Genomic DNA, 113,465 nt, shown 5'->3' with positions numbered 1-113,465 from the left:
TTTTGCCGCGAGCACCAGCGACTGGCCGGCGCGCGGACCGGCGCCCCACTTCACCCACTGGTTGATCGCTGCCGGTGCGCCTTCGCCCGGCCGGCTGGCACGCACCAGGCGGGTGATCCAGGCCAGCACATCGGGGCTGACATGCACCTGGCGCACGGCCGCCTGCAGTGCGGTCACCGCTTCGGCATCCATCACCTTCGGTACCGCGTCGGTGGTACCGCCGGTGGTCTGTTCCAGGATCTGCCGCTCCTCGTCTTCGCTGGGGTAATCCACCAGCACGTGCAGCAGGAAGCGGTCCAGCTGTGCCTCCGGCAGCGGGTAGGTGCCGGCCTGCTCGATCGGGTTCTGCGTGGCCAGCACGAAGAACGGCGCGGGCAGCGCGTAGGTGGTGCCGGCGTAGCTGACCGTGCGCTCCTGCATCGCTTCCAGCAGTGCGGCCTGGGTCTTGGGCGGGGTACGGTTGAGTTCGTCGGCCAGCAGCAGGTGGGTGAAGATCGGGCCCTGCTGGAAGCGGAAATGGCGATGGCCGGTGCCGTGGTCTTCTTCCAGCAGCTCGGTGCCGAGGATGTCGCTGGGCATCAGGTCGGGGGTGAACTGCACGCGCCGGAACTGCAGCTCCAGCGCCTGCCCGAGCGAGCGCACCAGCAGGGTCTTGCCGAGCCCGGGCGCGCCTTCCAGCAGGCAGTGGCCGCCGGCCAGCAGGCCGATCAGCAGCTGCTCGACCACGGTGTTCTGGCCCACCACTGCGCGTGCAAGCGCGGCGCGCAGCGCATCCAGGCGCGGCAGCAGGGAATCGAGGTCGGGGGAGGTCATGGGCGTGCAGGTCCTATCAGTTGTTCAACGCGTACATCACGATGTTGACGCCGAAGCGGGTGTTGTCTTCGGCCAGGAAACGCTTGTTGCGCCAGTCGTAGTCCCACTCGCAGCCGTAGTCCTTGTTGCTGTAGAGCAGCCCCAGGCGGCCATCGACCTCGATGCCCTTCAGGTAGTCGTGCACCAGGTCGTCGCCCCAGCCGTTGAGTTCGAAACTGGTGGCGGGCGGGCCGTCGGGGAAGCGGAAGAAGCTGCGGTACAGCGGGTGGCTGTTGGGCAGCTTCTGCAGTGCCTTCGGGCCGAACAGGCGACCCATCTGCGCCTCGAACGAGGTGGCGAACAGGCCATCGATGTCGTGGTTGCAGTCGTCCACGAAGACGAAGCCGCCATTGCGCACATAGCGCACGAAGTTCTGCCGCTCGGCGGCATTGAACTCCACCAGCGTGTGGCCGGCCAGGTAGCAGAACGGCGCTTCCAGCATGCGCGGGTCGGCCAGTGCCACCACGTGCTCCTGCGGGTCCACGCGCAGCGAGGTGTAGTCGATCAGCGAGGTGATCAGGTTGGACGGCATGCGCGCGTCCACGTCCCAGTCACCGGAGTCGTACTGCAGGCGGGTGAACCAGAAGTCGTAGCGCGAACTGCGCGGGCCTGCCTGTGCCCAGGCCGGCAGCGCCGCCGCCGAAGCGGCAGCAGCCAACCAGCGCAGGCAGGCCCGGCGATCCATCAGACCGCGTCGGACAGCGAGGTGAAGGTGAAATCGCGCAGCTTCATTGGCGGGATCATCATCACGAAGCTGGATTCATCACCGGCCACGCGCACCGGCCTGCCCAGCTCTTCGATGTTGTTGAGCATGATCACCGGCGATTCGTTGAAGCGGAAGTTCTTCACCGGATGCTTGATCTGGCCGTTCTCGATGTAGAAGGTACCGTCGCGGGTCAGGCCGGTCAGCAGCACGGTCTGCGGATCGACCATGCGGATGTACCACGTGCGGGTGACCAGGATACCCTTCTGGGTGCCGCGTACCAGCTCGGCGGTGCTCTTGTCGCCACCACTCATCAGCAGGTTGCCCGGCGAGGCCTTGGCGGTCTTGCCCTGCTTCTGCGCCCAGAAACGCGAGTAGTCCAGGTTGGCGATCCTGCCGTTCTCGATGATCGCCATGCGTTCGCGCGGCAGGCCTTCGTTGTCCCACGGCAGCACCGGCGCCTCCGGATGCCACGGGTCGGCGATCATGGTCACGCGCGGGTCGTAGACCTGCTCGCCCAGCTTGTTGCCGCCACCCTTTTTTGACAGGAAGCTGCGGCCTTCATCGGCCGAGCGTGCGCTGAAGAAGTTCATCATGAAGCTGATCAGGCCTGCCGCCGCGGCCGGCTCCAGGATCACCGTGTACTTGCCCGGTTCCAGCGCCTTGGCTTCGGCCGATTCGGTGGCCTTGCGCATGGCGATGCGGATGTCCTGGTCGGCCTTGAAGTCGGCGGCATCCTTCAGGTTGCGGCCGACCCAACCCGAACCGCGGCCATCTTCGGTACGCACGGTGCAGGTGTAATCGAAGTTGGTGGTGCGCTGGTAGGCGAAGTTGCCGTTGCTGTTGGCGGTCGCCTGGAAGCCCTGGCCGTCCTCGAGGAAGCCGGCGGCAATGAGCCCGTTGCCACGGCACGGGGCGATCGAATCGGCGGCAACCTTCGCGCGGAAGGCCGGATCGATCGCGGCGGTGGATTCGCTGAAGGTCGGGCTGGGACGGTAGCTTTGCTTGCCGATGGCCGGCATGAACTCCGGGTTCTCCGGGGCCAGGCGCGCCAGGTCTTCAGCACGGCGCACCACGCGTTCCAGCGCGGCGTCGTCGAACTCGTTGATCGAGGCGGTGCCGACGCGCTTGCCGAAGGCGACGGTGACCGCCAGCTCGGTGTTATCGACGATGCCGCTGGTGGAGACATTGTTCAGCGCGAAACGGATGTTGCCGCTGATCGCGCCGGACAGCACGGCGGTGCACTCGTCGGCCTTGGACAGGGCGATGACCTTGTCGAGGATGGCCTTGGCCTGGGCTTCGGTGAAGATACTCATGGTGTAAGGGCTCCTGACCGATCAGCCGAGGCTGCGTGCGGTGTTGATGACGTTGATGCCGTTGAAGCGCGCGGTGGACGAACCGTGCGAGACCGCCGAGACCTGGCCCGGCTGGCCCTTGCCGTCGAAGAACGAACCGCCCAGGCGGTAGTCGCGCTCGTCGGCCACGGCGGTGCAGGCATTCCAGAACTCCGGCGTGCGGATCTGGTAGGCCACGTCTTCCAGCATGCGGGTGATCTGGCCGTTCTTGATCTCGTAGAACAGCTGGCCGCCGAACTGCGCGTTGTAGCGCTGCTGGTCGATCGAGAACGAACCGTCACCGATGATGTAGATGCCGTTCTCCACGTCCTTGATCAGGTCGGGCACGCTCAGCGGCTTCTTGCCCGGTGCCATCGACACGTTGGCCATGCGCTGGAACTGCACGCTGGACCACGAGTCGGCATAGCAGCAGCCGTCGGACTCGCTCTTGCCGAGGATGTGGGCCTGGTCGCGGATGGTCTGGTAATCCACCAGCTTGCCGTTGCTGATCAGGTCCCAGCGCTTGCACTTCACGCCTTCATCGTCGTACGCCACCGCGCCCAGACTGCCCGGCTGGGTCTTGTCGGCGAAGATGTTGACCAGCTCGCTGCCGTACTGGAAATGCTGTTCGCGCTTGTCCAGGGTGGCGAAGCTGGTGCCGGCGTAGTTGGCTTCGTAGCCGAGCACACGGTCCAGCTCCAGCGGGTGGCCGATCGACTCGTGGATGGTCAGCCAGGTGTGTGACGGGTCGAGCACCAGATCGTACTTGCCCGGCTTCACCGACGGTGCCTTCAGCTTTTCCTGTGCCTGCCTGGCAGCGGCGACGGCGTCCTCCTTCATGTCGTAGGAGGTACTGTAGTTGACCACGCCATTGGGGCTGTGCACCTTGCCGGCGGCGGCGCCATCGAGGTACTCGTAGCCCAGCCCCATCGGCGAGGACAGGCCCTCGCGGGTGCGGAACTTGCCGCTGGACTTGTCGATGGCGGTGACCGTCATCGGCGCCCAGATGCGGTGCACGTCCTGGTCGATGTAGGAGCCGTCGGTGGAGGCGAAGTACTTCTGCTCGTTCACCAGGAACAGCATCGAATTGACGAAGCTGGCGCCGGCACCCATCGCCGCGGCGTTGACGTCCAGCAGCAGATCGACCTTTTCCTTGATCGGCACCTCCATCGCATTCTTGCGGATCGGCGTGCGCCAGCTCACCTCACCCACACCCGGCGCCTTGGCCAGCTGCACCGGCGCGGTCTGCACGCCAGCATTGGCCTTGGCGATCGCCGCGGCCTGCTGCGCCGCCTTGGCCACATCGGCGGTACCCAGCGCATTGGTGGCGGCAAAGCCCCAGGCGCCGTTGACGATCACGCGGATGCCCACCCCGGTGGACTCGGTGTTCACCACGTTCTGCACCTTGTCTTCGCGGGTGATCACGAACTGCCGCAGGTAGCGGCCGATGCGCACGTCGCAGTAGGTGGCGCCGGCGCTGCGTGCGGCCTGCAACGCAGCGTCGGCCAGGCGCTTCTTCAGCGCCGGGTCCAGGCTGGACTGCAGCTGCTCGGCGGCGATCACCTTGCCGAAGAAGGAGGGCACGATCAGCCCGCCCGCGGTAAGCCCGGTCAGGGCCAGGAAGTCACGTCTTTGCAAGGCTGCTCTCCATGTCGAAGGATGGGTGGCTCAAGCGCCGAGACTGCGCGCGGTGGTGATGATGTTGATGCCGTTGAAGCGGGTGGTGGACGAACCGTGCGAGACCGCCGAGACCTGGCCGGGCTGGCCCTTGCCATCGAAGAACGAACCGCCCAGGCGGAAGTCGCGTTCATCGCAGATGGCGGTGCAGGCATTCCAGAATTCCGGCGTGCGGATCTGGTAGGCCGCATCCTCAACCATGCCGGCAATCTTCCCGTCCTTGATCTGGTAGTACAGCTGGCCGCCGAACTGCGCGTTGTAGCGCTGCTGGTCGATCGAATACGAACCGCGGCCGTGGATCCAGATGCCGTTTTCCACGTTCTTGATCATGTCCTCGACACTGAGCGGCTGCTTGCCCGGTGCCAGAGAGACATTGGCCATGCGCTGGAACTGCACGCTGGACCAGGAATCGGCGTAGCTGCAGCCGTGCGATGCATCGCGGCCGAGGATATGGGCCTCGTCGCGGGTGGCCTGGTAGTCAACCAGGATACCGTCGCGTACGAGGTCCCAGCGCTGCGTCTTCACCCCTTCATCGTCGTAGCCGACGGCGCCGAGGCTGCCCGGCTGGGTCTTGTCGGCGAAGAAAGTGACGATGTCGCTGCCCCAGCGGAAGCCGGCATCGCGCTTGTCCAGCGTGGCGAAGCTGGTGCCGGCGTAGTTGGCTTCGTAGCCGAGCACGCGGTCCAGCTCCAACGGGTGGCCGACGTTCTCGTGGATGGTCAGGAACAGGTTGGACGGGTCCAGCACCAGGTCGTACTTGCCCGGCTTCACCGACGGCGCCTTCAGTTTCTCGCGCGCGTGGCGGGCGGCGGCGATGGCGTCTTCGACCGGGTCGTAGGAATCGCGGTAGGCGGTGATGCCGCCGGGCAGCTGGACCTTTCCACGCGCATCGCCATCGAGGAACTCGTAGCCCATGCCCATCGGCGAGGAGAGGCCGGCGCGGGTACGGAACCTGCCGCTGGCCTTGTCGATGGCGGTGGCGGTAAACGGCAGCCAGATGCGGTGAATGTCCTGGTCGATGAACGAGCCGTCGCTGGAGGCGAAGTACTTCTGTTCGTTGACCAGGAACAACGTGGAATTGATGTAGTCGGCGCCCGCATCCAGCGCGGCGGCGTTGAGCGCCAGCAGCAGTTCGACCTTGTCCTGGATCGGCACCGCCATGGCGTTCTTCCGCACTGGCGTCTGCCAGCGCACTTCGCCGACCGACGGCGTCGGCGCCAGCTGTACCGGCCGGGTCTGGATGCCGGCATTGGCGCGGGCGATTGCCGCTGCCTGCTCGACCGCGGCGCGCACGGCGGCCTCGGTCTGCTGATGGGTTGCAGCGAAGCCCCACGCGCCATTGACGATCACCCGCACGCCCACACCGGATGATTCGCGGTTGGTCACATTGCCGACCTGGTGTTCGCGGGTGATGACCGACTGGTTGAGATAGCGGCCGATGCGGACATCGCAGTAGCTGGCCTTGGCGGTGCGTGCGGCGGCCAGCGCGACCTCGGCCAGACGCCTGCGCTGGGCGGTGTCGACCGGGGCCAGCAACTGCTCGGCGGCGATGGCACGGGAATGCGGCAGCAGCAGGCCCGCCAGGCCCAGACCGGAAAAAGCCAGGAACTCACGTCGTTGCACAGCGTTTCTCTCTCTCTCGCTTGCGTGCGGCCGACAATGGGTCGAGCCGATCACGTCAACTTCTCGACTTTCGCCAGCGCGGCGCGTCCGGGCAAGTGACTGCAGTCATGGTTGGTGGGGGTTTCGGCAGGGCTTGCAGCCCTGCACCTGCTCAATGCAACGGCCAAAGCCAGAGCCAGAGCCAGAGCGGCATTCCGTGGGATGGCGGGGCGATGTCGGATTGCGGGGACGCCGCAAGTACGTCCGTGTAGGCTTGGCAGCCGCTTGCTCGTGTGCGCTTTCCTGCGCACACGGCAAGACCGGGATTGGGCGTCCTGCCCAACCCGCCCGAGGCATGCCTCGGGCCCATGCGGCTGACACCCCGCAATCCGACACCGCCCCACCTTCGACAGGTTCACTCGGCTGTTGGTAGGTGTCGACCTTGGTCGACACGTCTGTCAGATATCGAAATGTATCCGGGGTCAGATCCAACAGACCGCAGAAAACTGTCGAAGGCGGGGTGGGTCCGGTTGCGGGGGCGTGAGCGCCATGGATGGCGCGACCGAGCCTACAGGGACGTATTTACGGCGTCCCCCGCAATCGGACCCACCCCGCCAACCCACAGGAAGTCCGCTTTTGACGTTGCTTCGGCCTTTGCCGTTGCTCCTGCGGGTGCAGGGCTGCAAGCCCTGCCGAGCAACACCCCCTCGTGCACAATGGGGCCGACCCCGCCTGGACACCGTCCTGATGTCGAGCAAGCCGTATTCAGAAGCCTGCGAACGCAACCGCGAACCCATCGCCGCCGCGCTCGACCCGTGGATGGGCGACCGCCACCGGGTGCTGGAGATCGGCAGCGGCACCGGCCAGCATGCGGCCTTCTTTGCCGAGCGCTGGCCCTGGCTGCGCTGGCAGCCCAGTGATCATCCGGACCACCTGCCAGGCATCGAGGCATGGCGTGCCGAAACGGCATTGCTGAATCTGCTGCCGCCGGTAGCGCTGCAGGTGGAACTGCCGCCAGCGCCCGGCCTGAACCTGGCACCGGGCAGTACGTTCGATGCCGCATTCAGCGCCAACACCCTGCACATCATGAGCTGGGCACACGTCCAGTCATTGTTCGCGGCGCTGCCGCCCCTGTTGCGCCACGGTGCGCTGCTGGCGGTGTATGGCCCGTTCAACTACGGCGGCCGCTACACCAGCGACAGCAATGCGCAGTTCGATGCCTGGCTGAAGGCACGTGATCCGCGCAGCGGCATCCGCGACAGCGAAGCGGTGCAGGCGCTGGCGGCCGACAACGGATTCACCCGGTTGGGCGATGTGGCGATGCCGGCCAACAATCGCCTGCTGCTGTGGCGGCTGGGGTAATCCATCGGTAGTGCCGGCCGCTGGCCGGCAACCGATTGCCGGGATGAATGCCGGGATGAATGCCGGCCAGCGGCCGGCACTACCATCAAGCCACCTGCACGATATGCAGCGCCTTCGGATTGCGCCACTGCGCCAGCAGGGCCGCTTCGCGCGCCTTGGCCTGCTCGAAATGCGCTTCCTTGACGTGGCCGAAGCCGCGGATGTGTTCGGGAATGCTGGCGATCTCCACCGCCAGCGCCAGGCGGTCGTCATCCAGGCCATCCAGCAGCACCTGCACAGTGGCCTCGTAATCACTGATCAGCTTGCGCTCCATGCGCCGCTCTTCGGTGCGGCCGAACACGTCGAAGCGGCCGCCACGCAGGAACTTCAGCTTCGCCAGCAAGCCAAACGCCTTGAACATCCACGGGCCGTATTCCTTCTTCAGCAACCGGCCCTGCTCGTCCTTCTTGGCGAACAGCGGCGGCGCCAGGTGGAAGCGCAGCTGATAGTCGCCCTCGAACTGCTGCTGCAGGCGTCGCTGGAAGTCGCCGCTGGTGTACAGGCGGGCCACTTCGTACTCGTCCTTGTAGGCCATCAGCTTGAACAGGTAGCGGGCCACCGTCTCGGTCAACGCGGTGGAGCCGCCGATACGCTCGACTTCGGTAGCGCGCACGCGTGCCACCAGATCACGGTAACGCGTGGCGTAGGCAGCATCCTGGTACTCGACCAGGAAGGCGGCGCGGCGCTCGATCATTTCATCCAGCGAGCGCGACAGGCGCGCGTCGTCCAGCGGCAGGAATGCCACGTCGCCACCGTGCGAGGGCAGGCCGCGCAGCTCGCGTTCGTCGCCGGTGTTGCGCGGTGCAGCGGTGGCGCCCCATTCGTTGCCCTCCCATTCGCCCGGCGGCAGCGGATGCAGCGGGCCCGGGGTGGATTCGGTATCGGTGTGGCGGTTGCGCACCAGGCCGGCGGCCTGCTGCACGGCCTGCGGATCGACCACGGCCAGGCGGCCCCAGGCGAAGGCCTGCTGGTTCATGGCCACCGCAGCGCCATTGAGCTCGATGGCGCGCATCAGCGACTCGAACGACAGCGGCACCAGGCCCTGCTGCCAGGCGTAGCCGAGGATGAACAGGTTGGCGGCGATGGCATCGCCCAGCAGCGCGGTGGCCAGCTGGGTGGCATCCAGCAGCAACGGCTCCTGGCCGCCCAGTGCCACACGCACACCGGCGATGATGTCGGCGGCGGGGAACTGCATGTCCGGGCGGGTGGTGAAGGTACCCGGCATCGCTTCGTAGGTGTTCAGCACCACCTGCGAACGGCCGGCACGCACCTTCGACAGCGCCCAGTAGTCGTTGACCACCACCATGTCGCAGCCCAGCACCAGGTCGGCTTCACCGGCGGCGATGCGCACGGCGTGGATGTCATCCGGGCGGCGTGCGATGCGGATGTGCGTGGTCACCGCGCCACCCTTCTGCGCCAGGCCGGTCTGGTCGAGCACGGTCGCGCCCTTGCCCTCCAGGTGGCCGGCCATGCCCAGCAGCGCGCCAATGGTCACCACGCCGGTACCGCCGACGCCGGTGATCAGGATGTTCCAGGGCTGCTCAAGCGTGCCGCGGATCGTCGGCGCCGGCAGGTTGTCCAGCAGCGTGGAGGCATCGCGCTTGCTGCCCTTGCGCGGCTGGCCACCGTGCACGGTGACGAAGCTCGGGCAGAAGCCGTTCACGCAGGAATAGTCCTTGTTGCAGTTGGACTGGTCGATCTCGCGCTTGCGCCCGAACTCGGTTTCCTTCGGCAGCACCGACACGCAGAAGCTCTTCTTGCCGCAGTCGCCGCAGCCTTCGCAGACCAGCGAATTGATCAGCACCCGCTTCTGCGGATCTTCCAGCTTGCCGCGCTTGCGGCGGCGACGCTTCTCGGTGGCGCAGGTCTGTTCGTAGATCAGGATCGAAACACCCTTCACTTCGCGCAGGCGCTTCTGCACCTCCTCCAGTTCGCTGCGGTCGTGGAACTCCACGTCGCTGGGGAAGTGTTCGCGCTGGCCGGTCCACTTGCCGATGTTGTCCGACAGCACCATGATGGTGTGGATGCCTTCGGCGCGCATCTGCTTTGCGATGTCCGGCACGCTCAGCGGGCCGTCCACCGGCTGGCCGCCGGTCATCGCCACCGCATCGTTGTAGAGGATCTTGTAGGTGATGTTGACGCCGGCGGCGACCGCCTGGCGGATCGCCAGCGAGCCGCTGTGGAAATAGGTGCCGTCGCCCAGGTTCTGGAACACGTGCGGGGTGTCGGTGAACGGCGCCTGCCCGGCCCAGGTCACGCCTTCGCCGCCCATGTGGGTGAAGGTGTCGGTGCTGCGGTCCATCCAGGTCACCATGTAATGGCAACCGATGCCGGCCAGCGCACGTGAACCTTCCGGCACCTGGGTGGAGGTGTTGTGCGGGCAGCCTGAGCAGTAGTGCGGCACGCGCGGGAAGCTGGCGCGCGGCAACGCAAGCTCGGCTTCCTTTTCCTGCATCCACTGCAGGCGCTGCTCAATCGACTCGTTGTTGAAGAACTTCTGGATGCGGCGACCGATCACGCCGGCGATGGTGGCCGGGGTCAGTTCACCGGTGGACGGCAGGATCCATTCGCCGCTTTCATCGTACTTGCCGACGATGGACGGGCGGTGGCCCCAGCTGGCCGGCCAGTTGAAGAACTGTTCCTTCATCTGGCGCTCGATGAAGGCACGCTTCTCCTCCACCACGATGATGTCTTCCAGGCCCTGCGCGAAGCGCGCGATGCCCTGCGGTTCCAGCGGCCAGGTCATGCCGACCTTGTACACGCGGATGCCGATGTCGGCGCACGCGGCTTCATCCAGGCCAAGGTATTCCAGCGCCTGCAGCACGTCCAGGTAGCTCTTGCCGGTGGTGACGATGCCCAGCCGCGCGCGCGGCGCGTCCATCACCACCTTGTCGATGCCGTTGGCGCGGGCGAACGCCTGTGCGGCCTTCACCGCATAGCGGTGCAGGCGCATCTCCTGGTCCAGCGGCGGGTCCGGCCAGCGGATGTTGAGGCCACCCGGGGGCATTTCGAAGTCTTCCGGCAGCACGATGCGGCGCGCCATCGGATCGACCTGCACCGAGGCCGACGATTCCACCGTCTCGGCAATGGTCTTGAAGCCGACCCAGCGGCCGGTGTAACGGCTCATCGCCCAGCCCAGCAGGCCCATGTCGAGGATGTCCTGCACGCCGGCGGGGTTGAGAACCGGCATCATCGCGCTGACGAATTCGTCTTCGCTGCCGTGCGGCAGGGTCGAACTGCGGCAGGCATGGTCATCGGCGGCCAGCGCCAGCACGCCGCCGTAGCGCGAGGTGCCGGCGGCATTGGCATGCTTGAACACGTCGCCGCAGCGGTCCACGCCAGGGCCCTTGCCGTACCACATGCCGAACACGCCCTGCACGTTGGCGCCGGGGAACAGGTTGGTCTGCTGCGTGCCCCACACCATGGTGGCGCCCAGGTCCTCGTTCAGGCCCGGGGTGAACTTCACCTTCGCCGCTTCAAGATGCTTGCGCGCGCGCCACAGTTCCAGGTCGAAGCCACCCAGCGGGCTGCCACGATAGCCGCTGACGAAGCCGGCGCTGTCGATGCCTTCGGCGGCATCGCGCAGGCGCTGCATCAGCGGCAGCCGCACCAGCGCCTGCACGCCACTCAGGTAGATCCGCCCCTCGTTGCGGGTGTACTTGTGGTCGAGCGTGTAGTCACGGTCGAGCAGGTCGGCGGAAGAGGGCGAAGTGAGTTGCGCGGTACTGGTCATGGCTGGCCCGGTAGGATCGGCTGGCACCGGCCGCGTGCACGCACGCAGCGGGAAAGGCGCGAATTGTAGCAGCGGGGCCGCGCAGGCCCCGGCACTCGCGCCCGTGGCGGTGCTGGGGTTAGGATCGGGGAGAGAGAGAGGGAGGCTGCAGTCGCGGCCTGGGGAGAAGGGATGTCAGTTCCAGGAAAGATCCTGGCCAGCGTGCTGCTGGCCTCGGGAGCGGCCACGGCGTGGGCCGCGCCGGCCATGCCGGCACCACAGGAGTTCTACTTCGACAATGACCCGGCGGCCACGCCGATGGTGGCGGTGCAGGGCGGGGGCGATGATCTGGTCGCCCAGCTGGTCAAGCTGCGTGAACGCGGCCGCCGTGCGGTCGAGGCCACGGTACAACTGGCCTCGGTGGCCGGTGCGCAGGGCCGTGGCGAGCTGGCCGAGCAGTTGTATGCCGAGGCGATGAAAGAGGCCCCGGCACAGAGCAGCAGTGGCCGCAGCGTGCGCTGGAACTACGGCTGGGACCTGCTGCGCCAGGGCAAGCCAGAGGCGGCGCTGGAACAGTGGCTGGCCTCGGCCGCCAATGCGCGTACCAAGCCGAGCTGGGTGCCGCCGACCTATGCGCTGGCATTGTGGCGGATGGGGCAGAAGCAGGAGGCGGTGCAGTGGTATGCGGCTGCGGTACGCACCGAGCCGACGCAGTGGAATACCACGGCCAACTATGCGCAGCTGCTGCCGCAGTGGCGCGAGGATGAGCGTGCGTCGCTGGCCGAAGTGCAGCAGGCCTGGGCGGCCGCACCGCCTGCCTGGCCCTGAGGGAGGAGGTTGCGCCGGGTTGCACCCGGCACCCGCAGAGGCAACAGCCGAAGCAACAGCAACAGCGGGCAATCCGCGGGATGGCGGGGCGGTGTGGGTTGGCAGGACACGCCGTAAACCCCCAGACCGGCCCAGCCGCTGGCGGCTGTGCGTTCGGGCGCTTGCGAAGCAGTGCTTCGCAAGCAAAGCGCCCTCACCCATGGGGGCTCGATGGCGCCTTGCTCGTGTGCGCTGTCCTGCGCACACGGCAAGACCGGGGTTGGGCGTCCTGCCCAACCCGCCCGAGGCATGCCTCGGGCCCATGGCGCCAACGGTCCTGCCAACCCACACCGCCCCACCCCTGACAGATCCCCGCTGCTGTTGGTAGGTGTCGACCTTGGTCGACACGGTAGATCCACGCCATGCGTGGATGAATCTGCATCGGAATCGACTATTCGATATTTGATCGAAGAGCAGCCGAGCGTGGGCTCGGCTCTACAAAAAAGCGGCCAGCCAACCGGTTCCGCTTTTGCTCTTGCTCTTCTTCTTTCTTCTGCGTGGCTGATCGCCCCCGGAAACTGTCAGAGGCCGGGCGGGATGGGTTCGCGGGCGTGTCCGCGGCATGGATGCCGCGGCCAAGCCCCCAGGGACGGGTTGACGGCGTCCCCCGCGAATCCATCCCGCCCGGCCAAGCGCGGCTTTTGATGTTCACGGTCAACCAGCCGCCACGAGGGGCTGCGCCGTTCGCTGGAAACTCAGTCGTCCGCGGAAACCGTCCGTCCCGACGCCCACGCCCGCAATGCCTCCACCTGCTCGGCCATCAGCACCGACAGCGGCCGCGTGGCGCGGATCTCGTTCATCAGCAGCTCGGTGTCCAGCGGCCGGCCTTCGGCGTGCGCTGCATACAGCCCGGCCACGATCGCCTGCTCGATCTCCGCGCCGGAGAAACCATTGGCCGCAGCCGCCAGCGCCGGCAGCGCGAAGTCGTCGCCATTGAGCTGGCGCCGGCCCAGGTGCAGCCGCAGCAGTTCCACGCGCACGTCAGGCGAAGGCAGGTCAACGAAGAAGATCTCGTCGAAGCGGCCCTTGCGCAGCAGCTCGGCCGGCAGCTCGTGCACCTGGTTGGCGGTGGCGACGATGAACACCGGCGCCTTGCGCTCGGCCATCCAGGTCAGCAGGTAGCCGAGTACACGGCGTGATACGCCACCGTCCTCGCCACCACTGGCCAGGCCCTTCTCGATCTCGTCCATCCACAGCACGCAGGGTGCCAGCTGCTCGGCCGAGGCCAGTGCCTGGCGCAGGTTGGCCTCGGTCTCGCCGTGGTACTTGTTGTACAGCGCGCCCACGTCCAGGCGCAGCAGCGGTACACCGAAGCCGGCGGCGGTGGCCTTGGCCAGCATCGACTTGCCGCAGCCCTGCACGCCCAGCAGCAACATGCCGCGCGGCGGGTCCAGTCCGGCCGGCGCCGAGCCGGCGATGAAGGCCACGCGCCGCTGGTTGATCCAGCGCTTGAGCCGGTTGGCGCCGGCCACATCGCCGAAGCGCGCGCTGTCATGCTCGAAGAACAGGTGGCCGCTGCGGTTGAGCAGCTCGAACTTCAGCCGTGCCAGCTGCGGCAGGTCGTCGTCGCGCAGCGCGCCATCGGCGTAGATCAGCTGGCGCGCGATGCGCCGGGCATCGACCAGGCTCAGGCCCTGCAGGTTCTTCAGGATCTTCTTCACCGCCTCGCTGTCGACTTCGACCCGGCGGCCGCCGTGCTCGCGCGCATAGGCGTCGGCCTCTTCGCGCAGCATCTTCAACAGGGCGTTGGCATCAGGCAGGCGCGGGTTGAAGCGCACCGCCAACGCTTCCAGCTCGGCCGGCAGCTCCACCTTGGCACCGATCAGCACCAGCACATGCGGCTCGCTGTGGCGGCGCTGGATCAGGTCGCGCAGGGCGCGCTGATGGCTGGCATAGCCCAGGTACGGGTGGAAATCGAGCAGCAGGTAGACCCCGCGCTGGTCGGCCTGGCGGATCATCTGCAGGGCCGCGCTGGCATCGGGTGGCCCGACCGGCGGGTCTTCGCTGTCCAGGTCGATGCGGCGCAGGCCCTCGGTGATCGACCAGCGGTGCAGCGCCCGCCATACGTGCATCAGCGTCTGCCGGAACAGCTCGACGATGCGACCCTCGTCCTGGGTCTCGATCACGATCAGTGGGGTATTGGCGCGGATCAACGCGCTCAGGTCCTGCAGTTCGCTCATGCCGGTTCGATCCTTCGGGAGCGCCACGATAGCAAAGGCGATGGCCGCTGGTTCAGCACGACGCTACCTCCCGCCACCATCGCCGGTGTACGCTCGGGGAACGTACCCGGAAGCGAGGCTGGCATGAAGACGATCCTGGTGGCCGGTTCCAAGGGCGGGGTGGGCAAGACCACCGTCGCCACCCACCTGGCCGCGTACGCGGCATTGCAGGGCAAGGCCACGGTGATTGCCGATGCCGACCCGCAGGGCTCCAGCACCCGCTGGGCACAACGCCGTGCCGGGCTGGAAAGTGCGGTGCTGCCGATCGACGTATATCGGAAGAAGCAGTGGGCGCAGAAGCTGCCCGACGGTACCGACACCGTCATCATCGATGCGCCGGCCGGCGCCCTGGCCGACGATATTCCCCATTTCCTCGACGCTGCCGACGCGGTGGTGGTGCCGGTGCTGCCCTCGGCGCTGGATATCGAAGCCATCGTCGGTTTCCTCAACAGCCTGGCCCAGAACCCGCGCGTGCACAGCCGCAAGCTGCCAGTGGGTCTGGTGCTCAACCGTACCAAGCCCTGGACCCAGACCTCGCAGCAGGCGCTGCAGATGCTGGGTGAATGGCCGTACCCGGTGGTCGCGCAGCTGCGCGACAGCCAGAGCTATGTGGTCATGACCGGCCTTGGCCGCAGCCTGTTCGACTACCGCTCGGCCCAGGTGCGCGAGCACCAGGCCGATTGGGAGCCGCTGCTGTCCTGGCTGAAGCTTTGATGCCTGCATCACCCTTCCTGCTGCATCCTCTTCTTCATGGAAACCCGCGATGCGTGAATTGATCCTGCTGCGCCATGCCCATGCCGAGCCGGCGACCCCCGGCCAGGCCGACCTCGACCGGCCGTTGTCGCCGGTGGGGCTGGCCGAAGCCGAAGCCGCCGGCAAGTGGCTGAAGGAGAACAACCTGCTGCCGGACTGCGTGCTGTGCTCGCCGGCGCGACGTACCCGTGAGACCCTGGAAGCGGTGATGACGGCCATCGGCTATGTCGAGAAGCGCCTGGAAGACCGGATCTACGAAGCCACCCCGGGCACCCTGGCGGCGCTGGTGGACGAGCGTCGCGACCTGGACCGGGTGCTGATCGTGGGCCACAACCCGGGCCTGGAGCAGCTGGTGGCCCTGATGACCGACGGCACCAGCAGCGACTACCGCGGCATGCCGCCGGCCGGCATTGCCGTGCTCGGCTTCCCGCGCGAGGCTTCGATCGAGCCGGGCGTGGCCAGCCTGAACGCGTTCTGGTGGCCGTGATCCAATGAGTCTGGCGCGGCGCAGCCGCTTTCTGCTGCCCGTGCTGCTGGCTTCCGGCGCGGCCTGGCCTGCCGCGCCTCCTCCGCCAACGCCAACGCCCCTGCCGCCGGTGGTCGCCGAAGCGCATCGGGTCCTGCGCCTGGACACCCAACGCTCGCAGATCGGTTTCGAGGTGCGCACCCGCTTCGGCCAGCGCATCGAAGGTGTGTTCCCGCACTTCGAGGGCCGCATCGAGATCCTCTCCGATGGCCGCCACCAGGTGCACCTCAAGATGTTCACGCGCTCGGTCGAGATCCCCGGCAAGGCGCGCTATACCGGCTGGATGCGCGGCGAGGAATTCTTCGACGCGGGCCGCCACCCGGTGGTCGAGTTCGACTCGCTGCCGTACTGGCCGGAGACCGTGGAAGAGGGGGGTGACATCAACGGCCGGCTGACCCTGCGCGGGGTCAGCCATCCCGAGAAGCTGAGGGTGGAGAAGGCGGAGTGCGCCCGACCCGGCTATGATTGCGACGTCGTCAGCCGCGGTACCGTGCAGCGAGGCCGGTATGGAATGGACAGCTGGCAGCTTGCCTTGAGTGATCGTGTGACCTTCGTATTGCGAGCGCGCCTGAGCGAGGCGCCGAAACCGTGAACCTCCTGCTGCGTGCACTGGCGCTGGCAACCGTGTTGCTGGGCAGCGGTTGTGCATCGCTGTCCAATACCGAGCGCGACCGCGCCGAAGCGATCGCCGTGCAGGCGCGCTCGACCCAGGTCGACTGCCAGCGCGCCGACCGCTGCGCGCAGGACTCGCCGCTGCGGGCGCTGGCCGGCCGGGCGTTCACCGAATCCACCCCGGAGCAGCCGCGCCACTACGCCACCCTGCTGGACGAGGGAGAAGGCGCCCTGGTGGCGCGGCTGAACCTGTTGCGCAGCGCCACCCGCAGCATCGACCTGCAGACCTACATCTTCGACAAGGACGACAGCGCCCGGCTGGTCATCGACGAACTGCTGGCTGCATCGCGGCGCGGGGTGAAGGTGCGGGTGCTGATCGACCAGCTCTCGGCGATCTCCGACCTGCAGATCCTCGGCGCGCTGTCCGGCGCCCACCAGAACTTCCAGCTGCGGGTCTACAACCCGACGTTCGGCAAGGCCCGGCTGAATTACTTCGACTATGCCGGCAGCGTGCTGTGCTGCTTCCGGCGCTTCAACCAGCGCATGCACAACAAGCTGCTGGTAATCGACGACGCAATCGGCGTGGTCGGAGGCCGCAACTACCAGGACGACTACTACGACTGGGACCGCGAGTACAACTTCCGCGACCGCGACGTGCTGATTGCCGGCCCCGAGGCGCGTGCGATGGCGGCCAACTTCGATGCCTTCTGGCGTGCCCAGCGCAGCGTGCCGGCCGAGCGCCTGAATGATGTCGGCCGCACCCTGCTGCGCGAGGGCGTGCCGGCGCTGCCCCCCGCCACGTTCCGCCGCCCGGAACGGGTGCAGCGGGTCAGTGCCGAAGCCAATGACATGGACTTCGTCACCCGTTCCTTCGTGGATACCGCGCTGCCGGTGGCCTCGGTGCGCTATGTCGCCGACCTGCCGCGCAAGCACCGGCGCGAGAAGGCCGATGCCCCGCTGGCCGGCCAGCACGTGACCGAGCCCCAGCTGGATGCGCTCATTGCCGGTGCGCAGAAGGAAGTGATCCTGCAGACGCCGTACCTGGTGCTGTCCAAGCCCGCGCAGAAGCTGTTCCGCGAGCTGCGCAAGCGCCCGCAGCCACCGCGCGTGGTGGTGTCGAGCAACAGCCTGGCGGCCACCGACAATCCCATCGTGTATGCGCTGTCGTACAAGTACAAGCGGCGCAACATGCGCGAACTGGGCTTCAACATCTTCGAATACAAGCCGTTCCCGCTGGATGCGCCGGTTGATTACCGCAACCTGCTGCCCGACCCGATCGCCGCCCCCGGGGCAGACGACGACGGCGGCCGCAACCCGCTGATCGGCGGCAGCGCCGCCGGCAGCAATGCCGGGGGGGGCAGCGAGGGGGACCGGGCAACAACGCGCAGGCAGGCAGTGGTGAGTCATCCGCGTACCGGCAGTGCCTACCAGAACGCGCGCGAACGCCGCCGCGCGGCCGGCAGCGAGGTGGAAACGCGCCTGCTGCGCACCGAAACGCGGCCCTCGTTCCTGGGCAGCAAGGCGGTCAACAAGCCATTGCCGGTCACCCGCAAGGGCGCGCGCATGGGCCTGCACGCCAAGTCGCTGGTGGTCGACCGCCGCATCGGCGTGGTCGGCACCCACAACTTCGATCCGCGCAGCGAGAACTACAACACCGAAGGCGCGGTGATCATCGATGATCCGGTGTTTGCCGAGCAGCTGGCCGAGAGCATCCTGCGCGATACCCATCCGCAGAACTCCTGGACGGTGGCGCCGCGGGCCAAGCCGCCGGTGCTGTCGGGGCTGAACTACAGCGTCGGCAAAGCCTCCGAAGCGCTGCCGATCCTCGACTTCTGGCCATGGCGCTATGCCACCGACTACGAGTTCAAGCCCGGCCCGGACTGCCCGCAGCCGCTGCCACGGCAGGACCCGGAGTTCCATCGCTGCTACGTTGCCGTCGGCGACTTCCCCGAAGTCAACGTCGGCCCGAAGTGGCTGCTGGTGCGCATGCTGACCGCATTCGGTGCCGGCCTCGTTCCCATTCTCTGAAGGTGACCGCATGACCCAGGTGTTCCGCGAAGCCGTTTCCCTCGAGCAGCTCAATGCGCTCAGCCGCAACACGGCGATCGAATCCCTGGGCATCGTCTTCAGCGCAGCGGGCGAAGACTGGCTGCAGGCCACCATGCCGGTGGACCAGCGCACCCGCCAGCCCTACGGCATCCTGCACGGCGGGGCCTCGGTGGTGCTGGCCGAGACGCTGGGCAGCAGCGCCGGCAACCTGTGCGTGGATACCGCAAAGCAGGTCTGCGTGGGCCTGGAGATCAATGCCAACCACTTGCGGGCGGTGCGCTCGGGGATTGTCACCGGCACCGCCCGCGCACTGCATGTGGGCCGCAGCACCCAGCTGTGGGAGATCCGCATCGAGGACGAGCAGGGTCGCCTGGTATGCATTTCGCGGCTGACCCTGGCGGTGGTGGCGGCCGGCCACGGTTGAGCCCCCGGTCGGGCGTGTTGACGACGGCAGAACCCAGCGTTCCCCACCGATTGCCCCGGTCAATGGCCGTTATGGCCTAAATCGGCTGGCAGCTGCTGCGACGCTCCGGTATCGTGCGCGGATGACTTCCCCCACTCCGGCCCCCCGTGGCGGCGTGGCGCGTGTGTGCCGTTACCTGTACCGCGTACCGCTGCTGTTGGTCCACATCACCGTGTTCCTGCCGCTGATCCTGATCGGCATGCTTCCGCCGTGGGGCGAGCTGCGCGTGGGCGAGGATACCCTCGGGGCGAAGGTGGTGAACTGGTGGCAGGGGGGCCTGATGTGGATCTTCGGCTTCCGCCTGGTGCAGATGGGCGCGCCGCTGCCCGGTGCCGTGCTGTTCGTGGCCAACCATGTCAGCTGGGTGGACATCTGCATCCTGCACAGCCAGCGCATGATGGGCTTCGTCGCCAAGCGCGAAATCGCCAGCTGGCCCCTGGTCGGCTGGCTCGCTGCGCGCGGGCAGACCATCTTCCACCAGCGTGGCAACACCGAGTCGCTGGGCGGGGTGATGCAGGTGATGGCCGATCGCCTGCGTGGCGGCAAGGCAGTGGGCGTGTTCCCGGAAGGGCGCACCCGCGGTGGCCACGAAGTGGGGCCGTTCCATGCCCGCATCTTCCAGGCCGCGGTTGAAACCGGCGTTCCGGTGCAGCCGGTGGCGCTGGTCTATGGGCTCAAGGGTGACGCACAGACCATCGTGGCATTCGGCCCCGGCGAGAGCTTCTTCGCCAATTTCCTGCGCCTGCTCGGTGAGCCGGCGCGGCGTGCGGAAGTGCACTTCCTGGCACCGATCGGTGCACAGGACCTGGAAGGCCGTCGGCGCATCGCGGAGACCTCGCGCGCGCGCATCGTGGCGGCCATGAGCACCGGTTGAGGGCACGGTGGCCCTGGTTCCGCCACCTGTCCTGGACGCCGGTACGCCGACGTTGCATGCGGCTGACTACCAGCCGCCGCGCTGGCTGCGCAACCCGCACCTGCAGTCGATGCTCAGCTCCAGCCGCATGCGCCTGCAGCGCGGCCTGCTGCTGCTGGCGGCCACCGGCGCGGTCAGCGAAGAGCTGATCCTCGACGGCGGCGATGGCGTGCGCCTGCAGGGCTGGCACAGCCATGTCGAAGGCCGCGAACCCAAGGGCATGGCCCTGCTGCTGCATGGCTGGGAGGGCAGTGCCGAATCCAGCTACATGCGCATGGCGGCCGCGCGCATGATCGAACAGGGTTTCGATGTCGTGCGCCTGAACTTCCGCGACCACGGCAACACCCATCACCTGAACCCCGGCATCTTCCACTCCAACCTGATCGATGAAGTGGTGCATGCCGCAGGAGACATCGCCCAGCGCTGGCCGCAGCTGCCGCTGGTGGCGGCCGGCTACTCACTGGGCGGCAATTTCGTGCTGCGCCTGGCCCTGCGCGCGCCGGCCGCCGGCGTGCCGCTGCTGCGCGTGGCCTCGGTGTGCCCGGTGCTGGACCCGGGGCTGACCATGGAGAGCATCGAGAATGGTCCGGCAATGTACGATTGGTACTTCCGACGCAAATGGGCCGGCTCGCTGCGCCGCAAGCGCGATCTGTTCCCCGAGCTGAGCGACTGCGACGACCGCGTGTTGAAGCTGGATATCCGTGCGCTGACCGCCTGGTTGGTTGAACGGCATACCAGCTTTGGCTCGCTGCAGGCCTATTTCGATGGCTACTCGATTGCCGGTGACCGCCTGTCGGCCCTGCAGGTGCCGGCCGACATCCTGATGGCGCAGGACGACCCGGTGATTCCCTATGCGACCTTCAGCGACTGGCAGCTGCCGCGCCACGCGCGCCTGGAGACCGCCTGCTGGGGAGGCCACTGCGGTTTCCTGGAAAACTGGCGGGGCGACGGCTTCTCCGAACGGTGGGTGGCGCAGCGCCTGCAGCGGGTGCTGGCGGGCTGAACCGGCACCGGCGCGTGGACCGCTACAATGCGGGTTTGCACTCGAACCGGACCGCCATGCAAGACCAGATCATCCAAGCGTTGCGCCAGAACCAGGCCGACCAGGCCGTGCAGCTGGCCCAGGCGTGGACCCGTGACGAACCCGGCCAGGCCGGGGCCCACCGCTGGCTGGCGCTTGCGCTGCAGCAGCAGGGCAAGGCCGAAGATGCCATGGAGGCCCTGCAGCAGGCATTGCAGCTGGCCCCCGATGATGCCCAGCTGCACCTGCAGCACGCTGGCCTGCTGCTTGCCCTGCGCCAGTACCAGGGCGCGGACGAGGCACTGGCGCGCACCACCGGCCTCGACCCGAATTCCTTCGCCGCCTACCTGATGCAGGCGCACCTGGCGGTTGGCCGCAATGACTTCGACGAGGCACAACGCCTGTCCACCCTGGCCTCGCGCGTGGAGCCGGACCACCCCGAGCTGCTGACCATCGACGGCATGATCGCGCTGCGCCGCGATGACCCGGACCGTGCGCTGGTGCTGCTGTCGGCAGCCAACAAGGCCCAGCCGAATGACACCCGCGTGCTCTATGCGCTGGGCTTTGCCTACCTTGGCAAGGACATGCTGGCATTCGCCGAGCAGGCGTTCCGCCGCGTGCTGGAACTGAACCCGGCCATCAGCTCGCTGCATGGCCTTGTGGTGCAGCTGGCGCTGCGCCAGGGCAACGTGCCGGCGGCGGCCGAAGCCATGGAGGTGGCCCTGCGGCAGCCGGAGCTGGACGTGCCGGCGATGCGGCGCCTGGCCGGTGAGCTGGCGTTGCGCAACGGCCAGCCGCTGCAGGCGCTGGACCATCTGCTGCCCTTGCTGGAAGCGATCCCCGATGACCGCCAGCTGCTGCAGCTGCTGCTGATGTCCTGGCAGCGCCTTGGCCGCGAAGACGAGGCGCGTGCACGCCTCGACGCTGCCCTGGAGCAGCACCCGCAGCTGCATGATCTGTGGCTGGCGCGCCTGGCCGTGGAAGAAGTTGGCAGCCCCGCTGCCGCGGCGACCGTTGAACGCTGGATGGACGCCATGCCGGGCCACCTGCCGGCGCTGGAAGCACGCCTGCGCCTGCACGACATGGTGGGCGAGCACGAGCAGGCCGAAGCCATTGCCGAGCGTATCGTCAGCATTGAACCGGGGCGTGTCAGTGGCGAAACCCGCCTGGTTGAAGGGTTGCTGCAGCGTGATCCGCCTGCTGCAGTGGCCCGCGTGCAGGCGCTGGTCGAGCAGGCGCCGGAAGCGCATCGCGCCGATCTGCGCACCTGGATGGGCGAGATCCAGGACCGTGCCGGCCAGCCGCAGGAGGCCCTGCGTACCTGGCTGTCGCTGCAGGCCGACCAGGCCCCGCAACGCCTGCCGCTGCCACCGCAGGCCAAGTCTCCGCCAAGCTGGCCGGAGAAGGGTGAGATTGACGGCAACACCAGTTCCGCGCCGATCTTCCTCTGGGGCGCGCCGGGCTCGGGCGTGGAGCGCGTGGCGACCGGCCTGGCGGCCGCCAGCCCGGTGCTGCGCAGCGACCGCTACACCAGCAACCCGCCCGACGATGCGTTCCAGAACTACAACACGCTGCAGGATCTCGCTTCGGGCGTACTGACGCCGGAGCGGCTGGTGCAGCGTTGGCGCGAACAGCTGCCGGCGCGTGGCCTGCAGAGCGATACCGTCATCGACTGGCTGCTGTGGTGGGACAACGCCCTGCTGTGGGCGTTGCGCCCGCAGCTGCCGCAGGGGCGACTGGTGCTGGTGCTGCGTGATCCGCGCGACATGCTGCTGGACTGGGTGGCCTACGGTGCCGCCGCGCCGCTGGCGATGACCTCGCTGGCCGAAGCCAGTGAATGGCTGACCCGCGCGCTGAACCAGATTGCCACGCTGCATGAGGAAGACCTGTACCCCCACGTGCTGCTGCGCATCGACCAGGTCGGCAACGATCCGCAGGCGATGGCCGAACTGCTGGGCCGCCTGTTCGAGCGGCCGATGCCGCCGGCGGCGCAGTTGGGCGCGCCGCGCTTCCCGCCCGGCCACTGGCGCAACTACCGCGACGTGATGAGCGCCGCCTTCGCCCAGCTCACCCCGGTTGCGGTGCGCCTGGGTTACCCGGAAGAGTGAGGAGATCCTGATGCAGCTGACCAGTAACAGCCTGACCAATGGCGCACCGATTGATCGTGAGTTCGCCGCCGGCGACGCCAACGGTTTCGCCCCGGACCGCAACCCGCACCTGGCCTGGAGCGGGGCGCCGGCCGGCACCCGTTCGTTCCTGCTGGTATGCGTGGACCCGGACGTACCGACCGTGCCGGAGACGGTTGGCCGCAGCGACATGAGCGTGCCGCGCGACCAGCCGCGCTGCGATTTCGTGCACTGGGTGATGGCCGATATCCCGGCCACGGTGCAGGAGATCGCCGCTGGCAGCTGCAGCGACGGCTTCGTGGTGAAGGGAAAGCCCACCCCGGCCGGTCCGGCCGGCAGCCGCCAGGGCCTGAACGACTTCACCGGCTGGTTTGCGGGCAACCCGGACATGGCCGGTGATTACCTGGGCTATGACGGCCCGTATCCGCCGTTCAACGACGAGCGCATGCACCGCTACTTCTTCCGGGTATTCGCGCTGGACGTGGCGTCGCTGGACCTGCCGCGGCGCTTCAGCGCCGCCGACGCGTACCGCGCCATGCACGGCCACGTGCTGGCCGAAGCCGCACTGCACGGCACCTACACGTTGAACCCGGCGCTGTAACCGCAACCCCGGTAGCGCCGGCCGCGGGCCGGCGTTGCTTTCGGTAGCGTCGAGCCATGCTCGGCTGCTTTTCCCGATAGACAGCAGCCGAGCATGGGCTCGGCTCTACAACGCACAACGAAGAAGGGCGGCCTCTCGGCCGCCCTTCCATCGTTTTATTTCTTCTCGATGGCCGACTCGACCACCATGTCCAGCACGTACGCCTGCGACGGCGCATCGGCCGGCGGGTTCTTCACCTCGTAGCGCTTCACGCGCACCACGTTGCGCACGCCGTCTTCGTGGGTGTAGCCCTCGATGGTGCCGTAGAAGTTCTCGAACTTGCCCGGCTCGCCCTGCTTCAGGCCCTTGTCGTCGAACTTCACTTCACGCACCTGCAGGCACTGGTAGTCCGGGATCAGCGGGTGCGAGCACTTCTCGGTCTTCGCGGCCACTTCCAGGAACACGGTTTCGCCGGCGCCGCCGTAACGGGTTTCAGCGGTCGGTTCCGGGTTGAAGACCAGCGTGTCGCCCTTGGCGGTGGTCAGGGTCAGCTTGCCATCAGCGTCCTGCTCGGCCTTCAGTTCGCCCTGCAGGCGGCTCGACACGGCCTCGTCCAGCGCCATCAGCGCCTTGTCGGTGCAGGCCATCATGGTCGAGGCCATCGCGCTGACGGCCAGCTTGCCAGCGTCGAAGGTGTAACCACCGCCCATGCGGTTGCAGGTGTTGCTGACCGACAGGCGGCCGTCAGCGAAGTCGAGGGTGACCGGCTTGTCCTGGCGGGCGAACAGCGCGTCGATGCGCTTGCCGTCGGCGCCGGTGGCCTGCTGCAGCAGCCAGTGCTGGCTCTGCAGGCGCTGCGCGTCCAGATGCGCCAGCGTCTGCTGGTCCGCTGCCTTGGCCGCGGCCGGGGCCACGTCATCGCCGCCCGTGCCGGCCGGGGCCGGGGTCTGGCTGCACGCGGCCATCAGGGCCAGCGGGAGGAGCAGGGTGAGCTTGCGGTTCATGGTGATTCTCCTTGGGGAACCGTGGGGGAAACGGGGTGGGGCCGGCATTGGGGTTACCGTGCCCTGGTGCTGTTCAGCTGCCGGAGGGCAACCACAGCAGCAGCGCCGCGCCCAGCGCGATGCGGTAGAGGGCGAAGGCCGTGAACCTGTGCGACTTGATGTAGCCCATCAGCCACTTCACTACGACGAAGCCGGTGACGGCCGCGGCAAGGAAGGCCACGCCCACCTCGGTCCAGTTCTCGCTGCCCAGCTGCCCGGCCTTGGCCATTTCCAGGAAGGTGTAGGCGCTGGCGGCGAACATGGTGGGAATGCCGACCAGGAACACGAACTCGGCGGCAGCGGCGCGACGGCTCAGGCCCAGCAGCATGGCCAGGAAGATCGCCGAGGCCGAGCGCGAGGTACCGGGGAACACGCCGGCCACGACCTGCGCCAGGCCCACGCCGATCGCCACTGTCCAGGTCACCTGGTCGCGGTCGGGCAGGCGCGCGGTGTAGGCCTCCACCAGCAGCATCCAGACACCGCCGATGATCAGCGCCCAGGCCACAGGACTGACCGTCTCCGGCAGCGACCAGCCGGCTTTGCGTACCACCAGGCCGACCACGGCGGTGACCAGGAACGCAGCCCCCAGCTTGAATACATACTCCCGGTTCTCACGCTGGTTGAAGCCGGTGGCCAGCTGCAGCAGGCGCTGGCGGAACACCAGCACCACCGCGACGATCGCGCCGGCCTGGATGACGATGTTGAAGAAGTCCGAGCGGGCACCCAGCCAGTGCTGGGCAATGAGCAGATGGCCGGTGCTGGAGATCGGCAGGAATTCGGTCAAGCCTTCGAGGATGCCCAGCAGCAGGGCAGAGAGCAGGTCGGACATGGACGGTGCGGGCACGCGCGGCAGGAAGGAAGAAGGTCGAGAGGATAGACGATCCCTGCTGCACCAAACGGGTGCGCCTGCTGCCGACTGCACCCGTTTGGTGCGCGCTGTTCCGCACCGGTGCGGGGCGGGCTTAGGGAAATCAACGACTTGCGGGTCGCAAAAAGTTGGCACGGTCATTGCTGTACCTCAGCAGGCATTCATCCCCATCCGAGGTCGTACCGATGTCCGTTGAAAACGTTGAGAAGCTGATCAAGGACAACCAGATCGAATTCGTCGATCTGCGTTTCGTGGACATGCGTGGCGTCGAGCAGCACGTCACCTTCCCGGTCAGCATCGTCGAGCCGTCGCTGTTCGAAGAAGGCAAGATGTTCGACGGCAGCTCGATCGCCGGCTGGAAGGGCATCAACGAATCGGACATGGTGCTGCTGCCGGACCCGTCCAGCGCCTACGTCGATCCGTTCTACGCCGATCCGACCCTGGTGATCAGCTGTGACATCCTCGATCCGGCCACCATGCAGGCCTATGGCCGCTGCCCGCGCGGCATCGCCAAGCGTGCCGAGGCCTACCTGAAGTCCTCCGGCATCGCCGAAACCGCGTTCTTCGGCCCGGAGCCGGAATTCTTCATCTTCGACTCGGTCCGTTTCGCCAACGAAATGGGCAACACCTTCTTCAAGGTCGACTCGGAAGAAGCGGCATGGAACAGCGGCGCCAAGTATGACGGCGCCAACAGCGGCTACCGTCCCGGCGTGAAGGGCGGCTACTTCCCGGTTCCGCCGACCGACACCCTGCACGACCTGCGCGCCGAGATGTGCAAGACCCTCGAACAGGTCGGCATCGAAGTGGAAGTGCAGCATCACGAAGTGGCCACCGCCGGCCAGTGCGAGATCGGCACCAAGTTCAGCACCCTGGTGCAGAAGGCCGACGAGCTGCTGCGCATGAAGTACGTCATCAAGAACGTCGCGCATCGCAACGGCAAGACTGTCACCTTCATGCCCAAGCCGATCGTCGGTGACAACGGCAGCGGCATGCATGTGCACCAGTCGCTGTCCAAGGGCGGCACCAACCTGTTCTCCGGTGACGGCTACGGTGGCCTGAGCCAGCTGGCGCTGTGGTACATCGGCGGCATCTTCAAGCACGCCAAGGCCATCAATGCCTTCGCCAACTCGGGCACCAACAGCTACAAGCGCCTGGTGCCGGGCTTCGAAGCGCCGGTGATGCTGGCCTACTCGGCCCGCAACCGTTCGGCCTCGTGCCGCATTCCGTGGGTGTCCAATCCGAAGGCGCGCCGCATCGAAATGCGCTTCCCCGACCCGATCCAGTCCGGCTACCTGACCTTCACCGCGCTGATGATGGCCGGCCTGGACGGCATCAAGAACCAGATCGACCCGGGCGCACCGAGCGACAAGGACCTGTACGACCTGCCGCCGGAGGAAGAGAAGCTGATCCCGCAGGTCTGCTCCTCGCTGGACCAGGCGCTGGAAGCGCTGGACAAGGACCGCGAGTTCCTGAAGGCCGGTGGCGTGATGAGCGATGACTTCATCGACGGCTACATCGCGCTGAAGATGCAGGAAGTGACCAAGTTCCGCGCGGCCACCCACCCGCTGGAATACCAGCTGTACTACGCCAGCTGACCGGATGCGATGGCGGTGGGCTTCCCCTCCCACCCGCCGCCATCGCTTCCGTTCTCGCGGCTGGGGAGCCGCAAGGCGGCCGCAGGCCCGCCGTTGTAGAGCGGACTGTCAGTCCGCTGCATTGGAACGCGGGCCTTTGGCCCGCTTATCCAGGGGCAAGAGAAAGACCGGATACGCGACCAGGGCCGCCCTCCCTCCCGCGTCGGTCGTGCAAGGAGAGAGGCACGGCCGTCCCGGCCCTGTACGTGTCCGGTGCAACAGCCACGGTCATCATCCTGATGACCCGTGGTTGCCTGATGCCAACGCGCGCTGGCGCGCTGGCCCCATCCACCCTCGGGACATGCGCATGAAACTGATCTCCGCCATCATCCGACCGTTCAAGCTCGACGAGGTCCGCGAGGCCCTGTCCGATGCAGGCGTGTCGGGCATCACCGTGACCGAAGTGAAAGGTTTCGGTCGCCAGAAGGGCCACACCGAGCTGTATCGCGGTGCCGAGTACGTTGTCGACTTCCTGCCCAAGATCAAGATCGAAACCGTCGTCACCGACGAACGTGCCGACGCGGTGATCGAAGCGATCCAGTCGTCTGCCGGCACCGGCAAGATCGGTGACGGCAAGATCTTCGTGACCGCTGTCGAGCAGGTCATCCGCATCCGCACCGGCGAAATCGGCGCCGACGCGCTGTAAGCCCCCTTCCGGAGACTCCCCCATGAAGATGCGCCTTCTCACCGGGTGGCAAGCCCGGTTCCATCTGGTGTGCCTGTTGATGCTGCTCAGCGCGCTGGCCGCTGGTGCCTGGCCGGGCAGCGCCCACGCCCAGGCACAGGTGTCGCCGCTGCCGAGCGAAACCGTGGCGGTCGAGCCGCTGCACGATCCGGCCGCCACCGCCACCGCCGCCGCGCCGGCCGTGGCCGAAGCGGCCGCTGCCTATGATCGTGGCGACGTCGCCTGGATGCTCACCTCCACCCTGCTGGTGCTGTTGATGGTGGTTCCAGGCCTGGCCCTGTTCTATGGCGGCCTGGTGCGTTCGAAGAACGTGCTGTCGGTGCTCAGCCAGATCCTGGTGGTGTTCTCGCTGGTGCTGCTGCTGTGGGTGGCCTATGGCTACAGTGCGGTGTTCAGCGCCGGCAATCCGTTCTTCGGCTCGTTCACCGAATTCGCCTTCCTCAAGGGCTTCACTCCGGACTCGGTGGGCAATACGCCGATCAAGGGCCTGCCGGATTACCTGTTCGTCGCCTTCCAGTCGACCTTCGCCGGCATCACCACCGCGCTGATCGTCGGTGCCTTCGCCGAGCGCATCAAGTTCCGTGCGGTACTGCTGTTCTCGGCACTGTGGTTCACCCTCAGCTACATCCCGATGGCGCACATCGTCTGGGGCGGCGGCTACCTGGGTGAACTGGGCGCGATCGACTTCGCCGGTGGCACCGTGGTCCACATCAATGCGGGCGTGGCCGGCCTGGTCGGCGCGTGGCTCGTCGGCAAGCGCCTGGGCTACGGCCAGACCGCGCTGAAGCCGCACAACGTACCGTTTACCTACATCGGCGCGATGCTGCTGTGGGTAGGCTGGTTCGGCTTCAACGCCGGTTCCGCCGCTGCGGCCGATACGGTGGCCTCGCTGGCCTTCCTCAATACCGTGCTGGCCACCGCCGCCGCCGTGCTCGGCTGGACCCTGGTGGAAGCGATCGGCAAGGGCAAGCCGTCGGCGCTGGGTGCAGCCTCGGGTGCGGTGGCCGGCCTGGTCGGCATCACCCCGGCCTGTGGCACGGTCGGCCCGCTTGGCGCGATCGTGATCGGCTTCGTCGCCGGCGTGATCTGCGTGTGGGGCGTGACCGGCCTCAAGCGCCTGCTGAAGGTGGACGACACCGCCGACGTGTTCGGTGTGCATGGTGTCGGCGGCATCGTCGGCGCGATCCTCACCGGCGTGTTCAGCGCGCAGTCGCTGGGCGGCACCAAGGCCGATCTGGATATCGGCCACCAGGTGTGGGTGCAGGTGGTCAGCGTCGGCCTGACCGTGCTGTGGTCGGCGGTGGTGACCGCGGTCATCCTGCTGCTGGTAAAGGTCGTGGTGGGCCTGCGCGTGACCGAAGAAGCAGAGCGCACTGGCCTGGATGTGACTTCGCACGGCGAGTCTGCCTACGAGGCCTGAGGTAGCGGCGTACTGACGTGGTGGGTGCCGACCGTTGGTCGGCACTTCCCCTGTCCTGGTTCTGGTAGGTGCCAAGCTTGCTTGGCACAGGGTCCGGGTCTGCTCTGGTGGGTGCCGACCGTTGGCTGGCACGGCCGGAGTGGCGCATCCACGCATGGCGTGGATCTACCGAATCTTCTTGTGACATGCACCCTCGCGCCAGATCGCGCACAATCAGGCCATGCCTCCGATCCGCACCACACTGATGCTCTCGGCCTGCCTGTTGCTGGCCGCCTGCGCTTCCACGCCACGGGAAACGCGCAACCCGCTCGCCACCTGGGTGCCTTCGCCCAACCAGAACGCGCGCACGCCGGTCATCATCGTCATCCACCACACCGAGCAGAAATCGGTGCAGCAGAGCCTGCATACGCTGCGTACCGCCAACAGCGGTGGACCGGTCAGCGCGCACTACCTGATCGGCGCCGATGGCCATCGCTACCAGCTCGTCGCCGATGAGCGCCGTGCCTGGCATGCCGGCGCCGGGCGATGGGGCACCATCACCGATCTCAACTCGGCCTCGATCGGCATCGAGCTCGACAACGATGGCCGCAGCCCGTTCAGTGCGGCGCAGATCGAATCGCTGATCGTGCTGCTGCGTGACCTCACCACCCGCCTGAACATCCCGCCGCGCCAGGTGATCGCCCACGCCGACCTGGCACCGACGCGCAAGCAGGATCCGAGCCGCTTCTTCCCGTGGCAACAGCTGGCCGAGGCCGGCTTCGGCGTGTGGCCGCGCGCGGCCGACGGCGCGGCACCGGAAGGCTTCGACGCGTGGAATGCGCTGGCCCGCTTCGGCTATCCACTGGACAACCGAGAAGCCACCGTCGCCGCCTTCCACCGCCGTTTCCGTGGCCGCGACGACCTGCCCAAGACGCTGGATGCCGAGGACGCCCGCATCCTGCATTCGTTGCTGCTGCAGATGCCGTGACTCCGCGCATGAACGCTTGACCCCGCGCCGGGTTGCCGCCCAGCGGCCGGCCCGCCACCATGGCGGCATGATCGATTCCGCTACCTTCTTCAAGCGCAAGCACTGGACCCTGTTGGCAGCGGCGGTGCTCGCCGGTTGCGCCACCACCGCTCCCCGCACGGGTTCCGAGGCGCCCACGGCGACCTCACCGCCGGCGGCCACCTACGCCAAGGTCGACTGGAAAGCCCTGCCAGCGGTCTCAAACAGCGATTTGCAGGCCGGCTTCGTTGCCTGGCGCAGCAGCTGCACCCGCCTGAAGAACGACGCCGCCTGGGCCAAGCCCTGTGCCACCGCCGCAGCCGTGTCAGACAAGGACCCGGCCGCGATCCGCCAGTTCCTGCAGCGCGACCTCGATGCCTATGCGCTGCGTGCCGGTGGCCGTCAGGCCGACGGATTGATCACCGGTTACTACGAGCCGATCTACCCCGGCAGCCTTACCCGTACCGATAAGGCCACGGTGCCGGTGTACGGCACGCCGGATGATCTGATCGTGGTGCAGCTGGACAGCCTCTACCCGGAACTGAAGGGCAAGCGCCTGCGCGGGCGGGTTGAGGGCAAGGTGCTCAAGCCCTATGACGATGCCGGCACCATCGCCGCCAAAGGCGTAAAGGCGCCGGTGCTGGCCTGGCTGACCGACCCGATGGACCTGCAGCTGCTGCAGATCCAAGGGTCCGGCCGCGTGCGCCTGGCTGATGGCACGCAGGTGCGGCTGGCCTATGCCGAGCAGAACGGCCACCCCTATCGCGCGATCGGTCGCTGGCTGGTGGACCAGGGCCAGCTGAAGAAGGAAGACGTCACCATGGACGCGATCCGCGCCTGGGCCCGGGCCCATCCCGCGCGCGTGCCGGAACTGCTGCGCAGCAACCCCAGCTACGTGTTCTTCGTGCGCACTCCGGACAGCCCGGAAGGTCCGCGTGGTTCACTGAACGTACCGCTCACCGCCGGCTACAGCGTGGCGGTGGATCGCACAGTGGTACCGCTGGGCAGCCTGCTGTGGCTGTCCACCACGCGCCCGGACGGCAGCCCGGTGGTGCGCCCGGTGGCCGCGCAGGACACTGGCGGTGCCATCGCCGGCGAAGTGCGCGCCGACCTGTACTGGGGCAGCGGCGAAGCCGCCGGCAAGCTGGCCGGCGACATGAAGCAGAAGGGCAACATCTGGATGTTGTGGCCGAAGGGCGTGGCGTTGCCAGCGCCGGCCCGCTGAAGCGCCCACCTGCGCGCTGCGAGGTCGGGCGATAATGGCGCCATTCCGCACTTTCCGGCCGCGCCAGCGGCCAGGGCTCCTGCAATGACCTACTCAAAGCACAACGCAAAACCCGGCGCGAAGTCCGCCGCAAAGAAGTACTACAAGCACTGGGCCGAATCGGGCCTGGGCAAGGGCAACGTGCTGATGGAAGCGCGCGGCGAGAAGATCGTGCGGCAGGTGGAAATCTACGGCACCAGGATGGTCTGGGCCGACGAGCATGCCCACAGCGACGACCGCTTCCTGCTGGCCGACCAGCCGGTGTCGTTCCTGGATTTCGACGAGGACGACGAAATCTCCGCGCGTGAATTCGAAGCCGCCTGGAAGAAGGCACGGGAAGCCACCGGCTACCCGGTGTAATCCCCCCGGCTCCCGCCCTTGTAGCGCCGAGCTTTGCTCGACGCTGCAAAAGCGGGCGCGTGAAATGTTATATGATTACATTTCACCGTAACCGCCCTTTCCCATGACTCCCACCCTTTTGGCCGCCTTGGCGGCCGCGCCGTTCGCCCCTGAAGCTTTCGCACAGTCCGCCGATGCCGCGCTCACCCTCGGCAAGGTGCAGGTGCACCAGCACGGCGAAGGCCAGCTCAGTGCGCACCAGGTACTGACTTCGGTGGACGTGCTCGGCGCGGACCAGATCGAAGACCGCAACGTCTCGCACAGCTGGGAGCTGCTGGGGCAGATGCCCGGCATCCAGCTCACCGAAACGCGGCAGGGTGCCGAATCGGGCAAGGTCAGCTTCCGCGCCTTCAACGGCGAGGGCTACCTCAACGCGATCAAGACCCTCATTGACGGCATCCCCAGCAACGTCAACAGCGGCAACCAGCGCTTCATCGACATGCTGTTCCCGCTGGACATCAGCTACATCGAAGTGGTGCGCGGTACCAACGACCCGCGCTACGGCCTGCACAACATCGGCGGCAACGTGAACTTCGGTACGCGCCAGGGCGGCACCTACACCGACGTGCGACTGGCCTATGGCAGCTACAACACCCGAGATGCACAGCTGGCAGTCGGCCGCGAAGCCAATGGCTTCGCGCAGAACTATTTCGTCGGCACCCAGGCCAGCGACGGCTACCGCGATCACGATGCCTCGAAGAAGTATTCGCTGGGCGGCAAGTGGTTCCATGGCTCGCTGGACGACGGCCTGCGCGTGGGCCTGACCGCGCGCGCGTACCACCACGAAGCCGACGAACCCGGCTTCATGACCGCCGAGGAGCTGCGTACGCACCGCCGTGGCAGCGACCTGCGCAACGGCAACGATGGCGATGAACGCGACATGCGCCAGATCGCCGCGCACCTGGACATGAAACTGTCCGACGCGCTCACCTTCGGCACGCGGCTGTACTACAACCGCTACGAAGACGATCGCCGCGTGACCTTCAGCGACCTGCCCACCGGCAACCTGCCGCGCCAGCGCCGCGTGTGGGATGAGCGCCAGACCGGCCTGCTCAGCACGCTCACCTGGCAGGCCAGCCCCGCGCTTACCGTCGAAGGCGGCCTGAACTACGAGCAGCAGGACAACGGCTACCTCCGCGAGCGCTACGCCTACGCCGAACCCACCGATTTCAGCCAGGCACCGGCGCGCGTGCAGAACAACGACCGCCACAGCTTCGACAACTGGGGTGCCTACGTGCAGGCCATCTACCAGCCCGGCGAGGCGTGGAAGATCGTGCCGGCCTACCGTATCGACCGCTTCAGTGGTAGCACGCACCTGATGAGCGGCATCAGCGGCCGCCTGCAGGACTACGGCACGATCGGCCAGCCCAAGCTGAGCATCATCCACAGCCTGGGCCAGACCACCCACGTCTACGCGAACTGGGGCCGCACCTTCCAGGTGCTGACCGGGTCCACCGCACCGGCCTACCTCACCCCGGGACAGGCACCGATGCAGCCGTCCACCAACACCGGCATGGAGCTGGGCCTGAAGTTCCAGCCGTTCGCGGGCGCCCAGGCACGCCTGGCGGTGTGGCAGCAGGATGCAGAGAACGAGGTATCCAACATGCCGGCTACCGGTACGACGGCCACCTTGGGCAAGACCCGCCGGCGCGGCGTGGATGCGCAGTTGAGCCTGCAACTGGGCGACGACTGGACGGTGTGGGCGTCGCACGCCTACCAGGAAGCGAAGATCACCCGCGACGACCGCGATGCCGGCGTTTCCCTGCAGGGACGCGAAGTGGCTGCCACCCCGCGCCACATCAGCAATCTGGGCGTGGATTACCGCGCCGGTGATGCGCTGCGGCTGGGCCTGCAGGCGCGTGCACAGGGCGATTACTACCTGGAAGAGCGCAACGTAGCCGGCAAGTTCGGTGGCTTCGCCGTGCTCGACCTCAGTGCTGCCTACCAGCTCACCCCGCGATTCAGCGTGGACCTGCAGCTGAAGAACGCCACCAATCGCCAGTACGCCTACGCCTGGTACGACAGCTTCTTCTGGGACAGCGCCCGCCCGATGTTTTCGCCGGCCCCGGGACGCAGTGTGTTCGTCGGCCTCAACATGAAGCTGTAACCGGCCACGCATCTGGTAGTGGTCGAGCTCGCTCGACCTGCGGCAGGGGCCGGAGCCCTTTCTGGCGGACCGTGCTCTGACCCCGGCCCCCGCGTTTTGCACTACATTGGTGCAATGTCCGACCCCGCACCCCCGCCGACCCTTGAAGCCCTGGGCACGCCGCTGGCGTGGGCCGGAGCCGATGGCCGCATCGTCGGCTGCAATCCGGCCTTCGGCCGCTGGCTGGGTGTCAGCGGGCGCCGCCTGCTGGGCCAGCCGCTGGCTGCACTGGAAGTGCAGGGCGAAGCGCTGGCCCACTTCCTGGCACGCGATGAGCGCGACAGCCTGCGCCTGAACCGGTTGGCGCTGGCGGTGCCCGGCGAGGCGCCGCGCTTCGCCGAGGGCTGGATGAGCCGCCGCGACGATGGCGGCTGGTTGCTGGAGGCACATCCGGTCGACGAATTCCCTGGGCTGGACCCGACGCAGGCCCTGCCCAGCGCGCTCAGCGCGGCGCTGAAGGGCCTGGCCCACGAGCTGCGCAACCCGCTGGCCGGGTTGAAGGGTGCGGCCCAGCTGCTGGCCCGCCGCGCGGCCCAGCGCGAGGCCAGCGAACGCGAACTGATCGAACTGATCGGCTCGGAGATCGAGCGCCTCAACGGCCTGCTCGACCAGCTGCTGTCGCCGGCCCCGGCCGCACCCCACGCCGAACTGAACATCCATGCCGCGCTGGAACGCGTGCTGCGCCTGGCCGAGAACGAGGCCGGCTGGGCAGTACGCCTGCAGCGCGACTACGACCCCAGCATTCCCGAATTCCGTGGCGACGCCGACCGTCTTACCCAGGCGGTGTGGAACCTGGTGCGAAACGCAATCCAGGCCGGTGCCGGCAGCATCACCCTGCGCACCCGCGTGGAGCATGGCGCGCGCATCGCCGAGCAGCTGCACACGCTGGCGTTGCGCCTGGAAATTGCCGACGACGGCCGTGGTGTACCCGAGGAACTGGCCGAGCACCTGTTCCTGCCGCTGGTCAGTGGCCGCGCCGAAGGCACTGGCCTGGGCCTGGCGCTGGCCCAGCAGGTGGCGCGCGAGCACCGCGGCACGCTGACCTACCGCTCGCGCCCGGGCCATACCGTGTTCACCCTGCTGCTGCCGATTGTCAGTGGCGCCGCCCCGGCCGAGGAGGCCCCGCGCGATGTCTGAGTCTTCTTCGTCCCCGCAGCGCATCTGGGTGGTCGATGACGATCGTGCCGTGCGCTTCGTGCTGTGCACCGCGCTGCGCGAGGCGGGCTACCAGGTCGTCGATTTCGACAGCGCTGCGGCAGCCCTGCAGGCCCTGGGCGAAGGCGCGCCGCCGGCGCTGCTGTTCACCGATGTGCGCATGCCTGGCGACGATGGCCTGGTGCTGCTGGACAAGCTCAAGGCCGCGTTGCCGCAGCTGCCGGTGGTCGTGATGTCGGCCTATACCGATGTGGCCAGCACGGCCGGTGCGTTCCGCGGCGGCGCGCATGAATTCCTGTCCAAGCCGTTCGACCTGGACGATGCCGTGGCGCTGGCGCAGCGCGTGCTGCCGGCGGTGGCGCCGGCACTGGCAGCGCCCACGCCTGCGCCGGAAGCGCATGGCGACCAACCGCCGCAACTGGTGGGTGGGACGCCACCGATGCGCGCGCTGTTCCGCGCCATCGGTCGCCTGGCGCAGGCGCCGCTGGCGGTGCTGATCACCGGCGAGACCGGCACCGGCAAGGAGCTGGTGGCCAATGCACTGCATCGCGAATCGCCGCGCGCGCATGGGCCGTTCGTCGCGCTCAATACTGCTGCCATTCCGTCCGAGCTGCTGGAAAGTGAGCTGTTCGGCCATGAAGCCGGCGCCTTCACCGGCGCGCAGCGCCGCCATACCGGCCGCTTCGAGCAGGCCGATGGCGGCACGCTGTTCCTGGATGAGATCGGCGACATGCCGCTGCCGTTGCAGACCCGGTTGCTGCGCGTGCTCGCGCAGGGCGAGTTCTTCCGTGTCGGTGGCCGCGAACTGATCCGCGTCGATGTGCGCGTGGTTGCCGCCACCCACCAGGATCTGGAAGGGCTGGTCGCGCAGGGGAAGTTCCGCGCGGACCTGCTGCACCGCCTCGACGTGGTGCGCCTGCAGCTGCCGCCGCTGCGCGAGCGCCGTGAAGACATCGCACAACTGGCCAGCACCTTCCTGGCCGCCGCCGCACGCAGGCTGGACACGCCGCCCAAGCGCCTGACCGCCGCCGCACTGCAGGCGCTGCGCGAACACGACTGGCCCGGCAACGTGCGCGAACTGGAAAACGTGTGCTGGCGGATGGCCGCGCTGGCCGCCGCTGACACCATCGGCGTGGCCGACGTCGATACCGCGCTGAACCGTACGCGGGGCGGTCGCGGCAGCATCAGCGGTGCCGATCCAGGCCAGTGGGAAGCGCTGCTGGCCGAATGGGCGCGCCGCCAGCTCGCCGAAGGCGTGGAAGGGCTGCATGCGCAGGTGCGCGAGCGGGTCGATCATGCGCTGCTGGAAGCGGCGCTTCAGATCACCCATGGCCGCCGCGCCGAAGCCGCTGCCCGCTTGGGCCTGGGCCGCAATACCCTTACCCGCAAGCTGGGCGCTGGCCGCCGCCGCGGGGGCCATTGAACGGTCCCTGCACGCGGTCCTCGCGCCTGCTTGCCGAACTGTTGATCGTTCATGGACGATGCAACGCTTAGTGTCACCTGCAAGGAGTCTTCGATGCGTCTGTCCTTTGCCATCCTGCCGTTGTCCGCCGCCGTGCTGCTGTCTGCCTGTGGCAGTACGCCGAAGAAGGCCGAGCCCACCCCGCCGCCGCCGACCGTGGTCAGCGCTGCGAAGCAGGGCGAGGCCAATCTCGCGCCGGCCTCGGCCAGCATTGTCAGTGGCCGCATCGCACTGATGGTGGAGCCCGGCGGCATGCACATCACCGGCCTGGTCGGTGGCCTGCAGCCGATGCAGCAGGCCGGCTTCCACATCCATGAGCGCGGCGACTGCAGTGCGGTGGATGCCAGCAGTGCCGGCAATCATTTCAATCCCGGTGGCGCTGCGCATGGCCGCGCCGGCACCGGCAAGCACCACCTGGGCGACATGGACAACCTGCGTGCCGACGCCCAGGGCCGCGCCAACGTCGATATCCACCTCAAGGGCGTTACCCTTGGCGGAGGCGCCGCCACCGATATCGCCGGACGTGCACTGGTCGTGCATGCCAACGCCGACGACTATCGCAGCCAGCCCGCCGGCAATGCCGGCGTCCGCATCGCCTGTGGCGTGATCCGGGTCGTCCGCTGATCACTGCAGGCATCATCGAGGGAGAGATTCCAATGCGTCTGATCCACACTTCGCTGTTTGCGGCCATCGCCGCGCTGGGCCTGGCGGCCTGTAATCAGCAGCCCGCCACGCCGCAGACTGAAACTCCGCCGGCCGCGCCGGCCGACGGCGCCACCACCGGACCGGCGGCAACTCCGGAACCGGCTGCGGCACCGGCGGCCGATGCTTCGGCAACGGCCGAGCTGGCACCGACCCAGGGCAACGAGACCAAGGGCAGCGTCACCTTCAAGGTGGTTGATGGCAAGGTGCACGTGACCGGCCATGTTACGGGCCTGAAGCCGGGCAGCGAGCACGGTTTCCACATCCACGAGAAGGGCGACTGCAGCGCGCCGGACGGCATGAGTGCCGGCGGCCACTTCAACCCGGGCAAGCAGGACCACGGAAGCGTGGCGGCCGATCCGCACCACGGCGGCGACATGCCCAACATCAAGGCCGACGACAAGGGCGTGGCCACCATCGACGGCCCGGTGTCGAGCAACGTCAACATCGGCAAGGGTGATGACTTCGACATCATCGGCCGCGGCCTGATCGTCCACGCCGACGCGGATGACTACAAGACCCAGCCGACCGGCAACGCCGGCGCGCGCCTGGCGTGTGCGGTGATCCAGAAGGCCCCGTAAGGACGCTTTTGCTGGAAACGGAAAACGCCGGCGCAAGCCGGCGTTTTTCTTTGCATCGCTTCCTGTAGAGCCGAGCCCATGCTCGGCTGCTCTTCGGTGGACCTGAGCCGAGCATGGACTCCGGCGCTACAGCAATACGCACGGCGGTCGCGCCCCGGCGAAACGCAATTGCACGGTAGCGCCGGGCCATGCCCGGCGGTGCGCATCCGCAGATCAGCGCGCCAGCAGCTCGCGCGCGTCCTGCCCGGCCTCGCAGTGCACGAACAGCACCGGCACGCCGTGTGCCTCCAGCACCGCAGCCATCTGCCGCTGGCGCATCAGGAACTGTTCGTAGATGCCCTTCAGGCGGTCGCAATCGTTCTTGCTGTGATTGTAGTGCGCGCACCAACCGGCCGGGTCGAACAGTGCCATGCGTGCTTCGCCGTGCGTATAGCGCAGCAGCGGCTCGGGCGCGGCATTGAGCCACTCGTCCTCGCCCGGCGCCATGATCGCGGTCTCGATCAGCGGCCACAGCGCGGCCAGGCCCTGGTTGTCGTACTGCATCGACATCATCGCGGCCAGATCGTTCACGGTGAAGTAGCGTGCGTGTTCGATCCGCGCACCGAAGCTGTTCTGCGCCATCAGCGCGGTGTCGGCATGCGCCATGCCGTTGGCGAGCAAGGTGTCTTCCAGCGCATGCGCGACCGCGTTGGTGGTGGCCACATCGCTGCCGGTCAGCAGGAACGGCACCACGCGCAGGCCACCGCCAACCAGGCTGGCATCGGCCTGGAACGGCAGCGGCACATCACCCTCGGCATCGGTACCGAAGGCCAGCAGGCGGGGGCCCTGGTTGCGGCCCGGAGCACGCATCTGCAGTTCTTCCAGGCGGCGATGGATCGGCCAGCCCGGGCGCAGCACTTCGGCCGGGTCGAAATGGGCGGCGGCGAACACCAGGTCCAGCTCGGCTACCTGTGGCACCAGCTTGGACAGGTCACGGCCGACGCGTTCGGCCAGTTCACCGGCCTGTTCTGCGCTGAGCACCGCCTGGCGGGGGATTTCACCGCCGGCCAGTTCCAGGGCCAGCACGCCAAGGGCATTCATCGCGGGGTCGGGTTTGCTCATGGTTCCACGGTTGGCCCATCACAGGGCGGCAGCTACACTTGGCTCCATTATGCCTGCTCCGCCGTGCAGGCCATGTTGCAGACACCCTCATCCATGCCAGGTATCTCCATGCCCAACGCTCGTCCCGTCGCCATCCTCGGTGGCGTCCGCATTCCGTTCTGTCGCCAGAACACCGCGTATTCGGATGTCGGCAACCTCGGCATGTCGGTCCGTACGCTGGGTGCGCTGGTCGAACGGTTCGGCCTGCATGGCCAGCAGCTGGGTGAAGTGGCAATGGGTGCGGTGATCAAGCACTCCAGCGACTGGAACCTGGGCCGCGAAGCCACGCTGTCCTCCGGCCTGTCGCCGCTGACCCCGGGCATCACCCTGCAGCGCGCCTGCGGTACCTCGCTGGACAGCATCATCACCGTGGCCAACAAGATCGCGCTGGGCCAGATTGAATCGGGCATCGGTGGTGGTTCGGACACCACCTCCGACGTGCCGATCGTCTACGGCAAGAAGCTGCGTGCACGCCTGCTGGCCGCCAACCGCGCCAAGAGCACCGGCGACAAGATCCGCGCACTCACCGCTGGCTTCAAGTTCTCCGAGCTCAAGCCCGAGTTCCCGGGCGTGGCCGAGCCGCGCACCGGCAAGAGCATGGGCGACCACTGCGAGGACATGGCCAAGGAGTGGAACATCTCGCGCGACTCGCAGGACGAGTGGGCGGTGTCCTCGCACAAGAAGCTGGCTGCCGCCTATGAGCGCGGATTCTTCAACGACCTGATCGCACCGTTCCGTGGCGTCGAGCGTGACAACATCCTGCGCCCGGATACCTCGCTGGAAAAGCTGGCGACGCTGAAGCCGGCGTTCGACAAGGTCTCCGGCCGTGGCACGCTCACCGCCGCCAACTCCACCCCGCTGACCGACGGTGCCGCTGCGGTACTGCTGGCCAGCGAAGAGTGGGCACGCGCGCACGGCCATGAGCCGCAGGCCTATCTGCGCGATGCGCATGTCTCTGCGGTGGACTTCGTGCATGGCGAAGGCCTGCTGATGGCACCGACCGTGGCCGTGCCGGAGATGCTCAAGCGCAATGGCCTGACCCTGCAGGACTTCGACATCTACGAGATCCACGAGGCCTTCGCCGCGCAGGTGCTGTGCACCCTGCGTGCGTGGGAGAGCGAGGATTACTGCCGCAACCGCCTGGGCCTGGATGCACCGCTGGGTCGCATCGACCCGGACAAGATCAACCTGCTGGGTTCGTCGCTGGCCACCGGTCATCCGTTCGCCGCCACCGGCGCACGCGTGATCGCTACCGCCGCCAAGCAGCTGGCCGAACGCGGCGGTGGCCGCGCGCTGGTGTCGATCTGCACCGCCGGCGGCATGGGCGTGGTGGCGATCATCGAACGCTGATCGCTCCGACTACCGGGTTCCACATATGAAAACGCCGCCCGGTGGGCGGCGTTCTTTTTTCTCCGGTGGGTGCCGACCGTTGGTCGGCACGCTTCACGGCAACCGCGGGTTGCCGAATTCGTCGCGCTCTTCGTTGGCGTCATACACCGGGGGCTGGACCGCGATCGGCTGCTCTTCCACCGTGGCACGCAGCGGCGCTTCGCTGCCGCGTACCAGTTCCACGCTGTCCTCGCCGCGCTGCAGGCGCAGCGCATTGGCCAGGCACTGTGCCGCCAGCGCGTGTTCGCCACGCTGCGCGAACAGTTCACCCAGTGCCTCCCACGCCGGGGCACCGGCGCCGGCGGCGATGGCCTCGTGCAGGAACGTATCGGCGGCATCCCACTGCTGCTGGGCCAGGGCCACGCGGCCCTGCGCCAGATGCAGTGCGGCCGAGCCATCATGCACATTGCGCCAGCGCGCCAGGTTGGCCTGGCGGGTGGCCAGGCGCTCGGCCGGCAGGCGGCCGTACAGCGCCACCAGTTCGTCGTCCCAGCGCTGGTCCAGCGCCTGTTCCAGCGCCAGCAGCGCCGGCTCATCCCAGTTCAGGGCCACCGCGCGGCTGGCATAGGCGCCCACCACGTCCGGGGTCGGCCGCAGCGCCTTCGGCGTGGCTTCCCACTGTGCGGCCAATGCGTTGACGTCGGCCGCTTCCAGCAGCGCCTGTGCGGCCAGGCGGGCTTCCAGTTCGCTGTTTGATTCGGCCGGCAGTACCTTGCTCTGGCGCAGCGCACCCAGCTGGCCATAGGCCTCGTGTGCGCGGCCGGCACGCGCCAGCGCTTCGGTACGCAGCCACAGGCCGCGCGGCGGCAGCGGCTGGATCGCGGCTACGTCCAATGCGTTGATCGCATCCACCGGCAGGTCGCGCGCCAACAGCTGTTCGGCGCGCAGCAGCGCCTGCAGCGTGGCATCGCTTTCGCCCAGGCGCTGCAGCAGTGCTTCACCGGCGGGGCCGTCGGCGCGCGCCTGTGCGCTGCGCACCGCATTGGCCAGCGCCACCGCGCTCACCTCCGGGTCCTTGGCCGCACCGTCCAGCAGTTTCTCGGCACGCTGCCACTGGCCATGCTCGTAGGCCTGCAGGCCGTCGATCAGGCGCACCCTGCCCTGCTTGCGGCGGTAGCGGCCCCAGGCACGGAACGGTGCAGCGATCAGGCTCCACAGCAGCCACAGCACCAGGACCGTGATCACCGCCAGCAGCGCTACCTTCGGCAGGTTGCTGTGATAGTCGTAGCCGCCGTAGCGCAGGGTCACCTCGCCGAAGCGGTTCAGGTCATCGGCGCCGAGCCATTGCGCGGCGACCACGCCGATGGCCACGGCCAGCAACAGCACGACCAGGGATTGCAGGGGTTTCATGCGGGCTTACCTCCGGTCGGTCTGGGTGCGCAGTTGTTGCAGGGTGCTGCCAAGGACAGCGTCGTTGGCCTGCAGGGGAAGTTCGCGCAAGGCCTTCAGTTCAGCACGTTGCGCGCGCAGGGCCGGTGAATCCGGCCAGCGTCGCTGTGCCCAGTGTTCCACCCGGTCCAGGGCGGAGTTGCGGCCCGCGCGGTCGCCACGCTCGATGGCGGCACGTGCCAGCGTCAGTTCCAGCTGCAGTGCATCGTCGGCGTTGCGCTGTTCGGCGGCCGTCAGTGGGCCGTTCTGGCGGCTGGGGGTGATGTCCACGAACGGGGCCAGGGCGGCCTGCCACCACGGCTTGGCAGCGTTGCCGCCGGTCGTGCCGGTGATCTGTGACGGTAGGCCCTGCAGCGCCCGGGCCACAGCATCCAGACGCTGCAGCGACTGCACGCGCGGGCCGCTGCCGAGCGCGTCCAGTGCCTCGCGCTCCTGCACCAGCGCCTGGCGCAGGTTCAGGCCATCAGCGTCGGGCAGTTCGGCCAGTGCGGTGGCCGCCTGTGCGTACAGGCGGCGTGCGCCCTCCACGTCGTCGGCATAATTCAGCCGTTGCGCCGCCTGGGTCAGCAGCAGTTCGGCCTCATCGCGCTGTACGGCCTGGCGGCCCTGGTTGGCGCTGTCGGCCAGCTTGGCCAGGTTCTCTTCCAGCAACCCGCTGCGCTGGGAGAGGCCCAGCATCTCGTCGCGCAGCACGCGGTTGGTGGTGGCCGCGTCCTGCAGGCGCTGGCTGGTTGCGCGCTGGTCACGACGCAGCGCATCCAGCGTGGCCTCCAGGCCCTTCAGCTGGACGGCCGTGGTCTGTGCCTGCGCTTCCTGCTCATGCTGTTGCTGCTGCCAGACGTACCAGCCGGCATAGCCGCCCGCGCCAAGCACGACCGCAGCGGCCAGCGGCAGCAACCAGCGCACGGGTCTACGGGGCGGGGAAACGGGCGGAGTCTCGTTCATGGGGCTTCCTTGTCGGCAACGTCGCCGGTCAGGGTCCGGCAGGCCGCATGGTGCACAGCATCACTGTTGCCGACCACAGCGGCAAGCGTGATCCACGTCCCTGTTCAGTTCGCTGCCGGGACGGTGAGCGTGGCGTGTGCAGCGGCCACCAGCTGCGCAGCAGTGGGGCCGGCGCTGCGTGAGATGTGCCGCAGGCCGAGCGACCGCGCCTGTTCGCCGAGGCGGTCGCTGGCAACCACCACGCGGGCAGACGCCCGCAGGCGCTGCTGCCAAGTCGGCGGAAGCTGCTGCCAGAAATGCAGCAGCGCCTCGCCACTGCTGACCGCCAGCACCCACGGCTGCGCTGAATGCGCCAATCGCGCCAGCGTGCGGGGCGAAAGGCGCAGCAGGCGACGCTGGTAGACATCGGCACGTTCGATCGCGGCGCCGGCGGCCTGCAGGTGTGCAGCAATCAGGCCGCGTCCGCCGGGCGCGGTGACCAGTCCGATGCGCAGGCCGCGGACGTCCGCCAGCACCGGCAGCGCCAGCAGCCCCTCGCTGTCCATCCGCTGCGGCGCATGCACCCCGGCGACGCCGTGCTCCCGCAGCGCGCGCGCGGTGCCTTCGCCCACGGTCAGCCACGGGCTGCGTTGCGCCTTGGCCAGCGGCAGCAGGGTGGCGGCCGCGGTAACCGCGGCCGGGCTGGTGAACACCACCCGGTCGCAGTTCAGCGCGCGTTGCAGCTGACGCACCACTGGCATGCCGTTCAAGCGCTGCAGGCGCCAGGGCGGCAGGGCCACCACATGCCCGCCCAGCCCAGCAACGGCGCGGCGCAGCGCGGAATTCTGGCCCTGCGGTCGCAGCGAAATGAAGGTCCAGCGCGGCTCGGAACCGGCGGCGCCAGTGGGTATCGTATGGTCGGCCATTGCCTGCATTATGCGGGCCCTTCGTTGTCGTGGTCGCTGCTCCGATGTCCGTTGATGCTCTGACTTCCTCGCTGGCCGCCCTGCAGGACGTGCTGGACTGCATGCCGGCGGTGCGCGCCATGCAGATCCAGCTCGATGGCTATGCCGATGGCGTGCTGCGCATCACCGCGCCGCTGGCCGCCAACGTCAACGACAAGGGCAACGCCTTCGGTGGCAGCCTGGCCTCGGTGCTGACCCTGTCCGGCTGGGCACTGGTCAGCCTGCGCCTGCGCCTGGCCGGCCACGATGCCGAGGTCTACGTGGCCGACAGCAACCTGCGCTACCTGGCCCCGGTCTACGAAGACCTGCATGCCCATGCCGAAGCGGCCGAAGCCAGCGGCTGGGATGCCTTCCTGAATACCTTCCGCCAGCGCCGCAAGGCCCGCATCAGCATCATCGCCACCCAGCCCGGCGCCGATGGCAAGCCGGCCGCCGAGTTCAGCGGTCGCTTCGTTGCCTTCGCCAAAGGGTAGGATGGCAGGCTGACGTCCTGGGGAAACCACCGATGCGCCGCCTCATCCAGTTCCTGATGTGTTCCCTGCTGCTGGTCAGCGCCGTGGCTTCGGCCGACGACCTCAGCCGCAAGCAGCGCAAGCTGCTGGAAGAGACCCAGATCGCCTACGGCGCCACCATCCGCTGGGGCAGCATGGACGATGCGATCGGCTATCTGGACCCCAAGCTGCGCAAGGAAAAGCCGCCCACCGAGTTCGAGCTCAACCGCTACGCGCAGCTGCGCGTGTCGTCCTACCGCGAGCGCAGCAGCGCCTCGCTGGACGGTGGCCTGGTCGAGCGCCGGGTCGAAATCGGGGTGATCAACCAGAACACCCAGGCCGAACGCACCGTGGTGGTGGTCGAGCGCTGGCGCTGGGATGCAGAGGCCAAGCGCTGGTGGCAGACGGCCGGCCTGCCGGACCTGTGGAAGGGGCAGTGACGGGCCGCGTCCGGCTTGTGCGACAATCGGCGCCCGCTTAATCGACCCGTGACCTGAGTGAATTACGAAGAGTTGCTGGCCTTTGCAGGCCGAAACCCGATGCTGTCCGCGGCCCTGGTCGGCCTGACCGTGGCCATCATCGTCACCGAGATCCGCCGCCTGTTCCGGGGCTTCAAGGGCATCAAGCCCGCCGAACTGACCCAGCTGATCAACGCGGGCGGCACGGTGGTGGTCGACCTGTCGGCCAGCGGTGACTTCGAGAAGGGCCACATTGCCGGCAGCCGCAACGCCCAGGCCAGTGCCTTCGGCCCGGACAACAAGCTGGTGGCCAACGCCAGGCAGTCGCCGGTGGTGCTGGTGTGCCGCAGCGGCAACGCTTCGGAAACCGCCGCCAAGGCGCTGAAGAAGGCCGGTTTCGAGAAGGTCTACGTGCTCGACGGCGGCATTCCCGCCTGGCAGCAGGCCGAGCTGCCGCTGGTCAAGGGCCGCAACTGATTGCCGCAGGTGGCGGATCCGGCCTTGTATGGGCCTGATCCCGCCCCCATCGCAGTAGTTCGACCATCGTTTTCATTGCATTCATTGGAGTTACTGGAAATGTCCGAAGAGATCACCAACGGCGCCGCTGCGCCGGTCGATGCCGCCACCGGCCCCGCTTTCACCGTCGAGAAGATCTACGTCAAGGACGTCTCCTTCGAGTCGCCGAACGCTCCGACCATCTTCAATGACCAGGTGCAGCCGGAGCTGCAGCTGAACCTGAACCAGCAGGTGCAGCGCCTGGGTGAGAACGCCTTCGAAGTCGTGCTGGCCGTGACCCTGACCTGCCAGGCCGGTGAGCGCACCGCCTACGTGGCCGAAGTGAAGCAGGCCGGCGTGTTCGGCCTGGTCGGCCTGGACCCGCAGTCGATCGACGTGCTGCTCGGCACCCAGTGCCCGAACATCCTGTTCCCGTACGTGCGCCAGCTGATCAGCGACCTGATCCAGGCCGGCGGCTTCCCGCCGTTCTTCCTGCAGCCGATCAACTTCGAAGGCCTGTACGCAGAAACCCTGCGCCAGCGCCAGGAGCAGGGCGACGCACCGTCGCTGGCTGACTCCGAGCCGGCCGGCAACGCCTGATTCCTGCCGCGACGTCACGGATGAGCACTCCCGCTGACAAGATCGCCGTGCTGGGCGCCGGTTCCTGGGGAACCGCGCTGGCCAGCCTGCTCGCACGGCACGGTCACCCGACCGTGCTGTGGGGGCGCGATGCTGCCGTGGTCGACGCCATCGACCAGCGCCACGAGAACCCGCGTTACCTGCCGGGCATCCCGCTGCCGGACAGCCTGCGTGCCACTACCGACCTGGCGTCGGCGGTGGAGGGCGCGGCCTGGATCCTGGTGGTGACCCCGTCGCACGCCTTCGGTGAAACCGTGCGTGCGCTGGCGCCGCTGCGCCCGGCCGGTGCCGGCGTGGCCTGGGCCACCAAGGGCTTCGAGCCCGGTTCGGGCCGCTTCCTGCATGAAGTAGCGCGCGAAGTGCTGGGTGAGGACGTGCCGCTGGCCGTGGTCACCGGCCCGTCGTTCGCCAAGGAAGTGACCCAGGGCCTGCCGACCGCGATCACCGTGCACGGCGACGTGCCCGAGTTCGCGCAGACGGTGGCCGAAGCGATGCATGGCCCAGCGTTCCGCGCCTACACCGGCGACGACATGGTCGGTGCCGAGCTGGGCGGCGCGATGAAGAACGTGCTGGCGGTGGCCACCGGCGTGGCCGATGGCATGCAGCTGGGCCTTAACGCCCGTGCCGGCCTGATCACCCGCGGCCTCAACGAAATGCTGCGCCTGGCCGCTGCGATCGGCGCCAAGCCGGAAACGCTGATGGGCCTGGCCGGCCTGGGCGATCTGGTGCTGACCTGCACCGGCGACCTGTCGCGCAACCGCCGCCTGGGCCTGGCCCTGGGCCGTGGTCAGACGCTGCAGGATGCTGTTCGCGAAATCGGCCAGGTGGTCGAGTCGGTGCAGACTGCCGACGAAGTGATGCGACAGGCACGCCGCCATGGCATCGACCTGCCGATCTCCGACGGTGTGCGTGCCGTGCTGCATGGCGAGCAGACCCCGGAAGAAGGCTTGCGCGCACTGCTGGCGCGGGAACAGAAACCGGAGTATCCGGACACGCTGTTCAAGTGAATCGAAAAACCCCGGCCAGGTGCCGGGGTTTTTTCTTGTGCGCCTCATCCACGCATGGCGTGGATCCAGGACGGAACCCGCTTCTGGTAGCGGCCAACCTTGGTTGGCGCCCAGTAGCGCCGGGCCATGCCCTGCGGAATCCCTCACCGCGCCCGCGGCGGCGCGTTGCTGTTGTCCATGTCCGAAAAGATCAGCCACGGCCCATCACGCTCACGCTTCAGCGTGAGCGTGAACTTGCCGGTATCGCCCACGTTGTTGCCGTAGCTGTACGCACCGATGATGTAACCCGTGTTCCCTTCCACCGCATACGCCAAGGCACGCAACCGCAACGGACTGCCGCCCTGTCCGGCATATGCAGCCTCGATCGCAGTGCGCCCGCGCACGGGTGGCTGGTTGCTCTGCAGCACAAAGCCATCCTCGGCGAAGAGCGCAGCCAGTGCCCTGGCATCACCCCCGCGCCACGCCTGCTCGTAGTTGCGCAGCACACGGTCCAGCGGTGCGGGCAGGGCTGCGTCCGGGAGAGGCTGCGCAGGCTTCGCGTTTTCTGCATCGTGGGCAATTGCCGGCAATGCCAGCAGCAGGGCACTGCAGAAGATCATGGCGAGTCGTGTGCGGCGCATGCGTCCAGGCCCTGGCGATGATGGGAAGGCTTCAGACGCATCCTAGCGCGCCGCTGGTTAGAATCACGCGGCCGCCGATTCGGTGGATGCAGCGCAGATCAGACAAGGACACGCGATGAAGATGCGAATCACAGGGATGGCGATGATGGCCGCGCTGCTGGCAGCCTGCGGACAGGCACCGGAGAAGACTGGCGAGGCCGCGCCTGATGCGGCGCCAGCACCAACCACCGAAGCTCCGGCCGCCACGGCCACGGTGGTCGAGAAGGAACCGTCAATCGAAGACAGCGTGGACCCCGCGGTGTGGGACAGCGAGGGCGAACCGGAAGACCCGGGCGCCGGCGGCGAACTGACCTGCGCGGACAATCCGCTGGCGACCCACTTCTTCACCCTGGTCGGCGGCAGTACCGTGGACGACTGCGGCCGCAAGGACCCGAAGGTGCTGGCCGCGTTCGATGCGCTGATGAAGGGCACGCAGGACGCCGAATCCACTGACAAGGATATGCCGTCGCTGCGCAAGCGCCTGTTGAGCGGACCCAGCGGCCCTGGCGAGCTGGTAGTGCTGCAGGGCGAGCCGTGGTGGTTCTACACCGCCTGCCAGGCCCACGACTGCCCCGGCACCGCGTTGGCGATGCTGTACTCACCCACGCAGGCGAAGATGGTCGGCCGTCTTACCGCGCGCTGCCGTGTGTGGTGGCTGGGCGAGCCGACGGCGGAACAGCGTGAGCAGATCGAACAGCGCCAGCCACTGCAGGATGCCGCGTTGAAGGAAGACAGCGCGCTCTGCGAGTGATGTGGCGCCGGCGTCACCCGTCCGGCTGCATGCGCGCGCTGGCCTGTGCGTTCATCGTCAGGCACGCCATGATCAGCCCTTCCATCACCCGGTCGCCCACGTACTCGGCCTCCGTGCCGTTCTGGCGCACGCGTTCGGCCGCCAGCAGCAGCTCCAGCGTCACACGCTGGCCGGCCAGTGCGCAGTCCGCATCGGCCAGCGCCATGCAACGGCCCGGCATCTGGTGACGCTCCGGCCAGGGTTGGCCATCGGCGGCCGCGCCTTTGCCGATGCGGTGAAGCGTGGCGATGAAGGCGTTCGGGGCGGTCGCAGCCGCGTGCTCTGAGGGCTCACCGCCAGTGGCGGACGAGCGATGCGGATGCAGGCGGGGGAAGTCCGGTGAGGTCATGGCAGTGCTCCGTGCAGGACAGACGGTAGCCGCCACGCAAAGGTGGCGGGCGGAGACGTGGCTCGAAAACCGGGAGATCACGAACAAGACCGGCAGGCGCAAGGCCTCCACGCTCCGCCCGCCATAGCCGGCAGACGGAATGCCAGCCGGCGCCACGCGGGGTGACGCCGGCTGGCAAGCGCAAACAACGTTCGTGATCTAACGGGTTTTCGAGGCCCGGCCACCCATTTTCCGGCGGCCCGCCATCTGTACCGCCGTCGCTGCGCAACGCCAATCAGAAGAGTTGCATTCAACGCTGGATCAAAGACGCTTTTGGCATTTTTGCATGCTGTTAAGCCGTCGCAGACGCAGGCGCCGCAACGTCCGTAGCGGCATGGGGAATATGCGACATGGGTCGAAGTTGATGACGTGGCGTACGGGTACCCCACCAGGCCGATGACGACAGTGCGGGGCGAAGGACGTAAATAGACTTCGACGCACTCCGGTCTGTCAGTGCTCTTCGCGTCTCTCGTACCAGGCTTGAGTACGGTTCACGATCCGCACCACAGACAACATGACCGGCACCTCGATCAGCACACCAACTACCGTCGCCAGCGCAGCCCCCGAATGCACGCCGAACAGCCCCACCGCGGTGGCAACCGCCAATTCGAAGAAGTTGCTGGCACCAATCAGTGCTGAAGGGCCGGCCACGCAATGCGCCACGCCCAGGCGACGATTGAGCAGGTAGGCCAGGCCGGAAGTGAAATAGACCTGGATCAGGATCGGCACCGCAATCAGTGCGATCACCAGCGGTTGCTTCACGATCTGCTGGCCCTGGAAGCCGAACAGCAGCACCAGTGTGAGCAGCAGCGCGCACAACGAGACGGGCCCCAGATGGCGAAGCACCCGCTGCAACGCCGCCTCGCCACGATGCATCAGGATCCAGCGCCGCAGCAACGCAGCCAGCAGCACCGGCACCACGATGTAGAGGCCAACGGACAGCAGCAGGGTATCCCACGGCACGGTGATCGCCGACAGGCCCAGCAGCAGTGCAACCACCGGCGCGTAGGCCACCACCATGATCGCGTCGTTCAACGCCACTTGGCTCAGGGTGAAGTTGGCATCGCCACGGCACAGGTTGCTCCACACGAACACCATGGCGGTGCAGGGCGCGGCCGCCAGCAGGATCAGCCCGGCGATGTAGCTGTCGATCTGTGCTGCGGGCAACCAGTCGGCGAAGGCATGGCGCAGGAACAGCCAGCCCAGCAGCGCCATCGAGAATGGCTTGACCGCCCAGTTGATGAACAGCGTTACGCCGATGCCCTTCCAGTGCTGCTGCAACTGGCGCATCGCAGTGAAGTCGACCTTCAGCAGCATCGGGATGATCATCAGCCAGATCAGTACCGCAACCGGCAGGTTGACCTTGGCGATCTCTGCGGATGCCAGCGCGGCAAAAGCACCGGGTAGGAAGTGGCCCAGCAGCGTGCCGACCGCAATGCAAAGCCCGACCCAAAGCGTCAGGTGGCGTTCGAACAGATTCATGCGGGAAGTCACGGCATGCTGTCGGTCGGCTGCAACTGTCCAATCTGATCCAGCGCGTGCTGCAGCGCTTCGCGGTCGGACCACAATGAGTCAGGCAAGGCGAGCAATGCACGCAGTCGCAGCTTCACGATGGCATGGGCCTGCGCGAATGCCGCGGCCTTGTCGGCATCGCTACCCGCTACGGCCGCCGGATCGGGCAGGCCCCAGTGGCCGCGGATGAAATCACCGAACACCACCGGGCAGGCCTCCGCTGCGGCTGAGTCGCATACGGTGATTACCAGGTCCATCGGGGCTGCACCCACGAACTCATCCCACGACTTGCTGCGCAGCCCTTCAATGGGCATTCCTTCGGCCTGCAACTGGGCCAGCGCGAAGGGGTTGATCTGGCCAGTGGGCTGGCTGCCCGCACTGAATGCGCTGAAGCGATCGCCGCCCCAGGCGCGCAGGGTGGCTTCAGCAAGCACGCTGCGGGCGCTGTTGCCGGTGCAGAGGAACAGGACATTGCGGGTCATGTGGCTTCCGTGGTCAGTGAGTGGCTTGGACATGCAAAGCGCGCTGCCCGGGCAGAGACGAGTGAACTCGGCAGAGCTGCGGATCGTCTCCGCTATCTGCGCGCGATCGCATCCGGCATAGCCGTGCCGCGCGAACCACGTGCCTGCCGATGTTGTCAGCAGCACCAATTCCCTGACCTGCATACGGCGGGCCATCTCTTCGGCCGCTGCCAGCAATGCGCGTCCAAGGCCGGTGCCGCGTCGGTCATCAGACACCACCAGGGAGCGGAGCAGCGCCGAGGCGCCGAAAACCTGCAATCCAACGGCGCCCACGGGGACGCCGTCGAGGTCTGCGACGAGAAACACGACCTTGCTGCTTTCCAGATCGGCCACGGGCAACTGCGCCTGCTGCAGAAGGTCTCGGATGCAGGACAGGTCGTCGCGTGTGCCGGCACGAATCACGGGGTCTGGCTTCATCTCAGCACCTGCAGGCCGGTTCGCTTGCCGCGCACTGCTGGTCCAGCGAACCCGCGCAGCAATTGTGCGTCAGGTACTGGATCAAGCCGTTCATCGCATCGAAGTTGGCGCGATAGCAGACATGGCGGCCCTGGCTTTCGCTCTCCACCAGCCCGGCCTGCACCAGCTCCTTCAGGTGGAAGCTGAGCGTGGCTGGGGGCACCTGCAGGGCCGTGGCGATGTCGCCCGCCATGCGCCCTGCCGGGCCAGCCTCCACCAGCAGGCGGAAGGCAGCCAGGCGGGTGGCATGACCGAGCGCGGTGAGGGCGGCGATTGCATTTAACGTTTCCATATTTCTAGAATAATCGAATGAATAAGCCAATCACAAGCCCTGATCTGCCCAATCTGGTGGAATCGTCATTGCCCCAGCCCAATCATCACCAGCTCGCCGCGGCAGATCTGGGGCCGCCACGCATCCTCCTGCTCTACGGCTCGCTGCGGCCGCAGTCGTTCAGCCGCAAGCTGGCGCTGGAAGCCGAGCGATTGCTGCGCCACCTGGGGTGCGAAACCCGCATGTTCGATCCGCATGCGCTGCCCATGCTCGACAGCGTGGACACGAGCCACCCTGAAGTGCAGCGGTTGCGTGCGTGGTCGCAGTGGTCGGAAGGCCAGGTCTGGGTCAGCCCCGAGCGGCATGGCACGGTCACCGGCGTGTTCAAGAACCAGATCGACTGGTTGCCGCTGGAAGATGGCAGCGTGCGCCCCACGCAGGGCAGGACGCTGGCGGTGATGCAGGTGAGTGGTGGCTCGCAGTCGTTCAACACCGTCAACACGCTGCGCGTGCTTGGTCGATGGATGCGCATGCTGACCATCCCCAACCAGTCATCGGTGGCCAAGGCCTGGCAGGAATTCGATGACGACGGCCGGATGAAACCCTCGCCGTACTACGACCGGGTGGTGGACGTGATGGAAGAGCTGGTGAAGTTCACGCTGCTGACGCGTGGCCGGTCGGACTACCTGGTGGACCGCTACAGCGAGAGGAAGGGCGACGCGCTCGCGGCCGCATTGGCGCAGGCTGCTGGCGCTACCGCCTCCTGAGTTCCGCTACGCAAACGCGCTCTATTTGCTCGCGCGCCGCGCGCCCTTCTCGTCTCCTTCCTTCGCATTCCCACGGCTCTGTGCGAACTCCGGGAAGGTCTTCGCGATCGAATCCTTGTCCGGCAGGATGTAGAACACACCGCCCTTCTCGAACGTGGAGTGCACGATCTGCTCGTAGAACGCAGGCGAAACGTTGATGCAACCGTGGGTGACGCGGTTGTCGTCCGGCGAGGGCGATGCCAACCGCTCGGCGCGCTTTTCCTTCGGGCTGCCCGGCGGCAGCGGGTGCATCGAGACTGCGGAATCGTAGTCCACCCACAGCACGCGTCCGGCATCGTCGGACGGGCCGTAACCGCCAATGAAGCGGCCGGCAGGCGTGGTGCGGTCGTGGCCGGGAATCGCGCTCAGTGCGAGCTTGGCGACGCCCGGTGCGGAGTGGTCGCCGATCGCCGACCCAAACAGCGCCGGTGCTGCGCCGCGCAGCTTGCCGTCACCGCCGAAGACCAGAACCTGCGCCGCCGCCTTGTCCATGACCGCAAACGGATAGCCCTGGTTGTCCTTGCTGGCGACCACCCAGCCGGCCAGCTCGATCACTGTTTCGGACACGCTCTGGTCGGGCGGAAGTTCATCAACGGCGGCAATGCGTTGTTCAGGCGCTTCCTTGTCCTTGCCCTTGGCGCTGGCTGCGCCGCTGCACGCAACGGCCAGTGCCAACGCCAGTGCGGCATGGAAGACGCGGCGTGCAGGGGAGGAGGAGGTACGAATGGGACGGCTCCTTGCAATGCAATTCTGGGTGGAAGGATGCCAGTGGCCGGCGAAGGCCACTGGTTCCCGATACAGAGGTGGATCAATTCAAAGGGTGAGAGAGCTATCAGCCGCGCGGCTTGCGACCGGCCGGTGCCCTTTCAAGCTGCTGTACGCGGCCTTCGATCTGGTCCAGACGCTGGTTGGCCTGCTGCGCCGACTGGTTGGCGGACTCGGCACTCTGGGCAGCGCCCTGCACCTTTACGTCGAGCTGATCGAGGCGCGAGTTGATGGTTGCGAACTCGTCCTTGTAGGTGGCGCAAGCGCCGAGGCTTACGGTGGCCACGATGGCGACGGTGATGGCGCGTGCTGCGTTGATGTGCTGCTTGGTCAGTTTCATTTCCAACTCCCTCCTTCGTCTGGGGAAGCTGGAATATAGCGGCGTTTGTTCCCGGCGCTAGCCCGTGCTTTCAGCTGGAATTGGAAGACGTGGAAGCGCTGTGAAGACGTTCGATCAACAGAACTTAACAAGCAGGATCACGCGGGCGGACGTGCATCGGCCGGCTTGCCTTGTGCCTGTTCAGAAGCACGTATTCATCAGCATGAAGCGGATTTCATCGAAGTGCCGTCGGCACCGCCTCGATGCCAGCGCACGCGGGCCGCCACCGGCTGGCTTCCAGCAGCGCCTGATAGAGCAGGGTGGGCTGCTCGACTTCCACGCGTGCACTTGGCTGTTGCACGTGCACGTACTCATGGGCAATCAGGTGCACGAAACGGTCGCCGACATCGGCCTGCATCCAGTCGGCGTCGCACAGCGCTTGCAGTCCAATGACCACGCCTGCTTCGGCGGTCACGCCACCACTGTTGCAGCGGCCCACCAGTACGGTGACCGGGGAAAGCGCCGCAGACGGCAACAAGGTGCCCAGCTGATCGACGGCAGCGGCGACGCGCATGCGGATCGATGGCAATGCTGTCGCGCAGGTTCTCGCTTTCGCAAACAATGCCGGCGTGTCCTGGATGGCCCTGGCCAGCCGCTCCATCGAGCCGATACGGCTGTCGGTGAAGCTGCGCAGAGCGTCTGTGCCAGCATCCAGATAGCTGCGCTGCAGATCGTCGGCACTCGGCTTTCCAGCGCTGGCATCCAGCACATGGAAGAAACGCGTGACATCGTCCGTCTGAATCACGATGCGCGCAGGAGGCTGGCTGCGCTCGGCCGCCTGCAGCATCATCGCAAGGATGATGAGCAGCAGCTCGCGCACCCTACGGCGGGCACGTCCCCGCAACAGCAGTGACGCGGCGGATGTGTGCGGGATGCGGAGTTCCCTGAACGTCGCCCACATTTATATACCAGTCAGTTCAATATTCAGGGTTGATTAGACCCCCTAACGGATAATTCACACCTGTCGATCGCCTCCTCTCTCTCCCCCTCCCGGGAGGCGGCCGACGAAACCAAAATAATTAAAGGTGTGTCCCGATGAACAAGAATTCGCTGCTCGCTCTGGGCCTTCTGGCTGCCCTGCCATTCGCTGCATCGGCAACCGACGGCCTGTCGTACAACTACGTTGAAGGCGGCTACGTGAACACCGACGCCAAGGGCGGCGACGCCGATGGCTGGAAGGTGAAGGGTTCCGTTGCGGTGCACCCGAACTTCCACGTCTTTGGCGACTACAGCGCCCAGGAAACCGACAAGTTCAAGAATGACGTCGACCAGTGGCGCCTGGGTGTCGGCTACAACTACGGCATCGCACCGAACACCGACCTGGTGGCCCGTGTTGCGTACCAGAAGTACGACGAGAAGCGCGGCCTGGACTTCAACGGTTACTCCACCGAAGTGGGCGTGCGCACCGCGTTCAACCCGTACGTGGAAGGCTACGTGATGGCCGGCTACGAAGATTTCAGCAAGAAGCACGGTTACAACCCGGACGGCGAGTTCTACGGCCGTGTCGGCGCCACCGCCAAGTTTAACCAGAACTGGGGCCTGAGCGGCGAAGTGAAGCTGGCCAAGGCCGGCGACCGCGAGTGGTTCGTGGGCCCGCGCTTCACCTGGTAACAAACGCCTGTCGTTAGTGCGTGTTGTGCTGGCGTGTGACTCTCTCTCTCTCCCACACGCCAACCGAAGCCCAGCCTCGCGCCGGGCTTCACTTTTATGGGCCCTGTAGCGCGACAATGCGGCATGGGCGACTCTTCTTCCCTCGCATGCACTGGCACGGCCTACCAGGAGCATCTGGCACCCGCGCCGCTGCGTGGCCACTTTGGACAGCTGTGGCAGAGCCAGCTTCCTGCCGATGCCGATGGGCACGTCACCGTACTGCCCGATGGTTGCGTGGACATTCTCTGGCGCGACGGCGTGCTGTTCGTGGTCGGGCCGGACCGCGTGGCCGCGCACCCGGGGCTGGCACCCGGTGCGCAGGTGCTGGGCGCACGTTTCCGTCCCGGCCAGGCACTGGCCGCGCTGGGCCTGCCCCTGGCCGGGATCATCGGCCAGGCCGTGCCCCTGGCTGACCTGAAGGGCGCGTGGGCGAGCAAGGCGGCGGCCTCCATTGGTGACACCGCGCCTGCACAGCGCCTGCAGCGGATGGCGCACTGCCTGCAACAGCATATGGGTGCGTCCGCGCTCGATACCCCGGCGCAGCGTGCACATGCCCTGTTCCAGGCGCTCGCCATTGGTGACGCCACGCTGGATACGCTGGCGGCACGCCTGAGCCTGAGTCCGCGCAGCCTGCGGCGCTTCAGCCAGTCGCAGTTCGGCTACGGCGCCAAGACGCTGGAACGGATCCTGCGGCTGCAACGTTTTCTGCGCCACAGCCGCGCGCTGCCGCAGCACTCCCTGGCGATGCTGGCCGCCGAGGCCGGCTATGCCGACCAGGCGCACCTCAGCCGCGAGGCGCGCGAACTGGCTGGCGTGACCGCCAGCGAACTGCGCCTGGAGTGGGGGCAATGATGGCCGTTTTGTTCAAGACCACGGTGCTGCATTGATCGATGCTGGGCTCCCAACACGGAGCCACGCCATGAGCCACGCCGCATCCCGCGATGCCGAACGCCGCATCGACAACATCGAATTCAACGTCGCCGACATTGCCGGCAGCAAACGCTTCTACGGCGAGGTGTTCGGTTGGCACTTCACCGACTATGGCCCGGCCTACACCGAATTCGACGATGGCCGCCTGAAGGGCGGCTTCGTGGCCGACGTGCCGGTGCGTGTCCACGGAGGGCCGCTGGTGATCGTGTATTGCGCGGACCTGTCCGACGCGCAGCAGCGCGTAGTCGCTGCCGGTGGCGAGGTGGTGCGGGCGGTGTTCGCATTCCCCGGCGGCCGCCGCTTCCAGTTCCGCGATCTGGATGGCTACGAGTTGGCGGTCTGGAGTGATGTGGATTGAGGTCTTCGTACCTTCGCTGGTGGACGGAACGAGAACCGCTCCGTCCCCGGTCAGGTGGTTCCGCTATGATCGCCCGCACATCGCCACGCGATGCGCCCGCCTCAAGCCAGCAGGAACCGCCGTGAACTCCCAGCCCGCACCGATCACCGCCCTCAACCACACACTCGACAACGAGCCGCAGCAGATCACCGCGCCACTGACCCATTCGGCGGCGTTCCTGGTGCTGAAGGTGAAGGATGATGAGGCGTCGATCGCCAGGGCGCGCGAGGTGCTGGCCAGCACCGACGACCTGATCAAGAACACCGCCATCCGCGAGATCGAGCGCACCTTCACCTGCAACGTGGCCATTGGTCACCGCGTGTGGAAGCCGCTGGTGGGCACCACGCCGCCGCGTGAGCTGCAGCCGTTCCGCGAGATCAAGGGCGCGACCCACACCGCCGTGTCCACGCCGGGTGACCTGCTGTACCACATCCGTGCACGCACCATGGACCTGATCGTGGCGTTCGAGCGCAACCTGCTGATGGCCTTCGGCGATGCGGTGGAAGCGGTCGATGACGTGGCTGGCTTCCGTTATTTCGATGGCCGCGATCTGCTCGATTTCGTCGATGGCACCGCCAACCCGGAAGGGCTGTCGCTGCCGGAAGCCACGATCGTGGGTGAGGAAGACCCGGAGCATGCCGGCGGCAGCTACGTGGTGGTGCAGAAGTACCTGCACAACCTCAACGCCTGGCGCGCGCAGAAGACCGAGGCGCAGGAAGCGATCATCGGCCGCACCAAGCACGACAACATCGAGCTGGATGATGCGCCGGCCGATGCGCAGAAGTCGCACAAGACGCTGTGCACCATCGAGGATGCCGACGGCGAGCACGAGATCCTGCGCGACAACATGCCGTTCGCCAACCCGGGCCGTGGCGAGTACGGCACCTACTTCATCGGCTACACGCGCCGCCTGTGGGTGATCGAGAAGATGCTCGAGCGCATGTTCATCGGCAATCCCGCGCCGCTGCACGACCGCATCCTCGATTTCTCCACCGCCACCACCGGCGTGACCTTCTTCGCGCCCTCGCGCAAAGTGCTGGCCGATCTGGGCGACTGATCGCGGCTCTCGTCCTTGCGCATGCTACTGGCCGCTCTGTTCCAGTAGATCCACGCCACGCGTGGATGGTACGCACGTTGCCCGTAGCAGCCACGCATGGCGTGGCTCTACTGTGCCGCCATCTGCCTGTCATCTACCGCCCCGACCATCAGCCGTTGGATGAGAGCGCAGGGGCGGACGATGGCGATGGCAAGGAACACAACCGGTGCACGCCGCTGGTGGCGGCCGCTGGCCGCGGTGTTCGGTGCGCTGGTACTGGGGAGCGCGGCGGTGTCCGCGCAGGAAGCCCCTGCGCATTGGATGGCCTACGCCGCTGCGGTCGGTGGCCAGCTGCAGCAGCGCCTGCAGCAGGAGCAGGACCCGCAGGCGCAGCGCGTGCTGGAATGGCTGCAGGCACATCCGGACGCACCGACGCCGCTGCCGGTGAGCGTGTGGATCGCGGCGGATGGCCGCATCTCGAAGCTGGAATTCGACAGCCCGGGCGATGCCCAGGTCGACGCCGACCTGCGCGCGACGCTGCAGGGCGCGCCGTTGCAGGCAGCCCCGCCGGCCGACATGCGCCAGCCGCTGCGGCTGGGGCTGGTGCTGGAGCCGAAGTAGATCCACGCCATGCGTGGATGTGGTGGGTAGATGCCGACCTTGGTCGGCAGGCGCGCGCCAACCCGGGTTGGCGACTACCGGTAGCCCGCCACGCATGGCGTGGCTCTACTGCGTTGCCACCTGTGGCTCGCGCGCGGCGGCGCTCCATGCGCGCAGGCCGAACACGGCCAGGCCGAGGAAGAACACGTACAGCGCGGCGGTCACGTGCAGCGACTTGAACAGGTACGCGCCCACGTAGACCACGTCCACCGCGATCCACACCCACCAGCAGGCCACGTGGCGGCGCGCCTGCCACCACTGCCCGACCAGGCTCAGGCCGGTCAGCAGCGCGTCCAACCACGGCAGGGCGGCATCAGTGAAGCTGTGCATGCCGGCGCCCAGCGTCACGCCGCCGCACAGGCCGATAGCCAGGTCACGCAAGAGCTTGCCGCGCGCCAGCGGCACGATGCGGATGCTGCCCTCATCGGCGGCGTGCTGGCGCCAGTTGAGCCAGCCGTAGATCAGGAAACCACCGAAGGCGACCTGCAGCAGGGTGTCCGAGTACAGCTTGGCCTCGGCGAACACCAGGCCATACAGCGTGACCGACAGCAGGCCCACCGGCCATGCAGACAACCGGCGGCGGGCCATCAGCCAGACGCCGAGGACGCTGCACAGCGCGGCGGTCCACTCGAGCATCACGCCGCTCACAGCGCGAACGTCACCGACAGGCGGGCCTGTCGCGGTGCGCCGGGGAACAGGTAGTAGTCACCGCCGCTGCTGCCGGTATCGCGCCAGTAGAAGCGGTTGAACACGTTGTCCACCGACAGGTTCCAGGTCACCGCACGCTCGTGCAGGCGATGCTGGAAGCGCAGACCAGCGTCGAACACCGAGTAGTCCGGTGCGCGCACGCCGCCGTCGGCACGTGCGACGTTGGCACCGGCATAACGCCAGCCGCCAGTGACATCCAGGCCCTGCACGAACGGCAGCGCATAGGCCACGTGCACGCTGGCCCGCACCTTCGGCACGTTCACCAGCTGATGGCCTTCATAGGTGGGCGTGCCGGTATCGCGAGCCCGCGCCTGCAGCACGCTGGCGCTGGCGACGATCTGCAGCGCGTCGGTCAGCTGCCCGTTGGCGGTCAGCTCCAGGCCGGTGTGGGTCTGGGTGCCTTCCTCGACGAAGGTGTAGCCCACGTCGCTGTTGTCCGGCCTGGCGTACTGGTACGGCTGCGAGATGCGGAACACCGCTGCACCCAGGGTCAGTGCTTCGACCGGCACGTACTTCACGCCCACTTCCAGCTGCCGCGACTGCACCGACGGCAGGAAGGTGTCGGCGTTGCTGGTCCAGAACGGCGCTTCCTGGCCCAACGAAATGCCGCGCACGTAGCTGGCATAGGCATTGAGCTGGTCGGTGGCCTTCCACACCACGGCGGTCTGCGGCAGGAAGCGCGACAGGCGGCTGTGCCGCTGCGGGGTGCCGCGCTTGTCGTAGGCGCGCTCGTCGAGGCGCACGAAGCGGCCACCGGCCAGCCACTGCCAGTCGTCACCGAAGCTGATCCGGTCCAGCGCGAAGAAGGCGGTCTGGCGGCTGTCCAGGCGACGTGCGGACGGGCCGGGCATCTTCGGCGACGGCTCGAACACCGGCACCGGTGCCTCGTGGATGTTGGTGGTGCCGACGTACTCGTTGACGCTCGGGCGCCTGTCCACGGTGCGGCGGAAGTAGTCGGCGCCGAGGGTCAGCTCATGGCCGACGCTGCCGGTCTCGAAACGGCCACGCAGCTCGGCACGGGCCTGCTGGTTGCGGCGGGTATCGTCCGGGCTGCGGTAGTCGTAGACGTCGTAGTCGCCGTTGGGCGCGAAGTAGTTGCCCGGCACGCTGCCATCGGCGCATTGCACGGCGTAGTAGCAACCGTAGGCGAAGGCGACGTTGTCATCGATCACCGACCGGCTGTGGCCGACCGACACGCGGGACTGCCAGGCGTCGTTGAAATCGTAGGTGTGCAGCGCGGTGATGTTGGTGCTGGCAATATCCACCGGGCGCTGCCACGGCTGGTAGCCGAGCAGGTGCTCGCGGTCGACACCGCGCGGCAGGTCACGCGCGCCCAGCAGCTGGTAGCCGGACACCGAACGTTGCGAACTGGTCTGGTAATTGGCGTCCACCTCCAGCTTGCCGCGTTCGCCGATCAGCCAGTCGGCCGCGAGCGAGTAGAAATTGCGGCGGCCATCGGCGTGCTCGACATAGGAATTGCTGGAATCCCACGCGGCATTCAGGCGCAGGCCGAAGCGCGGGGTGATCCAGTGGCCGACATCGACGGCGACGTAGCGCGAGCCTTCCGAATCGGTGCCGAGCGTGGCGGTGCGCACTTCGGCCGGGCGCTTGCCGATGTAGTTGATGATGCCACCCGGTGCCATCACGCCTGCGGCCAGGCCGGCTTCACCCTTGAGGATCTCAACCGACTGCACGTTCTCCAGCGCCAGGCGCTGTTCGCCGGCGATGGACAGGCCGTTGAAGCGGTAGCCGGTGGCGGCGTCCAGCGCGAAGCCACGGATGGCGATGTTCTGGTAGTAGCCCACAGGTGCATACGCATCACCCAGCGAGGCATCGTTGCTGGCCAGCTCGGACAGCGAACGCACCTGGCGGCGATCGAGGTAGTCGCGCTCGAGCACGTTCACCGAGGCCGGCGTGTCCTTCCAGCTGCCGCCACCGAAGGCGTTCACGCGCGAGGTATCGGCCTTCGGTTTGCCGGCCTGCACGCGTACCGCTGCCAGTTCGGTGGGCGAGCGCTCGGCGCCGGTGGCAGCCGCATCGGGGGACGCCTCGGCCTCGCTGGCGTGCAGCGGCAGCGCGGCGCAGAGGGCGAGGGAGAGCAGGGTGGGGCGAAGGCAGCGGTTCATTCGATTCGTCTTCGGACAACAAGGGAGACGAAGCGACGGCGCGCAGGTGCACCGGCCCATGACGGGGGTGTGGCTGCGGCTCAAAGCTCCCTACGCCGGTGCAAACCGGATCAGGTTCCAAGGGACTCTCTCAGCCTGGCAGATCCAGGCACCCCCGCTTCAGGTGACCATTTCACTACAAATGGTACGGATTTGCGAGCCGGTGCCCTTCAGGCTGCCGCGTGCAGCGCCTGCAGCAGTGCCTGTCCCGGCGCGCTGTGGAACCACGCCGGGTGCCCCAGCATGAAGGGCCGCCACGCTACATCGGCATTCGCGGTCGAGCCGGTGACACCTTCGAAGTACTCCACTTCGGACAGTGCGAAGTCGAAATGGACCATCGGCAGCAGGTCGGCCAGCAGGTGCACGCGTGCCGCCGACAGCGGCAGTACCTGGCGGTAGCCGTCGAGCAGGGCCAGCGCGATATCGATGCGCACCGCCTCCATGCCGCGCTCCAGCTCCAGCCACGCCACCGCGTTGCGCTCGATCGCGGTGGCGAGGTCGAACAGTGCGCTGGTGGGCGAGGCCAGGCCGAAATCCAGCACGGTGCTGATCTGCCCATCGCGCCACAGCAGGTTGGAAACATGCCAGTCGTTGTGGGCCCACAGCCGCGGCTCGTCGCGCAGGCGCTTGGCCAGGCCGGCATGCCACGGCAACACGTCACGCTGCAGCTGCGCTTCCCACTGAATGCGCGCGAGATAGCGGGCCAGCCCGGGGCGCTCGTGCAGTCCTGCCTTGATGGCCGCGACCGGATCGTCGCTGCGGATCAGATCATCGCGCGCGACCAGCACATGGGTACTGCGCTGGGGCGCGTGGTAGCTGGCGGCGGCACGGTGCAGCTGCGCGAGTGCGCGCCCGGCTTCGCGGGCCTGTGCAACGTCGGTCAGCAGCGACCACGATACGGCATTACGGTACAGATCCTCGCCGACGCCAACCGCATGCAGCTCGAAGGTCCATTCGCCATGCTCGGCGGCGCTGTGGCCATCGGCCGCTGGCAGCACCTGCACCACCGGCACGCCCGCTGCGGCGAGATGGGCGATGAAGTGGTGTTCTTCTTCCAGGCAGGCCGCACTGCGCACGCTGTGGTGGTGGCGCTTGATGAACAGCGCGCCGTCCACGCCGTCGACGATGGCGGCGGCCGACAGCGGTCGGGGGCTGTGCCAGCGCGGTTGGCTGTGCTCGCCCAGCTGCGGGTAACGCTGGCGCAGCCACGCGATGTCCGCCGCGCTGATCGGTGGCCAGTCGGCAGCGACCTCGTCGTTGTTGAGGCCCTGCACGCGGTGGGAAGAAGAATTCATGCCGCAGCCCCGGTGGGGAAAGTCACATCCAAGGCTGCGCATTCAACGCCATGCACGCGGCCAACGCAAACGGGCGGGTCGTCGACCCGCCCGTCCGTGCATCAGCTGCGGTGATGCCGCCGCGCGGCCTACCAGCCGCGATGGCGGCCGCGGTCGTGGTAGTAGCGGTTGTCGTAGTAGCGCTCGCGCTGCCAGCGACGGTCGTCACCGCGGTCGTAGTAGCCGCTGCGGTAGTAGCCACGGTCGTAACGGCGATCGTAGCGGTCGTCGTAACGGCGATTGTCGTAGTAACGACGGTCGCGGCGGTCGGAGGTGGTCAGGTTGCCGATCGCGCCGCCGGCCACGGCGCCGCCCACGGTGGCGGCAGGATCACCGTTGGAGAGCAGGTTGCCGGCCACGCCACCGACCACGGCGCCGACCAGGGTGCGCTTGTCCTTCCTCGACATCGCGCTGGCATCGCTGACCACGGCGACACCGGCCACCAGTGCCAGAGCCATCGCCAGACCACGGAAGCTGAGTGTGGAAGTACTGAGCATGTTCGTTCTCCTGTGAGGTGCATGCCACACTGGGCAGGGAGGGCGCGGGCGCCCCGGCTGCCGTGGTGTCCACGCTGGCGTTCCAACATTGCCGGAACATTGCCTGGTCCACCGTGCGGCTTGCGCATTCATCTAGCGGCAGGCGGCATGAAGCAAGGCTGAAAGCGGCCTCGGCCGCTCAGCTGGCAGAAAGGGAAAAGGCCACGCGGACGTGGCCCTCCCTTCTCTCCCAAGGCGCTGCGGGCTTAGACGCCCATCGCCTTCTGTGCCTGCCGGGCCTGCTCCTGCTGGGCATCCTGCTGCTGGTGCAGCACGTTTGGGGCGCCCTGCACGGCACCACTGCTGAGCGCCAGGCTCTGCTCGCTGGCGGCACGGGTCTCCACCGCCACGCGGCTGGCCGCCGGGTCACCGATCGTGCCCTGCACGGCGAACAGGCGCTCACCGTTCGGGCTCGGCACCACCGTGTCGATGCGTTGCAGGCCGGCGGCATGCGCCTCCTTGGTCAGGGCCGCGGCGGTGCTTTCCAGCGCGTGGCGATCCTTGAAGGTACCTGCCGGCAGCCGCTCCAGGCCTTCGGTGGCCTGCAGGTACATCGGATTGCGTGGGTGCCGCTCGTCGTTCAGCAAGGGCCGTTCGCGTGCTTCCTTGATCGCTTCCAGCGTCTTCGGACCGACGATGCCGTCGACGACCAGGCCGTTGTCCTTCTGCAGCTGGCGCACTGCCGCGTCGGTGTTGCGGCCGAAGCGGCCATCCTCGACCAGTGGCTTGCCGTCGGCGCCGACGTAGCCCAGGTGGCCCAGCTGCTCCTGCACCTTGCGCACGCCCTCGCTGTGTGCGCCCTGCTTGTACAGTTCGGCGTGCGGCGTGGCGGCCGCCTTGTGCTCGGCGTTGGCCTTGCCCTGGGTCTGCTCGTGCGATTGGGTGCGGTTTTCCAGCAGGTCACGGGCCTTGGACAATGGATCGGACGCGAACAGCTTCCAGTGCGGGTGGTCCTTCACCTGCTTGAGGTAGTCCTCCACCGGCATGGTGTGCACGCCCTTGCTGCCGGTGGACTGGCTGATCAGCAGCCTGTCGGTGTTCGGGTCGCGCACCACCATCACGATGTGGTCGATGCCGTTCCAGTGTTCATGGCGGGTCCTGGCCGTATCCAGGCCGATGATCATGCCTTCCTTCAGCGCACCGGGCTTGAGGATCGCGTCGCGGTCAAGCAGCACGCCGGACTGGTCGAATGCCTTGCGCACGATGCCGCCGGAACCCAGGTTGCCCAGGTCGATGCGATCGGCCTTGCTGAACACCGCATGCCCGGCCTTCTGGTTGATCTCGTCCATGGTCCGGTTCTGCAGCGTGCCGACCCAGCCGGAGCAATCGATGTAACCCTGGTCCACGTTCTTGCCGGTCTTGCCCGGTACGTACAGCGCGTGGCCCGGAATGTTGATGGCGTACTTCACATCGTCGTACTTCACGCCGGCCTCGTAGGCGGCCTGCAGTTCGATGCCCGGTTTCGGCGCGGCAGCGGCTGTTGCGGTTGCCGCCAGCGTGGCAGCACCGGCCGCCACGGCTGCGCTGGCCTGTGCAGGCGCGGCCGGGGCCTGGCCCTGGCCCTGGCCCTGTGCCACCGCCTGCGGTTCGATGTTCTTTTCCGGGATGCTGATCGCTGCGTACTTGTGGATGTAGTAGCTGGAGAAGGCCCGTGCCAGGTCGCCATCGTTCATGCCGCGCATTTCGGCCAGGCTGTGGCCGGTCAGCGCCTTCGCGTCCGACCCGATCTGGTTCAGCACGTTGCGGCGCATGTTGATCTCGTCGCCGTGGCTGTTGCGGACCACGCCGAAGGTGCCGGTGGCAATGGCGGTCTGCACCGAGCCATAGCCGGCACTGCCCTGCTGGTGGGCCAGGTACAGGTCCAGCCCGGTCGGCGTACTGCCGCCGGACAGGTACGGGTGGCCGGTGCGCTCGTTGCGGCGTGCCATCGAGTCCAGGTTGTCCTGGTACATCTGCGCGGCCGCTTCGGTGTTGCGGGTGGGGTCGAACTCGTGGCCGGTCAGGTGGTACTGGCGTGCGGACCCGGGCACGAACTGGAACAGGCCCTTGGCGCCGGATGACGCGTTGTGGGCGCGCTCGTTGAAGGTGCCACCGGTCTCGATGTACGCGAAGCGCATGAAGTCGTCGACCGGAATGCTCTTCTGCCTGGCGACCTGCTCGACGATGTCCAGGACTTCCTTTCTGCTGTAGTCATGCTGTGCCATGACGTTTTTCCTCGGGGTTGATGGAGCGGCGCATGCCGCGAATCGCCAACCGGACTCATCCGTGAGTCAAGAACATGTCGGTCAACAGGGAACCCACGCGTGGCGGGTGCTTTCAGCGCGCGAGGTACTGCTGGGTCGCGCTGTCGAAGGTGTAGTGCACGGTGTCGCCGGCACCCAGGGTGCGGGTCCTGCCGGGGCCTTCGAGGGTGGTGCCCTTGAAGGTCACGGTCAGTCGCGGCAGGCCGTTGCCATCGGCAGCGAAGGCAAGTTCGCCGTCGCTGCCGGTGCAGGGCATCACGTTGCCTTCGTCGCAGGCGGCGCTGTTGTCTTCGCCTGTGCGCACCGTACCGACATAGCGCCAGACCTTGCTGTCCACGTCGTCTTCGCTGCGCCTGGGGTTGAACAGCAGCAGCGCATAGCCGGTGCTGCTGACGCCGCGGTCGAAGCTGCTGGTCGGCACCGCCAGCAGCAGGCGGCCGTCGGCGGTGCGATGTTCAAGCGGCTTGCGCCGGGTATCGACGTCGTCGGCCTTGTCGTACGCGCCCAGTGCGCCGATGGTCCATTCCTGGCCACGGAACTTCCACGGCTTCTTCGCGTCGGTGCCGGCCAGCACGAAGGTGGCCTCGGCGAGGTTGGCGCGGTCGTCCGGACCGGCCTGCGTCTGCTCGCCAGGCTTGCCGTAGTGCTCGCGGGTATCCCAGGAGAAACCCGTGTAGTACGTAGTGCCATCGAGAGTGAAGGTGTGGCCGAACCAGAAGGTCGCCACGCTGCCGTTCTGGACCTCATAGGAGGTCGCGCCATCGCCATCCACTTGATAGGTGAAATACATCACGGTCGGCGCGTCGGGCGGGGTAACGGCGGTGTCGGGAGAGGTGTTCTGCATCGTGGCAACATCCTGTCGGGGCGCATTGGCAGCCTGCGCAGGGGCGCCGGGCTGGGAGGACGAGGGGACCGGATCGGCGGCGCTGCAGGCGGCAGCGGAAAGAGAGACGAGCAGGCACGCCGCGAATGCGCGCAGAGGCCGCAACGGCAGGGTCCAGCGTAGCTTGGGGGGATGTTGCATGCGCCTCTCCATGGTCAGCGTTGCCGGGCCAGACGGCCGGCAGGGAACCGCGCCACGTCCACCAGGGACGGGAGCGAGGACATGAGCCGGTCGATTCCTTCGACCTCGCATTGGGAACTCATGCCCCACCATCTTGGCACAGATCGGCGGCCCGTCAAAGAGGGCAGTGCCAGATGCCCTTCTTGTGCGATCTGGCTCTCAGATCTTGCCGTCGCGCAGGTAATCGAACAGCTCGGCGTCGCCCTTCAGGCCCAGTTTGAGCATGGCATCACCTTTCTGCCGGCTGATGGTGCTGACGCTCTTGTGCAGCTGAAGCGAGATTTCCTTCACGGTCATGCCGGTGCCGAGCAGCCGCAGCACCTCCACCTCGCGTGGCGACAGCGGCTTGCCGTCACCCTCCCGCATGCGCCAGCTGCCGGCAGCCTCGACCCGCTCGCGCAGGCTGCGGCTGATGTAGGGCTGGCCGCGGTAGACCGACTGGATGGCCTGCGGCAGCTCGTCCATCGACGAACTCTTGTCGACCAGGCCGAGCACGCCGCTGTCGAGCACCATGCGCAGGATCGCCAGATTGCTGGAGACGCTGAGCATCAGCACCGGCAGGTCTGGATGACGGCGGCGGATCATGCCGATCATGGCGAAGCCGTCGGCCTGCGGGCTGCCCGGCATGGAGTAGTCGGTCACCAGCAGGTCGCAGGGCTGGCTGCCGAGCAGGGCCATCAGCGCCTGCGCGCTGTCGGCTTCGCCGACTACGCGGCCCACCCCGCTCGATTCGATGACGGCGCGGGTACCGATACGGACCACCGGGTGGTCGTCTGCGATGATGATGCGCAAGCTCATGCTCTAGTATGGCCACCGGGCTGGCTGGGCCGCGACCATCGCGGTCCCTGGCAGGATTCTAGGAGATCGACGCCGATGCGTAGCTGGGCTGTTCGCGGGCTGGTCCTGCTGCTGGTCGTACTGGCGCTGCCGGCAGCGTTGGCGCAGGCGGTGCCCGGGCCGTTGCCGCTCAGCCCCCTGCAGCGCGAGTACCTGGCCGCCCATCCGAGCATCGTCGTGGGTCAGTATGACAGTGGCTGGCCACCGTTCGAGTCCCTCCGTGATGGCCAACAGGTTGGCCTGGGTCCGGATTATCTGTCGCTTCTTGCCCGTCAGTTGGGCGTGAAGGTGGAGGCAAGGCGCTACTCCGACTGGACATCCGTGCTGGATGCGGCATGTCGTGGCGAGATTGATGTGGTGATGAACGTCGGGCTCAGTGCCGACCGCACCCGCTGCATGGTCTACACCGCCGCCTATGGCGAGGCCCCGCTGGCCCTGGTGGGGCGCCCGGATGACCTGCGTGCCTCCGACAATCCCGATCTGGACGGACTGCGGGTGGTGATCGAGCAGGACTTCCTGACCGGGCCCCAGGTGCGCGCCCGCTTTCCGCATGCGCGCCAGCTTGTCGCAAACAACTCGTTGGCGGCCTTGGAGATGGTCAGAGACGACAAGGCCGACGTTTACATCGGCAATGCCTATGTGGCCACCGAACTGATCGCCCGCGAGGACCTGCAGGGCGTCGTGCTGCTGCGCCCCAGCGATCTCCCGCCGGAGCGACTGCACTTCGGCATTCCCAACGGCAAGCAGCCACTGGCCGAAGCGCTGGACCTGGCGCTGGCCGCGACCAGCCAGGCCCAGCGCGATGCGCTGGCGCAGCGCTGGCTGCCACCTCCGCGGTGGTCGGCATCGGCGCAGCTGGCGCTGAGCCAGGCCGAGAAGCGGGTACTGGAGCAACCGTTGAGGATTGGCTTCGCGCCGAACGCGGCGCCACTGTCGTTCGCCGACCAGGATGGCAACCCCAGCGGCCTGGCCAGCGAATACCTGCGCCGCCTGCTGCAGGCCGGCGCCAACCTGCAGGTGGAAAACAGCCATGACTGGTACGAAGTGCGCGAGAAGGCGCGCCGCGGCGAGCTGCAGGCGGTAATGGGCATTCCGGCCGATTCGCGCTACCTGGGCCCGGACTGGGTGTTCAGCCAGCCCTTCATCAGCGTGCCGAACGTGATCGTCAGCCGGCGCGACAGCCCGGCGCTGCTGGGCCTGTCAGACCTGCAGGGCAAGCGGGTGCTGCTGTCCGATCCGGAGCGCGTGCGTGGTTATGTGCTGCAGCAGGCACCGCAGGCCCGGATCATCGCGGCGCGCAGCGCGGAACAGGCCCTGCAGCGCCTGATCAATGGCGACGCCGACGCCTATATAGGCAATCTGGCCGTGGTGGACCACCTGCTGCGCAACCGCTTCCCGGGGCGCCTGCAGGTGGCCGCACCGGCCGGCTTCAACGATCAGCTGGTGCTGGCTGTCGAGCGTCGCCATGCCGCCCTGGCCACCACCTTCGACCGCCTGCTGCTGCAGATGACCCCACGCAAGCGCGAAGCCCTGCGCGGCGACTGGCTGGCCGTCGAATACCGCAACGGCCTCGAGTGGACCCGCGTGGCGCGCTGGGGCGTGCCGCTGCTGCTGGTGCTGCTTACCGCGCTGCTGGTGCACGCCATCGGGCATTGGCGGCTGCGCCGTGAGGTAGCCGGGCGTCGCCATCTGGAACAGCGCCTGGCCGAAGTCACCGACAACCTGCCCGCCGTGGTCTATCAGGCACGCCGTGCGGCTGACGGAACCCTCAGTTTCCCGTTCATTGCCGGTGACCTGCAGGCGTTGTTCGGGATCAGCCGGCAGCAGGCCGAACAGGATGCAACCTGCCTGCTGGAGCGCATCGAGGAAGATGACCGCGAGCACATCCTGCATGCGGTCGAGCAGGCGGCGCGGCAGTTCGCGCCGCTCATTCTCGAGTTCCGGCTGCGTCCTGAAGGCACCGGCGCGCGCTGGGTGCGCAGCCAGGCCCATCCCTATGCTGCGGAAGCGGGCGCGGTGATCTGGAGTGGTTACTGGGTGGACGTCAGCGAGGCGCGTGCGCAGGCCGAGGCCCTGACTGCGGCCAAGGCAGAGGCCGAACAGGCCGCGGAGGCGAAGTCGCGTTTCCTGGCAACCATGAGCCATGAGATCCGCACGCCGATGAGCGGCGTGCTGGGCATGCTTGAGGTGCTGGCCCATTCGCCGCTGGATGCCGAGCAGCAGCGCATTCTCGACGTGATCGAGGATTCCGCGCAGATGCTGCGGCAGATCCTCGACGATATTCTCGATTACTCGCGGCTGGAGGCCGGCGCACTGCGCCTGGAACCGGTGCCGCAGCCGCTGCGGCCCTTGCTGGAGAGCGTGTGCCGGTTGCTGTCGGCGCAGGCCAGTGCACGTGGGCTGGACCTGCACGTGCAGATCGACCCACAGCTGGCAGCGGCGCACGAAGTGGATGGCGTGCGCCTGCGCCAGATCGTGTTCAACCTGCTCAGCAACGCCATCAAGTTCACCGTGCGCGGCGAAGTGCGGTTGCAGCTGGAAGTGCTGGGGCCGACCGCCGAAGACGGCAGCCAGCCGCTGTGCCTGAGCGTCACCGACACCGGCATCGGAATCGCGCCGGAACAGTTGCAGCACCTGTTTGCGCCGTTCACCCAGGCCGGTGCATACATCCAGCGTGACCATGGTGGTACCGGCTTGGGCCTGAGCATCTGCCAGCGCCTGGTGCAGATGATGGACGGCGAACTGGAGCTGCACAGCACGCTGGGCGAGGGTACCCGCGCCGAGGTGCGGCTGTCGCTGGTGGAAGCCGGCCGTGGCGATGTTGAAGCGCTTGCCGCCGAGGAGGAACAGGCGGCGCTGCTGCCGCCGGCGTTGCGCGAGGCACGCGTGCTGGTGATCGAAGATCATCCGACCAACCAGGCGATGATGGCCTGGCGCCTGCAGCAGCTGGGTGTGCCGCATGTGCTGGTCGGCGATGGCCAGCAGGGGCTGGACCGGTTGGCGTCGGAGCCGTTCGATCTGGTCATCACCGATTGCCGGATGCCGGTGCTGGATGGCTTCGCCTTCACCCGCCTGCTGCGCGAACGCGAGGGTCGCAACGGCCAGCCGCGGCTGACCGTACTGGCGCTCACCGCCAGCGTACTGGACGACGATGCACGGCGCTGCCGCGAGGCCGGCATGGACGAAGTACTGTCCAAGCCGCTGTCGCTGGCAACCCTGCGCGCCGCGCTGCTGCGCTGGTTGCCGCAGGCGCAGGGACTATCGGTTGTGGAGCCGCAGGCCGGACCCGCTGCCGACGATGGCGGGACGCTGCCTGATCTGGCCAGCCTGCAGCGGCGGTTCGGCTCACGCGTGGTGGCCGAGCAGCTGCGCGACAGCCTGTTGCAGGCCAGCGAGGGCGATCTGGCGACCGTGCAATGCGCCGTGCAGGCCGGCGACCGCGAAACCGCGGCGCTGCACCTGCATCGCCTGGCCGGCGGCCTGGGTGCGGTTGGGGCGACGGTGCTGGCCGGGCAGGCCAACGCACTGGTCGAGCGCCTGCAGGATGCGGGCGAGACCGATCCGGCACCGTTGTTCGCAGCCGTAACGGCGTTCGTGGCCCGGCTGCAGCATCAGCTGCAGCGCCTCGCTCACTGAGCCGACTGCTGCTGCAGGTAGGCGATCACCAGCGCGCGGCGTTCAGGGCTGGGGAAGGCGTTGTACATGCGGGTGCCGGGCACCACGTGGGTGGGCGACTGCAGGAAGGCATCCAGGGTCTGCGCGCTCCAGGTGATGTCGGCGCGGCGCATGCCCTCGGAATAGCCGTAGTCGGGCAAGCTGCCGGCGCGGCGGCCGATCACGCCATGCAGGTTCGGCCCGAAGCGGTGGATGCCGCCGGGCTGCACGGTGTGGCAACCGGCGCACAGTTCGAACGCGCGCTGCATGGCCTGCTGCCGGGCCTGTTCGGGCGTGGCGGGCGTAGCAGGCGGGCGCTGGCAGGCCGTGGCGAGCAGGGACACGGCAATGGCAATGAGCAGGCGGTCGGCGCGCATGGGCGGCAGGATAGCGGTGCGGTCGAGCCGCCGGGCTGCGACACGCGGTCGCAGCCCGGGGCGATCACATGCCCGAGTAGTTCGGGCCGCCGCCGCCCTGCGGGGTCACCCACACGATGTTCTGGGTGGGGTCCTTGATGTCGCAGGTCTTGCAGTGCACGCAGTTCTGCGCGTTGATCTGCAGGCGCGCGCTGTCGGCTTCGCCGACGAACTCGTACACGCCGGCCGGGCAGTAGCGCGCTTCCGGACCGGCGTACTCGGCCAGGTTCACCTTCACCGGAATGCTCGGGTCCTTCAGCGTGAGGTGGCTGGGCTGGTTCTCGTCGTGGTTGGTGCTGCTCAGGAACACCGAGCTGAGGCGGTCGAAGGTCAGCACGCCATCCGGCTTCGGATAGGCAATGCGGGTGTGCTTGGCCGCCGGCTCCAGGCAGGCATGATCCGGCTGGGTGCGATGCAGGGTCCACGGCGGGTTGCGCACGCCCAGTTTGGGCAGCAGCCACTGCTCCACGCCGGTCATCAGCGTGGCCACGGTCTGGCCCTTCTTGAACCACTGCTTGAAGTTCTTGGCCTGCTGCAGTTCGGTGAACAGCCAGCTGGCTTCGAACGCCTTCGGGTAGGCGCTCAGTTCATCGTGCTGGCGATCAGCAGCCAGCGCGTCGAACGCGGCGTCGGCGCACAGCATGCCGGTCTTGATTGCGGCGTGGCTGCCCTTGATGCGGCTGGCGTTGAGGTAACCGGCCTCGCAGCCGACCAGCGCGCCCCCGGGGAACACCGTCTTCGGCAGCGACAGCAGGCCGCCGGCGGTGATTGCACGGGCGCCGTAACCGATGCGGGTGCCGCCCTCCAGGTGCTTGCGGATGGAGGGATGGGTCTTGAAACGCTGGAACTCCTCGAACGGGCTCAGCCATGGGTTCCTGTAGTCCAGGCCGACCACGTAGCCGATGGCGACCTTGCCGCCGTCGGCGTGGTACAGAAACGCGCCGCCGTAGGTGTCGCTGTCCAGCGGCCAGCCGGCCGCATGCACCACCAGCCCCGGCTCATGCCTGGCCGGGTCGATCTGCCACAGTTCCTTGATGCCGATGCCGTAGGCCTGCGGGTCCTTGCCTTCGTCCAGTTTGTAGCGGGCGATCAGCTGGCGGCCGAGGTGGCCGCGCGCGCCTTCGGCGAAGACCGTGTACCTGGCGTGCAGCGCCATGCCGCGCTCGAAGGCCGGGCCGATGCTGCCGTCCTTCTCGATGCCCATGTCGCCGGTGGCCACGCCGATCACTTCACCGTTGTCGCCGAACAGCACTTCGGCGGCGGCAAAGCCCGGGAAGATCGCCACTTCCAGCGCCTCGGCCTGCTGCGCCAGCCAGCGGGTCACTTCGCCCAGGCTGATGATGTAGTTGCCTTCGTTGTGGAAGCACTCCGGCAGCAGCGCGTTGGGCGTGCTGCGTGCGCCGGTCTCGCTGAGGAACAGGAATTCGTCGCGGGTGACCTTCTGCTTCAGCGGTGCGCCGCGTTCGGCCCAGTCCGGGAACAGTTCGGTCAGTGCGCGCGGGTCCATCACCGCACCGGAGAGCACGTGCGCGCCCGGTTCGGAGCCCTTTTCCAGCACGCACACCGACAGCTCGCGGCCGGCTTCGATCGCGCGCTGGCGCAGGCGGATCGCGGTGGCCAGGCCGGCAGGACCGGCGCCGACGATCACCACGTCGAACTCCATTACTTCACGCGGGGGCAGGGCGTTGGCTTCAGCGCTCATCGATTGCATGACTCGTGGGTAGGGCCGGCATCGGGGCCACCGGCGGTGCCTGGGAATCGCGCGTGCGGCCACGGGCGAAACGGTTGTTTGAATGTGTCAGGGTACCGGGACGCGCGTGATCGAGCTAGATAGACGCCGTTCACCGCACGATTGCTGCAGCGCAGCGTAGTGCCTCAGCCCTGGTGGTGGGCCAACCCTGGTCGGCACGCGCTGCCCGGATGACCGACAATGGCCGGGTCCTGACTGCGTGTGAGTGCCATGGCTTTGCATCCGTACGATCTGTTCGATGTCCGTTCCCTGCTCAATGAGGAAGAGCGTGCGGTGCAGGAGAGTGTCGCCCGCTTCACCGACGAGCGCGTGCTGCCGATCATGGGCGATGCCTTCGACCAGGCCCGTTTTCCGTCTGAACTGGTGCCGGAGATCGCGTCACTGGGCCTGCTCGGCGCAACGCTGCCGACCGAGTACGGCGGCGGTGGCCTCGGCGCGGTCAGCTATGGCCTGATCTGCCAGGAGCTGGAGCGCGGCGATTCCGGCCTGCGCAGTTTCGTCTCGGTGCAGAGCTCGCTGTGCATGTACCCGATCTACGCCTATGGCAGCGAGGAACAGCGCCAGCAGTGGCTGCCGGCGATGGCGCGCGGCGAGCTGATCGGCTGCTTCGGCCTGACCGAGGCGCATGGGGGTTCCGATCCTGCCAGCATGAAGACCCGCGCCGTGCGCGACGGCAGCGACTGGCGCATCAGCGGCAGCAAGATGTGGATCACCAGCGGCCCGGTGGCCGACCTGGCCATCGTCTGGGCGCAGACCGAGGACGGGATCCAGGGCTTCGTGCTGGAGAAGGGCATGGCCGGCTTCAGCACCCAGGAAATCAAGCACAAGATGAGCCTGCGTGCCTCGCTCACTGGCGCGCTGTACTTCGATGACGTGCGCGTGCCCGACAGCCACCGCCTGCCCAACGTGAAGGGCCTGAAGGGACCGCTGGGCTGCCTGACCCAGGCCCGCTACGGCATCAGCTGGGGCCCGATCGGTGCGGCCATCGCCTGCCTGGATGAGGCGCTGGGCTACGCCAAGGAGCGCGTGCTGTTCGGCCGCCCGTTGGCGGCCACGCAGAGCGCGCAGATCAAGCTGGCCGAGATGGCCCGCCGCATCACCACCGCACAGCTGCTGGCGCTGCAGCTGGGCCGCCTGAAGGAAGCCGGCCAGCTGCAGCCGCAGCAGGTCAGCCTGGCCAAGTGGAACAACTGCCGCATGGCCATCGACATCGCCCGCGAGTGTCGCGATCTGCTGGGTGGGGCCGGCATCACCACCGAACACGTGGCGATCCGTCACGCGTTGAACCTGGAATCGGTGATCACCTATGAAGGCACCGAGACCGTGCACCAGCTGGTGATCGGCCGCGAACTGACCGGCATCAACGCGTTCTGAGTGCACCGGTAGTGCCGGTCGCTGGCCGGCATTGTCCAGTAGCGTATTCGCAGGCGAGCGATCGGTGTGCCGAACCGCGCACCGGACCGCGATGGGTTCAAGGACAGCCTGTACTGCGCGGCTGTCGGGTCCGCCTTGAAGCGAGCCGAGCACCGCAGGTCCGGCGGGGGCGAACAGGCGTGGGTGTCTGAGCGCAGCGAGTTCCGCGCCGTCCCCCGGCGGGCCGAGGAGCGCAGGGTACCGGTGCGCAGCACCGGCTCGCGGATGGCGGCGCGTTTCTTTTGGTTACTTTTCTTTCCGCGCGGAAAGAAAAGTAACGCCCATGAACGCATGCGCCCGCCACAGCAACAATCAGGCAGAAGAGAGGCGCGTGGCGCTACGCGCCGCCGGCAAACCCATGCTGCCGCCACGCCTCGTACATCACCACCGCAACGGTGTTGGAAAGATTGAGGCTGCGGTTGTCCGGCCGCATCGGCAGGCGCAGGCGGCGGCCGTCGGGCAGGGCATCGAGCACGTCCTGCGGCAGGCCACGGCTTTCCGGGCCGAACAGGAAGGCATCGCCCTCTTCAAAGGCCACGCTGTCGTAGCGCACGCTGGCGCGGGTACTGAGTGCGAACAACCGATTCGGTGCGATCCGCGCCAGCGTGGTGTCCAGGTCGGGGTGCACCTGCAGGCGTGAATACTCGTGGTAGTCCAGCCCGGCGCGCTTGAGCTGCTTGTCTTCCAGTGCGAAGCCAAGCGGCTCGACCAGGTGCAGCTGCGCGCCGGTGTTGGCACAGAGCCGGATCACATTGCCGGTGTTGGGCGGGATTTCCGGTTGGAACAGGATCACGTGGAACTGGGGCGCGGCATTCATCGGCGCAGTGTACCTGCGACGGCGGCCGCCTTTACGGCGCACGCCCTGCGCGAGGCAGGGCGGCACCGGTTACGGACGCAGCAGGACCTGGGCGGTTTCGGTGGCCAAGGCCTGCAGGTCGGCGGCGCTCGGACGCACCTGCAGGGCCGGCAGGTTGACGATGACCGAGTTGGCGACGTTGGTGGCGGCGGCAGCCAGGGTCGCGGCGTAGCGCTGGGCTTCCAGCTCGGCGGCCAGGGCGACGCGCTGTTCCAGGCTCGGGCGCACTTCCACCGAGGCCAGGGTGGTGATCGGCATCGCGGCCGCAACCGGGGCGGCGACGTAGCCGTTGCGCTCGGCCAGCTGGTCGGCGCTCGGGCGCACTTCCACGGTGGCCAGGGTCGGGATGCCGCTGGCCTGTTCCCAGGCCTGCTGGGCCAGCTGGTCGGCGGCAGGGCGGACCTGCACGGTGGACAGCGTCTTGATGGATTCGGAGGCCTGCACCGACGAAACAACCGCGGTGCCGGCAATCAGGGCGATGGCGATGGCAATGGTCTTGGCGTTCATGACGGGGCCTGTTTAGTGTTGGTGATCAGTGGTGTGGTAGTAAGGTAGTACACCAATTCTGGGCTTGCAAGGAAAATTTCCGATTTCCTGCATTTGTTCAGTCTTCAGTCAGCTTTCGTCTGAAGCCCTTCTTGGCGCAGGAACTACCAAGCAATCCGCGTGCCAACTTTTATTTGTTGATTTAGAAGGGGTTTGTTCGGGTAGAGAAGTGTCCGGTGGGCGGACACCTGTCCATTCCTCGGGCCGCGGACACTGTCCGGACATTGCCTGCGGGCGCTTGTGACCGCCCCTCCCGGGCCGCAAAGCAGGGGTGGAGGGGCAAGGAGGCAAACACCCCCAGTGACTGCTGGCCGATTCCGGCCGCTGTGCGCGCAGGCTAGGATCGGGGTTCACCTTCGTGACCAAGGATCCGGATATGTCTATCGCCCTTCGCCCGCGCGCTGCACTGCTGGCTGTCGCCCTCAGCACCGCCCTGGGCACGCTTGTGCCTTCTCATGCGCTGGCGGCCAAGCCGGCCGCACCGGCCAAGGTCGATATCCCGTACGAGCAGTTCACCCTGCCCAACGGCCTGCGCGTGATCGTGCACACCGATCGCAAGGCGCCGATCGTCGCGGTCAACGTCTGGTACCACGTGGGCAGCAAGGACGAGCCGGCCGGCCGTACCGGCTTCGCGCACCTGTTCGAACACCTGATGTTCCAGGGCAGCGAAAACCATGACGGCGAGTTCTTCGAGCCGTTCAAGCAGGTCGGTGCAACCAACCAGAACGGCACCACCAACACCGACCGCACCAATTACTTCGAGAACGTGCCGACCACCGCGCTGGACATGGCGCTGTGGATGGAATCGGACCGCATGGGCCATCTGGTCGGTGCGATCGACCAGGCGGCGCTGGACGAGCAGCGTGGCGTGGTGCAGAACGAGAAGCGCCAAGGCGAAAACCAGCCCTACGGCCAGGCCTGGGACCAGCTCAACAAGGCGCTGTATCCGGTGGGCCACCCGTACCACCACGGCGTGATCGGTTCGATGAACGATCTGAACGCGGCGTCGCTGGACGACGTGAAGACCTGGTTCCGCACCTGGTACGGCCCGAACAACGCGGTGCTGGTGCTGGCCGGCGACATCGACCTGGCCACCGCCAAGGAAAAGGTCTCCAGGTACTTCGGCAGCATCCCGGCCGGCCCGACCATGGCGCAGCCGGCGGTGAACGTGGCCAAGCGCAGCGCCGATACGCGCGAGACGATGACCGACAAGGTGCCGCAGGCGCGTATCTACCGCGCCTGGAACGTGCCGCAGGTCGGCACCACCGAGGTCGATCAGCTGCAGCTGTTCGCGCAGGTGCTGGGCGGTGCCAAGTCCTCGCGCCTGAGCCAGCGCCTGCAGCACCAGGACAAGCTGGTGGACAGCATTGCTGCCGGACTCTCTACCTCGCAGCTGGGCTCCAACTTCGTGATCATGGCCACAGTCAAGCAGGGCCAGGACCCGGCCAAGGTCGAGAAGATCATCGACGAGGAGTTGGACCGGCTGATCAAGCAGGGCCCGACCGCCGCGGAACTGGAGCGCGCCAAGACCGGCGCCCGCGCCGGCTTCATCCGCGGCATCGAGCGCATCGGTGGCTTCGGCGGCAAGGCCGACGCCCTTGCAGAATGTGCGGTGTTCACCGGCGACCCGGGCTGCTTCCGTACCTCGCTGGCCAACATCGAGAAGGCCAGTGCCGCCGATCTGAGCCGGCTCGGCGCACAGTGGCTGGACAAGGGCAGCCACACCCTGGTGATCGCACCGGGTGAGCGCGTGGCGCTGAAGGAAGATCCGAGCCAGGCGCCGAAGCCGTTCACCGTGCCAGCGGTGGACCCGAAGTACAGCACGCTGCCGGAGCAGGTCGACCGCAAGGCCGGCGTGCCGCAGACCCGCGAGTTCCCGCAGTTGAAGTTCCCGGCGCTGCAGCGCGCGACACTGAAGAACGGTACCCAGGTGATCCTGGCCGAGCGCCATGAGATTCCGGTGGTGCAGTTCAGCTACCAGTTCCCGGGCGGCTTCAGTGCCGACCAGGGCCGCAAACCGGGCACCGCCAACTTCACCATGAGCCTGATGACCGAGGGTGCCGGCAAGCTCGGCTCGCTGGCCTTCGCCGATGCGGCGGATGCGCTGGGCGCCAGCCTGGATGCCTCGGCCGGCCTGGACTCGATGAGCGTGGACCTGTCGGCGCTGAAGGAAAACCTGGTGCCGTCGCTGGCGCTGTACCGCGACCTGCTGCGCGAACCGCGCTTCGAGCAGGGCGAGATCGACCGGGTCAAGGCGAGCTGGATCGCGGGCATCCAGCAGGAGAAGGTCAACCCGGGTGCGGTGGCGATGCGCGTGCTGCCCCCGCTGCTGTACGGCAAGGGCCACCCGTATGCCATTCCGTTCACCGGCAGCGGCGACGAGGCGGCGATCAACGGCCTGACCCGCGAGGACCTGGTCGACTTCCATCACGACTGGCTGCGCCCGCAGAACGGCACCCTGATCGTGGTCGGCGACACCACCCTGGCCGAGATCGTGCCGCTGCTGGACAAGCAGCTGGGCGACTGGAAGGCTGCCGGCGATGCCCCGCAGGTGAAGGCGGCCACCGACGTGGCGCTGCCGAAGGGCCCGCGCGTGTTCCTGATCGACCAGCCGGGCGCGGTGCAGGCCAACCTGTTCGCCGGCCAGGTGGTGGCACCTTCCAGCGCCACCAGCTCGACCCGCTTCGACATCGCCAACGGTGTGATCGGCGGCGACTTCACCTCGCGCCTGAACATGAACCTGCGTGAAGACAAGCACTGGTCGTACGGTGCGCGCAGCAGCGCGGTCAATTCGGTGGGCCAGCGCCCGTGGATGGCCAGCGCGCCGGTGCAGATCGACAAGACCGGCCCGGCACTGGCGGAAATGCGCAAGGAAATCGCCGCGTTCGCCGATGGCAGCAAGCCGGCCACCGCCGCCGAGGTCAACCGCATCCGCAACATCCAGACCCTGAGCCTGCCCGGTGCCTACGAGACCGCCAGCGCGGTGGCCTCGACCATCGGCTCGATCGTGCAGTTCAAGCGCCCGGACGACTACGTGCTGCGTCGCAAGGCCGAGATCGAGGCGATGACCCCAGCGCAGGTGCAGCAGGCCGCCGCCGAGATCAAGCCGCAGGCGCTGACCTGGGTGGTGGTGGGTGATCTCAAGCAGACCGAAGCGGCCGTGCGTGCGCTGAACCTGGGCGAGGTGACCGTAATCGATGCCGAAGGCAACCCGGTCAAGAAATAAGGGATGTGCCTGCCCGCCACGGCGGGCAGGTCTCCCGTGGTAGCGCCGGGCCATGCCCGGCGGCTTTCCGGCGGCCAGCCATGCCGCGCTGTGCGCTCGCCGGGCATGGCCCGGCGCTACCTGGGCTCCGCCCCGGCTACCCCCGATTCAGGCTGTTCAGGCAGAATCCCCCCATACCCTTCCAGGATCTGCCCATGCGCGTTCTGCTGCTTTCCTCCCTGCTGCTCACCGTCACCGCCTGTACCTGGGTGCCGATCGAACCGGCCGGCAAGGCGACCCGCGTACTGCCGGCAGGCCCCGTTCCCGCTGGCTGCATCGCCAGGGGCGAAGTGGTCGTCACCGTGAAGAGCAAGGTCGGCTTCTACAACCGCAACCCGCTGCGCGTGCAGGAAGAGCTGGAAACGCTGGCCCGCAACGAGGCCCCGAGCGCAGGTGCCAATGCCGTGCAGGCCGCTGCGGCCCCGGCCGATGGCAGCCAGCGCTTCGCCGCGTTCCAGTGCCCACCGCGCTGAACGCTTCACCATACGGCCAGCGCTGAATTCGTAAAGATGCGGTGAAGGCCCCCGGGGTTATAGAATAGCGCCCCCTTTTGCCTGAGCCTTGGCGCTAACCTCGATGCTCTTCAAGAATGTCTCGATCGCCGGCCTGGCACACGTCGACGCACCGCATACGCTGACCACCAAGGAAATCAACGAACGCCTGCAGCCGACGTTGGATCGCCTGGGCATCCGCACCGACGTGCTCGGCGATATCGCCGGCATCCACGCGCGCCGCCTGTGGGACAACGGCGTGCTGGCGTCCGACGCTGCCACCATGGCCGGCCGCAAGGCGCTGGAAGACGCTGGAATCGATGCGACGCAGGTGGGCCTGCTGGTCAATACCTCGGTCAGCCGCGACTACCTGGAGCCGTCCACCGCCTCCATCGTGTCGGGCAACCTCGGCGTCAGCGACGAATGCATGACCTTCGACGTCGCCAACGCCTGCCTGGCCTTCATCAACGGCATGGATATCGCCGCGCGCATGATCGAGCGCGGTGACATCGACTACGCGCTGGTGGTGGATGGCGAGACCGCCAACCTGGTGTACGAGAAGACGTTGGAGCGCATGACCGCTCCGGACGTCACCGCCGACGACTTCCGCAACGAACTGGCGGCCCTGACCACCGGTTCGGGTGCTGCCGCGATGGTGATGGCGCGCTCGGAGCTGGTGCCGGACGCGCCGCGCTACAAGGGTGGCGTCACCCGCTCGGCGACCGAGTGGAACCAGCTGTGCCTGGGCAACCTGGACCGCATGGTCACCGACACCCGCCTGCTGCTGATCGAAGGCATCAAGCTGGCACAGAAGACCTTCACCGCCGCCAAGATCGCACTCGGCTGGGCCGTGGAAGAGCTGGACCAGTTCGTGATCCACCAGGTGAGCCAGCCGCACACCGCTGCGTTCATCAAGAACTTCGGCATCGACCCGAAGAAGGTCATGACCATCTTCGGCGAGCACGGCAACATCGGGCCGGCCTCGGTGCCGATCGTGCTGAGCAAGCTCAAGCAGCTGGGCAAGCTGAAGAAGGGTGACCGCATCGCGCTTCTGGGCATTGGTTCCGGCCTGAACTGTTCGATGGCTGAAGTGGTCTGGTAAGCAGCCCGCTGCCCGACCTCCTGTAGAGCCGAGCCATGCTCGGCTCACGCGCACAGCGCGGTTCTTCCGCGGCCTGACCGGAGAGCCGCCGAGCATGGCTCGGCGCTACACCGCGCCGCGATTCTTCCAAGGTGCTCCGCATGCGCGATCTTCCCGGTTACCCCGCCCACCCGCAGCGCTTCGAAGTGCGCCCGGGCCTGTCGATGAACTATCTCGACGAAGGCCCGCGCGACGGCGAGGTAGTGGTGATGGTGCACGGCAATCCGTCGTGGAGCTATTACTGGCGCACGCTGGTGGCCGGCCTGTCGGACACCTACCGCTGCATCGTGCCGGACCATATCGGCATGGGCCTGTCGGACAAGCCTGATGACAGCCGCTACGAGTACACGCTGCAGTCGCGCGTGGACGACCTCGATGCGCTGCTCAAGCACCTGGGCATCACCGGACCGGTGACCCTGGCCGTGCACGACTGGGGCGGCATGATCGGTTTCGGCTGGGCGCTGTCGCACCACGACCAGGTCAAGCGCCTGGTGGTGCTCAACACCGCCGCCTTCCCGATGCCGGCGGGGAAGAAGATGCCGTGGCAGATCGCGCTGGGCCGTCACTGGAAGATCGGCGAGTGGATCATCCGCAGCTTCAACGCGTTCTCCTCCGGTGCCTCGTGGCTGGGCGTGGAGCGCAAGATGCCGGCCGACGTGCGCCGCGCCTACGTGTCGCCGTACAACAGCTGGGCCAACCGCATCAGCACCATCCGCTTCATGCAGGACATCCCGCTGTCGCCGGCCGACAAGGCCTGGCCGCTGCTGGAGCGGGCCGGCAAAGCGCTGCCGTCGTTCGCTGACCGGCCCGCCTTTCTCGGCTGGGGCCTGCGCGACTTCGTGTTCGACCATCATTTTCTGAAGGGCTTCCAGGCCGCGCTGCCGAAGGCCCAGGTACATGCGTTCGAGGACGCCGGGCATTACGTGCTGGAGGACAAGCACGAGGTGCTGGTGCCGGAAATCCGCGCGTTCCTGGACGCCAACCCGATCTGATCGGTGTGCCGACCAACGGTCGGCATCCACCCCTTCCTCTTCCGGTGGGTGCCGACCGTTGGTCGGCACACCCGAAGGGTTGATGAGGTTGCCGGCCAGCGGCCGGCACTACCATTACGCGGCGACCGGCGCCTGCGGCGGCGAGGAAGGGCTGTTGCCGTTGTCGTCCGGATGGTCGTCGTCATTGTCGGCGTCATCGCGCCAGCGCCAGTCGGCCGGCGTCAACGGATCCAGGCCATAGGCGATGCGCGCCTTGTCGCACTGCGGGCTGGCCTTGCCATACTCCCACGATGCATCCACCTCGCGGCACACGCTGGGCCGGTTGGGGTGGATGGTGCAGCGTGAATACACGCCGATCTGCGCATCCAGCGCGACGCAGCGCACCGGCTTGGAATGGGTGCCGCGCATGCACAGGCGGTGCGGGTCCAGCACCTCGGTAAGCTGGTGCGGCACGCCGCCGGGGGTGACCTCGTCCGATTCCATCCAGTGGAAGGCCACACGGTATTGGGTGCAGCAGGCGCCGCAGGTCATGCAGGGATGTTGCATGGGCAAGCCGCCTCGGGCGGCAGTCGGAATCGGGAACGAGGGTGCGGATTTTCCACGAAGTCGGCCGCCGCGCAAGAAATTCCGTAAGCGGCGACAATGAACGGATGAACCGACCCTGCAATATTGCGGCCCGTTTGCCTGAACTGGCGCGTGAACGCCCCGACCAGATCGCCATCCGCTGCCCCGGCCGCCGGGGCGCCGGCAACGGCATGGCCGCCTACGACGTCACCCTCGATTACCGCCAGCTGGATGCCCGCAGCGACGCCATGGCCGCCGGTCTGGCCGGCTACGGGATCGGCCGCGGGGTGCGCACGGTGGTGATGGTGCGGCCCTCGCCGGAATTCTTCCTGCTGATGTTCGCGCTGTTCAAGCTGGGGGCGGTGCCGGTGCTGGTCGACCCGGGCATCGACAAGCGCGCCCTGAAGCAGTGCCTGGACGAGGCGCAGCCGCAGGCCTTCATCGGCATTCCACTGGCGCATGTGGCGCGGCTGGCGCTGCGCTGGGCGCCCTCGGCGACCCGCCTGGTCACTGTCGGTCGCCGCCTCGGCTGGGGCGGCACCAGCCTGGCCGCGCTGGAGCGCGCTGGCGCCAGCGCTGGGCCGATGCTGGCCGACACCGATGGCGAGGACATGGCCGCGATCCTGTTCACCAGTGGCTCCACCGGCGTGCCCAAGGGCGTGGTCTACCGCCACCGCCATTTCGTCGGCCAGATCCAGCTGCTGGGCAGTGCCTTCGGCATGGAAGCGGGCGGGGTGGACCTGCCGACCTTCCCGCCGTTTGCCTTGTTCGACCCGGCGCTGGGCCTGACCTCGGTGATCCCGGACATGGACCCGACGCGGCCGGCGCAGGCCGACCCGGCACGCCTGCACGATGCCATCCAGCGCTTCGGCGTGACCCAGCTGTTTGGTTCGCCCGCGCTGATGCGGGTGCTGGCGAAGCATGGCCGGCCGCTGCCGACGGTGACCCGGGTGACCTCGGCCGGTGCACCGGTGCCGCCGGACGTGGTCGCCACCATCCGCAGCCTGCTGCCGGCCGATGCGCAGTTCTGGACGCCGTACGGCGCCACCGAGTGCCTGCCGGTGGCAGTGGTGGAGGGTCGTGAGCTGGAGCGCACCCGCGCCGCCACCGAGGCCGGCGCTGGCACCTGCGTGGGCAGCGTGGTGGAACCGAACGAGGTCCGCATCATCGCCATCGATGACGCGCCGCTGGCCGACTGGTCGCAGGCACGTGTGCTGGCCACCGGCGAGGTGGGAGAAATCACTGTGGCCGGCCCAACCGCCACCGACAGCTACTTCAACCGCCCGCAGGCCACCGCGGCGGCGAAGATCCGCGAGACGCTGGCCGATGGCAGCACCCGCATCGTCCATCGCATGGGCGACGTGGGCTACTTTGATGCACAGGGCCGTCTGTGGTTCTGCGGCCGCAAGACCCATCGCGTGGAAACCGCGCAGGGGCCGTTGTACACCGAACAGGTCGAGCCGGTGTTCAACACCGTGCCCGGTGTGGCGCGCACGGCCCTGGTGGGTGTTGGCCCGGCCGGTGCACAGGTACCGGTGCTGTGCGTGGAACTGCAGCGCGGGCAGAGCGACGGCCCGGCCTTGCGCGAGGCCCTGCGTGCGAAAGCCGCCGCACGGTTGCCCGATGCGAACCTGCAGCACGTCCTGGTGCATCCGGCGTTCCCCGTCGATATCCGTCACAACGCCAAGATCGGCCGCGAAAAGCTCGCCGTCTGGGCCGGCGCCGAACTGGAGAAGCACGCATGAAAATCCTGGTCACCGGCGGCGGTGGTTTCCTCGGTCAGGCGCTGTGCCGCGGGCTGGTTGAGCGTGGCCACCAGGTGCTGGCGTTCAACCGCAGCCACTACCCCGAACTGCAGGCGATGGGCGTGGGCCAGATCCGCGGTGATCTGGCCGATGCGCAGGCGGTGCTGCATGCGGTGGCCGGCGTCGATGCGGTGTTCCACAATGGTGCCAAGGCCGGCGCGTGGGGCAGCTATGACAGCTACCACCAGGCCAATGTGGTCGGCACCGACAACGTCATCGCAGCCTGCCGCGCGCACCGCATCGGCAGGCTGGTCTACACCTCCACGCCCAGCGTGACCCATCGCGCTACCCATCCGGTGGAAGGCCTCGGCGCCGATGAAGTGCCTTACGGCGAAGATTTCCAGGCACCGTATGCGGCGACCAAGGCGATTGCCGAACAGCGCGTGCTGGCGGCCAACGACGCCTCGCTGGCGACGGTGGCGCTGCGCCCGCGCCTGATCTGGGGCCCGGGCGACCAGCAGCTGGTGCCGCGCCTGGCCGAACGTGCACGGCAGGGCCGCCTGCGCCTGGTGGGTGATGGCAACAACAAGGTGGATACCACCTACATCGACAACGCCGCGCTCGCACACTTTCTCGCCTTCGAGGCACTGGCGCCGGGTGCCGCGTGTGCGGGCAAGGCCTACTTCATCTCCAATGGCGAGCCGTTGCCAATGCGCGAGCTGGTGAACAAGCTGTTGGCTGCGGTGGGTGCGCCGACGGTCGACAAGGCGATCAGCTTCAAGACCGCTTACCGCATCGGTGCGGTCTGCGAGCGCCTGTGGCCGCTGCTGCGCCTGCGCGGCGAGCCGCCATTGACCCGCTTCCTGGCCGAGCAGCTGTGCACGCCGCACTGGTACAGCATGGCGCCGGCACGCCGTGACTTCGGCTACGTGCCGCAGGTCAGCATCGAAGAAGGGCTGCGCAGACTGAAGGCTTCATCTGCTGCATAGATCGCCATCACTGGTTGCACACCGCCGGATCGGGAGGATGGACCCACGCCATCCAAGGCTCGACCACCCGCGAGGAGCGCCATGCTGCACTACGCCATCATCTTCTTTGTCATCGCCATCATCGCCGCCGTTCTGGGTTTCTCCGGTATCGCCGGCGCCGCAACGAACATCGCCTGGATTCTGTTCGTGGTGTTCCTGATCCTTGCGGTGATCTCGATGTTCCGCAAGCGAGGCTAGTAGACCGCAGGGTAGTGCCGGCCGCCGGCCGGCACTACTCTTTCCGGTGGGTGCCGACCGTTGGTCGGCACGCCCCTTTGTAGAGTCGAGCGTGCTCGACTGCTTCTCGTGAGTCGAGCATGGCTCGACTCTACAGAGGATCATCGAGCATGGCTCGACGCTACACACAGCGCCGCTACACGGCGCTGTGCAATCCGCGATCGGCCTCGTGGCGCTCCAGCGCCAGTTCGATCAGGCGCGTGATCAGCGTGGTGTAGTCCACGCCGCTGGCGCCCCATAGCTTCGGGTACATGCTGATGCGGGTGAAGCCCGGCAGCGTGTTGACCTCGTTGATGACGATCCCGCCCGCTGCGGTGAGGAATACATCCACGCGCGCCATGCCCGCGCACTCCAGCGCCCGGTAGGCCTGAAGCGCGATCTGCTGGATACGCGCCTGCGTTGCGCCATCAATGTCTGCCGGCACCACCACGTCGGCGCCATCGTCGTTGATGTACTTGGTGTCGTAGGCGTAGAACTCGTCGTGTACCACTACCTCGCCGCACAGGCTGGCCTGCGGATGCGCATTGCCCAGCACCGCGCACTCGATCTCGCGGCCGACCACCGCCGATTCCACCAGCACCTTGTGGTCGTAGCGCAGCGCCAATGCCAGCGCCTCGGCGAAGCCCGCTGCATCCTTGACCTTGCTCACCCCCACTGACGAACCCTGGTTGGCCGGCTTCACGAACAACGGCAGGCCGAGCTGCGCGATCACCGCATCGACATCGACTGCCGCCGCCTGATGGCGACGGATGCACAGCCACGGTGCCACCTGCAGCCCGGCGTCGCGCAGCAGGCGCTTGGTCACGTCCTTGTCCATCGCCACCGCCGAACCCAGTACCGGTGAACCGACGAAGGGCAGGTTGGCCATGCGCAGCAGCCCCTGCAGCGCACCGTCCTCGCCCAGTGGCCCGTGCACGATCGGCAGCACCACATCGATCTGGCCGAGCGCGCTGGCCGCATCGCACGGCTGCAGCTGCGCCTGCTCGGCGCCCGGGCGCACCGCCAGCGACGTACCGGACCGATGCAGGGCGATGCGCGACGGATCATCGGCATTGATCAGGAAGGTATCGGGTTGGCTCAGATGCCACTGACCCTGCTTGTCGATACCGACCAGCACCGGCTCGAAGCGCTCGCGATCAAGCGCATCGAGGATGTTCTTCGCCGACTGCAGGGAAACTTCGTGCTCGGATGACTTGCCACCGAAGATGATGCCGACCCGGGTCCGTGCCATGGGGAATGCGATGTCCTGTGCGTTGCGTGGCCTCATAGCATGAACCTTCATCGGCCCACCGCGTGAGGCACAGATGAACCAGAAATCCATCCACGCATGGCGTGGATCTACCGTGTCGACCAAGGTCGACACCCACCAACAGCAACACAGAACGCCGTCCCGACAGATCGCAGCAAGCTGTCGAAGGCGGGGTGGGTCCGGTTGCGGGGGCGTGAGCGCCATGGATGGCGCGACCGAGCTTACATGGACGTACTTGCAGCGTCCCCCGCAACCGGACCCACCCCGCCATCCCACGGATAGCCAGCTTTTGATGTTGATCTTGCCGGCCAGCGGCCGGCACTACCGGCCCAAGCCCCCCACCCACGCAGGTAGAATGCGCCCATGGCTCCTTCCCTGCTCAAGTCCCTCAAGCCGGTCGCTGGCCGCGCCCTGCAGATCGCCCTGAACCGCGCCCTGGCGCTGGATCCGGATACCCGCCATGCCCTGGCCAGCCTCGACGGCCGCCACATCGACCTGACCCTGGAAGCGCCGTCGCTGGCCATGCGCATCAGCGTCGACGGCGACCAGCTGCGGGTCGGCCCGGTGGATGCGCAGGAAGCCGACCTGGCCGTGCGCAGCAGCCTGGCCGGCGTGCTCGCGCAGCTGCCGCTGCTGGCCAACACACGGCGCGGTGACAACAACGGCAAGGGCCGCGTGCGCGTGGCCGGCGACGCCGAACTGGCACGCCGCCTGCAGCAGCTCGCCAAGGGCTTCGACCCGGACTGGCAGCAGCCCTTCGTCAGCGTGTTCGGCGAGGTACTGGGCGTGCAGGTCGCCAATACCCTGCGCAGCGCCCTGCAGCACGCACGCCAGGGCGCGGTCGACCTGGCCCACAGCGCCGCAGAATTCATCACCGAGGAATCGCGCGATGTAGTGCCGCGCGCTGAACTGGATGCCTTCCACGATGATGTGGACGTGCTGCGCGACGACGTCGAGCGCCTTGGTGCACGCGTGCAGCGCCTGCGGGGTGCCGCATGAAGGCCGTGCTGCGCGCCAGCCGCATCGGCCGGGTGATCCTGCGTTACCGCCTCGACGACCTGCTGCAGGACACACCGGCCGAGCGCTGGTTGCGCCTGGCCAAGCCGTTCGTGCCGCGCGCCTCGGCCGACATCGCCGCACAGTCGCGCGGTGCGCGCCTGCGCCTGGCGCTGCAGGATCTCGGCCCGATCTTCGTCAAGTTCGGCCAGATCCTGTCCACCCGCCGCGACCTGGTGCCACCGGACGTGGCCAATGAACTGACCCTGCTGCAGGACCGGGTCAAGCCGTTCGATGGCGAGACCGCGCGCCGCATCGTCGAGGACGCGCTCGGCCTGCCGGTCAGTGCGGCCTTCGCCAGCTTCGACACCGAACCGCTGGCCTCGGCCTCGATCGCGCAGGTGCACGCGGCGACGCTGGCCGATGGCCGCCAGGTGGTGGTCAAGGTACTTCGCCCGGGCATCGAGAAGCAGATCGACGCCGACATCGCCCTGCTCAATTCGCTGGCCGCGCTGGTCGAGCGCACCCACCCGCGCGCCGACAAAATCCGGCCGCGCGAAGTGGTGGCCGAGGTCGAGAACACCCTGGCCGCCGAGCTGGACCTGCAGCGCGAAGGCGCCAATGCCAGCGTGCTGCGCCGCTTCTGGGAAAACAGCGACGACCTGTACGTGCCGGAAGTGATCTGGAGCCATACGGCCGAGCGCGCACTGACCCTGGAGCGCGTGTGGGGCATTCCGTCCGACGACATCGCCGCGCTGGACAAGGCCGGCATCGACCGCAAGGCGCTGGCCGCCAAGGGCGTGCGGGTGTTCTACACCCAGGTGTTCCGCGACAACTTCTTCCATGCCGATGCGCATGCCGGCAACATCTGGGTCGACACCGATCCGGCGCGTCGCGCCAACCCGCGCTTCATCGCGCTGGACTTCGGCATCATGGGCCAGCTCTCGCAGGAAGATCAGTACTACCTGGCCGAGAACTTCATGGCCATCTTCAACCGTGACTACCGCCGCATTGCCGAACTGCACGTGCAGGCGCGCTGGATGCCGGACCACGTACGCATCGACGATCTGGAAGCGGCGGTGCGATCGGTCTGCGAACCTTACTTCACCCGGCCGCTGTCGCAGATCTCGCTGGCCGAAGTGCTGATGAAGCTGTTCCGCGTGGCGCAGCGTTACCAGCTGACCCTGCAGCCCCAGCTGATCCTGCTGCAGAAGACCCTGCTGAACATCGAAGGCGTCGGCCGCCAGCTGGACCCGCAGATCGACATCTGGGCGGTGGCCAAGCCGGTGCTGGCGAAGATCCTGCGCGAGCGCTACAGCCCGCGCCGGGTGGTACGCGAGATCGGCAAGCGCCTGCCGGAAATCATGACCCATGCCCCGGACATGCCACGTCTGGTACACGCCTGGCTGACCCAGCAGGTGGAAGGCCGCCATGAACTGTCGATGCGCTCGCGCGACCTGGCCGCTCTGGACGCCAGCGTGCAGCGCCTGCAGAAGCGCGCGGTGGGGGCGATCACTGGCGTGGGCCTGCTGGCCATTGCCGCGCTCATGTACGTGCTGCAGCCGCCGGGCTGGTACTGGGGCGACCTGCCAATGTGGAGCTGGTTGTCCGGTGCGCTGGGCGCAGTGGCGCTGGCGCGCGCGTGGTGGAAGTAGGTCCCATGCTGCAGGCGCTCAAGGACGAACTGGCACGCTTCGGCGCCGACAACGACGCCCGCGAGAGCGCGCGTGGCCGCCGCATGCTCAACATCACGCCGGACACGGGTGAATTCCTGTCCGTGCTGGTCCGCTTCGGCGCCGCGCGCAGGGTGCTGGAGATCGGCACCTCCAACGGCTATTCGACGCTGTGGCTGGCCGAGGCTGCCGCCGCCATCGACGGCCACGTGATCACGCTGGAATACGCACAGGACAAGGCGGCGATGGCGCGTGACACCTTCGCGCGCAGTGGCCTGGCCGATCGCATCACGCTGGTTCACGACGATGCAGGGCCGTGGCTGGCACAGGCCGTCGATGCCAGCATTGACCTGCTGTTCCTCGATTCGGACCGCGGGCAGTACGCCGGCTGGTGGCCGCAGCTGCGCCGCGTGCTGCGGCCGGGGGGCCTGCTGGTGGTGGACAACGCCACCTCGCATGCGCAGGAAATGGAACCGCTGCGCGTGCTGCTGGACGCTGATCCGGACTTCAGCGTCAGCCTGGTGCCGGTGGGCAATGGCGAGCTGTTGGCCGTACGCAGCGCCTGACTGCTCTACATCGGTAGGTGCCAACCTTGGTTGGCACGCTGTTGCCGGTCGCGCAGAGCAGCCGAGCATGGGCTCGGCTCTACAGTAAGCAGGCCCTTATAATCCCGCGGTGAGCACCGAACCCGATACCCTCGCCGCGGTCGAGACCGACACCGCGCCCCTGCAGTTGCTGCACCTGGATGAGCGCCTGGCCGTGGTCAACAAGCCTGCCGGGCTGATGGTCCACGACAGCAAGCTGGCCCGTGGCGAAGACGACTTCCTGGCCGACCGCCTGCGCGAGCAGCTGGGGCGGCGGATCTTCCTCGTGCACCGCCTGGACCGGGCCACCAGTGGCTGCCTGCTGCTGGCCTTCGACCGCGAGACGGCCAGCGCGCTGGGCAAGGCGTTGATGGGCGGCGAAGTGCTGAAGGACTACCTGACGGTCTGCCGGGGATGGCCGGCGGAACTGTCCTGGCGGGTGGACCATGATCTGGATGGCGGCCCGGGCAAGCCGGTGAAGAAGCCGGCGATCACCGACTTCCAGCGCCTGGCGACGGGCGAGCTGTCGGTGCCGGTCGGTGAGTTCACCCGTTCGCGTTATGCACTGCTGCGCTGCCAGCCACAGACGGGGCGCTTCCGGCAGATCCGCCGGCACCTCAAGCACCTCTCGCACCACATGATTGGCGACACCAGCCATGGCGATGGCCGCCACAACCGCATCTTCCGCATGCAGGGCGTGCACCGCATGCTGCTGCACGCCGAGCGCCTGCGCTTCCCGCATCCGGAGGGCGGCGACGTGGATGTCAGGGCACCGCTGGACCGTGAGTTCCAGAAGGCGCTGGACCTGTTTGGCTGGCAGGTGGACGACGCCTGATGCTGCTGCCGTAAGCCGAGCGTGGGCTCGGCTCTACAGCCAGCGGCCGGGCGTGGCCCGGCGCACCCCGTTATTTCTTTTCCGGCTCGTTGACGATCGCCTCCAGATCCTTCTGCAGATCCGCGAACAGCGGCTGCATGCGCGCCTGGATGGCCACCATCACGTTCTGCATCAGCGCCGGGGTCTTGTCCAGCAGGCTCTGGCCGGCCGAACTCTCGTAGAACTCGGCCATCGCCAGCACGTCTTCCTTGCTGAACGTCTTCTTGTACAGGTCCACGTACATCGGCCGCAGCTGCTGCCACGACAGGGCCTGGCGCAGCGTCTGGCTGGTGCGTGCCTGGATCCGCTTCAGCTGTTCCTGCTGCTGGGCATTGAGCTGGCGCTGTGCGGCCACCTGCTGGAACTGCTGCTGCTGCATCGCCTCGATCTGCGGCAGCATGGTGTCGATCATGCTCTGCGCACGCGAGGCCGACAGCAGGCGGTTGATGTCGCCGTCTGTCGGTGGCGCGGCCAGGGCCGGAACGCTGGCCACGGCCAGCGCCAGCAGCAGGGCGGCGCGGCGCAGCAGGGACGGCAGGGCGGGTGTGGTGCGGGTCATGCGGGCTTCCTGCGGTACATGGGACGGCCAGCATACCCGCAGCCAAGGCGAAGGCGGCGTGTTCGGTACCTGATCGGCGGCATACGGCGCGCGATGCCGCACTCCGGCACGTGGCTGCCGCTACAATGCGCGGATGGGCAGTGGACCGGTCACCATCAGCGCGCAGCTTGAAATCCCCGACGGCGAGATCGTCGAGCGGTTCGTGCGTGCCAGCGGTGCCGGTGGCCAGAACGTCAACAAGGTCTCCACCGCGGTGGAACTACGTTTCGACGTGGCCAACTCGCCTTCGTTGCCCGAACCGTTGCGCGCACGCCTGCTGGCGCGGCGTGACCGGCGCATGACCGGCGAAGGCGTGCTGGTCATCGATGCGCAACGTTTCCGGACCCAGGATCGCAATCGCGAGGATGCGCGCGAGCGGCTGGCGGCCTTCATCCAGGCCGGGCTGAGCGTGCCCAAGCCGCGCAAGGCCACCAAGCCGACCCTCGGGTCGAAACTGCGTCGTCTGGACGCCAAACGCGGGCGCGCGCAGATCAAGCGCGGTCGCTCATCACGTGACTGGGAGTGATTGCTTGAACAACCCGACTTCGTTGCTGCCGGCCGTGCCGCCGCAGATGCCGCAGGTCAAACCCAACGCCTTCCTGCGCTGGCTGGCGCGCTGCACCCTGCGCATGGGCGGCTGGAAGGTGACCGGCACCCTGCCTGACATTCCCAGGCTGGTCTTCATCATCGCCCCGCATTCGTCCAACTGGGATGGGCTGTGGGGCATGGCGGCCAAGATCGCGCTGGGCATGAAGGTGAAGGTACTGGGCAAGGCGTCGCTGTTCTGGTGGCCGCTGGGCCCGCTGCTGCACAGGCTGGGCGTGATCCCGCTCGATCGCAGCTCGCCGCAGGGCACCGTCGGACAGGCCGTGGACCTGCTGCGCAACAACGAGAAGATGTGGTTCGCCATCACCCCCGAGGGCACCCGCAAGGCGGTGAAGGACTGGAAGGCCGGTTTCCTGAAGATCGCCCGGATGGCTGACGTGCCGATCCTTGCCGCGTACTTCCACTACCCGGAAAAGACCATCGGTATCGGCCCGCTGTTCACGCCCAGTGGTGATGACGCTGCCGACATGGCCGCGATCCGCGAGTTCTACCGGCCCTGGATCGGCAAGACCCGCGGTACGGTCTGAGCCTGCCGCAGGCCGCTGCATAGACGCCACGTCCGGCACATGCCGGGCGAGCGCGACAGGAGTAGGGTGGAGGGCTGGTATCCCGTACCGTCTGCCCAAGGAGTGTTTTACATGTCGCGTACCGTAGTCCTGGCCGCCGCCATCAGCCTGGCGTTGGCGGCCTGTTCCGGCAAGGAGTCCACCCCCGTGTCCGATGCCCAGAAGACCCCGGCCCAGCAGCCGGCCGAAGCCTCCACCAACCCTCTGCTGAGTGCGAGCACGCTGCCGTTCCAGGCGCCGCCGTTCGACAAGATCAAGGACAGCGACTACCTGCCGGCGTTCGAAGAGGGGATGCGCCAGCACCTGGCCGACGTGCGCAAGATCGCCGACAGCAGCGAGCCGGCCACCTTCGACAACACCATCGTGGCGATGGAGCGCAGCGGCGAGACGCTGAACCGCGTCTCGCGCATCTTCTTCGGCCTGGTCCAGGCCGATACCAACGATGCACGACAGAAGATCCAGGAAGAAGTGGCGCCAAAGCTGGCTGCGCACCAGGACGAGATCAATCTCGATCCGAAGCTGTTCGCGCGCGTGAAGTCGATCTATGACCAGCGCGACACGCTGGAATTGGATCCGGTGCAGAAGCGCCTGGTCGAGCACTACTACGACGGCCTGGTGCGCGCCGGTGCGCAGCTGTCCGACGCTGACAAGGCGACCCTGCGCAAGCTCAACGTGGAAGAGACCACCCTCTCCACCCAGTTCCATACCCGCCTGGTGGCCGCCACCGCCGCTGCGGCCGTCGTCGTCGACGACAAGGCCAAGCTGGCCGGCCTGGACGAGGATGCGATCAACAACGCCGCGGCCGCCGCCAAGGAACGCAAGCTGGACGGCAAGTTCCTGCTGCCGCTGCAGAACACCACCCAGCAGCCGGTGCTCGGCTCGCTGAGCGATCGCGACCAGCGCGCCGCCGTGCTGAAGGCCTCGGAGACCCGCGCCGAGCGCGGTGATGCCAACGACACCCGGCAGACCGTGCAGCGCCTGGCCCAGCTGCGTGCGCAGAAGGCCAAGCTGCTCGGCTTCGAGACCTTCGCCGACTACCAGCTGGGCGACCAGATGGCCAAGACCCCGGCTGCGGCACTCAAGCTGCTGACCGACACCGTGCCGGCCGCCACCGCCAAGGCGCGCGCCGAAGCCGGCGAGATCCAGAAGGTGATCGACGCGCAGAAGGGTGGTTTCCAGGTCGCCGCTTCGGACTGGGACTTCTACGCCGAGCAGGTGCGCAAGGCCAAGTACGATCTGGACGAATCGCAGATCAAGCCGTACTTCGAACTGGACAATGTGCTGCAGAACGGCGTCTTCTACGCCGCCACCCAGCTGTACGGCATCACCTTCAAGCCGCGTACCGACATTCCGACCTACAACCCGGACATGAAGGTGTACGAAGTGTTCGACAAGGACGGCACCTCGCTGGCGCTGTTCTACACCGACTACTTCAAGCGTGACAGCAAGTCCGGCGGCGCCTGGATGGACGTGTTCGTCGAACAGGACGGCCTGACCGGTGCCAAGCCGGTGGTCTACAACGTCTGCAACTTCACCAAGCCGGCCGCCGGCCAGCCTGCGCTGATCAGCTTCGACGACGTCACCACCATGTTCCATGAGTTCGGCCATGCGCTGCACGGCATGTTCTCGAACGTGAAGTACCCGTCGATTGCCGGCACCGCCACCTCGCGTGATTTCGTCGAGTTCCCGTCGCAGTTCAACGAGCACTGGGCGCTGGATCCGAAGGTGTTCGCCAACTACGCCAAGCACTACAAGACCGGCGAGGCGATGCCGCAGGAACTGGTCGACAAGATCCTCAAGGCGCGCAGCTTCAACCAGGGCTATGCGACCACCGAGTACCTGTCTGCCGCGCTGCTGGACCTGGCCTGGCACACCCAGAAGGCCGACGCGCCGCTGCAGGATGTCGGCGCCTTTGAAGCCAGCGCGCTGAAGAAGTTCAAGGTCGACCTGCCGCAGGTGCCGCCGCGCTACCGCACCACCTACTTCGACCACATCTGGGGTGGCGGTTACTCGGCCGGCTACTACGCCTACTTCTGGGCCGAAGTGCTCGACCATGACGCCTACCAGTGGTTCACCGAGCACGGTGGGCTGACGGCGGCCAACGGCCAGGAGTTCCGCGACAAGATCCTCTCGCGCGGCAACAGCGTGGAGCTGTCGACCCTGTACCGCGATTTCCGCGGCAAGGACCCGTCGGTGGAACCTTTGCTGAAGTTCCGCGGGCTGAAATAAGAAAGCGGAAACGGCGGGGGCAACCCCGCCGTTTTTCTTTCTGTAGAGCCGAGCCCACGCTCGGCTGATGGCTCCTGGAAAGGCAGCCGAGCATGGGCTCGGCTCTACACAAGCGGATCACGTCCCCACGTGCACCCGGTTGGCCTGCTCGGCCAACCCGAGGTGATCGAGCGCGATATCCAACGCCAGCACATAGCTCTGCGCGCCATAGCCGGCGGCGATGCCCAAGCGCTGGCCGACACCGGCCGGCAGGCAGGGCTCGGCCACTGCGCCGTCGTCATGCACCTCTACGTACGCGTTGTGCAGATAGGGCAGCAGCCGCTGCAGGCGCAGACTGTTGGCACACGCACCCGGATCGAGCAGCGTCACCTCGCCACGGCTGTGATCGGCCACGCGCAGCGCATCGAGCAGTTCCTGTTCCGAACCGCAGGCGCGGATCGCCACGCTGGTGCCGGCGTCGATCGCGCGATGCACCAGCGACTTCAGGACCGGTGCCGGCAGCGGCATCGCGGTGCGGATCAGGGCGCCGGCCGCTTCCGGGCCGCGGATGATGAAGATCGACATGACTCAGCCCTCCTGCGCCAGGCGGCGGCCGACAATGGCCAGCGACAACGGGTAACCGGCCTGCTGGCTGCGCTGGTCGACCACCACGGCGGCGGGGCCGTGCTGCAGGCGCAGGCGTGCATCCAGGCCAGGTTCGCTGGGTGCCTGCAACTCGATGTACTGCGCCGGCAGCCGTTCCAGCGCCGCCTGCAGCGCGCCACCTTCGGCCTGCCATTGCGCCTCGTCGGCGGCACCGACATCCAGCAGTACCCAGTCGGCCGAGCGCGCCTGCGGCTGGCACAGGCACTGGCGTACCTCGGACAGGCTGGCGCAGTCGCTGCACAGCACGCGATGGCCGGCCAGCTGTGCCGGCAGTTGGGGACGCGGTGCCGACGAAGAGGCGTGGCGGATCACCAGGAGGGTCATACAACACCTTGCGGAATGCGCCGTGTGGCGCGGTGGGCACACGATGCGCGTGCTGCCCGTAAAGGTGCGATGCCCGCGGCCGGACCGGGGCGTAAAACCTGCGTAACCCTTCATGTAGAGCCGAGCCTACGCTCGGCTGGCGTGCACCGACACTCGAAGAGCAGCCGAGCGCGGGCTCGGCTCTACAACAAGCCGGCGCGGGAACCTCTCCCGCCCGAGTGTGGTCTGATGCAGCGACCACCCACCCGGAGCCTGTCATGGATGCTGTTGCCCGTCCTCCCCTTCCCGAACGCGCGCTGCTCTGGCTGAAGAAGGAAGCATTGCCGCTGCTGGTGATGCTCGGCCTGCTCGCCGCCGCCCGCGATACCCTGGCCAACCATTACGTGGTGCCGAGTGGTTCGATGCAGCCGACCCTGCAGCCCGGCGACCGGGTGGTGGTGGACATGCGCGCCTACGGTCTGCGTCTGCCATTCACCAACACGGAACTGATGGCGACCGGCACCCCGCAGCGTGGCGAGGTGGCGGTCTTCGACTCACCGGCCGACGGCACCCGCCTGATCAAGCGCGTGGCGGCGGTGGCCGGTGACCATGTGCAGCTGCGCGAAGGCCATCTGAGCATCAACGGGCAGCCGCTGCAGATGGCCGACCTGCAGGACGTGGAAGCCTTCGGCGAGCGACGTGCCCGCCTTGATCTGGACATGGGCGGCGGTCCGGACATCGCCGACCTGGTGGTGCCGGCGGGCAAGGTGCTGGTGCTGGGTGACCACCGCGGCAACAGCTTCGATGGCCGCTTCTTCGGCTTCGTCGACGCCGACAAGCTCTACGGCCGCGCGGTGGCGGTGTACTACCGCCGGGGCGACGGCTTCGAGTGGCAGCGCCTGTAAGCTGAATTGATACTTCTCGTATATCAATCATGACCTATCAGGTTATGGATCGACTGGATAGACGGGCCTAGTCTGAGGCCCGTTCCCTCCCACGCTTGGCCGCCCCCACCGGCCCATCGGTCCCATGACTGGCGAAACCGCGGCGGCCGTCGAACGCCGCCCCCCCACTGTCGACCCCAGCGCCGAGACCCGCATCCAGCAGGGCACACCGGCCTTTCGTCGCACCGCGCTGGCACTGTTCCTGGCCGGCTTTTCCACCTTCGGCCTGCTGTACACGGTGCAGCCGCTGCTGCCTGAGTTCAGCCGCCATTTCGGCGTGTCGGCCGCAGGCAGCGCGATGTCGTTGTCGCTGACCACCGGTACGCTGGCGGTGGCGATGCTGTTGGCCGGCCTGCTGTCCGATGCGGTCGGCCGCCGCCCGTTGATGATCGTCGCGTTGCTGGCCTCGGCCATGCTGTCGCTGAGCTCGGCGCTGGTGGACGACTGGACCACGCTGCTGGTGCTGCGCACCCTGCTTGGCCTGGCGCTGAGCGGCGTGCCGGCAGTGGCGATGACCTACCTGGTCGAGGAAATGGACAGCCGCGCGCTGGGCCTGGCGATGGGCCTGTACATCGGCGGCAACGCCATCGGTGGCATGAGCGGGCGCCTGCTGGCCGGCATCATCGCCGATCACTGGGGCTGGCGCTGGGGCATCGGCGTGGTCTCGATCATCGCCATCGCCAGTACCGTGCTGCTGTGGCTGCAGCTGCCGCCGTCGCGCCATTTCCATCCCCGCCGTGATGGCCTGCGCGAGTTGCCGTCGCGCTGGCGCCTGCTGTTCGCCGACCCGGGCCTGCCGTGGCTGTTCGCCACCTCGTTCGTGCTGATGGGCGTGTTCGTCACCCTCTACAACTACCTGGGCTATCACCTGCTGGCGCCGCCGTACCACCTCAGCCAGACCGTGGTCGGGCTGATCTTCAGCGTGTACCTGGTGGGCACCTTCAGTTCGGCGTGGATGGGCCAGCAGGCTACGCGGTACGGGCGCGGCCGCATCCTGTCAATCTCGTTCGCGCTGATCGGCGCCGGCATCGCGCTGCTGGCGATGCCGTGGCTGAGCACGATGGCACTGGGCATCGCGCTGGTCACGTTCGGCTTCTTCGGTGGCCACTCGGTGGCCAGCAGCTGGGTCGGCAGCCGTGCCGGTACGATGCGCGCGGAAGCGTCGGCGCTGTACCTGTTCGCCTACTACCTGGGCTCCAGCGTGCTGGGCGGGGTCGGCGGCCTGGCCTACGCGGCCTGGGACTGGTGGGGCGTGTGTGCGTTCGCCGCGGTGCTGACCCTGATCGGTGGTGGCATCGTCTGGGCGCTGCAGCACCGCGCCCCGCAGCCGGTGACCGCGTGACCCAACGCACGGTAGTGCCGGCCGCTGGCCGGCAACCACGGTGTAGCGGCTTTGCCGAGGTAGAGTCGACTGTCAGTCGACTGCTCTTCCATCAGATCGCGAAAACCCGCGCTGCGCGCGATAGTCGACTAACAGTCGACTCTACCGGCGAACGCCCCGCGCAGCAGCCCGGCGAAGTTTCGGATCAGCGGCGTCACCCGTTCGCGATGCCACGCCAGCTGCACTTCCGAATGCGCGCCAGCATCGGCCAACGCCACGAAGCGCGATCCTTCCACCCGGATGTGATCGCACGACGACGGCAGGATCGCCGCACCCAGGCCCGCAGCGGCCAGGCTGATCAACGTCGATGCTTCACCGGCTTCCTGCACGATGCGCGGCGTGAAGCCCGCCGCCGCACACAACGCGATCATGTGGTCGTGGATGCCCGCGCCCGCGCTGCGCCGGAATGCCACGAACGGCTCCTGCGCGAAGTCGCGCAACGACACCGTGCCCTGCTTCGACAGCCTGCGCAGGGCAGGGTGGTCGGCATGCACGATCAGCGCCAGCGGATCGACGAACAGGCTGTGTGCCACCAGTTCCGGCGGCAACGCACGCTTGCGGATGATGCCCACGTCCAGTGAACCATCGAGCAGCGCGTCGATCTGCTGCAGCGTATTCATCTCGCTCAGCTGTAGCCGCACCTGCGGATACTGCTGGCGGTAATGCAGGATCGAACGCGGGATCTGTGGCGACAGCGGCGTGGCCCGGGTCAGGCCGATATGCAGTTCACCCTGCTCGCCGCGCTGCGCACGCTGCACCTCGTCCACCGCGGTTTCCACCTGCTGCACGATTGCGCGCGCGCGTTCCTGCAGCAGCTCCCCAGCAGGCGTCAGCTGCACGCGGCGATGGCTTCGCACGAACAGGCGCGCGCCGATCAGTTCCTCCAGCTGCCGGATCTGCTGGCTGAGCGGCGGCTGTGACATGCCCAGGCGCTCGGCCGCCTGGCCGAAGTGCAGCGTATCGGCAACAGCGAGGAAGTAGCGCAGGTGGCGCAGTTCGATGGACATGGGGCCAGTTTATTCATCGTCAGCCGGAAATGAATCAGAGATGGGATCCGATCCCGTGCCGACCAACGGTCGGCACCCACCAACAGCAGCTGGCACCAACAGCAGCGACCAACTGTCGAAGGCGGGGTGGGTCCGGTTGCGGGGGTGTGAGCGGCATGGATGCCGCGACCAAGCCCCCATGGACGGGTTTACGGCGTCCCCCGCAACCGGACTCACCCCGCCATCCCACGGATAGCCGGCTTTTGCTGTTGCTTCGGCTTCGGCGGGTGCAGGGCGCAGCCCTGCCGAACACCCCTCACCGCTCCGAATGCCCGCTCTGGTCGTAATCGCGCGGACTGAACAACTCCGGCTGGATCAGCTCGATGAACGCCCGCGCCTGCGCCGACAGTGCCTTGCCGCGGCGCACGATCACCCCGTAACTGCGCTCGGGGAACCAGCGCTTCATCGACCGCGCCGCCAGCCGCTCGCGGTCGGCTTCGTGCAGGCACAGCGCCGGCACGATGGAAATGCCCATGCCCATCGCCACGTACTGCTTGATCACTTCCCATCCACCCACTTCCAGCGCCACGGTGTAGGCAATGCGGTGGCGCTGGAATACCTGGTCGACCAGGCGGTAGGTGATCTGCCGCTTCGGCGGCAGTACCAGCGGATAGCGCGCGATGTCGGCCAGCTCCAGCTCGCCGCCGCTGGCCAGCGGATGGTCGTGCGGCGCGATCAGCACCTGTTCGAAGCGGTAGGCCGGGGCGTAGGTCAGGTCGGCCGGTACATCGGTCATCGAACCGATGGCCAGGTCGGCGGCATCCTCGCGCAGCAGGTCGGTGCCGTCGGCGCTGATCGCGTTGTGCAGGGTCAGGCGCACATCCGGATGGTGCAGGCGGAAGCGTTCGACGATCTTCGGCAGCAGGTACAGGATGGTCGAGCTGTTGGCGGCGATGTTCAGCTCGCCCGCGTCCAGGCCGCGTACCTTGTCGCGGAAGCGCGCCTCCAGCCCGTCCAGGCTCTCCACCAGCGGCTGCGCCATCTCGTACAGCAGTTGGCCCTCGCGGCTGGGCACCAGGCGCCGCCCGCTGCGTTCGAACAATGGCACCCCCAGCTCCCGTTCCAGGGCCTGCAACTGCAGGCTGATCGCCGGCTGGCTGACGAAAAGTGCCTCAGCCGCCCGTGAGACCGAGCCCAGGCGCACCGTCTGGCAGAACGCACGCAACGGCTTCAGCCGGTCAGATTTGTAGGAAAAACGCGGACTTGGCGGGGTGCGTGTGCTCATCGTGTCACGAGTATTAGCACAACTTATGTAGAACATTGCAAAAACTGTTTTGCCAAATACTCAGGCCCAGCGGCACCGTGGAGCCGTTCCCCCACCGCTGGAGTTGCCCCATGTCCGCCGTCGCTTCCGCTGTTCCCACCCCCGCCGCGAAGGCTACCCCCGGCATCGCCCTGGCGACCCGCGTGGCCGGCCAGGACACCCTGCTGCCGGCGCCGCTGCTGGCCCTGCTGGTGTCGCTGCACCGTGCGGTGGAACCGGGCCGGCAGGCGAGGCTGCAGGCCCGCCGTGAACGCCAGGCATTCTTCGACCAGGGCGGCCTGCCGGACTTCCGCGTGGACACCGCCGCCATCCGCAGCGGCGACTGGCGCGTGGCCCCGCTGCCGGCCGCGTTGCAGGACCGCCGCGTCGAGATTACCGGCCCGACCGACCCGAAGATGGTCATCAACGCGCTGAACTCCGGCGCCAAGGTGTTCATGGCCGACTTCGAGGATTCGACCTCGCCGACCTGGCGCAACCTGCTGGCCGGCCAGCAGTCGCTGGCGGCGGCGGTGCGCGGCGATCTGGAATACACCGCCCCCAATGGCAAGCACTACACGCTGCGCCCGTACGACGAGCAGGCGGTGCTGATCGTGCGCCCGCGTGGCTGGCACCTGGATGAAAAGCACGTGCGCATCGACGGCCAGTTCCTTGCCGGTGGCCTGTTCGACGCAGCGGTGTTCGCCTTCCACAACGCCCGCACCCTGCAGGCGAAGGATCGTGGCCCGTACTTTTACCTGCCCAAGCTGCAGAGCATGGAAGAGGCGGCGCTGTGGGAGACCGCGCTCTCGCATATCGAGGGCATGCTCGGCCTGCCGCACGGCCAGATCAAGGTGACCGTGCTGATCGAAACGCTGCCGGCGGTGTTCGAGATGGACGAGATCCTGCACGCGCTGCGTGATCGCATCGTCGGCCTGAACTGCGGGCGCTGGGACTACATCTTCTCGTACCTGAAGACCTTCCGCCGCCACGCCGACCGCGTGCTGCCCGAGCGTGGTCAGGTGACCATGACCCAGCCGTTCCTGAAGGCGTATTCGGAACTGCTGATCCAGACCTGCCACCGCCGCGGGGCGCATGCGATGGGCGGCATGGCCGCGCAGATTCCGATCAACAACGATGCCGCCGCCAACGAACAGGCGATGGCCCGGGTGCGCGCCGACAAGCTGCGCGAAGTCACCGCCGGCCATGACGGCACCTGGGTTGCGCACCCGGCGCTGATTCCGGTGGCGATGGCGATCTTCGACGAACACATGCCCGGTGCGAACCAGCACAGCGTGCTGCGCCAGGATGTGCGCGTCGGCCGCGACGAACTGATCGCACGGCCGCTGGGCACCGTCACCCGCGCCGGCTTCGAGGGCAACGTGGAAGTCTGCGTGCGCTATCTGGCGGCGTGGCTGGATGGCAACGGCTGCGTGCCGATCCATCACCTGATGGAGGACGCGGCCACCGCCGAGATCAGCCGCAGCCAGCTGTGGCAGTGGCTGCATACGCCGGGCCAGCAGCTGGACGATGGCACTGCGATCGATCTGGCGCTGCTGGATTCCACCCTCTCGCAGCTGCCGGCACGGCTGGGCGATACCGCCGTACTGCCCGGTGGTGCGCGCATCGGCGAGGCCATCGCCCTGCTCGGCGAACTGAGCCGCAGTGACGAACTGACCGATTTCCTGACCCTGCCGGCCTACGCGCGCATCGATTGACCGACTGCCGGCCCTCCTGCCGTTTCCCTCCCCGCTGCACGCACGAACCGAACTGGAGAAAGACATGAGCAAGCTGCCCACTGCCGAACAGATCCAGCACGACTGGGACACCAACCCGCGCTGGGAAGGCATCCAGCGCAACTACAGCGCCGCCGACGTGGTGCGCCTGCGCGGCACCGTCCACATCGAGCACTCGCTGGCCCGCCTGGGTGCGGAGAAGCTGTGGGCGTCGCTGCATGAGCGCGAGTTCGTCAACGCGCTGGGTGCATTGACCGGCAACCAGGCCATGCAGCAGGTCAAGGCGGGCCTGAAGGCGATCTACCTGTCCGGTTGGCAGGTGGCGGCCGACGCCAACCTGGCTGGGCAGATGTATCCGGACCAGTCGCTGTACCCGGCCGATTCGGTGCCGGCGGTGGTCAAGCGCATCAACAACACCCTGCTGCGTGCCGATCAGCTGCATCATGCCGAAGGCAAGGACGACATCGACTTCCTGCAGCCGATCGTGGCCGATGCCGAGGCCGGTTTTGGCGGCGTGCTCAACGCCTTCGAACTGATGAAGGCGATGATCGAGGCCGGTGCGGCCGGCGTGCACTTCGAAGACCAGCTGGCCTCGGTGAAGAAGTGCGGGCACATGGGCGGCAAGGTGCTGGTGCCGACCCGCGAGGCCATCGAGAAGCTCAACGCCGCGCGCCTTGCTGCCGACGTGCTGGGCGTGCCGACCCTGCTGGTGGCGCGCACCGATGCCGAAGCGGCTGATCTGTTGACCAGCGACATCGACGGCAACGACAAGCCGTTCACCACCGGCGAGCGCACCGTGGAAGGCTTCTACAAGACCCGCAATGGCCTGGACCAGGCGATCAGCCGCGGCCTGGCCTACGCGCCCTATGCCGATCTGGTGTGGTGCGAGACCGGCAAGCCGGACCTGGAGTTCGCCCGCAAGTTCGCCGAGGCGATCCACGCGAAGTTCCCGGGCAAGCTGCTGGCCTACAACTGCTCGCCCAGCTTCAACTGGAAGAAGAACCTGGACGACGCCACCATTGCCAAGTTCCAGCGCGAACTGGGTAGCTACGGCTACAAGTTCCAGTTCATCACCCTGGCCGGTTTCCACGCGCTGAACTACGGCATGTTCAACCTGGCCCACGGCTATGCACGCCGCCAGATGAGCGCCTTCGTGGAGCTGCAGGAAGCCGAGTTCGAAGCGGCCGAGCGCGGTTTCACGGCGGTCAAGCACCAGCGTGAAGTCGGTACCGGCTACTTCGATGCGGTGACCCAGGCGATCCAGCAGGGGCAGTCGTCGACCACCGCGCTGACCGGCTCCACCGAGGAAGAGCAGTTCCATGGCGGGCGCAGCGAACGCGCGGCGTGACGCGGTAGTGCCGGCCGCTGGCCGGCAACCACGTGATCCTTCGGGCACCACAGGGAAGTCGGCCAGCGGCCGGCTCTACCGAAGCCTCGAAATCTGATCAGGGTGGCCAGGGAAGGGCCAGACAACGCCGGCCGGTCGGGGGACCTGCCGGCGTTGTTGTATCGGTGCAAAGGCGCGGCGGCCGGCAGGCAGCGTCAATCAGGCGCACCCCCTTGGCCGCAACTTGGCCGAAATCCTGTGAAACCCGGCATCGGATTGATCCAGCAGGGGTTTTGCCCGGACATGGGTGACCAGAACGGGCCACCACCGATCTTCACATCACACAAGAGCGCCCTGAGGCTCAAAATGAGATAGGGCGCACACTTTAAAGCGGTGCTATGCTCCGCGGCTCACCAGGGGACGCTGGCGGCGGGTGCAGGGAATGACCGGCAGGGGTGCGGCCGAGAACAGTGATATGACGACAGGTATCGCCCGGGTGGCGATGGCCGAGATCGTGCATGCGCTGTTGTCGGATGCCGAGGTGGCATTGTTTGCCAGATTCGCCCGCCCATGCAAGCTTCATGCCGGACAGTGGCTGTTCCAGCGGGGCCACCGCGGCGAGCGCATGTATGTGATCCTCGACGGCCAGATCGAACTGGACTTCGGCGAGGACCTGGTGATCAAGACACTCGGGCAGTATGAGTTCTTCGGCGAACTGGGCCTGCTGGTCGGCGACCACCTGCGCAGCGCCAGCGCCCGCGCGCTGGTCGATTGCGATGTACTGGAGCTGGGGCCGGCCGATTTCCACCGCTTGGTCGAATCCGATCCCGGGCTGGTGGCGTACTTCCTGCGTCGCACGATCATGCGCGTGCTGACCAACGAACAGGCCCTGATCAGCCAGCTGCGGCGCCGCAACCACGATCTGGAAACCGCGCTGGACAACCTGTACATCACCACTCATCAGCTGACCCATACCCGCGAGCTGGTGCGCACCGATGAACTGACCGGGCTGCACAACCGCCGTGGCCTCACGTTGTACCTGCAGGAGTGCCGCGAGCGTGCCGAGGGGCTGCCGCAGGCGTTGCTGCTGATCGATTGTGACCGCTTCAAGCAGATCAACGACCGCCACGGCCACCAGGCCGGCGACCGCGTGCTGCAGAGCATGGGCAACATCCTGCGCTCGATGGCCGGCGAGCATGACCTGGCCTGCCGCCTTGGCGGTGATGAGTTCTGCCTCATCCTGCGCCGCGGCAACCACGAGATCGTGCAGCACGCGGCCGAGTTCATCCTCAGCGCGGTGCATGGCCTGCTCGAACGCAGCCCCGGTACGCCGCATGTCAGCCTGGTCAGCATCGGTGCGTGCCTGCTGGCGCCGGAGGCAGGCTGGAGCGAGTGGTACGCGCGCGCGGATCGCGCGCTGTACCAGGCCAAGCGCGATGGCGGCAACTGCCTGCGCTGGGCGAATGATCCGGACGGCCAATAGGGAGAGGCAGGCGATGGACGGCGACAACGGAACGTCAGCCCCGCATAGCCCACAGCTACGCGCCCTGCTGTTCACCGATCTGTGTGATTCGCTGCAACTGGTCGAGCGGATCGGCGATGTGGCGGCCGCCAGCCTGTTCCAGGAACACGACCGCCTGGTGCTGGTCCTGCAGCAGCGCTGGAACGGCCAGCTGATCGATCGCTCCGACGGCCTGTTCATGCTGTTCGAGCGGGCCATCGATGCTTTGGGCTTCGCCCTGGACTACCAGCGCGAACTGCACGCGCTGGGCCAGCAGCGGGCGATCGAACTGCGCGCGCGTGCAGGCCTGCATGTGGGTGACGTGCTGACCTGGGAGAACAGTGCCGAGGCGGTCCGTGCCGGCGCCAAGTCGATGGAAGTGGAAGGCCTGGCCAAGCCGATGGCAGCGCGCCTGATGACGCTGGCCCGCCCTGGCCAGATCCTGTTGTCGGCGGTGGCCGAATCGCTGACCCGTCGCGCCACCGGCGCGCTGGGGGAACGGGGTGCGCGCCTGCTGTGGAAGTCGCACGGCCGTTGGCGCTTCAAGGGAATGCCGGTGGAGCAGGAAGTGATCGAAGTGGGTGAGATCGGTTCAGCGCCGTTGCGCATGCCACGCGCCACTGCCAAGGCACGCCGTGACCTGCCGCTGTGGCGGCAGCCGCTGGTGCTGGCCGCCGAGGGCCTGGTGCTGACGGTGGCCGTGCTGGGCGGCTGGTTGCTGCTGCGGTCGGAACCGGCGATCGCGTTCGCCGAGCGGGACTGGGTGGTGCTTGGCGATGTCGACAACCTCACCGGCGACCCGATTTTCGACGACTCGATGCGGCACGCGATCCGGATCGCGCTGGAGCAGTCGCGCTACGTGAACGTGCTGTCGGAGGGCAAGATCCGCGAAAGCCTGGAAATGGCGCGGCTCTCGGGCGATACCCGGCTCAGCCGCGATACCGCGGCCAACGTGGCGGTGCGGGAGGGCGCGCGCGCCGTGCTGCTGCCGACGGTGCGGCAGAAGATCGGTGGCTACGAGCTGGCCATTGATGTCGCCGCACCCGGCACCGGCCAGGTGATCCAGACGTTCACCGCCACCACGGATCGATCCGACCAGATGGTATTCGCGGTGGACGACGTGGTCGGGCGCCTGCGTCGCGGACTGGGCGAATCGGTGGCGAGCCTGGAACAGTCGTTGCCGCTGCCGCGGGCATCGACCCAGGACCTTCGCGCACTGCGAGCGTTCGCGCTGGCCGAGAATGCACTGGGCCAGCGTCGCTTCGAGGAGGCGCGCAACCTCTATCAGGCTGCAATCGATATTGATCCCGGTTTCGCCCTGGCCTACATGGGCGTGGCCAAACTGCATGCGCGCGTCGATGAAGGGCGGCGCGCACGCGAAGCCATGCAGCACGCGCTGGACCTGCAGGATCGGTTGCCGCCACGCGAGCGCCTGTACCTGAAGGCCTGGATGGCCGAACTGGAGCCTGGTGGCTGGGCGCTGGAGCACTGGCGCACGCTGGCCAAGGTCTACCCGGATTCGTTCGCCGGGCTGTCCAACACGTCCTGGTACCTGCTGCAGGCCAACCAGTTCAGCGAGGCCGAACCCTACGCGCGTGCGGCTGCGGTGCCGCAGGATCCGCTGCGCCTGTATCCGCTGATCCACCTGGTGCGGATACAGATCGCCGCCAACCAACCGCAGCTTGCGGCCGAGACACTGGCCCAGGCACAGGTCCTGCGCGGTCGTGATGATGCCGATGAGACCGGCGTGGACGTGCTGGTCGCGCAGGGCAAGTACGCCAAGGCCGCCCAACTGCTGCCGCAGATCCGTGCCAACGATGCCCTGCAGCAGCGCATGAAGCTGCGTGCGCAGCTGCTGCTGGCGGCCACGCAGCGCGATTGCGCGGCCATGCAGCAGGCGGTACGCGACGACGCGTCGGCGCCGGCGCTGGTCGACTTCCAGGTGCAGCAGCGGCTGCAGCACGCCAGCGTGGCAGCTCTGTGCCCGAGCGCGGACCGCGCCGAGTTGCAGGCCATCGCTGCGTTGCTGCATCCGTTGCTGGAGCAGCGCGATGATCCCATGCTGCATGCCCGCGGCCTGCAATGGCTGGCTCTGGTCCATCTGGCCCAGCGACAGGGCCAGTTCGAGCTGGCCAAACGCTGGCTGGACGAGCAGCGGCCGCTGCTGCGCAGCCTGCGCAGTCCGGTCGCTGATCGCTGGCTGCGCATTGTCAGCGCCGTGGATGAACTGCAGATGCAGCGGCCCGAAGCTGCCCGCGCCCTGATCGAGCCAATGCTCGATGGCAGCGAGCCGGTGCAGGCACACGTCGTGCTGCTGCTCGCGCTGCGCGCACAGGGCAATGAAGCTGCCGTACGCCGCCAGCAGGCCTGGCTGTCCCAGCATCGCGGCCAGGCCATTGCCGAGGTCACCGCCATGCAGGTCTGGCAACCACTGAATGTGCACGATGTGTCCACGTGGGCATCGCCGGCCGCGGCCGGCGCGCCCTGATGACGGGTCAGCCGTCGATGCGCTCGCCGACCTTGCCCGCTTCGAAGCAGAACACCACGGTCATGGCCGCCACCGACCCGGACAGGTGGGCCTGCAGCCCGTCACGCACCTGGCTCAGCTCCTCGACCGAGGCCAGGGTGCCGATCTTCATGCAGTCGTTCTCGCCGACCGCACCGTCCAGCCCGATCGAGGCCAGGGCCTTGGCCGGCGAAGCGGTGAAGTGGCTGCGGAAGTCGTCGTTGCCGATCAGGTGGTCCAGCAGGGTGCTGGCGTCTGCGGCGGAAAGGCGGGGATGGGTGCTCATGGGGATCGTCCGTAGGCTGAAGTTCTCGTATCGGCCGCGACAGCCTGCCATTGAGGGCCGCGCTGCGTACGTCGCTAAAGTTGGCCGCGCTGCGGTCGTTGCTGCTATGCCGGTTGTGCGGCAGAAGGAAGGAATCCCATGCGCCTGCGCCGCTGCGCCAGCCTGATGTTCGAGCCCCGCGAGGCGATCACCCTCGACCTGCGCGCGATGCTGGCCGGCCACGCCGAGATGGACAGCCAGATCAGCTGGGTGGCCCTGGCCGCGCATCTGGACCAGCCACTGCCGGTGGACGCCGAGGAGCGCCAGCTGCTCGGCGAGCTCAGTGCGCACCGCTGGTGCGAACCGCCCGCCGATGCCTGCCCGGCCATGCTGGCCCGCCTGGTCGAGCAGGGCCTGCTGTTGACCGACCCACCGAGCGAGGTGGGGCACCAGCTGCGCGACGAGGCTTTGCGGCGCAGCCAGTGGTGGCCGCTGGCGGCGCTGGCCCATCGTCATGCGCGCTGGCAGGCCGTGGACAGCGTGGAGGACATGCGTCGGCAAGGGTTGGACACCGCTGCCGGCCTGCGCCAGCGCCTCGGGCCGCCACCGCCGGTGGTGCAGCCGATGCAGGGCGATTACCATCCGCTGCCGCGCAGCGAAGAGGCGCCGTTCGACACACTGCTGGCGCGCCGCAGCACCTGCCGCAATTTCGATACCCAGCGCGCGCTGCCGCTGCCGTTGCTGGCCCAGGTGCTGCAGCGCACGCTGATGGCCCACGCGGTGCAGAAGGTCGAGCGCGATACCGAGTTCCTGAAGAAGAACGTGCCTTCCGGTGGCGGCCTGCATCCCACCGAAGGCTTCCTGCTGGTGCAGAACGTGGAAGGACTGGCACCGGGCCTGTACCACTACCACCCGGTGCAGCACGCCGTGCTGCCGCTGCCCTCGCCACCGCCGCAGGCACTGCCGGCGCTGGCGCGGCGGATGCTGTCCGGGCAGGCGTGGTTCGCCGATGCGCCGGCGCTGCTGGTGCTGGCGCCGCGCTATGACCGCTGCTTCTGGAAGTACCGCAACCACGCCAAGGCGCATCGTGCGGTGACGCTGGATGTCGGTCACATCTCGCAGCTGCTGTACCTGTGTGCGACCGAGCGCGGGCTGGCGGCGTTCGTGACGGCGGCCATCAACGATGCCGATGTCGATCGTGCCTTCGGTTTCGACGGCATCGGGCAGAGCGCGATGGCCATCTGCGGCCTGGGCTGGCGCAGTGCCACGCTGGACACGGCCGAATTCGATCCCGCCGGGCGGGTGGTAGCGGGCGACGACCGCTGAGCGGTCGCCACCCCAGCGTTCACGCCGCCTCGAAGTCCACCAGTACCGCGCCGTCGCCGACCTGGTCGCCGGCCTTGGCGCGGTAGCCCTTCACCGTCCCGTCGGCCGGCGCCTGCAGGGTGTGCTCCATCTTCATCGCTTCCAGCACCACCAGCGGCGTGCCGCGCTTGACCTCGGTACCGGCGGCGACCAGCGTGGCGACGATCCTGCCCGGCATCGGTGCCAGCAGGCTGCCGGCATCGGCCACGGCGTGGTCCGATTCGCCCACCGGATCATGCAGGGTGAAACGGTGCTGGCCGTCAGCACCGAACAGGTACAGCTGGTCTCCGTCACGCAGCAGCTGCAGTGCCCAGCGGCGCCCGCCCAGCTGCACCACCAGCCCGCGCATATCGGCTGTGCCGACCACCTGCACGGGTGCCGCGTCATCGCACTGCACACGCCAGCCATCGGCCTGCGCCCACACCTTCAGCGTGTGCCGGCGTTCGCCCTGCTGCAGCGGCAGCACGCGCGGCGCGGGCGCGCCAAGGCGCCAGCCGTCCTGTGACTGCCACGGCGAATGCGGATCGCGCGCATCGCTGGCTGCACCTGCAGTAGTGGCCACGGCGGCCACCGCCGCCAGCAGCCACAGCGCATCATCGCTGTCACCCACCCGGCTCAATGCCGCCTGCTCGCGCTCGATCAGCGCGGTATCCAGCTTGGCGTGGGTAAACGAATCGGTGTTCACCAGGCGGCGCAGGAAACCGGCATTGGTGGTCACGCCCACCACCTGGCAGTCGGCCAGGGCCTGGCTCATGCGGCGCAGCGCGGCGTCGCGGTCCACGTCCCAGACGATCAGCTTGGCAATCATGGGATCGTAGTACGGCGTGATGCTGTCGCCTTCCTCGACACCGGTATCCACGCGCACATGAGTCGACGGTGCCGGCAGGCGCAGGCGGCGCAGGATGCCGGTGGACGGCAGGAAGCCACGGTCGGCATCCTCGGCGTACAGGCGCGCCTCGATCGCATGGCCATGGATGGCCAGCTGGTCCTGGCGCAACGGCAGCGGCTGGCCCGAGGCCACGCGCAGCTGCCACTCCACCAGGTCGGTGCCGGTGATGTACTCGGTGACCGGGTGCTCGACCTGCAGGCGGGTGTTCATTTCCATGAAGTAGAAATCGCCGTCCGGGCCGGCGATGAACTCCACCGTGCCCGCACCTTCATAGCCCACCGCGCGCGCGGCATCGACCGCCGCCTTGCCCATCGCAGCACGACGTTCCGCGCACATGCCCGGGGCCGGCGCTTCTTCCAGCACCTTCTGGTGGCGGCGCTGCACCGAGCAGTCGCGCTCGAACAGGTACACCGCGTCACCGTGGCTGTCGCCGAACACCTGGATCTCGATATGGCGCGGGCGCTCGACGTACTTCTCGACCAGCACGTGGTCATTGCCGAACGCCGAGGCCGCCTCGCGCTGGCAGCTGGCCAGCGCATCGACGAAGTCCTCGCTGCGCTCGACCTTGCGCATGCCCTTGCCACCGCCACCGGCGCTGGCCTTGATCAGCACCGGGTAACCGATGGCGTCGGCCTGTTCGCGCAGGAAGGACGGTTCCTGCTGGTCGCCGTGGTAGCCCGGAGTCAGCGGCACGCCGGCTTTCGCCATCAATGCCTTGGCCGCGCTCTTGTCGCCCATCGCGCGGATGGCGCTGGCCGGCGGCCCGATGAAGGTGATGCCGGCGGCGGCGCAGGCATCGGCGAAGTCGGCATTCTCTGACAGGAAGCCGTAACCGGGGTGGATCGCCTGCGCGCCGGTCAGGCGTGCGGCGTCGAGCAGGGCATCGCCGCGCAGGTAACTTTCACGTGCAGCGGCCGGACCGATGTGGATGGCTTCGTCGGCCAGGCGCACGTGGCGCGCGTTGCGGTCGGCATCGGAATATACCGCCACGGTGGCGATGCCGAGGCGGCGGCAGGTGGCGATGACGCGGCAGGCGATTTCGCCGCGATTGGCGATCAGGACTTTGGTGAACATGGCAACGGGCTTCATGGGAGCGTGCTCGGTCATGGCACGGGTTACATGCGGAACACGCCGAAGCGCGTCTGCTGCGGGGCGGCGTTGAGGCTGGCCGACAGCGCCAGGGCCAGTACCCGGCGGGTGTCGGCCGGATCGATCACGCCGTCGTCCCACAGGCGCGCGCTGGCGTAGTACGGGTGGCCCTGCTGCTCGAACTGCTCGCGGATCGGTGCCTTGAACGCGTCTTCCTCCGCCGCCGGCCACTGGCCGCCCTTGGCTTCGATGCCATCGCGCTTGACCGTGGCCAGCACGCTGGCGGCCTGCTCGCCGCCCATCACGCCGATGCGCGCGTTCGGCCACATCCACAGGAAGTTGGGCGAGTACGCACGGCCGCACATGCCGTAGTTGCCGGCACCGAACGAACCGCCGATGACCACGGTGAACTTGGGCACCCTGGCGCAAGCCACCGCCATCACCAGCTTGGCGCCGTCCTTGGCGATGCCGCCCTGTTCGTACTTGCGGCCGACCATGAAGCCGGTGATGTTCTGCAGGAACACCAGCGGGATGTTGCGCTGGGTGCACAGCTCGATGAAGTGCGCACCCTTCAGTGCCGACTCGGAGAACAGGATGCCGTTGTTGGCGATGATGCCGATCGGGTAGCCGTTCAGATGGGCGAAGCCGGTGACCAGCGTTGCGCCGTAGCGCGGCTTGAATTCGTCGAAGCGTGAGCCATCGACCAGCCGCGCGATCACTTCGCGCACGTCGTAGGGCTTGCGCGTATCGGCCGGGATCACCCCGTACAGTTCGTGTGCCGGCAGCAGCGGTTCCTCGGGCGCCTGCACCGCCATCGCCGGTTCCGGCTTGCGCCAGTTCAGCTGGGCGATGATCGCGCGCACCCGTGCCAGCGCCTGCAGGTCGTTGTCGGCCATGTGGTCGGCCACGCCGGAGATGCGCGTGTGCACATCGGCACCGCCCAGTTCCTCGGCCGTCACCACTTCACCGGTGGCCGCCTTCACCAGAGGCGGGCCGCCGAGGAAGATCGTGCCCTGCTCGCGCACGATCACCGTCTCGTCGCTCATCGCCGGCACATACGCACCACCGGCGGTGCAGCTGCCCATCACGCAGGCGATCTGCGGAATGCCCTGCGCCGACAGGTTGGCCTGGTTGTAGAAGATCCGGCCGAAATGATCGCGGTCGGGGAAGACTTCGTCCTGCAGTGGCAGGAACGCGCCACCGGAATCGACCAGGTAGATGCACGGCAGGTGGTTCTGTTCGGCGATCTCCTGCGCGCGCAGGTGCTTCTTCACCGTCATCGGGTAGTAGGTGCCGCCCTTGACCGTGGCATCGTTGGCCACGATCACGCATTCCACGCCGCTCACGCGGCCGATGCCGGCCACTACGCCAGCGGCCGGCACGGCGTCTTCGTACATGCCGTGCGCGGCCAGCGGCGCGATTTCCAGGAAGGCGCTGCCGGGGTCGAGCAGGGCGTCGATGCGGTCACGCACCAGCAGCTTGCCGCGCGCGGTGTGCTTGGCGCGTGCGCCTTCGCTGCCACCCAGCGCGGTGCGCGCGAGGGTGGCATGCAGGTCGTCGACCACGGCCTGCATCGCCGCGCGGTTGCTTTCAAACGTTTCGCTGCCCGGTTGCAGCTGGCTGTTCAGGACGGTCATCGCGTTGGCCTTACAGGGTGCGCTGGAACAGTTCGCGGCCGATCAGCATGCGGCGGATCTCCGAAGTGCCGGCGCCGATTTCATACAGCTTGGCGTCGCGCCACAAGCGGCCGGTCGGGTATTCGTTGATGTAGCCGTTGCCGCCGAGGATCTGGATCGCCTGGCCGGTCAGCCAGGTGGCCTTCTCGGCGGCGTACAGGATGGCACCGGCGGCGTCCTGGCGGGTGGTGCGGCCCTGGTCGCAGGCGCGCGCCACGGCATAGACATACGCACGGCAGGCACCCAGGCCCACGTACATGTCGGCGATCTTGGCCTGGATCAGCTGGAAGCTGCCGATCGGCTCGCCGAACTGGTGGCGCTCGTGCACGTACGGCATCACCACGTCCATGGCCGCGGCCATCAGGCCCAGCGGGCCACCGGACAGCACCACGCGCTCGTAGTCCAGGCCGGACATCAGCACGCGCACGCCACCGCCAACCTGGCCCAGCACGTTCTCTTCGGGAATCTCGCAGTCCTGGAACACCAGCTCGCAGGTGGGCGAAGAACGCATGCCCAGCTTGTCCAGCTTCTGCGCGGTGGAAAAGCCCTTCATGCCCTTCTCGACCAGGAACGCGGTGATGCCCTTGGCGCCGGCCTCCATGTCGGTCTTGGCATAGACCACCAGCACGTCAGCATCCGGGCCGTTGGTGATCCACATCTTGTTGCCGTTGAGCACGTAGCGGTCGCCGCGCTTGTCGGCGCGCAGCTTCATCGACACCACGTCCGAACCGGCCCCCGGCTCGCTCATCGCCAGCGCACCGACCAGGCTGCCATTGCAGAGGCCGGGCAGGAAGCGCTGCTTCTGTTCTTCGTTGCCGTTCTTGCGCAGCTGGTTCACGCACAGGTTGGAGTGCGCGCCATAGGACAGGCCGATGCCACCGGAAGCGCGCGAGATTTCTTCCATCGCCACCACGTGGGCCAGGTAGCCCATGCCGGTGCCGCCGTATTCTTCTTCCACGGTGAGGCCGAGCAGGCCCTGTTCGCCCAGCTTCGGCCACAGGGCCAGCGGGAACTGATTGGTGGCATCGGCCTCGGCGGCCAGCGGTGCGACCTCGGCGGCGGCAAAATGGGCCACGCTCTGGCGCAGCAGGTCGATGTCTTCGCCAAGGTCGAAGTTCAGGGATGGCACGTGCATTGTGGTGGCTCCACGGCGGGATGGCAGGAAATGGACGCACCCGGCGGGGGAGCGGGCGGCGGTCTGCAGGACCGCTGCCCGCACGGGCGATTGGACCCCAGCGTAGCGGGGTTCGGGCAAGAAGTGAATACAAATTCAAAAATTGAAAATAGAATCAAAACATGGCCTATAAACGCTCTGCACTGAT

General features: G+C 67.5%; 101 protein-coding genes, 2 pseudogenes and 1 riboswitch (2 of these 104 cut by a window edge). Of the genes and pseudogenes, 59 read left to right on the top strand and 44 right to left on the bottom strand.

From position 1 onward, the window contains the following. The 5 genes in view from G370_RS0118715 to G370_RS0118695 are tightly spaced (at most 30 nt apart) and all read right to left on the bottom strand, a layout consistent with a single transcriptional unit that may run on beyond the window. Nucleotides 1-813: the 5' portion of an AAA family ATPase gene (locus G370_RS0118715; RefSeq protein ID WP_019661957.1), read on the bottom strand. 171 nt of this gene lie to the left of the window's left edge; 813 of the gene's 984 nt are visible here — the first part of the coding sequence; it begins with the start codon at nt 811-813; the stop codon falls past the left edge of the window. A gap of 16 nt (nt 814-829) precedes the next feature. After that, nucleotides 830-1,537, bottom strand: a complete 708-nt coding sequence (locus tag G370_RS0118710) for a DUF4159 domain-containing protein (RefSeq protein WP_019661956.1) — start codon at nt 1,535-1,537, stop codon at nt 830-832. Next, nucleotides 1,537-2,871 (bottom strand): TldD/PmbA family protein, encoded by a 1,335-nt coding sequence (locus G370_RS0118705; protein ID WP_019661955.1) that lies wholly within the window; start codon nt 2,869-2,871, stop codon nt 1,537-1,539. The genes G370_RS0118710 and G370_RS0118705 overlap by 1 nt, the downstream gene beginning before the upstream one ends. 21 nt (nt 2,872-2,892) lie before the next feature. After that, nucleotides 2,893-4,527: a TldD/PmbA family protein gene (locus G370_RS0118700; protein ID WP_019661954.1), complete on the bottom strand. Its 1,635-nt coding sequence runs from the start codon at nt 4,525-4,527 to the stop codon at nt 2,893-2,895. A 30-nt stretch (nt 4,528-4,557) separates the two neighbouring features. Beyond that, a complete protein-coding gene (locus G370_RS0118695) occupies nt 4,558-6,189 on the bottom strand; it encodes a TldD/PmbA family protein (protein ID WP_019661953.1) in 1,632 nt (543 codons plus the stop codon). Nucleotides 6,190-6,915: 726 nt separating this feature from the next. On the opposite strand from G370_RS0118695, the gene G370_RS0118690 reads away from it, so the two are divergent. Beyond that, a complete protein-coding gene (locus tag G370_RS0118690) occupies nt 6,916-7,530 on the top strand; it encodes a DUF938 domain-containing protein (protein ID WP_019661952.1) in 615 nt (204 codons plus the stop codon). A gap of 85 nt (nt 7,531-7,615) precedes the next feature. Here the strand turns inward: G370_RS0118690 and G370_RS0118685 are convergent, their stop codons facing one another. Continuing rightward, nucleotides 7,616-11,302: an indolepyruvate ferredoxin oxidoreductase family protein gene (locus G370_RS0118685; protein ID WP_019661951.1), complete on the bottom strand. Its 3,687-nt coding sequence runs from the start codon at nt 11,300-11,302 to the stop codon at nt 7,616-7,618. A gap of 171 nt (nt 11,303-11,473) precedes the next feature. Here G370_RS0118685 and G370_RS0118680 point away from each other — a divergent pair, with 171 nt between their 5' ends. Continuing rightward, the gene (locus tag G370_RS0118680) at nt 11,474-12,109 is read left to right on the top strand and encodes a tetratricopeptide repeat protein (RefSeq protein ID WP_019661950.1); all 636 of its coding nucleotides are present in this window, start codon (nt 11,474-11,476) and stop codon (nt 12,107-12,109) included. Between the two features lie 734 nt (nt 12,110-12,843). Here the strand turns inward: G370_RS0118680 and G370_RS0118675 are convergent. Further along, the gene (locus G370_RS0118675) at nt 12,844-14,328 is read right to left on the bottom strand and encodes an AAA family ATPase (RefSeq protein WP_019661949.1); all 1,485 of its coding nucleotides are present in this window, start codon (nt 14,326-14,328) and stop codon (nt 12,844-12,846) included. Nucleotides 14,329-14,451: 123 nt separating this feature from the next. Here G370_RS0118675 and G370_RS0118670 point away from each other — a divergent pair, with 123 nt between their 5' ends. The 9 genes from G370_RS0118670 (at nt 14,452) to G370_RS0118630 (ending at nt 23,431) form a co-directional block, all read left to right on the top strand. Continuing rightward, a complete protein-coding gene (locus tag G370_RS0118670; protein WP_010487235.1) occupies nt 14,452-15,081 on the top strand; it encodes a ParA family protein in 630 nt (209 codons plus the stop codon). A gap of 49 nt (nt 15,082-15,130) precedes the next feature. Continuing rightward, nucleotides 15,131-15,607, top strand: a complete 477-nt coding sequence (locus G370_RS0118665; protein ID WP_019661948.1) for a SixA phosphatase family protein — start codon at nt 15,131-15,133, stop codon at nt 15,605-15,607. A gap of 4 nt (nt 15,608-15,611) precedes the next feature. After that, entirely contained in the window at nt 15,612-16,238 is a 627-nt protein-coding gene (locus G370_RS0118660; protein ID WP_019661947.1) for a YceI family protein, read from the top strand. After that, nucleotides 16,235-18,286, top strand: coding sequence for a phospholipase D family protein (locus tag G370_RS0118655; protein ID WP_019661946.1), 2,052 nt, complete (start codon nt 16,235-16,237; stop codon nt 18,284-18,286). The genes G370_RS0118660 and G370_RS0118655 overlap by 4 nt, the downstream gene beginning before the upstream one ends. A gap of 10 nt (nt 18,287-18,296) precedes the next feature. Then, nucleotides 18,297-18,731: a hotdog fold thioesterase gene (locus G370_RS0118650; RefSeq protein WP_019661945.1), complete on the top strand. Its 435-nt coding sequence runs from the start codon at nt 18,297-18,299 to the stop codon at nt 18,729-18,731. A 121-nt stretch (nt 18,732-18,852) separates the two neighbouring features. Beyond that, complete coding sequence (locus G370_RS0118645) at nt 18,853-19,644, top strand: lysophospholipid acyltransferase family protein (protein WP_019661944.1); 792 nt, start codon at nt 18,853-18,855, stop codon at nt 19,642-19,644. A gap of 52 nt (nt 19,645-19,696) precedes the next feature. Next, nucleotides 19,697-20,686 carry a YheT family hydrolase gene (locus G370_RS0118640; protein ID WP_026347255.1) on the top strand — a complete coding sequence of 330 codons (990 nt, stop codon included), beginning with the start codon at nt 19,697-19,699 and terminating at the stop codon, nt 20,684-20,686. Between the two features lie 56 nt (nt 20,687-20,742). Further along, nucleotides 20,743-22,812, top strand: coding sequence for a tetratricopeptide repeat protein (locus G370_RS0118635; RefSeq protein WP_026347254.1), 2,070 nt, complete (start codon nt 20,743-20,745; stop codon nt 22,810-22,812). Nucleotides 22,813-22,822: 10 nt separating this feature from the next. Beyond that, entirely contained in the window at nt 22,823-23,431 is a 609-nt protein-coding gene (locus tag G370_RS0118630; RefSeq protein ID WP_019661941.1) for a YbhB/YbcL family Raf kinase inhibitor-like protein, read from the top strand. A 155-nt stretch (nt 23,432-23,586) separates the two neighbouring features. Here the strand turns inward: G370_RS0118630 and G370_RS0118625 are convergent, their stop codons facing one another. Together G370_RS0118625 and G370_RS0118620 are read right to left on the bottom strand one after the other, a co-directional pair. Then, nucleotides 23,587-24,414 (bottom strand): META and DUF4377 domain-containing protein, encoded by an 828-nt coding sequence (locus G370_RS0118625; protein ID WP_019661940.1) that lies wholly within the window; start codon nt 24,412-24,414, stop codon nt 23,587-23,589. Between the two features lie 73 nt (nt 24,415-24,487). Beyond that, nucleotides 24,488-25,282: an undecaprenyl-diphosphate phosphatase gene (locus G370_RS0118620; RefSeq protein WP_026347253.1), complete on the bottom strand. Its 795-nt coding sequence runs from the start codon at nt 25,280-25,282 to the stop codon at nt 24,488-24,490. Nucleotides 25,283-25,506: 224 nt separating this feature from the next. Between G370_RS0118620 and glnA the strand changes: the two genes are divergently transcribed. The 11 genes from glnA (at nt 25,507) to G370_RS0118560 (ending at nt 37,754) form a co-directional block, all read left to right on the top strand. Next, complete coding sequence (gene glnA / locus G370_RS0118615) at nt 25,507-26,916, top strand: type I glutamate--ammonia ligase (RefSeq protein WP_019661939.1); 1,410 nt, start codon at nt 25,507-25,509, stop codon at nt 26,914-26,916. A 346-nt stretch (nt 26,917-27,262) separates the two neighbouring features. Then, the gene (locus tag G370_RS0118605; RefSeq protein ID WP_004134334.1) at nt 27,263-27,601 is read left to right on the top strand and encodes a P-II family nitrogen regulator; all 339 of its coding nucleotides are present in this window, start codon (nt 27,263-27,265) and stop codon (nt 27,599-27,601) included. Nucleotides 27,602-27,623: 22 nt separating this feature from the next. Then, nucleotides 27,624-29,060: an ammonium transporter gene (gene amt, locus G370_RS0118600; protein ID WP_019661937.1), complete on the top strand. Its 1,437-nt coding sequence runs from the start codon at nt 27,624-27,626 to the stop codon at nt 29,058-29,060. Between the two features lie 220 nt (nt 29,061-29,280). After that, entirely contained in the window at nt 29,281-30,027 is a 747-nt protein-coding gene (locus G370_RS0118595; RefSeq protein ID WP_019661936.1) for an N-acetylmuramoyl-L-alanine amidase, read from the top strand. 67 nt (nt 30,028-30,094) lie between these two features. Next, nucleotides 30,095-31,270 carry a murein transglycosylase A gene (mltA, locus tag G370_RS0118590; protein ID WP_026347252.1) on the top strand — a complete coding sequence of 392 codons (1,176 nt, stop codon included), beginning with the start codon at nt 30,095-30,097 and terminating at the stop codon, nt 31,268-31,270. Between the two features lie 84 nt (nt 31,271-31,354). Beyond that, the gene (locus tag G370_RS0118585; protein WP_019661934.1) at nt 31,355-31,669 is read left to right on the top strand and encodes a hypothetical protein; all 315 of its coding nucleotides are present in this window, start codon (nt 31,355-31,357) and stop codon (nt 31,667-31,669) included. Between the two features lie 103 nt (nt 31,670-31,772). Further along, nucleotides 31,773-33,815: a TonB-dependent receptor gene (locus tag G370_RS0118580; RefSeq protein WP_032955522.1), complete on the top strand. Its 2,043-nt coding sequence runs from the start codon at nt 31,773-31,775 to the stop codon at nt 33,813-33,815. Between the two features lie 114 nt (nt 33,816-33,929). Then, on the top strand, nt 33,930-34,991 hold the full coding sequence (locus G370_RS0118575; protein ID WP_019661932.1) for a two-component system sensor histidine kinase NtrB: 1,062 nt from the start codon (nt 33,930-33,932) through the stop codon (nt 34,989-34,991). Further along, entirely contained in the window at nt 34,984-36,432 is a 1,449-nt protein-coding gene (gene ntrC / locus G370_RS0118570) for a nitrogen regulation protein NR(I) (protein ID WP_019661931.1), read from the top strand. The genes G370_RS0118575 and ntrC overlap by 8 nt, the downstream gene beginning before the upstream one ends. Before the next feature lie 93 nt (nt 36,433-36,525). Further along, complete coding sequence (locus tag G370_RS0118565; protein WP_019661930.1) at nt 36,526-37,095, top strand: superoxide dismutase family protein; 570 nt, start codon at nt 36,526-36,528, stop codon at nt 37,093-37,095. A 32-nt stretch (nt 37,096-37,127) separates the two neighbouring features. Then, a complete protein-coding gene (locus tag G370_RS0118560; RefSeq protein WP_019661929.1) occupies nt 37,128-37,754 on the top strand; it encodes a superoxide dismutase family protein in 627 nt (208 codons plus the stop codon). A gap of 213 nt (nt 37,755-37,967) precedes the next feature. Here G370_RS0118560 and G370_RS0118555 read toward each other — a convergent pair whose 3' ends face one another. Continuing rightward, entirely contained in the window at nt 37,968-38,855 is an 888-nt protein-coding gene (locus G370_RS0118555; RefSeq protein ID WP_019661928.1) for a hypothetical protein, read from the bottom strand. 93 nt (nt 38,856-38,948) lie between these two features. Between G370_RS0118555 and G370_RS0118550 the strand changes: the two genes are divergently transcribed. Continuing rightward, nucleotides 38,949-40,244 carry an acetyl-CoA C-acetyltransferase gene (locus tag G370_RS0118550; RefSeq protein ID WP_026347250.1) on the top strand — a complete coding sequence of 432 codons (1,296 nt, stop codon included), beginning with the start codon at nt 38,949-38,951 and terminating at the stop codon, nt 40,242-40,244. Nucleotides 40,245-40,337: 93 nt separating this feature from the next. On the opposite strand, the gene G370_RS0118545 is transcribed toward G370_RS0118550, so the two are convergent. From G370_RS0118545 to G370_RS0118535, 3 genes are all read right to left on the bottom strand, one after another. Continuing rightward, a complete protein-coding gene (locus G370_RS0118545) occupies nt 40,338-41,633 on the bottom strand; it encodes a heme biosynthesis HemY N-terminal domain-containing protein (RefSeq protein ID WP_019661926.1) in 1,296 nt (431 codons plus the stop codon). 6 nt (nt 41,634-41,639) lie between these two features. Continuing rightward, nucleotides 41,640-42,617 carry a uroporphyrinogen-III C-methyltransferase gene (locus G370_RS0118540; protein WP_019661925.1) on the bottom strand — a complete coding sequence of 326 codons (978 nt, stop codon included), beginning with the start codon at nt 42,615-42,617 and terminating at the stop codon, nt 41,640-41,642. Between the two features lie 104 nt (nt 42,618-42,721). After that, nucleotides 42,722-43,531, bottom strand: coding sequence for a uroporphyrinogen-III synthase (locus G370_RS0118535; protein WP_019661924.1), 810 nt, complete (start codon nt 43,529-43,531; stop codon nt 42,722-42,724). A 35-nt stretch (nt 43,532-43,566) separates the two neighbouring features. On the opposite strand from G370_RS0118535, the gene G370_RS0118530 reads away from it, so the two are divergent. The 5 genes from G370_RS0118530 (at nt 43,567) to G370_RS0118510 (ending at nt 46,651) form a co-directional block, all read left to right on the top strand. Beyond that, nucleotides 43,567-44,034, top strand: a complete 468-nt coding sequence (locus tag G370_RS0118530; protein ID WP_008266702.1) for a YiiD C-terminal domain-containing protein — start codon at nt 43,567-43,569, stop codon at nt 44,032-44,034. Nucleotides 44,035-44,066: 32 nt separating this feature from the next. Beyond that, on the top strand, nt 44,067-44,492 hold the full coding sequence (locus G370_RS0118525; protein WP_019338209.1) for a hypothetical protein: 426 nt from the start codon (nt 44,067-44,069) through the stop codon (nt 44,490-44,492). A 57-nt stretch (nt 44,493-44,549) separates the two neighbouring features. After that, entirely contained in the window at nt 44,550-44,987 is a 438-nt protein-coding gene (locus G370_RS0118520) for a rhodanese-like domain-containing protein (RefSeq protein WP_019661923.1), read from the top strand. A 99-nt stretch (nt 44,988-45,086) separates the two neighbouring features. Beyond that, nucleotides 45,087-45,605: a protein-export chaperone SecB gene (gene secB, locus G370_RS0118515; RefSeq protein ID WP_005407596.1), complete on the top strand. Its 519-nt coding sequence runs from the start codon at nt 45,087-45,089 to the stop codon at nt 45,603-45,605. 20 nt (nt 45,606-45,625) lie between these two features. After that, a complete protein-coding gene (locus tag G370_RS0118510) occupies nt 45,626-46,651 on the top strand; it encodes an NAD(P)H-dependent glycerol-3-phosphate dehydrogenase (protein WP_019661922.1) in 1,026 nt (341 codons plus the stop codon). 143 nt (nt 46,652-46,794) lie between these two features. Here G370_RS0118510 and G370_RS0118505 read toward each other — a convergent pair whose 3' ends face one another. After that, nucleotides 46,795-47,250: a YybH family protein gene (locus tag G370_RS0118505; RefSeq protein WP_019661921.1), complete on the bottom strand. Its 456-nt coding sequence runs from the start codon at nt 47,248-47,250 to the stop codon at nt 46,795-46,797. 136 nt (nt 47,251-47,386) lie between these two features. On the opposite strand from G370_RS0118505, the gene G370_RS0118500 reads away from it, so the two are divergent. Further along, nucleotides 47,387-48,061, top strand: coding sequence for an Ivy family c-type lysozyme inhibitor (locus G370_RS0118500; RefSeq protein ID WP_019661920.1), 675 nt, complete (start codon nt 47,387-47,389; stop codon nt 48,059-48,061). 13 nt (nt 48,062-48,074) lie between these two features. On the opposite strand, the gene G370_RS0118495 is transcribed toward G370_RS0118500, so the two are convergent. The 5 genes and pseudogenes from G370_RS0118495 to G370_RS0118480 all read right to left on the bottom strand — a co-directional run bounded on the left by G370_RS0118495 (nt 48,075) and on the right by G370_RS0118480 (nt 51,269). After that, entirely contained in the window at nt 48,075-48,449 is a 375-nt protein-coding gene (locus G370_RS0118495; protein ID WP_019661919.1) for a hypothetical protein, read from the bottom strand. Nucleotides 48,450-48,938: 489 nt separating this feature from the next. After that, nucleotides 48,939-49,970 (bottom strand): ACR3 family arsenite efflux transporter, encoded by a 1,032-nt coding sequence (arsB, locus tag G370_RS0118490; protein ID WP_019661918.1) that lies wholly within the window; start codon nt 49,968-49,970, stop codon nt 48,939-48,941. 8 nt (nt 49,971-49,978) lie between these two features. Then, on the bottom strand, nt 49,979-50,482 hold the full coding sequence (locus tag G370_RS1000000121965) for an arsenate reductase ArsC (protein ID WP_026347249.1): 504 nt from the start codon (nt 50,480-50,482) through the stop codon (nt 49,979-49,981). Between the two features lie 36 nt (nt 50,483-50,518). After that, nucleotides 50,519-50,938 (bottom strand): annotated as a pseudogene (gene arsN2 / locus G370_RS1000000121960) (arsenic resistance N-acetyltransferase ArsN2); the annotation flags it as partial. Nucleotide 50,939: 1 nt separating this feature from the next. Further along, nucleotides 50,940-51,269 (bottom strand): ArsR/SmtB family transcription factor, encoded by a 330-nt coding sequence (locus tag G370_RS0118480; protein ID WP_019661916.1) that lies wholly within the window; start codon nt 51,267-51,269, stop codon nt 50,940-50,942. Between the two features lie 17 nt (nt 51,270-51,286). On the opposite strand from G370_RS0118480, the gene arsH reads away from it, so the two are divergent. Next, nucleotides 51,287-52,015, top strand: a complete 729-nt coding sequence (arsH, locus tag G370_RS0118475) for an arsenical resistance protein ArsH (RefSeq protein ID WP_019661915.1) — start codon at nt 51,287-51,289, stop codon at nt 52,013-52,015. Between the two features lie 21 nt (nt 52,016-52,036). Here the strand turns inward: arsH and G370_RS0118470 are convergent, their stop codons facing one another. The 3 genes and pseudogenes from G370_RS0118470 to G370_RS01000000120955 all read right to left on the bottom strand — a co-directional run. Further along, nucleotides 52,037-52,729, bottom strand: a complete 693-nt coding sequence (locus G370_RS0118470) for a L,D-transpeptidase (RefSeq protein ID WP_019661914.1) — start codon at nt 52,727-52,729, stop codon at nt 52,037-52,039. A 157-nt stretch (nt 52,730-52,886) separates the two neighbouring features. Further along, nucleotides 52,887-53,159: a hypothetical protein gene (locus G370_RS0118465; protein WP_005407606.1), complete on the bottom strand. Its 273-nt coding sequence runs from the start codon at nt 53,157-53,159 to the stop codon at nt 52,887-52,889. A gap of 274 nt (nt 53,160-53,433) precedes the next feature. Further along, nucleotides 53,434-54,018: pseudogene (locus G370_RS01000000120955) on the bottom strand (DUF2268 domain-containing putative Zn-dependent protease); the annotation flags it as partial. A 215-nt stretch (nt 54,019-54,233) separates the two neighbouring features. Here G370_RS01000000120955 and G370_RS0118455 point away from each other — a divergent pair. From G370_RS0118455 to G370_RS0118435, 5 genes are all read left to right on the top strand, one after another. Continuing rightward, entirely contained in the window at nt 54,234-54,809 is a 576-nt protein-coding gene (locus G370_RS0118455; protein ID WP_004134798.1) for an OmpO family porin, read from the top strand. 123 nt (nt 54,810-54,932) lie between these two features. Continuing rightward, nucleotides 54,933-55,700: a helix-turn-helix transcriptional regulator gene (locus G370_RS0118450; RefSeq protein WP_019661912.1), complete on the top strand. Its 768-nt coding sequence runs from the start codon at nt 54,933-54,935 to the stop codon at nt 55,698-55,700. A gap of 67 nt (nt 55,701-55,767) precedes the next feature. Then, entirely contained in the window at nt 55,768-56,136 is a 369-nt protein-coding gene (locus G370_RS0118445; protein WP_019661911.1) for a VOC family protein, read from the top strand. Between the two features lie 121 nt (nt 56,137-56,257). Further along, a complete protein-coding gene (locus G370_RS0118440; protein ID WP_019661910.1) occupies nt 56,258-57,232 on the top strand; it encodes a Dyp-type peroxidase in 975 nt (324 codons plus the stop codon). 180 nt (nt 57,233-57,412) lie between these two features. Then, nucleotides 57,413-57,832 carry a hypothetical protein gene (locus G370_RS0118435; RefSeq protein ID WP_019661909.1) on the top strand — a complete coding sequence of 140 codons (420 nt, stop codon included), beginning with the start codon at nt 57,413-57,415 and terminating at the stop codon, nt 57,830-57,832. A 105-nt stretch (nt 57,833-57,937) separates the two neighbouring features. Here G370_RS0118435 and pnuC read toward each other — a convergent pair whose 3' ends face one another. From pnuC to G370_RS0118400, 7 genes are all read right to left on the bottom strand, one after another. After that, nucleotides 57,938-58,507 carry a nicotinamide riboside transporter PnuC gene (gene pnuC, locus G370_RS0118430; RefSeq protein WP_026347248.1) on the bottom strand — a complete coding sequence of 190 codons (570 nt, stop codon included), beginning with the start codon at nt 58,505-58,507 and terminating at the stop codon, nt 57,938-57,940. Nucleotides 58,508-58,515: 8 nt separating this feature from the next. Then, entirely contained in the window at nt 58,516-60,705 is a 2,190-nt protein-coding gene (locus tag G370_RS0118425) for a TonB-dependent receptor (protein ID WP_019661907.1), read from the bottom strand. Nucleotides 60,706-60,775: 70 nt separating this feature from the next. Then, a riboswitch (TPP riboswitch) is annotated at nt 60,776-60,871 on the bottom strand. A gap of 43 nt (nt 60,872-60,914) precedes the next feature. Further along, nucleotides 60,915-62,039 (bottom strand): phosphotransferase enzyme family protein, encoded by a 1,125-nt coding sequence (locus G370_RS0118420; protein ID WP_019661906.1) that lies wholly within the window; start codon nt 62,037-62,039, stop codon nt 60,915-60,917. 128 nt (nt 62,040-62,167) lie between these two features. After that, nucleotides 62,168-62,575 carry a glycine zipper 2TM domain-containing protein gene (locus G370_RS0118415; RefSeq protein WP_014645533.1) on the bottom strand — a complete coding sequence of 136 codons (408 nt, stop codon included), beginning with the start codon at nt 62,573-62,575 and terminating at the stop codon, nt 62,168-62,170. A gap of 245 nt (nt 62,576-62,820) precedes the next feature. Next, nucleotides 62,821-64,818: a peptidoglycan-binding protein gene (locus G370_RS0118410; RefSeq protein ID WP_019661905.1), complete on the bottom strand. Its 1,998-nt coding sequence runs from the start codon at nt 64,816-64,818 to the stop codon at nt 62,821-62,823. A 112-nt stretch (nt 64,819-64,930) separates the two neighbouring features. After that, on the bottom strand, nt 64,931-65,701 hold the full coding sequence (locus G370_RS0118405; RefSeq protein ID WP_019661904.1) for a hypothetical protein: 771 nt from the start codon (nt 65,699-65,701) through the stop codon (nt 64,931-64,933). A gap of 378 nt (nt 65,702-66,079) precedes the next feature. Beyond that, entirely contained in the window at nt 66,080-66,718 is a 639-nt protein-coding gene (locus G370_RS0118400; protein WP_019661903.1) for a response regulator, read from the bottom strand. A 75-nt stretch (nt 66,719-66,793) separates the two neighbouring features. Here G370_RS0118400 and G370_RS0118395 point away from each other — a divergent pair, with 75 nt between their 5' ends. Continuing rightward, a complete protein-coding gene (locus G370_RS0118395; protein WP_019661902.1) occupies nt 66,794-70,393 on the top strand; it encodes an ATP-binding protein in 3,600 nt (1,199 codons plus the stop codon). Here the strand turns inward: G370_RS0118395 and G370_RS0118390 are convergent. Further along, nucleotides 70,387-70,788: a c-type cytochrome gene (locus tag G370_RS0118390; RefSeq protein ID WP_019661901.1), complete on the bottom strand. Its 402-nt coding sequence runs from the start codon at nt 70,786-70,788 to the stop codon at nt 70,387-70,389. The two genes, G370_RS0118395 and G370_RS0118390, sit on opposite strands and share 7 nt — an antisense overlap. Before the next feature lie 64 nt (nt 70,789-70,852). After that, nucleotides 70,853-72,529 (bottom strand): electron transfer flavoprotein-ubiquinone oxidoreductase, encoded by a 1,677-nt coding sequence (locus tag G370_RS0118385; protein WP_019661900.1) that lies wholly within the window; start codon nt 72,527-72,529, stop codon nt 70,853-70,855. Nucleotides 72,530-72,787: 258 nt separating this feature from the next. Here G370_RS0118385 and G370_RS0118380 point away from each other — a divergent pair, with 258 nt between their 5' ends. Beyond that, entirely contained in the window at nt 72,788-73,951 is a 1,164-nt protein-coding gene (locus G370_RS0118380) for an acyl-CoA dehydrogenase family protein (protein ID WP_019661899.1), read from the top strand. A gap of 376 nt (nt 73,952-74,327) precedes the next feature. On the opposite strand, the gene G370_RS0118375 is transcribed toward G370_RS0118380, so the two are convergent. Both G370_RS0118375 and G370_RS0118370 read right to left on the bottom strand, forming a co-directional pair. After that, complete coding sequence (locus G370_RS0118375) at nt 74,328-74,807, bottom strand: tRNA (cytidine(34)-2'-O)-methyltransferase (protein WP_019661898.1); 480 nt, start codon at nt 74,805-74,807, stop codon at nt 74,328-74,330. 69 nt (nt 74,808-74,876) lie between these two features. Then, nucleotides 74,877-75,353, bottom strand: a complete 477-nt coding sequence (locus G370_RS0118370; RefSeq protein ID WP_014035556.1) for an XAC0231 family protein — start codon at nt 75,351-75,353, stop codon at nt 74,877-74,879. Nucleotides 75,354-75,768: 415 nt separating this feature from the next. On the opposite strand from G370_RS0118370, the gene G370_RS0118365 reads away from it, so the two are divergent. The 4 genes from G370_RS0118365 to G370_RS0118350 all read left to right on the top strand — a co-directional run bounded on the left by G370_RS0118365 (nt 75,769) and on the right by G370_RS0118350 (nt 81,281). Next, entirely contained in the window at nt 75,769-78,618 is a 2,850-nt protein-coding gene (locus G370_RS0118365; protein ID WP_019661897.1) for a M16 family metallopeptidase, read from the top strand. A gap of 194 nt (nt 78,619-78,812) precedes the next feature. Continuing rightward, the gene (locus G370_RS0118360) at nt 78,813-79,130 is read left to right on the top strand and encodes a DUF4156 domain-containing protein (protein ID WP_019661896.1); all 318 of its coding nucleotides are present in this window, start codon (nt 78,813-78,815) and stop codon (nt 79,128-79,130) included. A 103-nt stretch (nt 79,131-79,233) separates the two neighbouring features. Next, nucleotides 79,234-80,250 (top strand): 3-oxoacyl-ACP synthase III, encoded by a 1,017-nt coding sequence (locus G370_RS0118355; protein WP_014035559.1) that lies wholly within the window; start codon nt 79,234-79,236, stop codon nt 80,248-80,250. A gap of 140 nt (nt 80,251-80,390) precedes the next feature. Then, nucleotides 80,391-81,281: an alpha/beta fold hydrolase gene (locus G370_RS0118350; protein WP_019661895.1), complete on the top strand. Its 891-nt coding sequence runs from the start codon at nt 80,391-80,393 to the stop codon at nt 81,279-81,281. Between the two features lie 114 nt (nt 81,282-81,395). On the opposite strand, the gene G370_RS0118345 is transcribed toward G370_RS0118350, so the two are convergent. After that, nucleotides 81,396-81,827: a YkgJ family cysteine cluster protein gene (locus G370_RS0118345; protein WP_005407630.1), complete on the bottom strand. Its 432-nt coding sequence runs from the start codon at nt 81,825-81,827 to the stop codon at nt 81,396-81,398. Nucleotides 81,828-81,931: 104 nt separating this feature from the next. Between G370_RS0118345 and oleC the strand changes: the two genes are divergently transcribed. From oleC to G370_RS1000000121460, 3 genes are all read left to right on the top strand, one after another. Next, a complete protein-coding gene (oleC, locus tag G370_RS0118340) occupies nt 81,932-83,590 on the top strand; it encodes an olefin beta-lactone synthetase (protein WP_026347247.1) in 1,659 nt (552 codons plus the stop codon). Continuing rightward, nucleotides 83,587-84,579, top strand: a complete 993-nt coding sequence (gene oleD, locus G370_RS0118335) for a 2-alkyl-3-oxoalkanoate reductase (protein ID WP_019661893.1) — start codon at nt 83,587-83,589, stop codon at nt 84,577-84,579. Before oleC ends, oleD begins: the two co-directional genes overlap by 4 nt. An 81-nt stretch (nt 84,580-84,660) precedes the next feature. Beyond that, complete coding sequence (locus tag G370_RS1000000121460) at nt 84,661-84,816, top strand: DUF1328 domain-containing protein (protein ID WP_005407633.1); 156 nt, start codon at nt 84,661-84,663, stop codon at nt 84,814-84,816. Nucleotides 84,817-84,991: 175 nt separating this feature from the next. On the opposite strand, the gene ddlA is transcribed toward G370_RS1000000121460, so the two are convergent. Further along, entirely contained in the window at nt 84,992-86,086 is a 1,095-nt protein-coding gene (gene ddlA, locus G370_RS0118325; protein WP_026347246.1) for a D-alanine--D-alanine ligase, read from the bottom strand. A gap of 381 nt (nt 86,087-86,467) precedes the next feature. Here ddlA and G370_RS0118320 point away from each other — a divergent pair, with 381 nt between their 5' ends. From G370_RS0118320 to G370_RS0118305, 4 genes are all read left to right on the top strand, one after another. Continuing rightward, nucleotides 86,468-87,103, top strand: a complete 636-nt coding sequence (locus G370_RS0118320; RefSeq protein WP_019661891.1) for a ubiquinone biosynthesis accessory factor UbiJ — start codon at nt 86,468-86,470, stop codon at nt 87,101-87,103. Then, nucleotides 87,100-88,755 carry a ubiquinone biosynthesis regulatory protein kinase UbiB gene (gene ubiB / locus G370_RS0118315; protein ID WP_019661890.1) on the top strand — a complete coding sequence of 552 codons (1,656 nt, stop codon included), beginning with the start codon at nt 87,100-87,102 and terminating at the stop codon, nt 88,753-88,755. Before G370_RS0118320 ends, ubiB begins: the two co-directional genes overlap by 4 nt. 5 nt (nt 88,756-88,760) lie before the next feature. Further along, nucleotides 88,761-89,339, top strand: coding sequence for an O-methyltransferase (locus G370_RS0118310; protein WP_019661889.1), 579 nt, complete (start codon nt 88,761-88,763; stop codon nt 89,337-89,339). A gap of 109 nt (nt 89,340-89,448) precedes the next feature. Next, entirely contained in the window at nt 89,449-90,192 is a 744-nt protein-coding gene (locus G370_RS0118305) for a pseudouridine synthase (protein ID WP_019661888.1), read from the top strand. 70 nt (nt 90,193-90,262) lie between these two features. On the opposite strand, the gene G370_RS0118300 is transcribed toward G370_RS0118305, so the two are convergent. Continuing rightward, complete coding sequence (locus G370_RS0118300) at nt 90,263-90,790, bottom strand: DUF2059 domain-containing protein (protein WP_019661887.1); 528 nt, start codon at nt 90,788-90,790, stop codon at nt 90,263-90,265. A 133-nt stretch (nt 90,791-90,923) separates the two neighbouring features. Here G370_RS0118300 and arfB point away from each other — a divergent pair, with 133 nt between their 5' ends. From arfB to dcp, 3 genes are all read left to right on the top strand, one after another. Further along, nucleotides 90,924-91,355, top strand: a complete 432-nt coding sequence (gene arfB / locus G370_RS0118295; protein ID WP_005420755.1) for an alternative ribosome rescue aminoacyl-tRNA hydrolase ArfB — start codon at nt 90,924-90,926, stop codon at nt 91,353-91,355. Nucleotides 91,356-91,359: 4 nt separating this feature from the next. Next, the gene (locus tag G370_RS0118290; protein WP_010487088.1) at nt 91,360-91,962 is read left to right on the top strand and encodes a lysophospholipid acyltransferase family protein; all 603 of its coding nucleotides are present in this window, start codon (nt 91,360-91,362) and stop codon (nt 91,960-91,962) included. Between the two features lie 111 nt (nt 91,963-92,073). Beyond that, the gene (gene dcp, locus G370_RS0118285; protein ID WP_019661886.1) at nt 92,074-94,230 is read left to right on the top strand and encodes a peptidyl-dipeptidase Dcp; all 2,157 of its coding nucleotides are present in this window, start codon (nt 92,074-92,076) and stop codon (nt 94,228-94,230) included. A 117-nt stretch (nt 94,231-94,347) separates the two neighbouring features. Here the strand turns inward: dcp and G370_RS0118280 are convergent, their stop codons facing one another. Then, the gene (locus G370_RS0118280; protein WP_004153636.1) at nt 94,348-94,794 is read right to left on the bottom strand and encodes a 3-dehydroquinate dehydratase; all 447 of its coding nucleotides are present in this window, start codon (nt 94,792-94,794) and stop codon (nt 94,348-94,350) included. 3 nt (nt 94,795-94,797) lie between these two features. Then, complete coding sequence (locus G370_RS0118275) at nt 94,798-95,199, bottom strand: hypothetical protein (protein ID WP_019661885.1); 402 nt, start codon at nt 95,197-95,199, stop codon at nt 94,798-94,800. Between the two features lie 257 nt (nt 95,200-95,456). Here G370_RS0118275 and lepB point away from each other — a divergent pair, with 257 nt between their 5' ends. Both lepB and G370_RS0118265 read left to right on the top strand, forming a co-directional pair. Further along, the gene (gene lepB / locus G370_RS0118270; protein WP_019661884.1) at nt 95,457-96,083 is read left to right on the top strand and encodes a signal peptidase I; all 627 of its coding nucleotides are present in this window, start codon (nt 95,457-95,459) and stop codon (nt 96,081-96,083) included. Nucleotides 96,084-96,207: 124 nt separating this feature from the next. Continuing rightward, nucleotides 96,208-97,464, top strand: a complete 1,257-nt coding sequence (locus G370_RS0118265; RefSeq protein ID WP_019661883.1) for an MFS transporter — start codon at nt 96,208-96,210, stop codon at nt 97,462-97,464. Nucleotides 97,465-97,592: 128 nt separating this feature from the next. Here the strand turns inward: G370_RS0118265 and G370_RS0118260 are convergent, their stop codons facing one another. Together G370_RS0118260 and G370_RS0118255 are read right to left on the bottom strand one after the other, a co-directional pair. Then, a complete protein-coding gene (locus tag G370_RS0118260; RefSeq protein ID WP_019661882.1) occupies nt 97,593-98,510 on the bottom strand; it encodes a LysR family transcriptional regulator in 918 nt (305 codons plus the stop codon). Between the two features lie 295 nt (nt 98,511-98,805). Continuing rightward, on the bottom strand, nt 98,806-99,774 hold the full coding sequence (locus G370_RS0118255) for a LysR family transcriptional regulator (RefSeq protein ID WP_019661881.1): 969 nt from the start codon (nt 99,772-99,774) through the stop codon (nt 98,806-98,808). Between the two features lie 110 nt (nt 99,775-99,884). Here G370_RS0118255 and aceB point away from each other — a divergent pair, with 110 nt between their 5' ends. The 4 genes from aceB (at nt 99,885) to G370_RS0118235 (ending at nt 106,841) form a co-directional block, all read left to right on the top strand. Continuing rightward, the gene (gene aceB / locus G370_RS0118250) at nt 99,885-101,507 is read left to right on the top strand and encodes a malate synthase A (RefSeq protein WP_019661880.1); all 1,623 of its coding nucleotides are present in this window, start codon (nt 99,885-99,887) and stop codon (nt 101,505-101,507) included. Nucleotides 101,508-101,571: 64 nt separating this feature from the next. Continuing rightward, nucleotides 101,572-102,873 carry an isocitrate lyase gene (gene aceA, locus G370_RS0118245; RefSeq protein WP_019661879.1) on the top strand — a complete coding sequence of 434 codons (1,302 nt, stop codon included), beginning with the start codon at nt 101,572-101,574 and terminating at the stop codon, nt 102,871-102,873. A gap of 421 nt (nt 102,874-103,294) precedes the next feature. After that, nucleotides 103,295-104,335 (top strand): GGDEF domain-containing protein, encoded by a 1,041-nt coding sequence (locus G370_RS0118240; RefSeq protein ID WP_019661878.1) that lies wholly within the window; start codon nt 103,295-103,297, stop codon nt 104,333-104,335. A 13-nt stretch (nt 104,336-104,348) separates the two neighbouring features. Then, a complete protein-coding gene (locus G370_RS0118235; RefSeq protein WP_019661877.1) occupies nt 104,349-106,841 on the top strand; it encodes a putative peptide modification system cyclase in 2,493 nt (830 codons plus the stop codon). Nucleotides 106,842-106,848: 7 nt separating this feature from the next. Here G370_RS0118235 and G370_RS0118230 read toward each other — a convergent pair whose 3' ends face one another. After that, on the bottom strand, nt 106,849-107,145 hold the full coding sequence (locus tag G370_RS0118230; RefSeq protein ID WP_019661876.1) for an NHLP-related RiPP peptide: 297 nt from the start codon (nt 107,143-107,145) through the stop codon (nt 106,849-106,851). Nucleotides 107,146-107,283: 138 nt separating this feature from the next. Here G370_RS0118230 and G370_RS0118225 point away from each other — a divergent pair, with 138 nt between their 5' ends. Then, nucleotides 107,284-108,450, top strand: a complete 1,167-nt coding sequence (locus tag G370_RS0118225; protein ID WP_019661875.1) for a putative peptide maturation dehydrogenase — start codon at nt 107,284-107,286, stop codon at nt 108,448-108,450. A 19-nt stretch (nt 108,451-108,469) separates the two neighbouring features. Here G370_RS0118225 and G370_RS0118220 read toward each other — a convergent pair whose 3' ends face one another. Genes G370_RS0118220 through G370_RS0118210 form a run of 3 tightly spaced genes read right to left on the bottom strand, consistent with a single transcriptional unit; the run spans nt 108,470 to nt 113,278 of the window. Beyond that, entirely contained in the window at nt 108,470-110,485 is a 2,016-nt protein-coding gene (locus G370_RS0118220) for an acetyl/propionyl/methylcrotonyl-CoA carboxylase subunit alpha (protein ID WP_425423346.1), read from the bottom strand. 8 nt (nt 110,486-110,493) lie between these two features. Further along, nucleotides 110,494-112,104 (bottom strand): carboxyl transferase domain-containing protein, encoded by a 1,611-nt coding sequence (locus G370_RS0118215; RefSeq protein ID WP_019661873.1) that lies wholly within the window; start codon nt 112,102-112,104, stop codon nt 110,494-110,496. A 10-nt stretch (nt 112,105-112,114) separates the two neighbouring features. Then, nucleotides 112,115-113,278, bottom strand: a complete 1,164-nt coding sequence (locus G370_RS0118210; RefSeq protein ID WP_019661872.1) for an isovaleryl-CoA dehydrogenase — start codon at nt 113,276-113,278, stop codon at nt 112,115-112,117. A gap of 161 nt (nt 113,279-113,439) precedes the next feature. Between G370_RS0118210 and G370_RS0118205 the strand changes: the two genes are divergently transcribed. Continuing rightward, nucleotides 113,440-113,465, top strand: the beginning of a protein-coding gene (locus G370_RS0118205; protein WP_019661871.1) for a TetR/AcrR family transcriptional regulator. 592 nt of this gene lie beyond the right edge of the window; the window shows 26 of its 618 coding nt (coding positions 1-26); the start codon lies at nt 113,440-113,442; its stop codon lies beyond the right edge, outside the window.

The sequence above is a fragment of the Stenotrophomonas hibiscicola ATCC 19867 genome, from assembly GCF_000382065.1.
GTDB classification, from domain to species: Bacteria; Pseudomonadota; Gammaproteobacteria; order Xanthomonadales; family Xanthomonadaceae; genus Stenotrophomonas; species Stenotrophomonas hibiscicola.
The sequence above is the reverse complement of the archived record's forward strand: the minus strand, read 5'-3'. Positions and strand labels throughout refer to the sequence as shown.

Coding starts and splice junctions, on each gene's coding strand:
- G370_RS0118230 (WP_019661876.1), bottom strand. CDS start 107,145: ATGAGCACCCATCCCCGCCTTTCCGCCGCAGACGCCAGCACCCTGCTG.
- G370_RS0118680 (WP_019661950.1), top strand. CDS start 11,474: ATGTCAGTTCCAGGAAAGATCCTGGCCAGCGTGCTGCTGGCCTCGGGA.
- G370_RS0118620 (WP_026347253.1), bottom strand. CDS start 25,282: ATGTCCGACCTGCTCTCTGCCCTGCTGCTGGGCATCCTCGAAGGCTTG.
- G370_RS0118300 (WP_019661887.1), bottom strand. CDS start 90,790: ATGACCCGCACCACACCCGCCCTGCCGTCCCTGCTGCGCCGCGCCGCC.
- G370_RS0118215 (WP_019661873.1), bottom strand. CDS start 112,104: ATGACCGTCCTGAACAGCCAGCTGCAACCGGGCAGCGAAACGTTTGAA.
- G370_RS0118625 (WP_019661940.1), bottom strand. CDS start 24,414: ATGAACCGCAAGCTCACCCTGCTCCTCCCGCTGGCCCTGATGGCCGCG.
- G370_RS0118220 (WP_425423346.1), bottom strand. CDS start 110,485: ATGACCGAGCACGCTCCCATGAAGCCCGTTGCCATGTTCACCAAAGTC.
- G370_RS0118665 (WP_019661948.1), top strand. CDS start 15,131: ATGCGTGAATTGATCCTGCTGCGCCATGCCCATGCCGAGCCGGCGACC.
- dcp (WP_019661886.1), top strand. CDS start 92,074: ATGTCGCGTACCGTAGTCCTGGCCGCCGCCATCAGCCTGGCGTTGGCG.
- G370_RS0118480 (WP_019661916.1), bottom strand. CDS start 51,269: ATGGAAACGTTAAATGCAATCGCCGCCCTCACCGCGCTCGGTCATGCC.
- G370_RS0118420 (WP_019661906.1), bottom strand. CDS start 62,039: ATGAATTCTTCTTCCCACCGCGTGCAGGGCCTCAACAACGACGAGGTC.
- G370_RS0118535 (WP_019661924.1), bottom strand. CDS start 43,531: ATGCAGGCAATGGCCGACCATACGATACCCACTGGCGCCGCCGGTTCC.
- G370_RS0118530 (WP_008266702.1), top strand. CDS start 43,567: ATGTCCGTTGATGCTCTGACTTCCTCGCTGGCCGCCCTGCAGGACGTG.
- G370_RS0118565 (WP_019661930.1), top strand. CDS start 36,526: ATGCGTCTGTCCTTTGCCATCCTGCCGTTGTCCGCCGCCGTGCTGCTG.
- oleC (WP_026347247.1), top strand. CDS start 81,932: ATGAACCGACCCTGCAATATTGCGGCCCGTTTGCCTGAACTGGCGCGT.
- G370_RS0118445 (WP_019661911.1), top strand. CDS start 55,768: ATGAGCCACGCCGCATCCCGCGATGCCGAACGCCGCATCGACAACATC.
- G370_RS0118595 (WP_019661936.1), top strand. CDS start 29,281: ATGCCTCCGATCCGCACCACACTGATGCTCTCGGCCTGCCTGTTGCTG.
- G370_RS0118350 (WP_019661895.1), top strand. CDS start 80,391: ATGCGCGATCTTCCCGGTTACCCCGCCCACCCGCAGCGCTTCGAAGTG.
- G370_RS0118405 (WP_019661904.1), bottom strand. CDS start 65,701: ATGCAGAACACCTCTCCCGACACCGCCGTTACCCCGCCCGACGCGCCG.
- G370_RS0118310 (WP_019661889.1), top strand. CDS start 88,761: ATGCTGCAGGCGCTCAAGGACGAACTGGCACGCTTCGGCGCCGACAAC.
- aceA (WP_019661879.1), top strand. CDS start 101,572: ATGAGCAAGCTGCCCACTGCCGAACAGATCCAGCACGACTGGGACACC.
- G370_RS0118425 (WP_019661907.1), bottom strand. CDS start 60,705: ATGAACCGCTGCCTTCGCCCCACCCTGCTCTCCCTCGCCCTCTGCGCC.
- G370_RS0118260 (WP_019661882.1), bottom strand. CDS start 98,510: ATGTCCATCGAACTGCGCCACCTGCGCTACTTCCTCGCTGTTGCCGAT.
- G370_RS0118660 (WP_019661947.1), top strand. CDS start 15,612: ATGAGTCTGGCGCGGCGCAGCCGCTTTCTGCTGCCCGTGCTGCTGGCT.
- G370_RS0118555 (WP_019661928.1), bottom strand. CDS start 38,855: ATGAGCAAACCCGACCCCGCGATGAATGCCCTTGGCGTGCTGGCCCTG.
- G370_RS0118360 (WP_019661896.1), top strand. CDS start 78,813: ATGCGCGTTCTGCTGCTTTCCTCCCTGCTGCTCACCGTCACCGCCTGT.
- G370_RS0118365 (WP_019661897.1), top strand. CDS start 75,769: ATGTCTATCGCCCTTCGCCCGCGCGCTGCACTGCTGGCTGTCGCCCTC.
- G370_RS0118675 (WP_019661949.1), bottom strand. CDS start 14,328: ATGAGCGAACTGCAGGACCTGAGCGCGTTGATCCGCGCCAATACCCCA.
- G370_RS0118435 (WP_019661909.1), top strand. CDS start 57,413: ATGGCGATGGCAAGGAACACAACCGGTGCACGCCGCTGGTGGCGGCCG.
- G370_RS0118280 (WP_004153636.1), bottom strand. CDS start 94,794: ATGTCGATCTTCATCATCCGCGGCCCGGAAGCGGCCGGCGCCCTGATC.
- G370_RS0118690 (WP_019661952.1), top strand. CDS start 6,916: ATGTCGAGCAAGCCGTATTCAGAAGCCTGCGAACGCAACCGCGAACCC.
- G370_RS0118400 (WP_019661903.1), bottom strand. CDS start 66,718: ATGAGCTTGCGCATCATCATCGCAGACGACCACCCGGTGGTCCGTATC.
- G370_RS0118685 (WP_019661951.1), bottom strand. CDS start 11,302: ATGACCAGTACCGCGCAACTCACTTCGCCCTCTTCCGCCGACCTGCTC.
- G370_RS0118385 (WP_019661900.1), bottom strand. CDS start 72,529: ATGAGCGCTGAAGCCAACGCCCTGCCCCCGCGTGAAGTAATGGAGTTC.
- G370_RS0118235 (WP_019661877.1), top strand. CDS start 104,349: ATGGACGGCGACAACGGAACGTCAGCCCCGCATAGCCCACAGCTACGC.
- G370_RS0118265 (WP_019661883.1), top strand. CDS start 96,208: ATGACTGGCGAAACCGCGGCGGCCGTCGAACGCCGCCCCCCCACTGTC.
- G370_RS0118275 (WP_019661885.1), bottom strand. CDS start 95,199: ATGACCCTCCTGGTGATCCGCCACGCCTCTTCGTCGGCACCGCGTCCC.
- G370_RS0118560 (WP_019661929.1), top strand. CDS start 37,128: ATGCGTCTGATCCACACTTCGCTGTTTGCGGCCATCGCCGCGCTGGGC.
- aceB (WP_019661880.1), top strand. CDS start 99,885: ATGTCCGCCGTCGCTTCCGCTGTTCCCACCCCCGCCGCGAAGGCTACC.
- G370_RS0118240 (WP_019661878.1), top strand. CDS start 103,295: ATGACCGGCAGGGGTGCGGCCGAGAACAGTGATATGACGACAGGTATC.
- G370_RS0118390 (WP_019661901.1), bottom strand. CDS start 70,788: ATGCGCGCCGACCGCCTGCTCATTGCCATTGCCGTGTCCCTGCTCGCC.
- arsH (WP_019661915.1), top strand. CDS start 51,287: ATGAATAAGCCAATCACAAGCCCTGATCTGCCCAATCTGGTGGAATCG.
- G370_RS0118705 (WP_019661955.1), bottom strand. CDS start 2,871: ATGAGTATCTTCACCGAAGCCCAGGCCAAGGCCATCCTCGACAAGGTC.
- G370_RS0118575 (WP_019661932.1), top strand. CDS start 33,930: ATGTCCGACCCCGCACCCCCGCCGACCCTTGAAGCCCTGGGCACGCCG.
- G370_RS1000000121460 (WP_005407633.1), top strand. CDS start 84,661: ATGCTGCACTACGCCATCATCTTCTTTGTCATCGCCATCATCGCCGCC.
- arfB (WP_005420755.1), top strand. CDS start 90,924: ATGGGCAGTGGACCGGTCACCATCAGCGCGCAGCTTGAAATCCCCGAC.
- G370_RS0118345 (WP_005407630.1), bottom strand. CDS start 81,827: ATGCAACATCCCTGCATGACCTGCGGCGCCTGCTGCACCCAATACCGT.
- G370_RS0118455 (WP_004134798.1), top strand. CDS start 54,234: ATGAACAAGAATTCGCTGCTCGCTCTGGGCCTTCTGGCTGCCCTGCCA.
- glnA (WP_019661939.1), top strand. CDS start 25,507: ATGTCCGTTGAAAACGTTGAGAAGCTGATCAAGGACAACCAGATCGAA.
- G370_RS0118545 (WP_019661926.1), bottom strand. CDS start 41,633: ATGAAACCCCTGCAATCCCTGGTCGTGCTGTTGCTGGCCGTGGCCATC.
- lepB (WP_019661884.1), top strand. CDS start 95,457: ATGGATGCTGTTGCCCGTCCTCCCCTTCCCGAACGCGCGCTGCTCTGG.
- G370_RS0118375 (WP_019661898.1), bottom strand. CDS start 74,807: ATGAATGCCGCGCCCCAGTTCCACGTGATCCTGTTCCAACCGGAAATC.
- mltA (WP_026347252.1), top strand. CDS start 30,095: ATGATCGATTCCGCTACCTTCTTCAAGCGCAAGCACTGGACCCTGTTG.
- G370_RS0118630 (WP_019661941.1), top strand. CDS start 22,823: ATGCAGCTGACCAGTAACAGCCTGACCAATGGCGCACCGATTGATCGT.
- G370_RS0118510 (WP_019661922.1), top strand. CDS start 45,626: ATGAGCACTCCCGCTGACAAGATCGCCGTGCTGGGCGCCGGTTCCTGG.
- G370_RS0118410 (WP_019661905.1), bottom strand. CDS start 64,818: ATGGCACAGCATGACTACAGCAGAAAGGAAGTCCTGGACATCGTCGAG.
- arsB (WP_019661918.1), bottom strand. CDS start 49,970: ATGAATCTGTTCGAACGCCACCTGACGCTTTGGGTCGGGCTTTGCATT.
- amt (WP_019661937.1), top strand. CDS start 27,624: ATGAAGATGCGCCTTCTCACCGGGTGGCAAGCCCGGTTCCATCTGGTG.
- G370_RS0118550 (WP_026347250.1), top strand. CDS start 38,949: ATGCCAGGTATCTCCATGCCCAACGCTCGTCCCGTCGCCATCCTCGGT.
- G370_RS0118210 (WP_019661872.1), bottom strand. CDS start 113,278: ATGCACGTGCCATCCCTGAACTTCGACCTTGGCGAAGACATCGACCTG.
- oleD (WP_019661893.1), top strand. CDS start 83,587: ATGAAAATCCTGGTCACCGGCGGCGGTGGTTTCCTCGGTCAGGCGCTG.
- G370_RS0118580 (WP_032955522.1), top strand. CDS start 31,773: ATGACTCCCACCCTTTTGGCCGCCTTGGCGGCCGCGCCGTTCGCCCCT.
- G370_RS0118605 (WP_004134334.1), top strand. CDS start 27,263: ATGAAACTGATCTCCGCCATCATCCGACCGTTCAAGCTCGACGAGGTC.
- G370_RS0118255 (WP_019661881.1), bottom strand. CDS start 99,774: ATGAGCACACGCACCCCGCCAAGTCCGCGTTTTTCCTACAAATCTGAC.
- G370_RS0118540 (WP_019661925.1), bottom strand. CDS start 42,617: ATGAACGAGACTCCGCCCGTTTCCCCGCCCCGTAGACCCGTGCGCTGG.
- G370_RS0118500 (WP_019661920.1), top strand. CDS start 47,387: ATGAAGATGCGAATCACAGGGATGGCGATGATGGCCGCGCTGCTGGCA.
- G370_RS0118645 (WP_019661944.1), top strand. CDS start 18,853: ATGACTTCCCCCACTCCGGCCCCCCGTGGCGGCGTGGCGCGTGTGTGC.
- G370_RS0118395 (WP_019661902.1), top strand. CDS start 66,794: ATGCGTAGCTGGGCTGTTCGCGGGCTGGTCCTGCTGCTGGTCGTACTG.
- G370_RS0118370 (WP_014035556.1), bottom strand. CDS start 75,353: ATGAACGCCAAGACCATTGCCATCGCCATCGCCCTGATTGCCGGCACC.
- G370_RS0118650 (WP_019661945.1), top strand. CDS start 18,297: ATGACCCAGGTGTTCCGCGAAGCCGTTTCCCTCGAGCAGCTCAATGCG.
- ntrC (WP_019661931.1), top strand. CDS start 34,984: ATGTCTGAGTCTTCTTCGTCCCCGCAGCGCATCTGGGTGGTCGATGAC.
- G370_RS0118355 (WP_014035559.1), top strand. CDS start 79,234: ATGCTCTTCAAGAATGTCTCGATCGCCGGCCTGGCACACGTCGACGCA.
- pnuC (WP_026347248.1), bottom strand. CDS start 58,507: ATGCTCGAGTGGACCGCCGCGCTGTGCAGCGTCCTCGGCGTCTGGCTG.
- G370_RS0118505 (WP_019661921.1), bottom strand. CDS start 47,250: ATGATCTTCTGCAGTGCCCTGCTGCTGGCATTGCCGGCAATTGCCCAC.
- secB (WP_005407596.1), top strand. CDS start 45,087: ATGTCCGAAGAGATCACCAACGGCGCCGCTGCGCCGGTCGATGCCGCC.
- G370_RS0118635 (WP_026347254.1), top strand. CDS start 20,743: ATGCAAGACCAGATCATCCAAGCGTTGCGCCAGAACCAGGCCGACCAG.
- G370_RS0118320 (WP_019661891.1), top strand. CDS start 86,468: ATGGCTCCTTCCCTGCTCAAGTCCCTCAAGCCGGTCGCTGGCCGCGCC.
- G370_RS0118585 (WP_019661934.1), top strand. CDS start 31,355: ATGACCTACTCAAAGCACAACGCAAAACCCGGCGCGAAGTCCGCCGCA.
- G370_RS0118415 (WP_014645533.1), bottom strand. CDS start 62,575: ATGCTCAGTACTTCCACACTCAGCTTCCGTGGTCTGGCGATGGCTCTG.
- G370_RS0118710 (WP_019661956.1), bottom strand. CDS start 1,537: ATGGATCGCCGGGCCTGCCTGCGCTGGTTGGCTGCTGCCGCTTCGGCG.
- G370_RS0118495 (WP_019661919.1), bottom strand. CDS start 48,449: ATGACCTCACCGGACTTCCCCCGCCTGCATCCGCATCGCTCGTCCGCC.
- G370_RS0118225 (WP_019661875.1), top strand. CDS start 107,284: ATGCGCCTGCGCCGCTGCGCCAGCCTGATGTTCGAGCCCCGCGAGGCG.
- G370_RS0118465 (WP_005407606.1), bottom strand. CDS start 53,159: ATGAAACTGACCAAGCAGCACATCAACGCAGCACGCGCCATCACCGTC.
- ubiB (WP_019661890.1), top strand. CDS start 87,100: ATGAAGGCCGTGCTGCGCGCCAGCCGCATCGGCCGGGTGATCCTGCGT.
- G370_RS0118670 (WP_010487235.1), top strand. CDS start 14,452: ATGAAGACGATCCTGGTGGCCGGTTCCAAGGGCGGGGTGGGCAAGACC.
- G370_RS1000000121965 (WP_026347249.1), bottom strand. CDS start 50,482: ATGACCCGCAATGTCCTGTTCCTCTGCACCGGCAACAGCGCCCGCAGC.
- ddlA (WP_026347246.1), bottom strand. CDS start 86,086: ATGGCACGGACCCGGGTCGGCATCATCTTCGGTGGCAAGTCATCCGAG.
- G370_RS0118380 (WP_019661899.1), top strand. CDS start 72,788: ATGGCTTTGCATCCGTACGATCTGTTCGATGTCCGTTCCCTGCTCAAT.
- G370_RS0118450 (WP_019661912.1), top strand. CDS start 54,933: ATGGGCGACTCTTCTTCCCTCGCATGCACTGGCACGGCCTACCAGGAG.
- G370_RS0118525 (WP_019338209.1), top strand. CDS start 44,067: ATGCGCCGCCTCATCCAGTTCCTGATGTGTTCCCTGCTGCTGGTCAGC.